The sequence below is a fragment of the Streptomyces sp. NPDC126510 genome (genome assembly GCF_040302345.1).
Lineage (GTDB): Bacteria > Actinomycetota > Actinomycetes > Streptomycetales > Streptomycetaceae > Streptomyces.
This window is the reverse complement of record NZ_JBEORR010000008.1, coordinates 57,208-171,300: the sequence shown is the minus strand read 5'-3', so window position 1 is coordinate 171,300 and position 114,093 is coordinate 57,208. Positions and strand designations below refer to the sequence as shown.

Below are 114,093 nucleotides of genomic sequence, written 5' to 3'. Positions count from 1 at the left end.
TCGCGGCCGACGGCCTCGATGGGCGGGGTGGCCGACTTCTCGGTGACGAGGGTGTCGTCCTTCTTCAGCTCGGGGTGCACGACGGACGGCTGCCAGTCGACGAGCGCCCGCCCGGTGGTGAGCCCGCGCACGACCTTGAGCTCGCTCCGGTAGCTCAGCGGCTCGGACTTCCCGTCGTAGGCCACCTTCGCCTTCACCGTGTACGGCACGGTGGTGCCCCGGGCCGCGCCCGGCGTGATCTTCACGTCGGTGATGTGGGCGTCTTCGGCGAAGGCGCTGAGCAGCTGCTCGGCGGCCGCGTCGTTGTTCGTGTACGACGCCGCCTTCGCGGACGCTCCCGACTGCCAGGCCTTGAAGAACGCCGCGGTGGTCTCCTTGACCGCGTCCTTGCCGGGCGGCCCCGTCCGCTTCTCCGCGGCGACCCCGCCCGCGCCGCCCCCGTCACCGCTCAGCGCGCTCACGATGTTGTAGGCGCCGTACCCGGCCCCACCCACCATCACCGCGAACACCCCGCCTATGACGGCGGCTTTGACCCCCTTGCTCATAGGGCGGCCCCTCCCCGTTGAGCCCTCCGCGCCCCCTTGAACGCGTTCAGAAAGCTCGAATCCCGGGAGCACCCTATGCGTAAGCGGTTACTAACGGGACAGGTGTTTCGATTTTTGACCGAACACAGATCAAACCCATGTATCCAGCCACATCCGCGACCGCCAGTCGTCGATCGGGATGGCCTGGCCGGTGTACAGCGGCCAGAAGTAGATGAAGTTCCAGGTGATCAGGAGGACCAGGACGCCCGCTGCCGTGGCGCCTGCCACGCGGCGGGTGTCGGAGGAGCGGGGTGGGCCGATGATCGCGCCGAGCAGCATCGCCACCGCCAGGCACAGGAACGGCAGGAAGACGACGGCGTAGAAGAAGAAGATCGTGCGCTCCTGGTACATGAACCAGGGCAGGTAGCCGGCCGCGATGCCGCAGGCGATGGCGCCCGCGCGCCAGTCGCGGCGGAAGAGCCAGCGCCACAGGACGTACAGGACGGCGAAGCAGGCGACCCACCACAGCAGCGGCGTGCCCAGCGCGAGCACCTCACGGGCGCACTTCTCGCCCGCGTCGGCCGGGCAGCCGTCCTTGCCGGGGGCCGGGGACTCGTAGAAGTACGACACCGGTCGGCCGAGGACGAGCCAGCTCCACGGGTTGGACTGGTACGTGTGCGGCGACGACAGGCCGACGTGGAACTCGTAGACCTGGTGCTCGTAGTGCCACAGGCTGCGCAGCCAGTCGGGCAGGAACGTCCAGCTGCCGCCCTTGCCGCTGGTCGCGGCCCAGTTGCGGAAGTAGCCGCCGGAGCCGTTCGTGGCGGAGAGGATCCAGCCCGTCCAGGACAGCAGGTAGGTGACCAGGGCGACCGGGACCGTGGCGAGGAACGCGAGGCCCGTGTCGCGCTTGAGGACCGCCGAGTACGGGTGGCGGGCACCGGCGACCCGTCGCGAGCCGACGTCCCACAACACCGCCATCAGGCAGAACGCGGCCAGGATGTACAGGCCGTTCCACTTCGTGCCGATGGCCAGACCCAGCATCAGGCCCGCGCCCCAGCGCCAGGGGCGCCATCCCAGGCGGGCCGTCTCGGCCGTGTGCCGGTCGGGCCGCGCCCGGCCGTCCTCGTCCAGCGGCAGCGCGGCGGCGAGCCTTGCACGGGCCTTGTCCCGGTCGACGAGCAGACAGCCGAACGCCGCCAGCACGAAGAACATCAGCACGCCGTCGAGCAGTGCCGTGCGGCTCATCACGAAGTGCAGGCCGTCCACCGCCATCAGCGCGCCCGCGAGACACCCCAGGAAGGTGGAGCGGAACAGGCGGCGGCCGATCCGGCACAGCAGCAGCACGGACAGCGTGCCGAGCAGCGCGGTCATGAACCGCCAGCCGAAGGGGTCGAAGCCGAACATCAGCTCGCCGAGGCCGATGACGTACTTGCCGACCGGCGGGTGCACGACGTACGCCGCGTCCGCCGGGAGCGTGACGTGGCCGCCCGACGACAGGACCAGGTCGTTGGCGTTCTTGTCCCAGTTGAGCTCGAACCCGCGGTGGACCAGCGCCCACGCGTCCTTGGCGTAGTACGTCTCGTCGAATATCACCGCCCGCGGGCTGCCCAGGTTCCAGAACCGCAGCACCCCCGCCAGCAGCGTGACGAGCAGCGGGCCGATCCAGCCCGACCAGCGCACCAGCCCTTCGGCGAGCGTGTGCCGGATGCCGAGCGCCGCCCACAGCCGCGGAGAGGGCTCGGCGTACGGCGGCACCAGGCGGTCACGGACGTCGCGGGCGTCGCTTCCGGGCTGCCCCTGGTAGCCGAAGCGGCGCAGCCGCTGCTGCCAGGACGGCCGCTGGTCGAGCGGCGCCTGGCCCTGACGGGTGTCCGTGGAGGACGCGGTACTGGTCACCGCGCCATCGTAGGGAACCGTTCTGTGTGAGTCCCGTGCATGGCCGCATGCGTCCGCATCGTCCGCCCCTGGGAGGAGTCCCCGGTCGCCGCCCCTGGGAGGATGGGGGCGTGATCGGAACCCTCGTACTCGCAGGCACCCCCATCGGCGACATCGCGGACGCCCCGCCCCGGCTCGCCGAGGAACTGGCCGGAGCCGACGTCGTCGCCGCCGAGGACACGCGGCGGCTGCGCCGGCTGACCCAGGCGCTCGGCGTCACGCCCAAGGGCCGGGTGGTGTCGTACTTCGAGGGCAACGAGTCCGCCCGGACGCCGGAACTGGTCGAGGAGCTGGTGGGCGGGGCGCGGGTGCTGCTCGTCACGGACGCGGGGATGCCGTCGGTCTCCGACCCGGGGTACCGGCTGGTGGCCGCCGCGGTCGAGAGGGACGTGCGGGTCACCGCCGTGCCCGGGCCGTCCGCGGTGCTCACCGCGCTCGCGCTGTCCGGGCTGCCCGTGGACCGGTTCTGCTTCGAGGGGTTCCTGCCGCGCAAGGCGGGGGAGCGGCTGGGGCGGCTGCGGGAGGTCGCCGGGGAGCGGCGGACGCTCGTCTACTTCGAGGCCCCCCACCGGCTCGACGACACGCTGTCGGCCATGGCCGAGGTGTTCGGGGCCGAGCGACGGGCGGCGGTGTGCCGGGAGCTGACCAAGACGTACGAGGAAATCCGGCGCGGCGGGCTGGGGGAGCTGGCCGCGTGGGCCGCGGAGGGCGTGCGCGGGGAGATCACCGTCGTCGTGGAGGGCGCGCCGGAGAAGGGGCCCGAAGAGGTCGGGCCCGAGGAGCTGGTGCGGCGGGTCCGGGTGCGGGAGGAAGCGGGGGAGCGGCGCAAGGAGGCGATCGCCGCGGTGGCGGTGGAGGCCGGGGTGCCGAAGAGGGTTGTGTTCGATGCGGTGGTCGCCGCGAAGAACGCGGCGGGGTGACCGGGTTCGGGGTGGGGCTCCGGGTGGTTTGCGGGGCGCGGGTTGTGTGGGGTTGATCGCGCAGTTCCTCGCGCCCCTCAGGGTGCGCTGAACACCCTCTGAGCAGGGCGCATGTCGTTTGAGCGTGCGCCCCATGCCTGAGCAAAGGAGAAGGGGCGCAGGGGCAAGGGACGCCCAAATCGGGGCCAACAGTCGACAGGTCTGCTGCCATCGGTCCGGCCGAGGAGTCCACTGGGTCGCGGGGACGGAATCGTCCTCACGCCACAGCGGACCAACAGGAGCTGGCATGAGTGAGATCGCAGGGCAGACCGGGCTCCGCGCCGGTGCGACCGCAGTCGTCAACGAGTCCTACTCCTTCGCCTGCATGCGGTGCGGGCACGGCTGGGAGCAGTCGTACGAGATAGAGCACCACACGGACGCCGCGGGTCACGAGTTCGTCCTCTACGTGGCCGACGGCAAGGTGGTGCCCTCCCCGTTGAGCAAGCCCGAGTGCCACAACTGCGACAGCCACGTCGTGCGGATCATGCGGCCCGGGCGGGTCGCGTCGGCACGTGACGCGGCTCACCGTCCCCACCGCGTGCCGCCCCCCGCCGGGCCCGTGGAGGGGCCCACCGCGGACGCCGAGGCCGGGGCGACGGCCGGCCAGGAACAGCGCGAGCACCACCACTGGCACCTGTCCGACCTGCTGCATCCCTTCCAGCGCAAGGCGAGCTGACCCGTCCGGCTGCCTTGTCCGACGCCCTCCCCGGTCCTCCCCCACCGGGGAGGGCGTACCCCTTTCGTAGGATCGGGGCATGCCTTCGAACGATGCCGGCCGCCCGGACAAGAACGCGGCCCCGCCCCTCCCGGAGCCCCTGCGGGTGCCGGTCGCCGACTCACACACCCACCTGGACATGCAGTCCGGCACGGTCGAGGAGGCGCTGGCGAAGGCGGCGTCGGTCGGAGTCACGACGGTCGTGCAGGTCGGCTGCGACCTCAAGGGCTCCCGCTGGGCGGCCGAGACGGCGGCGGCCCACGACGCCGTCCACGCGACGGTCGCCCTGCACCCGAACGAGGCGCCCCGCATCGTGCACGGCGACCCTGGGGGCACCTCCCAGCCCCCTGGGGCTGGGGGAGGGTGGTCGCGGCAGGGCGCCCGCGAACCCGGCGGTCAGGCCGCCCTGGACGACGCCCTCGCCGAGATCGACCGGCTGGCCGCGCTGGAGCAGGTCAAGGGCGTCGGCGAGACCGGCCTCGACTACTTCCGCACCGGGCCCGAGGGCAAGGAGGCGCAGGAGCGTTCCTTCCGCGCACACATCGAGATCGCCAAACGGCACGGCAAGGCCCTGGTCATCCACGACCGCGAGGCCCACGCCGACGTCCTGCGGGTGCTGAAGGAGGAGGGCGCTCCCGAGCGGACCGTCTTCCACTGCTACTCCGGCGACGCCGACATGGCCGGGATCTGCGCGAGCGCGGGCTACTACATGTCGTTCGCCGGCAACGTCACCTTCAAGAACGCCCAGAACCTGCGGGACGCGGTGGCGGTGGCCCCGCTGGAGCTCCTCCTCGTGGAGACCGACGCGCCCTTCCTCACCCCCGCCCCCTACCGCGGACGGCCCAACGCCCCCTACCTCGTGCCGATCACCGTGCGGGCCATGGCGGAGGTGCGCGGCATCGACGAGGACGCGCTGGCCACGGCCCTCGGCGCGAACACGGCACGCGCGTTCGGCTACTGACCTCGCCGTCCACCTCACCGCACGACTGTGCGTAGTCGCGTCGCTTTGGAGAGTGACGATCGCTCCGCTAGGTTCTGGGGGCCCTATCCGGACCCCTCTGGACCCCCTCCGGCCCCTGGAGCGTGTCGGCGTGAGCAACGCGCGGTACGAGACGTACAAGGCGTACGAGACGTATGGCCCCGCCTACGCCGATCCGGTGTACGGCGGGTTCGACGTGTCGCCGGCCGACCTGCACGGCGCCGAGACCCTGGTCCACGGGACGCCGGCGCCACCCGGCGCGTACGCGGACACCTATCGGCCCGCCTACGAGGCGCCGACCCTGCCCGCGCTGCCCCGGCAGGGCGCTCCGGACGACGAACCCGCGCCCGGGACCGTCGGGCGCCCCGAGCCGGGCCTGGGCGCGCACGCCGGTTCGCGCGCCCCGGCGCGCACCGGATCGCACCGAAGGGCCGCGCGCCGGCGCAGGACGCGCTACACCCAGCGCCCGGACAGCCCCATGCGACGGCTGCTCCCGCAGGCCCTCGTCGTCGCCTTCCTGGCGGGCGGCACCACGGCGTTCGTCGCCAAGGACAAGGCGATCGAGCTGAACGTCGACGGCAAGGCCCGCACGCTGCACACCTTCGCCGACGACGTCACCGAGCTGCTGGCGGAGGAAGGGGTCGAGGTCGGTGCCCACGACCTGGTGGCGCCCGGGCCCGGCGCCCGGATCAGCAGCGGCGACGAGGTCGCCGTGCACTACGCCCGTCCCGTACGGCTCACCCTCGACGGGCACCGGCGTGAGGTGTGGACGACCGCCCACACGGTGGAGGGGGCGCTGCGGCAGCTCGGTGTGCGGCACGAGGGCGCGTACGTGTCCACGTCGCTCTCCCGGCGCATCGGACGCGGGGGACTCGCCCTGGACGTGCGGACCGAGCGGACGGTCACGATCATGGCGGACGGCCGCGCCCGCACGGTGCGCACCAACGCGGCGACCGTCCGGGAGGTCGTCGAGGAGGCCGGGATCACCCTGCACGGCCAGGACGCCACCTCGGTCCCGCAGGGCGCCTTCCCGCGGGACGGGCAGACCGTGACGGTGCTGCGGATCACCGGCGGCCGGGAGGTCCGCGAAGAGCCGATCCCCTTCCAGGTGCGGCGGGCGGAGGACCCGGCACTGTTCCGGGGCACGGAGGTCGTGGAGCGGGCGGGCGAGCCGGGACTGCGCCGGGTCACCTTCGCCCTGCGCACGGTCAACGGAGTCCCGCAGAAGCCGCGCCGGATCGGATCCGAGGTGGTGCGCGAGCCGCGCCCGCAGCTGGTCAAGGTCGGCACCATGCGGCGCCCGGCGTCCGTGCGGGGCGCCGACCACCTCGACTGGCAGGGCCTCGCGGCCTGTGAGTCCGGCGGCCGGCCCGACGCGGTCGACTCCTCGGGCACGTACGGCGGCCTCTACCAGTTCGACACCCGGACCTGGCAGGCCCTCGGCGGCCAGGGCCGTCCCCAGGACGCCCCGGCCGCGGAACAGACGTACCGGGCGAAGAAGCTCTACGTGCGGCGGGGGGCCAGCCCCTGGCCGCACTGCGGGGCACGGCTGGGCGGGTAATGGGGGAACCGAACCCCCGTACCCTTGTCCCGTGACCAGCAGCCCCACCCCCGACGCCCTCCTGGGCCCCGCCGACATCCGCGAGCTCGCGGCCGCCCTCGGCGTACGCCCGACCAAGCAACGCGGACAGAACTTCGTGATCGACGCGAACACCGTCCGCCGGATCGTCCGCACCGCACAGGTCCGCCCCGACGACGTGGTCGTCGAGGTCGGCCCGGGGCTCGGGTCGCTCACCCTCGCGCTGCTGGAGGTCGCCGACCGGGTCACCGCCGTGGAGATCGACGACGTGCTCGCCGGGGCGCTGCCCGCGACCATCACGGCCCGCATGCCCGAGCGCGCCGACCGGTTCGCGCTGGTCCACTCGGACGCCATGCACGTCACCGAGCTGCCCGGGCCCGCCCCGACCGCGCTGGTGGCCAACCTCCCCTACAACGTGGCCGTCCCGGTCCTGCTGCACATGCTCGACACCTTCCCGACCATCGAACGCACCCTCGTCATGGTCCAGGCGGAGGTCGCCGACCGGCTCGCCGCCCCGCCCGGCTCGAAGGTGTACGGCGTCCCCTCGGTCAAGGCCAACTGGTACGCCGAGGTCAAGCGCGCCGGTGCCATCGGGCGGAACGTGTTCTGGCCCGCGCCCAACGTCGACAGCGGCCTGGTCTCCCTGGTCCGCCGGGCCGAGCCGCTGAAGACGACGGCCGCCAAGCGCGAGGTGTTCGCCGTCGTCGACGCGGCGTTCGCGCAGCGCCGCAAGACGCTGCGGGCGGCGCTCTCCGGCTGGGCCGGATCGGCCGCCGCCGCCGAGGAGGCGCTGGTCGCCGCAGGGGTCTCGCCGCAGGCCCGGGGCGAGTCGCTGACCGTGGAAGAGTTCGCGCGTATCGCCGAGCACAAGGCGAACCAGCACCAGGACAAGGAGCCCGCGTGAGCGTCACGGTCCGCGTCCCGGCCAAGGTCAACGTCCAGCTGGCGGTCGGCGCCGCCCGCCCCGACGGCTTCCACGACCTCGCCAACGTCTTCCTCGCGGTCGGCCTCTACGACGAGATCACCGTCACCCCGGCCGACGAACTCCGCGTCACCTGCGACGGCCCGGACGCCGACCAGGTCCCCCTGGACCGCACGAACCTGGCGGCGCGGGCCGCCGAGGCGCTCGCCGGGCGGTACGGCCGCAGCCCCGGCGTCCACATCCACATCGCCAAGGACATCCCCGTCGCCGGCGGTATGGCGGGCGGCAGCGCGGACGGCGCCGGCGCCCTCGTGGCCTGCGACGCGCTGTGGCAGACCGGCGCCTCCCGGGGCGAACTCCTGGAGATCTGCGCCGAGCTGGGCAGCGACGTGCCGTTCAGCCTGGTCGGCGGGGCGGCCCTGGGTATCGGGCGGGGCGAGCGGCTGACGCCCCTGGAGACCGGCGGCACCTTCCACTGGGTGTTCGCGATGGCCGGGCGGGGCCTGTCCACCCCGGCGGTGTTCCGCGAGTTCGACCGGCTCGGCGAGGGCACGGACATCCCCGAGCCCATCGCCTCCGCCGAACTCCTCGCCGCCCTCGCCAAGGGCGACCCGGACGCGCTCGCCGCCGCCGTCTCCAACGACCTCCAGCCCGCGGCCCTCTCCCTCTTCCCGGAACTCGCCGGCACCCTGGCCGCGGGCCGGGCGGCGGGTGCCCTCACCGCCCTCGTCTCGGGCTCCGGACCGACCACCGCGTTCCTGGTCCGCGACCCGGAGTCGGCCGCCGCGGTGGCGCAGGCCCTGCTGGCGTCCGGGACGTGCCGGACGGTGCGTACGGCGTCGGGCCCGGTGCCCGGGGCGACGGTGGCGGCCGCCGGTTAAATCACGTGCCCGGCCGCTGCCGGGCGCCTAGGCTCCCCCAGTTGCTTCGACAGGGGGGAGACACGAGGGTGCGAGAACTGGTCGCGGCCGTACGGCGCGGGGACGCGGACGAGGTCACGGCACTGCTGGAGTCCGGGGCCGACCCCGACGCCCTGGCCGAAGGCCTGCCGGTCCTCTGCCTGGCCGTGGCGGCGTACGACCGGCCCGTCGCCGAGGCGCTGCTGCAAGCCGGTGCCGACCCCATGCGCCCGCTTCCCGACGGGAGCACCCCGCTGACGCGGGCGGTGGACGGCGGGTCCCACCTGCTGACGCATGCGCTCGCCACCAGCCGGATCCCGCTCTCGGCAGCGGCGCGTGCGGACGTGCCGGCCCGGGCCCGGCGGTGGGCCGAGGCGGGCGCCGAGGCCGAGCTGCGCCGCGTCACCGGCCTCGCCGGGCCCATCGAGCGGGTCCGGGTCGAGGACGACGAGGTCGGCTGGTGGAGCGAGCAGCTCACGCTCGGCTCCGTGACCGTGCGCGACGAGCACCTGGCCATCCTCACGTCCATGGAGGCCCGCTACGGCATCCGCACCCCCTTCGGCGAACTGGTCGCCCGTGCCCTCGCCCACCCCGACCGGAACCACGTCGTGTGGTGCGACGTGGTGGACACGCTCGGCCGGCGGATCGACGAGGAGACCTGGCAGTGGAGCCGGGACCTGCTCGACCACCCCGACCGGACGCACCGCCTGCTCGCCGCCGACCTCCTGCTGTCCCTGATCCTCGGAGACGTCGTCAAGGGCCCCCAGCCGTTCTGGGACCGGGGGAGGGAACTCGTGCCCCGGGTGGAGCAGGAGGAGGACCCGCAGGTGCTGGCGGTGCTCCTGCACGCGATGATCCATGACAGCGCCCCCGAGATCGAGGCCGTGGGGCTGTCGTACCTCGCCCACCCGGACCCGGAGGTGCGCGCCCTGGTGCCGGAGGCCCTGGAGCGCTCCGGGGACGGCCGCTCCCAGGTCCGCCCCGAGAGCCTCACCACCGTGCTCACCCTGGTCCACGACGAGGACCCCGGCGTACGCGAAGCGCTGTGCCACTGGCTCGCCCACTACCGGGGGAGCGAGCCCGAGGTGGGGGACGCGCTGGTCGCACTCACCCACGACGAGCGGCAGCCGATCCGCCTCTGGGCCGTGTCCGGCCTGGCCGTGCGCGACGATCCGCGCTGTGTGGAGGCCGAGCACCGGATCGGCCCCGTCGACCCGGAGCAGCCGTTCGACGAGCGGCTGATGGACGTGTGGCGCTACCAGCGCCGCCGGGAGGCCGCGGACGGCGGCTGACCGCCCGGCCGGCTTACCCCCGGGCGCGACTACCCTGGAGGGTCGATCCATCCCCCTTGGCAGGAGAGTAATGGCCGTCAATCTGGTCAATGTCGAGAACGTCAGCAAGGTGTACGGCACCCGTGCCCTGCTCGACGGCGTTTCCCTCGGCGTCTCCGAAGGGGACCGCGTCGGTGTCGTGGGCCGCAACGGCGACGGCAAGACCACGCTCATCCGCATGCTCGCCAAGCAGGAGGACGCCGACACCGGGCGGGTCACCCACTCCGGCGGGCTGCGCCTCGGCGTGCTCACCCAGCACGACTCCCTCGACCCCGAGGCCACCGTCCGCCACGAGGTCATCGGCGACATGGCCGACCACGAGTGGGCGGGCGACGCCAAGGTCAGGGACGTGCTCACCGGCCTGTTCGGCGGGCTCGACCTGCCCGGCTTCCCCAAGGGCCTGGACACCGTCATCGGCCCGCTCTCCGGCGGTGAGCGGCGCCGGATCGCGCTGGCCAAGCTGCTCATCGAGGAGCAGGACCTGCTCGTCCTGGACGAGCCCACCAACCACCTCGACGTCGAGGGCATCGCCTGGCTGGCCCGCCATCTGCAGAAGCGCCGGTCGGCCCTCGTCTGCGTCACCCACGACCGGTGGTTCCTCGACCAGGTGTGCACCCGCATGTGGGACGTCCAGCGCGGCGTGGTCCACGAGTACGAGGGCGGCTACTCCGACTACGTCTTCGCCCGGGCCGAGCGCGAGCGCATCGCCGCCACCGAGGAGGCCAAGCGGCAGAACCTCGTCCGCAAGGAGCTGGCCTGGCTGCGCCGCGGGGCGCCCGCCCGTACGTCCAAGCCGCGCTTCCGCGTCGAGGCCGCCAACGAGCTCATCGCGGACGTACCGCCGCCCCGGGACAGCAGCGAGCTGATGAAGTTCGCGTCGACCCGGCTGGGCAAGACGGTGTTCGACCTGGAGGACATCACCGTCCAGGCCGGCCCCAAGGTCCTCCTCAAGCACGTCACCTGGCAGCTCGGCCCCGGCGACCGCATCGGCCTCGTCGGCGTCAACGGCGCCGGCAAGACGTCCCTGCTGCGCGCCATGGCCGAGGCGGCCCGGAGCGACGGCGAGACCCAGCCCGTGGGCGGGCGCGTCCGCGTCGGCAAGACCGTCAAGCTCGCCTACCTCTCCCAGGAGGTCGCCGAACTCGACCCCGCCACCCGCGTACTGGAGGCCGTGCAGCAGGTGCGCGAGCGCGTCGACCTCGGCAAGGGACGCGAGATGACCGCCGGGCAGCTGTGCGAGACGTTCGGCTTCACCAAGGAGAAGCAGTGGACGCCCGTCGGTGACCTGTCCGGTGGTGAGCGCCGCCGGCTCCAGCTGCTGCGCCTGCTCATGGACGAGCCCAACGTCCTCTTCCTCGACGAGCCCACCAACGACCTCGACATCGAGACGCTGACGCAGCTGGAGGACGTCCTCGACGGCTGGCCCGGTTCGATGATCGTCATCTCCCACGACCGGTTCTTCATCGAGCGCACGACCGACCGCGTCTTCGCGCTGCTCGGCGACGGCGCCCTGCGCATGCTGCCGCGCGGCATCGACGAGTACCTGGAGCGACGGCAGCGCATGGAGGAGGCCGCGGCGGCCTCGGCCCCCGCCGTGCAGCAGCAGTCCGCCGCCCCGGAGAAGAGCGCCGCCGACCAGCGCGCCGCCAAGAAGGAACTCCAGAAGATCGAGCGGCAGCTCGACAAGGTCTCCGAGAAGGAGACCAAGCTCCACGCCCAGATCGCCGAAAACGCCACGGACTTCGCCAAGGTGGCCGAACTGGACGCGGAGCTGCGGGAGTTGGCCGGTCAGCGCGAGGAGCTGGAGATGCGCTGGCTGGAACTCGCCGAGGACGCGTGAAGGGTGCGTGAAGACGCATAACGGCGGCATCACGGGCCGGTCCTCCCTTGGGAACAGGGGGTGATCGGCCCGGTGTGCTGTCGGAACCTGGTGATAGAAAGAGGCGTCTTAGAACTTTATGAAGCGACTCTGAGCCCATCGTGTACCTCAGGGCGTGGCTAAAAATCAGTGATCGAACGGGGGAGCCGCTGATGACTCAGCCGCCCAGTCAGCCACCGCACGGTGGCTTCGGAGCACCGCAGAACCAGCCGCCGCAGGGCGGTGGTTACGGGGCACCGCAGACCCCGCCACCGCCCCAGGGCCCGCCCCAGACGCCGCCGCCCCCGCAGGGCCCGCCGCAGCCCGGGTACGGCTACCCGCAGCAGCCGCCGCAGCCCGGTCCGTACGGGCAGCCGGGACAGCCGGGCCCGTACAACCCCGGCCCCTACGGCCAGCCGCAGCAGCCGGGCCCGTACGGGCAGCCGCAGCAGCCCGGCCCGTACGGCCAGCCCGGCTACGGCTACCCGCAGCAGCCGCAGTACCCCGGCGCGCCCGGCACCCCGCCCGGGGGCGGCTCGAACAACCCCTTCAAGGGCAAGCCCGCCCTGATCATCGGAGCCGCCGTCGCCGCGCTGCTCGTGGTCGGCGGAACCGTGTGGGCCGTCACCGGCGACGACGACGGCAAGGGCAAGAAGAAGCCCGTCGCCCAGAAGACCGACGACGCCAAGCCCGGCTCCTCCGCCCCGGTCAACCCCGGTGACGGCAGCGGCGACGGCGGCGAGGACCCCGAGGACCTCAACGCGGGCCGCCAGGCCGGCGAGGCCAAGGTCCTCTGGTACAAGGAGGCACCCGACGCCCCCGGTTCCGGCGCCGACGCCGACGGCATGTGGATCACCGGCAAGACCGCGGTGAAGGCCGCCTACAAGCAGCTCTCCGCCTACAACGTCGGTGACGGCAAACCGTCCTGGGACGCCATCACCTTCCCGCAGAAGATCTGCGCGACGACCCCGCAGAAGACGTCCGACAACAAGATCGTCGTCGCGTACATGAGCGGCGCGAGCGACCGCGCCAAGTGCAACCAGCTGCAGGAGATCGACCTGGTCACCGGCGAGAAGGGCTGGAAGGAACAGGTCGCCGACGGCGCCCTGTTCGACTCCACCCTCTCCGTCGAACTGTCCATCACCGGCAAGACGCTGATGGTGGGCCGCTCCCAGTCCGGCACGGCCTACGACGTCACCAACGGCGACAAGCTCTACGACAAGAAGAAGTACGGCAACGCCTGCTTCCCGGCCGCGTTCGCCGGCGGCGAGAAACTGATCGCCGTCTCCTCCTGCGGTGCCGGCACCGGCAAGGAGCACGACGAGGTCCAGGAGCTCGACCCGACGACCGGCAAGGCCAAGTGGACCCAGCCGTTCGACAAGGGCTGGCGGGTCGCGCGCACCTACTCGGTCAGCCCGCTGGTCGTCTACAGCACCAACGAGGACAAGAAGGCCTGGAACATCTCCACCTTCACCTCCGGCGGCAAGTTCCGCTCCCAGGTCGGCTTCGACGAGGACTTCGCCCCCGAGTGCGGCTGGGCGATCCTCGAGCGCGACCTCACGGGCTGCCAGGGCGTGGCCGCCGACGACAACACGCTGTACCTGCCGACGAAGGCCACCACCGGCGCCAACGAGATCGTCGCGGTCAACCTCGCCGACGGCAAGGAGAAGTGGCGCGTGAAGTCACCCGCCGACGAATCGATGCTGCCGGTGAAGACCGAGGGCGGCAAGCTCATCGCCTATGTGGAGCCGTCGTACGACGCGGGCGGGCAGATCGTGTCCATCCCGACCGGCGGCAGTAGCCACAAGCCGTCCAAGCTGCTGCAGAACCCCGAGGGTGCCGCGGACATCGAGAACAGCTTCTTCTCCAAGGAGATCGACTGGGTCGACGGGCGCTTCTACATCTCGACGACCCGGCTGAGCGGAAACGACGACACGAAGGAGAAGTTGATGCTCGCCTACGGCAAGTGACTCCTCCTCCTTCCGAACTCCCTTCGTCGTCCGTCCCCCTCCCCGAGGTACCCACGCCATGACCCAGCCGCCGCCCCCGCCGCCCCAGCAGCCCCCGCAGGGGGGCGGCTTCGGGCCGCCCCCGGAGCAGCCGCCCCAGGACCAGCCGCCGCAGACGCCGCCCGCGGCCGGGCCGAACCTCGGCAAGACCCCGGAGCCGGGGTACGGCTACCCCCAGGCGCCGCAGACCCCGCAGACGCCTCCGCCGGCCGCCCCGCAGACGCCGCCCCAGCCGCCGCAGGGTTACGGCTACCCGCAGGGCGCCCCCGCGCCCCAGCCTCCGCAGGCCCCGCCCGGCTACGGTTACCCCGGTCAGCAGCCGGGGCCGTACGGGCAGCCGCAGCAGGCGCCGTACGGGCAGCCGCAGGCGCCTTATGGGCAGCCCGTTTACGGGCAGCAGCCCGGTTACGGCTATCCGCAGCAGACCATGCCGCACCAGCCGCAGGCCGGACAGCCCGGCGGCGGCAAGAAACTCAACGCGCAGATGCTGATCATCGTCGCCGCGGTCGTGGCGATCGCTCTGATCATCGGCGGCGGCGTCTGGTACGCCTCGTCCGGCAAGGACGAGGGCAGGGAGAACGACACCGCCGGTCAGAGCGGCGGCACCGGCGGCACGGACGACGGCAACGGCGGCACCGCCTCCGGCAAGGAGAAGGCACCGTCCGACCCCAGCGCCAAGGTCCTCTTCCAGGTCCCGGCGCCCGAGGTGAAGAACGACAGCACGGTCGTCGTCTCCGGCTCGTGGCTCACCGACAAGGCGTACGTCAAGAGCGGCATCGCCCAGATCGTCGGCTACGACCGCGACAAGGGCAGCGAGTTGTGGAAGCTGCCGCTGGCCGGCCCGGTCTGCCAGGCCAGCCGCCACGTCACCGACGACAACCTGACGGCGGTCCTCTACCAGCCGGCGATGCCCACCAAGGCCGACCCCTCGCACGGGTGCAGCCAGATCGCGCTCATCGACCTCGACGCCGGCAAGCGGCTGTGGACCAAGACGGTCAAGTCCGGTGACCAGGTGATGAACTTCGACAACATCACCCTCAGCGGGAAGACCGTCGCCGTCGGCAGCACCAGCGGCGGCGCCGCCTTCGACGTCTCCGGCAAGCTCCTGTGGAGCCCGAAGCCGGCCGACTCCTGCTACGACGCCGGCTACGGTGGCGGCGAGAAGCTGGTCGCGGTGCGCAAGTGCGGCTCCTACGACCAGCGGCAGCTGCACATCCAGACCATCGACCCGAAGTCCGGGAAGGTGATCTCGGAGTACAAGATGGCCGAGGGCATCGAGTACGCGAGCATCGTGTCGACCAACCCGCTGGTGGTGGCCGCCGACGTCGGCGACTCCGCGGGTGACGGCAGCGGCATCTCCGACTTCTTCTCCATCGACGCCAAGACCGGCAAGCTGCGCACGCGCATCTCCGCGCCGGGCGAGCAGTTCGCGGCCCGCTGCGAGGGCATCACCCGCGTCGAGGCCTGCAACCTGCTGGCCGTCGGCAACGACCGGCTGTACCTGCCGACCGAGGAGCACGACGGCACGGGCAAGTACAGCGAGACCAACGAGATCGTCGCCTTCGACCTCGCCACCGGCAAGCAGACCGGGCAGCGGGCCGACGCGGGCGACGGCTACACGATCTCGCCGCTGCGCATGGACGGCGGCAACCTGATCGCGTACAAGCGTCCCCCGTACGACAAGGGCGGGCAGGTCGTGAGCATCGCCGGGGGCAGCTTCAAGGAGACGTTGCTGCTGCAGAACCCCGCGACGGAGACGGTCCGCGACGTGGAGACCAGCATGTCGCCGGAGTACTCCGAGGTCCTGTACTCCGAGGGGCACCTTTACATGTCCAAGGTGTATGCGAGCAAGCGGTCGACGGTGCGGGAGAAGGAGTACCTGGCGGTCGGCTTCGGTACGGGCTGATCGTCTGGTGACCGACTTGGGTTCACTTCGGCCCCGTCCCTGTTCAGGGACGGGGCCGTTCGTGTTTGGCGCGGTCAACCCGGGACGAGAGCACTTTCGGCGATCCGGGGCGATTCTCGCCGGTAGGGGGAGCGCAACGTCGAACAAGCGTGTAGCTTCCGGGGGCATGAAGGCGGGGAGCCGGGGGGCTTCCGTGGGGGGCTGGGGTGACTGGGGGGTTACTCGATGGGAGTGCGGCTCATGGTGGTCGACGACCACCGATTGCTGGCCGAGGCGCTGGCTTCGGCGCTGAAGCTGCGGGGGCACCGGGTGCTGGCCGCGGCGGCGCCGGCCGCGGGAGCGGCGGAGCTGGTGATCACGCGGGCACCGGAGGTGTGCCTGCTGGGGACGGCGGCGCCGGCCGAGCCGGGGATCTTCGACCCGGTGGTCAGGATCAAGCGGGAGCGGCCGCAGGTGGCGGTGCTGGTGCTGGGGCCGGTGCCGAGTCCCCGGGGGATCGCTGCGGCGTTCGCGGCGGGGGCGTCGGGGTACGTCCGGCACGACGAGCGCATAGAGGGTGTCGAGCGGGCGATCATGAAGGCGCGGGCGGGGGAGGCGGCGGTGGCGCCGCAACTGTTGCAGGGGGCGTTCGGCGAGTTGCTCAACCCGGTGGCCGAGCCGGACGACGAGGGCCAGCGGTTGTTGCAGATGCTCACGCCGCGTGAGGTGGAGGTGCTGGTCCGCGTCGCCGACGGGGAGGACACCCGCCTGATCGCGGCGGGCATGGGCATCGCACCGTCGACGGCGCGTACGCATGTCCAGCGGGTGCTGATGAAACTGGGCGTGGGGTCGCGCCTGGAGGCGGCGGCGCTGGCGGCGCGGACGGGGTTGCTGGATCGGGCGGGGCCGGTGCGGCGGGAGCCGTGAGCCGTCTGACCGGCGGTAGGGGTGCGCGTCTTCGCGTGCCGCTGGGCGGTGGGTCGGGGCCGCGCCGGGGGGTGTCCGTCCTCGGAACGTCGCGATGGGCTTGCACGCCGACTGACTGTGCGTTGACGCGACAACCGCTGCGGGCGGACACCCCCCGACACGGCCCCTTCTCGCCGTACGCGGGTGCGGGCGCGTCGTGGCTTCCGCCCCCGCTGCGGGCATGCGTGCCGCTGGGGGCGGCACGGGTGGGCGTGGGGGTCCCCCCTGCTCGAGCGAAGCCGAGAGCTTGGGGGAGGCACCCCGCTACGCCGGGCTGCGCACCCACCCGGCCTCAGCACCGATGCCGCGAACTGGGCACCCCGGGTCACTCCACCCGTTCATCGTCCTCCGGCTCGACCCCCGGAGGCGCCGGCGCCGCAGGCCGCAGCAGCAGCCATGCCAGGAAGAACAGCCCCAGCAGCAGCATCCCCAGCCCGGTCCACAGGTTGATGTTCACACCGGCGGCCTTGTCGATGTCCGCGTCGGACGCCGTGAACCCCGCGATCGTGACGATCACGCCGTAGACCACGAACAGTCCGCCGATGATCCGCCGGATGTCGAACAGCCGCGCTGCGGTCGCCGACTTGCCCTGCAGTTCGGTGACTTCCCGTTGTAGGTCCTTCTCGGAGTAGAACTCGGACATGTGCGATCACACTCCTCGGTCGGGGGGCGGTCAGAACGAGAACGGGATGTAGCAGGCCGCGGCCAGGACGACCGCGCCCCAGCCCAGCAGGGCCGGCTTGCGGTACCAGGCCTCGTCCCCGGGGGCGGGCGGTTCCGCCATGCCGGGGGAGCGTGTGCCGTAGACGAGACCCTGCAGCTCCTCCGTGGGCTTCGGCGCGGTGAACAGCGACACCGCCACCATGACGACGGCGCCCGCGACGAAGCCCGCGATCGCCGAGACGAAGTTGGCCCCCTGGTCGGAGGGGATGTCGACGATGTCCTGCTTGTAGAGGACGAAGTAGTTGACCATCGCGGCGGTGGTGCCCGCGATCAGCCCCCAGAAGCCCGACTTCATGGACGCCCGCTTCCAGAACATGCCGATGATGAAGACGACGAACATCGGGACGTTGAAGAAGGAGAACAGCGTCTGGAGGTAGGCCATGATGTTGGAGAAGGAGCGCGCGAGGAACGCCGTGCCGATGGAGGCCAGGACCCCGACCGCGGTGATGAGCCGGCCGAAGCGCACGTAGTACTCGTCCTCCCGGCCCCTCACCACGTACTTCGCCCAGATGTCCGTGGTGAACACGGTGTTGAAGGACGACACGTTCGCCGCCATGCCCGCCATGAAGGCCGCCAGGAGGCCCGTCACGGCGATGCCCAGGACGCCGTTGGGCAGCAGCTGGGACATCAGGTAGGGGATCGCGTCGTTGTACTGGAGGTCGGAGCCGGACGTGCCGATCTTCGGCACCAGCACCGCGGCGACCAGGCCGGGGATCATCACCAGGAACACGATGAAGATCTTCGGGAACGCGGCGATCAGCGGGGTGCGCTGGGCGGCCGAGAGGTTCTTCGCGGACAGCGCGCGCTGCACTTCGGCGAAGTTCGTCGTCCAGTACCCGAAGGAGAGGACGAAGCCGAGGCCCAGGACGATCGTCAGCCAGTTCGCGCCCAGCGGGTTGTCGCTGCCGATGCCCGTACCGCCCCAGGACGTCATGAAGTCGGCGCCGTGGCTCTTGGTGAGGGAGTCGGACAGGCCGTCCCAGCCGCCGACCTTCTTCAGGCCCAGCAGCGTGATCGGGATGAGCGCGGCGAGGATGACGAAGAACTGCAGGACCTCGTTGTAGATCGCCGAGGACAGGCCGCCCAGGGTGATGTACGCCAGGACGAAGAAGCCGGCGACGACGATCGCCACCCACTCCGGCCAACCGAGCAGCGCCTCCACGACGATGGCCAGGGCGTAGAGGTTGACGCCGGCGATGAGGATGGCGGCGAAGGCGAAGAGGACCGAACTGAGCAGATGCGCAGCCCGGTCGAAGCGCATCAGCAGGAACTCCGGGACCGAGCGGACCTTGGAGCCGTAGTAGAAGGGCATCATCACCAGGCCGAGGAAGACCATGGCGGGGATGGCGCCGATCCAGTACCAGTGCGTGGTGTAGACGCCGTACTGGGCACTGTTGGCGGCCATGCCCAGGATCTCGGTGGCGCCCAGGTTGGCCGCGATGAACGCAAGACCGGTGACCCAGGCGGGCAGGGAACGGCCGGAGAGGAAGAAGTCGAGACTGGTCTTCACCGAGCGCCGGGCGGCGAAGCCGATGCCGAGGACGACGAGGAAGTAGATGCCGAGGATCGTGTAGTCGAGCCAGTTCGTGGGGAGTCGCAGCTCGGCCGACAGGTATGTGGGGGTTTGCATGAGCCCTCGCTTCGTTGCGCGAACCGATACCTCGCGGGATCTTCTTCTCCGCGTTCAGCAATTGAACCCGTCTTCTGATGCACTTTGTTGGATTGTGATGTTGACGATTGGGGAGGGTAGTGTTTTTATATGTTGGGTTCTGTTTGAAGGACAAGGAGTCCGGCGTGAAGAAGACCTCGACCCGGCTGGCCGACGGTCGCGAGCTCATCTACTACGACCTGCGTGACGACAGCGTGCGGGACGCGACCGACCGCCGGCCGCTGGACCGCACCGTCACCACGTCCGAGGTCCGCCGCGACCCCCTCCTCGGCGACTCCGTCGCCATCGCCTCGCACCGTCAGGGCCGCACCTACCACCCCCCGGCCGACGAGTGCCCCCTGTGCCCGTCGGAGGGCGATCGCCTGAGCGAGATCCCCGACTCGTCCTACGACGTCGTCGTCTTCGAGAACCGGTTCCCCTCGCTCGCCGGCGACTCGGGACGCTGCGAGGTCGTCTGCTTCACCTCCGACCACAACGCGTCCTTCGCCGACCTCACCGAGGAGCAGGCGGGCCTGGTGCTGGAGGCATGGACGGACCGCACGTCGGAGCTGTCCCACCTCCCCGCCGTCGAGCAGGTGTTCTGCTTCGAGAACCGGGGCGCCGAGATCGGCGTGACCCTCGGCCATCCGCACGGCCAGATCTACGCCTACCCCTTCACCACCCCCCGTACCGCGCTGATGCTCCGCTCGGTCGCCGCCCACAAGGAGATGACCGGCGGGGAGAACCTCTTCGACGCCGTCCTGGAGCGTGAACTCGCCGGCGAGCGGGTCGTCCTGGAGGGTGAACACTGGGTGGCCTTCGTGCCGTACGCGGCGCACTGGCCCTACGAGGTCCACCTGTACCCCAAGCGCCGGGTGCCCGACCTGCTCGGCCTGGACGAGGGCGCGCGCACAGAGTTCCCCAAGGTCTATCTGGAACTCTTGAGGCGCTTCGACCGGATCTTCGGCGAGAACGAGCCCCCCACGCCGTACATCGCGGCCTGGCACCAGGCCCCGTTCGGCGCGCTGGAGGAGTTCGACGGGGTCGTACGCGAGGACTTCGCGCTCCACCTCGAGCTTTTCACCATCCGCCGCACTTCCGGCAAGCTGAAGTTCCTCGCGGGTTCCGAGTCCGGCATGAACGTGTTCATCAACGACGTGCCGCCGGAGCACGCGGCCGAGCGACTGCGAGAGGTAGCGAGTTCATGAGCGGAAAGTACCTGGTGACGGGCGGCGCGGGATACGTCGGCAGCGTGGTCGCACAGCACCTGCTGGAGGCCGGTCACGAGGTCGTCGTCCTCGACAACCTCTCCACGGGCTTCCGCGAGGGCGTCCCGGCGGGCGCGTCGTTCGTCGAGGGCGACATCCGCGATGCCGCCAAATGGCTGGACTCCTCCTTCGACGGTGTGTTGCACTTCGCCGCGTTCTCACAGGTCGGCGAGTCGGTCGCGAAGCCGGAGAAGTACTGGGACAACAACGTCGGCGGCACCATGGCGCTGCTGGCCGCGATGCGCGAGGCGGACGTCCGCAAGCTGGTCTTCTCCTCGACGGCGGCGACGTACGGCGAGCCGGAGCAGGTCCCGATCGTCGAGTCGGCGCCCACGTCCCCCACGAACCCCTACGGCGCCTCGAAGCTCGCGGTCGACCACATGATCACGGGCGAGGCGGCGGCGCACGGCCTGGGCGCGGTCTCCCTGCGCTACTTCAACGTGGCGGGCGCCTACGGGAAGTACGGCGAGCGCCACGACCCCGAGTCGCACCTGATCCCGCTGGTCCTCCAGGTGGCGCAGGGCAGGCGCGAGGCGATCTCGGTGTTCGGCGACGACTACGCGACGCCGGACGGCACCTGCGTCCGCGACTACATCCACGTCGCGGACCTGGCCGAGGCCCACCTGCTCGCCCTGACGGCCGCCGCCCCCGGCGAACACCTGATCTGCAACCTCGGCAACGGCAACGGCTTCTCGGTCCGCGAGGTCATCGAGACCGTCCGCCGGGTCACGGGCCACCCGATCCCCGAGGTCGTGGCCCCCCGCCGGGGCGGCGACCCGGCGGTCCTGGTGGCCTCGGCCGCCACCGCCCGCGAGAAACTGGGCTGGAACCCGTCCCGCGCGGACCTCGCGGGAATCGTCGCGGACGCGTGGGACTTCGCGCAGAACATCGCAAGGGAGCAGTAGTGGGCGCACAGCAGGTGCGGGACGGTTTCGAGGAGCTCTACGGAGCCGCCCCCGAGGGTGTCTGGGCGGCCCCGGGCCGCGTCAACCTCATCGGTGAGCACACCGACTACAACGACGGCTTCGTGATGCCCTTCGCGCTGCCGCACACCGCCGTGGCGGCCGTCTCCCGGCGCACGGACGGCGTGCTGCGCCTGCACTCGGCGGACGTCGAGGGCGGGGTCGTCGAGCTGCGCGTCGACGAGCTGGTACCGGAGGCGGACCGGAACTGGACGGCGTACCCGTCGGGTGTGGTGTGGGCGCTGCGCGAGGCCGGTCACCCGGTCACCGGCGCCGACATCCACCTCACCTCGACGGTCCCCTCCGGCGCGGGCCTGTCGTCGTCGGCGGCGCTGGAGGTCGTGGTCGCGCTGGCCCTCAACGACCTGTACGACCTGGGTATGAAGGGCTGGCAACTGGCCCGCCTGTGCCAGCGCGCGGAGAACGTCTACGTCGGTGCGCCCGTCGGCATCATGGACCAGACGGCGTCGGCCTGCTGCGAGACCGGCCACGCCCTGTTCCTCGACACGCGCGACCTCTCCCAGAAGCAGATCCCCTTCGACCTCGCGGCCGAGGGCATGCGTCTGCTGGTCGTGGACACGCAGGTCAAGCACTCCCACAGCGAGGGCGAGTACGGCAAGCGCCGCGCCGGCTGCGAGAAGGGCGCGGCCCTGCTGGGCGTCGACGCGCTCCGGGACGTCCCCTACGCGGACCTGGACGCGGCCCTGGCCCGCCTGGGCGACGAGGAGGAGGTCCGCCGCCTGGTCCGCCACATCGTCACGGAGAACGCCCGCGTCGAACGGGTCGTCTCCCTCCTCGAATCCGGCGAGACCCGTGCGATCGGCCCGGTCCTGATCGAGGGCCACGCCTCCCTCCGCGACGACTTCCGCATCTCCTGCCCGGAGTTGGACCTGGTCGTCGACACGGCCCTGGCCAACGGCGCCCTGGGCGCCCGCATGACGGGCGGCGGCTTCGGCGGCTCGGCGATCGTCCTCGCGGAGGAGCAGGACGTGGACGCCATCACCAAGACGGTGACGGAGGCCTTCGCATCGGCGGGCTTCACAACCCCCCGCGTCTTCGAAGCGGTCCCGTCCCCGGGCGCCCGCCGCCTCCACTGACCGACCGGACGGGAGCGGCGCCCTCGTCCGTACGAGGGCGCCGCTTTTCATCCCCGGTCAGCGGTTGACGGACTGGATCTCCTGGACGGTCATCGCCTGGGTCGTCTCGAAGGTTCCGTCCGGCAGATCGCCCCGCGCGCCGCCGGAACCCTCCCAGGAGATCTCCCAGGTGACCGACGCCTTGAGCTGATAGGGCGCGCCGTCGGTGGCCCGGAGGTACCGGACACCGCACGGCGGAGTCCGTTCTGCATCGCCCTTTGTGTACGGGGCGCCGATGGAGCCGTCATCGTTGATGGCGCAGTCGCCGGACGCCGGGTAGGTCTCGGCGTCCTCGGTACCGGGGTTCAGATGCAGGGCGACCGGCTTGGCCGTGGTCTCCGCCCAGACGCCCGCCTCGGGCAACTCGGCGCGAACCTTGACCTCTTTGAAGGTCGCCTTGTCCAGCCATGCCCAGGTCGGCAGGTTCACGGTCGACCTGGCGGCGGGCTTGAGCTCGACCTCGGTGCGCGGGACGTTGATCTTGTCGTAGGCGTACCCGGCGAGGATGCCGGGCGTGGGAGCGTGGTCGTCGTCTGGGAGAGTGTTGGCGTTCTGCCAGAACAGGGTGCGTTCGCAGTCGTACGAGTCGGCGTCGTTCTCCCGGTTCTTGTTGATCACCCCGCGCCAGAACATTCCGTCCTTGCCGAGGTTGTAGTTCTTGTAGCTGAACCCGCTGTCGGTGTTGTCCTGGCCCTTCTCGTAGTGGTCCACCATGAGCTCCTCACCCCAGCTGAGTGAGGGGGTGACGGGAACCAGATCGCCGTTGGGGTTCCTCTTCAGCCGCGCCACGGCGTCCTTGAGCTGTTGCGGCGTCGCCACGGGCTCGTACCAGCACGCCGGCGGTTCCCAGTTGGGGTCCACCGGAGCGAGCGGCCGGGTGGAGTCGCCCTTGCCGCCGCTTTGCTGGGTGACCTTGATCCGCGTGGTGGCTGCCGACGCCGTCAGCGTGCTGCCGGACGCGCCGCCGGCCCCTCCCGAGGGCGGCGCCTGCGACCCGTCGTCGCCGATCGCGTGGGCCGCTGTGCAGGGCAGGACGAGGACGGCGGCAGAGGCAGCGAGGACGGCACTTGCAGTCGTCGCGAACCGCATCAGCTGCATGCCCCCGGGACGGTGGTCAGCGACGTGGTCTTCCACACGCCCTGGGCGGACTTGTCCAGCCGGAGGCGGTACTGCACGAGCGACTCGGGCTTGTCCGGAGTCCTGACGACCTTCTTGGTCTTGCGGTTCTTCGTCGATGCCTGGCGCTCGTCGACGCAGTAGAAGAGCACGCCCGAGCCGGTGTCGCTGAGCTTGACCTGGGGGTCGAAGACCCTGACCTTGCCGATGATGCTGTCGCCGTCGTCCGTGAACTGCCTGATCCACTTGCGGGCGGTCGCCTGGGTCGCGTCGGAGTTGTAGAACACGACCGCCTTCGACTCCGGGTCGGCCTCGATGATCGCCGCGTACTTCGAGCGGAGCTCCTCACGGCCGTCGTCCAGGATCGCCTGAAGCTTCGGGTCGCTGTTCGTCCAGCTCTCGAAGTCCGCCTGGAAGTCCTGGGACAGCTTGATCTCGGGACGCTTGACGCCGCCCGGCGAAGCGGAGGGAGCGACCGACGTCTTTCCGTCGCCGGTGCCCGAGCCCTTGATCGGGGCGGCGGACGAATCACCTCCTCCCGAACCACATGCGGTGGTGAGCATGGCCATGGATACGGTGAGCACGGCTGCTGCGAGCCGGGCGGGGCGATTCACTCAGGTCTCCCGTTGAAGCGAAGTTAGCTCAAGCGAACCCACGTTATCCGAGCTCGCTCATGCCTTCGCCCACCCGGCATTTGCGCTTGATGTCATGGCTGGCACTTCTGCGACCCGCGGTCCTCGGTCAGATCCCAGGTCTGCCAGAGCCCGTCCTTGTTCTTCTTCAGGCCCAGGTTGTAGAAGACGTAGCTGTTCGGCGTGGTCTTGATGCCTTGCAACCTGTTCGTTTCGCGGTTCTTGAGGTCGGCCTTGCTCTCGTCGACGCAGTACGTCAAGGCCGCTGCCTTCTTGTCGAACACCGTCACCTTGCGGTCGGAGTAACGCAGTGTGCCGGCCCAGCTGGTCTTCTTGTCGATGGCGCCCTTCGCATACTGGTAGACGCCGACCAGCGCGTTGTCCGTGTAGTTGAAGGCCATACCCGACTTCTTCAGATCGCCGTATGACATGGCCTGCAACACGGTACTGACGGACCGTTCGTTGTCCGCGAGAATCGCGTCCTTGATGGCATCGCCGGTCTGCTGACCCTCGAACTCCAGCTTCATGTTCCGGGCGGTTGATCTCCGGCCGGTCGATCACGTCCTCCGGCGCGGAAGCCGAAAGAGAGGCCGATGTCTTGTCGCCCGCATTCGCGCCGGCGATCTTGTCGGAAGACGACGAACCGTCACCTCCCCCCGAGCCACAGGCGGTCAGCAGCAGGGCCGCGGAAGCGGTGAGCGCGGCTGTCACGAGCCGGGCGGGGCGGTTCACCGGTTCCTTGTGAGGAGGCCCCGGCGTTTACGCCGTGGAGGAATCGCATCTGGGTGTTGCGACGCGGGGCATCGCCGCATCCGGCTCAGGGCGCGGAGCGCCCGTATCGCTGTCCGCCGCCTCCAGGGCGATACGAACGCGCGTGTGGGCGGCCGCTGGTTGGGGTGGTGGCTGCGGGATCAGGGTAGGTGTGTGCGGCGGTCGTACATATGGTTCTTCGGAAAGGGGGCGGGATGCGGTGTCGTTCCGGCTGGAACCGTGGGGGGCGGGATGGCGCAGGTGGGGGCGGCTGGGGAGGTCGGGCATACCCGGTACACCTACCGGCTGCGTGTGTCGTCCACCGCCCGCGCCGTGCTGGCGGTGGAGTGGGACCGGTGCCGGTGGGTGTGGAACGAGTGTGTCGCCAAGTCTCAGGCGGTGCACCAGCGCAACAAGGCAAGTGGGGGGAAACAGACGTGCGGCCCGGCGCAGCTGGACAGGATGCTGACCCAAGCCCGGCGGACGACGCCGTGGCTGCGTGAGGGCTCCTCGGTTGTTCAGCAGCAGGTCATTCGTGACTTCGGCCGCTCCCGCGCCAAGGCGCACAAGGACATGGTGGAACGCCTGCCGGTGCGGCAGCGGGCCGGGATGCCGAGGTGGAAGACCAAACGCGAGGCACTGCCCACCCTCAACTACACCAAGCGCGGGTTTCGTCTGAAGGAGGGCGCTCTGCATCTGGCGGGCGGGATCGTGGTGAGGGTGGTGTGGTCGCGCGAGTTGCCGGCGCAGCCGTCCTCGGTGCGCGTGTACCAGGACAGTCTCGGGCACTGGTACTGCTCGTTCGTCGTGCCCGCCGATGTGCAGCCGCTGCCGGAGACCGGTCGCGTACTCGGTGTCGACTGGGGTGTACGGGTAACCGCGACGACCACTTCTGATGCGTACGACCTCGCCCATGCCGGGCACGGCAGGAAGGCGAAGGAGAAGCTGTCGCGGTACGACCGGATGATGTCCCGCCGCAGGCCGAAGAAGGGACAGCCGGCGTCGAAGGGGTACCGCGAGGCGAAGAGGCTGCGGGCCAAGGCATACAAGAAGGTCGCCAGGCAGCGTGAGGACACCGGCCGTAAGTGGGCGAAGAAGGTGGTCCGCGAGCATGACGCTGTCGCTGTGGAGGACTTTCGTCCGAAGTTCCTCAGCCGTACCACGATGGCCCGCAAGGCCGCTGACGCCGCCATCGGCGCCACCAAGGCCGCTCTGATCGAGATGGGCCGCAAACACGGGCGGGACATCCGCCTGGTCCACCCCGCGCACACCACGATGGACTGCGCCAACTGCGATGCGAGAGCCAAGCATCGCCTGCCGCTGGGTGAGCGCACCTACACCTGCACCGCATGCGGGACCGTGTCCCCACGGGACAAGAACTCCGCACGCTTGATGCTCCTCCGGGCTGGTCTCAACCCGGCTGGTGCCGAGGGCGCAAGACCTCCTGGAGCGCTGCTCCCGGAGGCTGCCTGAGCCAGGAATCCCCTCCCTTCAGGGAGGGGAGGATTCAATGTGTCTCCCGTTGATCATGCGGGGGGATAACTCAAGCGAACGAACGCTATCGGTGACGAAGGACGGGACGTCAGCGAGGGTTTCGCTCCCGCAACTCGCCCCCGCCGCCTCAGCCCAGCCGCTTCGTCAGCATGTACTCCGTGACCCCCGGCGGATAGTCCGGCACCGCGCACACCACCTCGTACCCCTGCTTCACATAGAACCGCGGTGCCTGGAAGTCCCACGTCTCCAGGCGGGCCGCGCCGCAGCCGCGGGACGTCGTCGCCATGTGTTCCGCCTGCGCGAGGAGCCGTGCGCCCAGCCCCCTGCCGCGGTGGCGCTCGTCGACCCACAGGTAGGTCACGTGCAGCCACGTCGCCCAGGTGTAGCCGACCAGTCCGCCGGCGAGATCGTCGGTGTCGTTCACAGCCCACACGTGCAACGGGACGTCCCGCTCGCCGGGTGTCCCGCGCAGGGCGCGCAGGACCGGAGAGGCGGCTGTGTTCGCCTCCCGCAGGCGTGTGCGGAGCAGATCACGTCGGGCCTTGTCGACTTCTGTCTCAAGACGGAACATGCGGCACACCATAAACGCGTCGGGCGGTCAGTTCTGCAAATAACCTTCCGCTCCGGGCCCCCGTCCGTACCCTGATGAACAGCACCGGTGGGGGCCGGTGCCGATCAGGGGGCGAGACAGCCGGGTACGACGCCCGGGGTGGGGGTGGCGGTTACTGCACGGCGGCGGCCGTGCGGCTGCGGCGACCCGGACAGGCTGCTGCGGCACCGACGGACCGTCGGACGCGGCAGACCCGGCAACCCCGGCGTCGTGCCCGCGCGGTGTCAACCCCCGACGATGGGGTATCCCCTGCTCTTCGGGAGCACTGGGGAAGGGGGTTACGTGGTTCGCATCCGAGTCCTGGTCGTCGACGACCATCGCATCTTCGCCGAGTCACTCGCGGCGGCCCTGGCCGCCGAGCCCGATGTCGACGTCTCCGCGGCCGGCAGCGGCCCGGCCGCGCTGCGCAGCCTGGAGCGCGCCGTCGCCGAGGGGCGACGGTTCGACGTGCTGCTCGTGGACGCCGACCTGGGCGGCAAGGTACCGGGCGCCCGCCCGGCCGTACCCGTGCAGGAGGGCAACGAGGACGGGCTCGTCGACGGGATCTCCCTCGTCACGGGAGTGCGCTCGGCGCAGCCGAACGTACGGATCGTCGTACTCGCCGAGAAGGACGATCCACGGCGGGCGGCGCTCGCCCTGCAGGCCGGCGCCTCCGGCTGGGTGGCCAAGGACTGCTCGCTGTCCCGGCTGCTCACGGTCATCCGGGGCGTGCTGCGGGAGGAGACCCATCTGCCGCCCGCCCTGCTGACGGGTGTGCTGCGGGAGCTGACCGCCGCCCGCAAGCACCGCACCGAGAGCGAGCGCCTCGTCGAGTCCCTCACACCGCGTGAGCGGGAAGTGCTGCGGTGCATGGTCGCGGGACTGGGGCGCAAGGCCGTCGCCGAGCGCCTGTTCCTGTCGCCGCACACCGTGCGGACCCACATGCAGAACGTCCTCGGCAAACTCGGCGTGCATTCCACGCTCGCCGCCGTCGCCCTGGCGCGGCGGGCCGGGGTCGGGCCCGCGGACCTAACCGGGGATGTTGTCGAACGGGGCGGTCAGCTGGCGTAGCAGCGCCGCCAGCTCGCCGCGCTGGGCCCGGGAGAGCTCCGCGAGGATCGCGCGCTCCTGGTCCAGCAGACCCGCCAGGGCCTGGTCCGCGCGGTCCTGGCCCTCGTCCGTCAGCCGGACCAGGACGCCGCGGCGGTCGCTGGGGTCGGGGAGCCGCTCCACCAGGCCCTTCTTCGCCAGGCGGTCGATGCGGTTCGTCATCGTGCCCGAGGTGACCAGGGTCTGGGTGAGGAGTTGTCCCGGCGAGAGCTGGTACGGGGTGCCCGCCCGGCGCAGGGCCGTCAGGACATCGAACTCCCACGGCTCCAGGTTGTGCTCCGAGAACGCCAGCCGCCGGGCCCGGTCCAGATGCCGGGCCAGCCTGCTCACACGGCTGAGCACCTCGAGCGGTTCCACGTCGAGGTCCGGGCGCTCCCGGCGCCACGCTGAGACCAGCCGATCGACCTCGTCCTCCATGACGATCAGTGTAGTGGTTGTGTCGACGTAGAGTCTCTTGACATCTAGTTTCTTGACATCGAGATAGTTGGGGATCACGCTGGGTGTGCGTCCCGTACGGACACCATCAGGACACCAGGAGGACTCGATGCCCGCAGCCGCCCCCACCTGGGACCCGGCCCAGTACCTCCGTCACGCCGGCCACCGCGCCCGCCCCTTCGCCGACCTCCTCGCCCGCGTCCCCGACCTGCCAGGCGAACCGGCCCGCATCGCCGACCTCGGCTGCGGCCCCGGCAACGTCACCACGCTGCTCGCCGCCCGCTGGCCCACCGCCCGCATCACCGGCTACGACAACTCGACCGAGATGCTCGACAAGGCCCACGTCGATCACGAAGGGCCGACGTCCGGGGGTGGCCGCCTCGACTTCGGGCACGCCGACGTACGGACGTGGACGCCCGGCGAACCCCACGACCTGATCATCAGCAACGCCACGCTCCAGTGGGTGCCCGGGCACGTCGACCGGTTCGCCGACTGGGTGGCCGGGCTCGAACCCGGCGGCACCCTCGCCTTCCAGGTACCGGGCAACTTCGACGCCCCCAGCCACCGGCTCATGCGCGAACTCGCCGGTTCACCACGCTGGCGCGGCCGGCTCGCCGACACCCTGCGCCACGCCGACGCCGTCCTCACCCCCGAGGCCTACCTCGAGCGGCTGACATCCCTCGGCTGCGCGGCCGACGTGTGGGAGACGACGTACATCCACCTGCTCCAGGGCGAGGACCCGGTGCTCGACTGGGTGAAGGGGACCGGACTGCGGCCCGTGCTGACCGCGCTCGCCGACGAGCCCGAGGCGCGGGAGGCCTTCGTCGCCGAATACCGGGCGGCCCTGCGCGAGGCCTACCCGGCCGGCCCGCACGGCACGCCGTTCCCCTTCCGCCGGGTGTTCGCCGTCGCCCGGAAGGAGAGCCGGTGATCACCGCCCTCGATCACGTCCAGCTCGCCGCCCCGCCCGGGAGCGAGGAGCGGCTGCGCGCGTTCTACGTAAAGGCCCTCGGCATGACCGAGGTGCCGAAACCGCCGGAGCTCGCCCGGCGGGGCGGGTGCTGGTTCCAGGCCGGTGCCGTGCGGCTGCACCTGGGGATCGAGGAGGACTTCCGGGCTGCGCGGAAGGCCCACCCGGGGCTGAGGGTGACGGGCATCGAGGCGTACGCCGCGCGGCTGGAGGCCCACGAGGCGCCCGTCACCTGGGACTCCGGCCTGCCGGGGCACCAGCGGTTCTTCTCGCGGGACCCTTTCGGCAACCGCCTGGAGTTCCTCGAACCCCACTAGGCCTTACGGCGGCCTATCAGGTGCGGCTTGGCCTCTATCCCGTCCAGGCCGTGCCACGCCAGGTTCACCAGGTGCGCGGCCACCTCGGCCTTCTTCGGCCGGCGCACGTCCAGCCACCACTGGCCGGTCAGGGCGACCATGCCGACCAGCGCCTGGGCGTACAGCGGGGCCAGCTTCGGGTCGAAGCCCCGGCTCTTGAACTCGCGGCCAAGGATGTCCTCCACCTGCGTGGCGATGTCCGAGATCAGCGAGGCGAAGGAACCCGTCGACTGGGGGATGGGGGAGTCACGGACCAGGATGCGGAAACCGTCCGTGTATTCCTCGATGTAGTCCAGCAGCGCGAACGCCGCCTGTTCGCACAGTTCGCGGGGGTGACCGGCCGTGAGCGAACTGGTCACCATGTCCAGCAGGCGCCGCATCTCACGGTCCACCACGACCGCGTACAGCCCTTCCTTGCCGCCGAAGTGCTCGTACACCACCGGCTTGGACACCCCGGCGTTCGCCGCGATCTCCTCCACCGACGTGCCCTCGAAACCCTTCGCCGCGAAGAGCGTGCGACCGATCTCCAGCAGCTGCTGACGGCGCTCGGCACCGGTCATCCGGGTGCGACGCGCTCGCCGCGGCTTGTCATTGCCTGGGGTGCTGCTCGAGTCGGTCGCCACAGCGACCATCATGCCGCCTCGACGGGCTCCTTCCCGCGCGGGGAGCCGCCTTCCCCGGTGTTACGGCGCGAATCGATACGGGAGCGTGACGGCCACCGCACGTCGTACGCCCAGCCCGCCATCTCGAACCAGCGGATCAGGCGGGCGCTCGAATCGACCTGGCCGCGCATCACACCGTGCCGGGCGGACGTCGGGTCGGCGTGGTGCAGGTTGTGCCAGGACTCGCCGCAGGACAGGATCGCCAGCCACCACACGTTGCCCGAGCGGTCACGCGACTTGAAGGGACGCTTGCCGACCGCGTGGCAGATCGAGTTGATCGACCAGGTCACGTGGTGCAGCAGAGCCACCCGGACCAGCGAACCCCAGAAGAACGCCGTGAACGCGCCCCACCAGGACATCGTCACCAGACCGCCGATCACCGGCGGCAACGCCAGCGACAGCACCGTCCACCAGACGAACTGGCGTGAGATGGCGCGGAGCGTCTTGTCCTTGATCAGGTCCGGTGCGTACTTCTCCTGCGACGTCTGCTCCTCGTCGAACATCCATCCGATGTGCGCCCACCACAGGCCCTTCATCAGGGCCGGGAGCGTCTCACCGAACCGCCACGGCGAATGCGGGTCGCCCTCCGCATCGGAGAACTTGTGGTGCTTGCGGTGGTCGGCCACCCAGCGCACCAGCGGCCCCTCCACCGCCATCGAACCCGCGATCGCCAGCGCGATCTTCAACGGCCGCTTGGCCTTGAAGGAACCATGGGTGAAGTGACGGTGGAAGCCGATCGTGATGCCGTGGCACCCGAGGTAGTAGAAGAAGACCAGCAGACCGAGGTCCAGCCAGCTCACCCCCCAGCCCCACGCCAGCGGCACCGCCGCCAGCAGCGCGAGGAACGGGACGGTGATGAAGAGGAGGAGGGCGATCTGCTCGATGGACCGCTTCCGCTCGCCGCCCAGCGTGGCCGAGGCGGCGTCGGAGTCTTGACCGGGCGCCTTGGGAGCGTCCTCGATCACGTCGGAACTACTGGTCATACGCGTCCCCTGGGGGGTATGTGGATGGAGGAGGAGTGGCCGGGGCACGTGAACCATGACGTGCTCCCTACGGTTCCGTAACCTACGGCATCGTAAGTATGGCAGTGCGTTGCCGGGCGGCAAGAGCCCGCGAGCCTGCGCGTCCCGGGCGACACCTATCCTGGAGTCGGTCGGACAGCGCGGTCCGCTCTGATTTCTTCCCGGATGTCCGATCCGTAAGCGGCGCCCCGCCGCGCGAGACGCCGTCCGGGTTCCCCTCCCAGACGAGCTTCAACACTGCAAGGAGCCGCACCTGTGAGCAGTGCCGACGACCAGACCACGACGACGAGCAGCGAGCTGCGAGCCGACATCCGCCGGCTGGGCGACCTCCTCGGCGAGACCCTCGTCCGCCAAGAGGGCCCCGAGCTGCTGGAACTCGTCGAAAAGGTCCGCCGCCTCACCCGCGAGGACGGCGAGGCCGCCGCCGAGCTGCTGCGCGGCACCGAACTCGACACCGCGGCCAAGCTGGTCCGCGCCTTCTCCACCTACTTCCACCTGGCCAACGTCACCGAACAGGTCCACCGCGGCCGCGAGCTGCGCGCCCGCCGCGCCGCCGAAGGCGGACTTCTCGCCCGTACGGCCGACCGGCTCAAGGACGCCGACCCCGAGCACCTGCGCGAGACGGTCCGCAACCTCAACGTCCGGCCCGTCTTCACGGCCCACCCCACCGAGGCCGCACGCCGCTCGGTGCTGAACAAGCTCCGCCGCATCGCCGCGCTCCTGGAAACCCCGGTCATCGCATCCGACCGGCGCCGCCTGGACACCCGCCTCGCCGAGAACATCGACCTCGTCTGGCAGACCGACGAACTGCGCGTCGTACGCCCCGAGCCCGCCGACGAGGCCCGCAACGCCATCTACTACCTGGACGAACTGCACGCGAACGCCGTCGGCGACGTCCTGGAAGACCTCACCGCCGAACTCGACCGCGCCGGCGTCAAGCTCCCCGACGACACCCGCCCGCTCACCTTCGGCACCTGGATCGGCGGCGACCGCGACGGCAACCCCAACGTCACCCCCCAGGTGACCTGGGACGTCCTCATCCTCCAGCACGAACACGGCATCAACGACGCCCTGGACACCATCGACGAACTCCGCGGCTTCCTGTCCAACTCCATCCGCTACGCCGGCGCCACCGAGGAACTCCTGACCTCCCTCCAGACCGATCTGGAGAACCTCCCCGAGATCAGCCCCCGCTACAAGCGCCTCAACGCCGAAGAGCCCTACCGGCTCAAGGCCACCTGCATCCGGCAGAAGCTGGAGAACACCAAGAAGCGCCTCGCCAAGGGCACCCCCCACGTCGACGGCCGCGACTACCTCGGCACCGGCGAACTCCTCGCCGACCTGCGGATCATCCAGGCCTCCCTGCGCGAACACCGCGGCGGCCTCTTCGCCGACGGCCGCCTCGCCCGCACCATCCGCACCCTCGCCGCCTTCGGCCTCCAGCTCGCCACCATGGACGTCCGCGAACACGCCGACGCCCACCACCACGCCCTCGGCCAGCTCTTCGACCGGCTCGGCGAGGAATCCTGGCGCTACGCCGACATGCCCCGCGACTACCGCGCCAAGCTCCTCGCCAAGGAACTGCGCTCCCGCCGCCCCCTCGCCCCCACCCCGGCACCCGTCGACGCCCCCGGCGAGAAGACCCTCGGCGTCTTCGGCACCGTCAAGCGCGCCCTGGAAGTCTTCGGCCCCGAGGTCATCGAGTCCTACATCATCTCCATGTGCCAGGGCGCCGACGACGTCTTCGCCGCCGCCGTCCTCGCCCGCGAAGCCGGACTCGTCGACCTCCACGCCGGCTGGGCCAAGATCGGCATCGTCCCGCTCCTCGAGACCACCGACGAGCTCAAGGCCGCCGACACCATCCTCGAGGACATGCTCTCCGACCCGTCCTACCGGCGCCTCGTCGCGCTCAGGGGCGACGTCCAGGAGGTCATGCTCGGCTACTCCGACTCCTCCAAGTTCGGCGGCATCACCACCAGCCAGTGGGAGATCCACCGCGCCCAGCGCCGCCTGCGCGACGTCGCCCACCGCTACGGCGTACGCCTGCGCCTCTTCCACGGCCGAGGCGGCACCGTCGGACGCGGCGGCGGCCCCACCCACGACGCCATCCTCGCCCAGCCCTGGGGCACCCTGGAGGGCGAGATCAAGGTGACCGAACAGGGCGAGGTCATCTCCGACAAGTACCTCATCCCCTCCCTGGCCCGGGAAAACCTGGAGCTGACCGTCGCGGCCACCCTCCAGGCATCCGCCCTGCACACCGCGCCCCGCCAGTCCACCGAGGCTCTCTCTCGCTGGGACGCCGCGATGGACGTCGTCTCCGACGCCGCCCACGCCGCCTACCGCCGCCTCGTCGAGGACCCCGACCTGCCGACGTACTTCCTCGCGTCGACACCGGTGGACCAGCTCGCCGACCTGCACCTGGGCTCCCGGCCCTCCCGCCGCCCCGGCTCCGGCGTCTCGCTCGACGGCCTGCGCGCCATCCCCTGGGTGTTCGGCTGGACCCAGTCCCGGCAGATCGTCCCCGGCTGGTTCGGCGTCGGCTCCGGCCTCAAGGCCCTGCGCGAAGCCGGCCTCGACACCGTCCTTGACGAGATGCACCAGCAGTGGCACTTCTTCCGCAACTTCATCTCCAACGTCGAGATGACCCTCGCCAAGACCGACCTGCGGATCGCCCAGCACTACGTCGACACGCTCGTCCCCGACGAGCTCAAGCACGTCTTCGACACCATCAAGGCCGAGCACGAGCTCACCGTCCGTGAAGTCCTGCGCGTCACCGGCGAACAGGAACTGCTCGACGCCACCCCCGTCCTCAAGCAGACCTTCGCCATCCGCGACGCCTACCTCGACCCCATCTCCTACCTCCAGGTCGCCCTGCTCAAGCGGCAGCGCGACGCCGCCGAAGCCGCCGAGCAGCCCGACCCGCTCCTCGGCCGCGCCCTCCTCCTCACCGTCAACGGCGTGGCAGCCGGCCTGCGCAACACCGGCTGAACCACCCCCGGACACGACCGTGCCCCCGAGCCCGTACAGGCTCGGGGGCACAGTGCCTTCCGGATCAGCCGCGGCCGGCCCTCCGGCGCCGCAGCACCAGGAACCCACCACACGCCACCAGCGCCGCCGCCACACCCGACAGCACACCCACCGGCGCCCCGTTGCCCGTCTCGGCGAGATCACCGTCACCACCACCCGGCGCGGACGGCGACGACGACACGGATGAGGACGGCGACGGAGAAACCGGCACACCCCCACCCGCCGACGCGCTCGGCGACACCGGCGCACCCGGATCACCCGACGGCGTCCCGGACGCCCCCGGCGAAGGCGACGCGGACGCCGAACCCGACGGCGTCGAACCACCCGGCTCCTGCTCGTCCCCGCAGTCCGACCAGAACACCTTGTGCTTGGCGGACCCCTTCTCACCCTCGAACTTCCAGAACAACTTGTAATGCCCGTCGGCCAGCGACAGATCCTCCGTCCGGCCGTGACCCTCGGCGTCCAGCGCCAGCACACCGGACTCCACCGTCTCCCCCTTGTTCTCACTCGGAGGGATCGCGTCGATGTGCCAGTCCACCTTCTGGCCACCATCGAAACCGAAGGCGTCCAGATAGAAGGCACACACATGCGGCTCGTTACGGGTCAGCTCCTCACCCGTCGCGGCGTCATGGATCTTCACCGTGCCGTTGTCACCGGGCGGAGCGGCATGGGCGGCCGGAGCGAGCAGAAGGGCCGCGGAAGCGGCAGCGCAGACAGCGCCGAGGCGCGAGAGGGTTCGCATAACGGGGAGTCCATCTTCGAGAAGTGACCGAGAAGATGTGGAGGGGGCGGCTCAGCTTCCAGCCTCGCCCGGCAGCACGTCAATCACGAACACACAACACTCGCCCCACCAGGAACAGAAGGCCCCTCCACGCAGAGGAGAACGACCCAGCCCCTCAGACGGCTACGAACACCGCCGTCAGCAACGCCACCCCCGACAACGCCATCACCCACGCCAACCGCGTCCGCAGCAGACCACCCGCCACCACTACCGACGCCAGCAACAACGCACCACCGAGCGGCACCCACGCGTACAGAACCCCCGCCGGACCCGAACGCACCGCGTCATCACCACCGGGCTTCACGACCACCGTGTAGGTCCGGCCCCGCTCCACCGCGACCGACTTCTCCAACACCACCCGCGCCCGCGGCTGCGACCCCGCCGACAACGGCGTGAACCGGCCCCAGCACGAGTCCGGCCCACACCGCACCACCTCGACCGTGCCCTGCTCCCGGCCCTTCGTCAGCATCACGTGCTGCGCCGTACCCCACGACGCCCACACCCCCGCGATCAGGATCAGCACCGCGACCGTGCCCATCGCCGCGAACCTCCCGAACCGCAGCACGACGGCCGAAGCCCGGGACGAAGAGGGGGCAGAGGCAGACATGGCCGGGATCATTGGCCATGCCCGAACGGCCCGTCAACCTCGGTGGGTGACAAGTCAGGAGTTGTACGAGCTTTGCGCCCGCTCCAACCCCTCGATCACCAGACACTCCACCGCATCCGCCGCCCGGTCCACGAAGTAGTCCAGCTCCTTGCGCTCCGACGACGAGAAATCCTTCAGCACGAAATCCGCCACCGGCATCCGCCCCGGCGGCCGCCCGATCCCGAACCGCACCCGGTGATACTCCGCACCGAACGCCTTCGTCATCGACTTCAGCCCGTTGTGCCCGTTGTCCCCGCCACCCAGCTTCAGCCGCAGCACCCCGTAGTCGATGTCCAGCTCGTCATGCACCGCCACCACATGATCCACCGGCACCTTGTAGAAATCCCGCAGCGCGTTCACCGGCCCACCCGACAGGTTCATATACGACATCGGCTTCGCCAGAACCACCCGCCGGTTCAACGGCCCAGGCGGCCCGATCCGGCCCTCCACGACCTGCGCCTGCGCCCGCCCGGCCCGCTTGAACCTCCCCCCGACCCGGTCCGCCAGCAGATCGGCCACCATGAAACCCACGTTGTGCCGGTTCCCCGCATACTCCGGCCCCGGATTGCCCAGCCCCACGATCAGCCACGGAGCGGCCGCATCGGTCGTCACGTCCAAATCTCCTTCACACATACGCGTCGGCCGCTGCCCCGCACGGGAACAGCGGCCGACAAAAACGACGACGCAGAGGATCAGGCCTCGGCGGCCTCTTCACCCTCGGTCTCTTCGCCCTCCGCGGCCTCCTCGGCCTGCGCGGCCAGGACCTGCAGGACGACGGCGTCCTCCTCGACGGCCAGCGTCGTGCCCTTCGGCAGCGTGATGTCCTTCGCGAGGATGGAGTCACCCGCCGCAAGACCCTCGATGGAGACGGTCACGGACTCCGGGATGTGCGTGGCCTCGGCCTCGACCGGCAGCGCGTTCAGCACGTGCTCCAGGAGGAAGCCACCCGGGGCCAGCTCACCCTCGGTGTGGACGTAGATGTCGACGTTGACCCGCTCGCCGCGCTTCACCAGCAGCAGGTCCACGTGCTCCAGGAAGCCCTTCAGCGGGTCACGCTGCACCGACTTCGGAATCGCCAGCTCGTTCGTCTTGCCGTCGATGTCCAGCGCGATCAGCACGTTCGGCGTACGCAGCGCCATCAGCAGGTCGTGACCCGGCAGGGTCAGGTGCAGCGGGTCCGAACCGTGCCCGTACAGGACACCCGGAACCTTGTCTTCACGACGGATACGGCGAGCGGCACCCTTGCCGAACTCGGTGCGCGTCGCGGCGGAGATCTTCACCTCGGACATAGTCACTCCTCGAAATCAGAACGGACGTGGTCACCCGGCCACGAACGGCCTGCTACGAAGAGCGCGTCGATAACGGACCACCGCATCCCGAAACGGGAACGGCCTCCCTCGCCGAGCAACTGCAGCAGTCTACTCGGAAGGGGAGGCCGCACCCAAAAGGATCTCTACCGCAGGATCTCTACTGCTCGTCGAACAGGCTCGTCACCGAACCGTCCTCGAACACCTCACGCACCGCACTCGCGATCGTCGGCGCGATCGACAGCACCGAGATCTTCTCCAGATCCCGGCCCAGCTCACCCGGCGTCGGCAGCGTGTCCGTGAACACGAACTCACTCACCCGCGAGTTCTTCAGCCGGTCCGCCGCAGGACCCGACAGCACACCATGCGTCGCCGTCACGATCACGTCCTCCGCACCGTGCGCGAACAGCGCGTCCGCCGCGGCACAGATCGTCCCACCGGTGTCGATCATGTCGTCCACCAGCACACACACGCGACCCTTCACCTCACCCACGACCTCGTGGACGGTGACCTGGTTCGCGACGTCCTTGTCACGCCGCTTGTGCACGATCGCCAGCGGCGCACCCAGCCGGTCGCACCAGCGGTCCGCGACCCGCACCCGACCCGCGTCCGGCGACACCACCGTCAGCTTCTCCCGGTCCACCTTACGGCCCACGTAGTCCGCCAGCAGCGGCAACGCGAACAGGTGGTCCACCGGACCGTCGAAGAAGCCCTGGATCTGGTCCGTGTGCAGATCCACCGTCAGGATCCGGTCCGCACCCGCCGTCTTCATCATGTCCGCGATCAGACGCGCCGAAATCGGTTCACGCCCACGGTGCTTCTTGTCCTGCCGCGCGTAACCGTAGAACGGCACGATGACCGTGATGGAGCGGGCCGACGCACGCTTCAGCGCGTCGATCATGATCAACTGCTCCATGATCCACTTGTTGATCGGAGCCGTGTGGCTCTGGATCAGGAAACAGTCCGCACCACGCGCCGACTCCTGATAACGCACATAGATCTCACCGTTGGCGAAGTCGAAGGCCTTCGTCGGGACAACCCCGACACCCAGCTGTTGGGCGACCTCCTCCGCAAGCTCGGGGTGGGCGCGGCCGGAGAAGAACATCAACTTCTTCTCGCCGGTCGTCTTGATCCCGGTCACAGCACTGTCTCCTCAGAGGTGTCGCAGCTAGGTGTCGAGAAACCTCGCAGCCGGCTTGCCGGAGGCCGTCTCAGCTGGTGGGGGTGCGGGTGTGCACTTATCACCGTACGCCGTGTTTCAGGCATCGGTTTCCGGTCAGCCCTCGCCGGCCGACTCCCGGGAAGCCGCCTCAGCCGCCTTCGCAGCCGCGCTCCCCGGACGCTTCCGAGCCACCCAACCCTCGATATTCCGCTGCTGACCACGGGCCACGGCCAACGAACCCGCCGGCACATCCTTCGTGATCACCGACCCCGCAGCGGTGTACGCACCGTCCCCCACCGTGACAGGCGCCACAAACATGTTGTCCGAGCCCGTCCGGCAATGCGAACCGATGGTCGTGTGGTGCTTCTCCTGCCCGTCGTAGTTCACGAACACGCTCGCGGCACCGATGTTGGTCTGCTCACCGATCGTCGCGTCCCCCACGTACGACAGGTGCGGCACCTTCGTCCCGTCCCCGATCGACGCGTTCTTCGTCTCGACGTACGTCCCGATCTTGCCCTTCACACCGAGCCGCGTCCCCGGACGCAGATACGCGAACGGCCCCACCGTCGCCTCCGCGCCGACCTCGGCGCCCGACGCCACGGTGTTGTCCACCCGAGCCCCCGCACCCACACGGGTGTCGGTCAGCCGGCAGTTCGGCCCGACCTCCGCACCCTCCGCCAGGTGCGTCGCGCCGTGCAGCTGCGTGCCCGGGTGAACGACGGCGTCCTGCTCGAACGTAACGGTGACGTCGATCCAGGTCGTGGCCGGATCGACGACGGTCACGCCTGCCAGCATCGCCTCCGTGAGGAGACGGTCGTTCAGAATCCGCCGCGCCTCCGACAACTGCACACGGTTGTTGATCCCGGCGATCTCACGGTGATCACCGGCCACCGACGCCCCCACCCGGTGCCCCGCCTCACGCAGGATCCCGAGCACATCCGTCAGGTACTCCTCGCCCTGACTGTTGTCCGTCCGCACCTTCTTCAGCGCGTCCGCCAGCAACTGCCCGTCGAACGCGAACACACCCGAGTTGATCTCACGGATCGACCGCTGCGCGTCGGAGGCGTCCTTGTGCTCGACGATGGCGGTGACGGCCCCGGTGGCCTCGTCCCGGACGATCCGCCCGTACCCCGTCGCGTCCGGCACCTCGGCGGTCAGCACGGTGACCGCGTTGCCGTCGGCGGAGTGCGTCTCGGCGAGGGCCCGCAGGGTGGCGCCGGTCAGCAGGGGAGTGTCCCCGCACACGACCACAACGGTCCCGTCGACGGACCCGCCCAGCTCCTCCAGGCCCATCCGCACGGCATGCCCGGTGCCGTTCTGCTCCGCCTGCACGGCGGTACGCACGTCGGGGGCGATCTCACCGAGATGGGCGGTGACCTTCTCACGGGCGTGGCCGACCACGACGACCAGGTGTTCGGGCTGCAGCTCGCCGGCGGAGGCGAGGACATGACCCACGAGACTGCGACCGCAGAGCTCGTGCAGGACCTTGGGTGTGGCCGACTTCATACGGGTGCCCTCACCCGCTGCGAGAACGACGACGGCTGCCGGGCGGTTGGCGCTCACGGGATGCCCTTCGGCTGTGGATGGGGTGGGGTGACATCCGCAGGATACCGGGGGGTTTTGTGGGGGCATGGGTTCGGGCCCTGACTGAGGTGTGATCAGTCAGGGCCCGAACCGAGCATGGGCTCCCCCGCCAGGACTCGAACCCGGACAGATGGCACCAAAAGCCACAGTGCTTACCAATTACACCACGGGGGAACGGATCGGCTAAACCGGACATTTAGCCGGGCCGCCGATCGGCGCCTCCTACTATGCCGTACCAGGCGCCTTCCATGCGACGATACAAGTCAGCGCTCCTGGTGACGTAGATGGCCAGGCAGCCTCGGTACGAGTCACCCACATTCTTGCGAAGTGTCTTGGGGTTGTGCTTCTTGAGGGTCGTGCCTTGGAAGGCTGCGGCGTTCACTCCGACAAGCTCGGCCCAGTAGGCCTCGGCTTCCCCCACATCCGCCGACTCATGGATGTACACGCGGAATCGAAGGCGGTCGCGCTCGACGTCCAGCGACTCGAGCCAGCGCACGTAAAAGCGGATGACGTTCGGATCGCTGTTGATGAACTGGAGGTTCTCACGGCGCTGTCGGCTATGCGCCTTGTCCTTGGCGCCCTCTGCCCAGTAGAGGACGACTCCTGCCAGGAACAGCTCGCGGTGAGAAAGCTCGCCGATCGCCTGCTTGGCGGCCTCCTTGGTCTGCTGTCGTTCCTCGTCGCGCACCGCCAGTTCGTGCTCCCACCTCCGTTGCGCCGCCAGCTTCGCCTGCTCTGTCGGGTCGCGACGCTCTGGCTTAGGTAGATCCCGTACCCACAATGAGATCGAACTCTTCGAGCAGCCCAGCTCCACCTCGATCTGGTCGTACGTCCACCCCTGGAGGCGGAGCTCCCTCGCCTTCTCCCTCAGGTCGTCCTTCGCCCGGGGGCGTTTCGTCCAGGCCGGGGGCGGTTCGCCCTTGACGAGTTGGTTGAGGATGTCGTTGTTGTAGATCTTCAGCTCGTCTCGGATCTGGCGGAGGCTGAGGCCCTGGCGGCGGAGTGTCACCGCCTTCTCTCGTAGTCCCTCGAAGTCCGCGTACTTGCCGGGTGCATGTGTCATACGCATACCGTCCGGGCGGAATGGCCCCCTCCGGGGTCGAACGGTGTGCGATTCAGCAGTTCGAGGGATATCGGGTGGTATCGCAGCCGAACGGTCACGGAGTGTGGTGTAGGCCAGTCCGGGAAATGGGACGGAAAACCGGCGGGGGCCGCCCGTAGGCTGGGATGCATGACCGCGACGGGGGAAGACCATGTGACGGCCCGGGGAGGGCCGTGGTGGTGGGCCAGGCGGCGTAGTGCCGTGTTCGATGTGAGTCTGGCCGTGGTGTCCGCGCTGGAGTGCGCGCTGGAGGGGATCCCGTTCGCCAGGGATGCCGGGATCCCGATGGCCGTGGGGGTCGCCTTCGGGCTGTTGGCCGGTTCCGTGCTGCTCGTGCGGCGGCGGTGGCCGATCGCCGTGGTGCTGGTGTCGATCGCCATCACGCCGGCCGAGATGGGTTTCCTGATGGGGGTCGTCGGCCTGTACACGCTGGCCGCGGCCGAGCTGCCCCGGCGGATCATCGGCTCGCTGGCGGGGATGTCGCTGGTGGGGACGCTGATCGTGACGTTCGTGAAGACGCAGCAGGACATGTCGCGGGGGGATCTGGAGATAGGGGACTGGTTCGTCCCCTTCGCTGCGATCACGATGTCGCTGGGCTTCACGGCGCCTCCCGTGCTGCTGGGTCTGTATGTGGGGGCGCGGCGGCGGCTGATGGAGAGCCTGCGGGAGCGGGCGGACAGTCTGGAGCGGGAGCTTCAGTTGCTGGCGGAGCGGGCGGAGGAGCGGGCCGAGTGGGCCCGGAGCGAGGAGCGGACGCGGATCGCGCGGGAGATGCACGACGTGGTCGCGCACCGGGTGAGTCTGATGGTGGTGCATGCGGCGGCGTTGCAGGCGGTGGCGCGGAAGGATCCGGAGAAGGCCGTCAAGAACGCCGCGCTGGTGGGGGACATGGGGCGGCAGGCGCTGACGGAGCTGCGGGAGATGCTCGGGGTGCTGCGCAGTGGTGGGGACGGGCTGCGTGAGCGTGCGGCTTCGACGTCGGCGTCGGCGTCGGTGCCGTTGGCGGCGGTGGGGGTGGCTGCGGCCGCGGCGGCTTCGCGCGTGGCGGACGACGACGGTCCGTGTCTGGCCGAGATCGAGGAGCTGGTGGGGCAGTCGGCTGCCGCGGGGATGGTGGTGGCGTTGTCGGTGGAGGGGGATGTGCGGTCGTATGCGCCGCTGGTGGAGCAGACGGCGTATCGGGTGGTGCAGGAGGCGTTGACGAACGTCCACAAGCACGCGGCCGGGGCGAAGACGTATGTGAGGTTGGCGCATCGGGTGTCGGAGATCGCGATGCAGGTGGAGAACGAGCCCGCTGAGGAGGCGGCGTCGTCGGCGCGGTTGCCGTCCGGGGGGAACGGGCTGGTGGGGATGAGGGAGCGGGTGTCGGCGCTGGGTGGGGTGTTCGTGTCGGGGCCGACGGATGCGGGGGGTTTTCGGGTGTCGGCGGTGATTCCGGCGTCGTAGCCCGTCTGTTCGGTGTCGGCCGGTGGTCAGCCGGTGGTGAGGCGTGGGGGCGCGGTGCCGGTGACGAGGGTGGCGAGGGCGTGGTCGATGTCGGGGCCGAGGTACCAGTCGCCGGTGTGGTCGAGGGTGTAGACGCGGCCGTCGGTGTCGATGGCGAGGAGGGCCTGGCTGTCGGTTTCGACGCCGAGGGGGCAGACGTCGGTGCCGAGGGCGCGGCCGAGGTCGCCGAGGGTGCGAGCCATGTGGAGGCCGTGCAGCGGGTCGAGGTGGAGGGTGGCGGGGGCGACCTGGCGGCCGGGGCCGGTGGGGGTGATGTGCAGTCCGCCGAATTCGGCCCAGGCCTCGACGGCGGCGGGGAAGACGGTGTGACGGTGGCCTGCGGGGGAGGTGTGGTCGCGCAGGGCGTCGGCCCAGATCTCGGCTTGTTTGATGTCCCAGCGTCCGGGTTGCCAGCCGGCGGCGCGCAGGGCGGCGTCGACGGGTACGGCGAAGCGGGTGCTGGAGGTGCGGTCGGTGTGCATCTGCCCTTCGTCTCGTCGAGGTCATGGGGTGGCGCGGGTGCGTGTGGGCGCGCGCCGGTTGCGTGGTGGTGCGGTGTGGGGGTGGGGGGCGTCAGTTGTTCTGGGACGCGGGGTCGACTATGCGGACGCCGAAGTGGGCGCTGAGCGCGGTGCAGGCGCGGCAGGGGGTGGCGAAGCTGCCGTGGAGGGGGTCGCCGTCCTCGCGGATGCGTCGGGCGGTGAGTTTGGCCTGCTTGAGGGCTTTGCGCGCTTCGCCGTTGGTCATGGGTTTGCGTGCGGCGCGTTTGCTGCGTGCGGCGTCGGCGGCGGTGATGTGGCGGGAGATGAGGATGGTTTCGGCGCAGCGGCCGGTGTAGCGGTCGCGTTGGGCGCTGGGGAGGGTGTCGAGGAAGTCCTGGACGAGGGGGTGCAGGGCGGGGGGCGTGTCGGCGCGGGCGGCGGTGCCGGTGAGGGTGGCGCCTCGGACGGAGAGGGCGGCGGCGATGGTGGGGAGGATGCCGTCGCGGCGGTGGCGGAGGGCGGGGGCGTGGGTGGTCTCGGTGGTGCTCCAGCCGATGCGGGGGTCGCCGCCTCTGGGGTCGCCGTTTCGTGGATCGGCGTTTCGCGGGTCGCCCGCCAGGGGGCCGGTGTCGCGGTTGCCGCCTCTGGGGTCGCCGTTTCGTGGGTCGGTGGACCTGCCGGTGTGTGGTCCCGTCTGCGTCGCGTTCATGATCGTCTTCCCCTCCGTGCATCCCCCCGGGGGTCACAGACTGCCAAATGCCGTGGCAGGTGCGGAAGCTGGGGCGCGGCGACACGCCCGTAGCGGGGTGTGCCGTCACGGTGGGGTGACGGCTGGTCACGGAAGCGGAGGGGGTGCCGACCGGTGCCGGTGACCGGTGTCGTCGTACCGCATAGGCTGTCGGCACCGTGGGCGATGCGGTGATCCGTTCGGGGTTCGATGCAGTGAACCGGAGGGGGCATCCGTGAGGTCGGCGCGTGCGGTGAAGTGCAGAGAAGTCGAGACAACAGACGTGACAGTCGATACGGGTCGTAGTGCGCCGAGGGTGGTCAATACGGGTCGTACAGAGTGCCGCAGGGGGCAACCGCCATGACGACAGGTCGGCTCGGGCAGCAAGCCGCGCCGCCGAACGCGGCCTACGCCGGGCAGGTCGTGCATTTCCCGGATCCGGTCCGGGCGGCCCGTCACCCGAGAGGGGTACGGGTCGACGAGCACGGTTACCCCGACTTCTCGGCTTACGCGCGGGCGGCCGCGGAGATCGCGGAGCCGCCGGAGGGTTTCGGTGTCGACGAGTTGCGGCTGACGGACTACGTGTCGGCGAACACGGCGTTGTCGGCGTCGGGCCACGAGTTGTGGGACACGGTGCCGGCGGTGGCGACGCCGCACGGCTGGACGTGGCACCACGTGGTGGGCACGCGGCGGCTGGAGCTGGTTCCGGTCGAGGTGAAGGCGCTGTTGCGGCATCACGGGGGTGTGACGACGTCGGGCGTCGACCATGCCAAGCGGGGCACGCGGCCGTTGCAGGAGACGCGTCCGGCGCATTTCGGGCTGCCGAAGTCGGGTGTGGCCGTGACGGAGTCGCAGGTGCAGGGCGTGGAGGAGGACCTCGGCTACCGGCTGCCGGGTGCGTACCGGTCGTTCCTGAAGGCGGCGGGCGGGTGCGCGCCGGTGGGTGCCGCGCTGGACGCGGAGCTGGGGCTGCTGGTGGACCAGCCGTTCTTCACGGTGCGCGACGAGGCGGCGGTCAATGACCTGGTGTACGTCAACAAGTGTCTGCGTGACCATCTGACCAAGGACTATCTGGGGATCGCGTTCGTCCAGGGCGGGCTGCTGGCCGTGAAGGTGAAGGGCGAGCGGATCGGTTCGGTGTGGTTCTGCGCGTACGACGACGCGCGGGACGCGGATTCCTCGGTGCCGCCGGCGGAGCGGGTGGAGCGGTTGTTGCTGCCGTGCGGGGACGATTTCGACGTCTTCCTTTCGCGGCTGGCGGGCAATCCGCCGGAGTTGGAGACGGTGGCGAACCTGATGGTGGACGGCGGGTTCGCGCGTGTGGTGCCGGTGGGCGCTGTGTCGTCCTCGGCTGTGGGGGAGTGAGGTCGGCGATGGTGACCTTCGCGCAGGCGCAGGAGCGCGCCGAAGAGTGGATCAACGGGGATGTGCCGTCGTACCAGCATCGTGAGGTGCGGGTGCGGGAGTTCGACCTCGGGTTCGTGGTGTGGGCCGAGGACCGGGCGGACGGGCCGCGCTCGGACGGTGGTGCGCAGCGGCTGGTGATCGCGCGGGACAGCGGCGAGGCGACGTTGTGGCCCGGGCTGCCGGTGGGTGAGGTGATCCGCCGGTACGAGGAGGAGTACGGCCGTCCGGACGCGGCGGAGGAGCCGGCCTCGGCGGCGCCTGCGGCGCGGGTGGATCTGAATCAGACGTCGTTCCTGCTGACTCCGCCGGAGTGGTTGCAGGACGCGGCGGACAAGCTGGGGATTCAGGATCGGCGGGGTACCGGTACGGGTGCAGGGGCCGAGGCTCAGGCGGCTTCTGCTGCTGGGGATTCGAGTTCCGGGTCTGCTGCCGGCCCTGCTTCCGGTTCCGGTTCGGCGGTCGGCGGGGGCCCGGTGACTCCTGCGCAAGGAGCGCCCGCCGCGCCGGGGAGTGGTGCGTCGTGGCCGGCGGCCGGGGGCGAGGACTCCGGGACCGACGCGGGTGTTTCCGGGGCTCCGGCGGCGCCGGGCGCGCCGGAGGGGGCGACGCCCTGGGCCGGTACGGACACCACCGCGGACGCGGGTGACGACCGTTCCGTGCCGCTGCCGGCGACGGTGTTCGCGCCGCCGCTGAGCGAGGCCGACGGCGACACTCCGCCGCCCTCGACGCCTGAGGCCAAGACGACTCTGATGTCGGGCGGCAGTCAGCTTCCGCCGACGGCGCTGTCGCCGGCGGTCGGCGACCCGAACGCGCAGGGCCCGGGGGCGGCGCCCGCGCCCGCCGGCCCGGGGTACGGCTATCCGGCGGCTCCGGGGATGCCGGGGATGCCGGGGACGCCGCCCGGTGGTGTGCCGCAGGGCAGCACGCCTCCGCCCGTGCCCGGCGGACAGCCGTACGGGTATCCGCAGCAGCCGGGGAGCACGCCGCCGCACGGGAGTACGCCGCCGGCCGCCGCGCCGGGTGGGGCGACGTACGGGTATCCGCAAGGCGCCGCCGGCGCCGCGGGTGGGGCAGGCCCGGCCGCTTCCGGTCCCGCTTCCGCCGGTGTGCCGCAGCCGCCGGCCGGGCCGGGGGCCGCTGCGAACGCCGCGGACATCGCCGACGCCGCGACCAGCAAGGCGGCGCCGCCGCCCGGGCGCCGGGGTGCGGGTCCGTCCACTCCGCCCCCGCCGGGCGCCCCGGGGACGCCCGGTGCTCACCGGGGCGGTACGCCGCCGCCGTCGGGGCCCGGGGCGTCGGGCACTCCCGCGGGCGGTTACGTCCCCACGCAGATGGTGTCGGCGCTCGGACCCGACGGCCCGGGCGGGCCCGGGGCCTCTTCGGGTACGGGCGTGCCGATGCCGCCGCCCGGGGCTCCTGTTGCCCCGGGTGCGCCGGGCGTTACGCAGGCGGGCCCGGGGGCTCCCGGCACGCCGAACCAGCCCGGTCCTCCGGGCGCTCCGCAGCCTCCCGGCGCCCCGGGCGGTACGCCGCCCGGCGGTGTCCACCACGCCGCCACGATGCTCGCCGACCCCGCCCGGATGGGCCCGGGGGCGCCGCAGCCGCCGGGTCCGCCGGGAGCTCCCGCCGCTCCTGGCGCCCCGCAGCCTCCGGGCGCTCCCAACCCGCCCGGCGCGCCGGGCGTTCCGCGGCCTCCGGGTGCCCCGGGGGCTCCTGGTGCTCCCGGCGGCCCGGGGCCCGTGCACCACGCGGAGACCATGCTGGCCGCGCCCCCGGCGGGCGGGCCCGGCGTGCCTCCGCCGCCGCAGGCGCCCGGCGCGCCACCGGCCGCCCCGGGTGCTGCCCCGGGCGCCCCCGGTACGCCCGGTGCACAGCCGATGCCGCCCGGCATGCCGCCCGGTGCCATGCCGCCCGGCGCCATGCCCCCGGGTGCGGTGCCGCCGCCCGGGCCCGGGCAGCCGCCGGCGTACGGCTATCCGCAGCAGCCCACCGGGCAGCCGACCGTCGGCCCCGGCTACCAGGCCGTGCTGCGCTACCGCGCGCAGGACGGTTCCGAGCAGCAGCTGATCCGGCGTTCGGCGCCGGGCACGCCGCACCCGGAGTGGCAGATCTTCCACGAGCTGCGGGCCATGAACGTGCCCCCGGACCAGGTGCTGGAGCTGCACACCGAGCTGGAGTCGTGCGAGCTGCCGGGTGCGTACTGCGCGCGGATGATCCGGGAGCAGTGGCCGCAGGCGCGGATCACGAGCATCGCGCCGTACGGCACGGACCATGCGAGCCGGCAGCAGGGCATGCAGCAGCTGCTGGCCCACCAGGGCGAGTTGCACCAGGTGGCGGACGGCCCGGCGCGTCCGGCTCCGGTGCGTGCGCCGCTGCCGCCGGTGCAGGCGGCTCCGCCGATTCCGCCGGAGGCCATCGGGCAGGAGCTCGGGGCCGCGTTCGGGCCGGGAGTGTTCCGGTTCGAGCAGGCCGCCGTGTCGCGGCAGGGTGTGCCGCCGATCGTGGCGCACACGCTGGTGGCGGCCGGACTGCCGATGGACATGGGCCCGTTCTTCTGGGCGCAGGCCCAGCCGGGGCGGCCCGTTCCGACGCTGGCCGAGCTGGCGGCCGAGCGCGGGGTGCAGCCGGCCTCGGACGCGGGCTCCTATCTGGTGATGGGCAGCGACTTCGGCAAGGCGATCTGCGTGCAGTACGGCACGGCGAACATCGTCGCCGTGCCGGTGGAGGCGGGGCCGGGCGGGGCGCCGGTGCCGCCGCAGTTCGTGAACACCGGGCTGCCGGAGTTCGCGCGCTGCCTCGCGCTGCTGGGGCGGATGTGGCGGCTGCGGTTCGGCCTGAACCAGGAGCAGGCGGGCCGCTGGACCGTCGACTTCCAGGCACAGCTGGCCGCGCTCGACCCGGCGGCGCTGGGGTCGCCGGAGAGCTGGTGGTCGGTCCTGCTGGAGGAGATGTGGGACGGACTGCTGTGACGCGTCGCCGCTGACGCGCCGTACGGAGCCGGGCCCGGTCGCTCACACGACCGGGTCCGGCTCTTTCGTACCCAGGTGAAAAATTCTCGCGCCGGGCTGTCACACCTCCCTCCGCCGTTCCGTCAGTGCAGTGACAGCGACGCACCGCCGACTCAGGAGGCAGAGATCATGCAGGCACGGATGACGAACCCGGCGTATGTCCTTTCCGGCGCGATGAAGGGCATCGGCACTCTCTTCCAGGCGATCGGGGAGGGCGGTCTGGCGCAGGACGTGGCGGAGATCGTCGGACTGCGCGCCAGTCAGATCAACGGCTGCGGGGCCTGCGTGCACGGTCACGTCGCCAATCTCCGCAAGAACGGGGTCAGCGAGGAGCGCATCGCGGCCGTCGCCGCCTGGCGGCACGCGCCCTTCTTCTCGGACGCCGAGCGCGCCGCCTTGAAGCTGGCCGAGGCGATGACGAGGCTTTCCGACCTCTCCGGGGAGCCGGTCCCGGACGCGCTGTGGGACGAGGTGGCCGACCACTTCGACGAGAAGGAGCTCTCCGCGCTGATCCTCACCGTCGCGGTCACCAACATGTTCAACCGCATCAACACGACAGTTCAGGAGCCCGCGGGCACCAACTGGGGCTGACGGGCATACGGGCCGGTCGTGGTTCCGTGACCTCTGTGCGGAGTGTCGCGTTATGCATGCTTCCGTCTGATCCACCAAGATGTGCGCGAAATCATCCCATTTCTAGCGCGACGTCACATCGGTGTGGTGGAGAGGGGTCCGGATGAGCGGCGCGACGGTGTCACCGCACGGCTTCACGGCCGTGCGGGGGCGCGGCTACCGTCCTGAGCAGGTCGACCAGTACGCCGAGGCCCTTTCCGCGGAGCGGGACGCGGCCTGGGAGAGGGCAGCCCGGCTGACGGTGCTCGCCCGGCAGATGGACGAGGAACTGGAGCTGCTGCGGGAGGACGTCGCCCGACTGGCCCCGCCTGACTACGAGACGCTCGGCGAGCGGGCCCTGCGGCTCTTCGAACTCGCCGAACAGGAGGCCGCGTCCGTGCAAGAGGGGGCACGCGCCGAGGCGCTGCACCTCCTGGACGGGGCGCGGGTGTCCGCGGCCGACGTGCGCGAGTCCGCCCAGACGCACGCCGAGGCCGTACGCGCCGACGCGGACGAACGCGTCCGGCAGCGGCTGCTCGCCGCGCACGCCGAGGCCGACGAGATCCTGGGCGCGGCCCGGCGTGAGGCGCAGGAGGAGCGGGGTGAGGCGCTGGCCGCGTTGCGGGAGATGCAGCAGCGCACTTCCGGGATGCTGGCCGAGCAGGCCAAGGAGCGCGCCCAGCGGTGGGCGGAGAAGGAACGGGCGGAGGCCGCCGGGGAGGCCGCGCTCGACACCGATTACAAGCGGGCGTTGACGGTCGCCCAGGACGCGTTGCACGAGGCGGAGCAGGCGTTCGCCGACGCGGAAGCAACCGCCCACGACCTGGAGGAGGAGGCCCGGGCCCACGCGGCGGAGTTGGTGGCCCAGGCTCACGAGCAGGTGGCGACCGTGGAGGAGGAAACGGACCGGCTCCTCCGCGAACACGCCGAGCAGCGCGACGACGCCCTGGCCCACATCGACCAGGTCCACGCCAGCCTGACGGACTGGGCGGGGCGGGCGGCGGCGGAGTGAGGCCCCGTGTCGTGGCGTGAGGTCCCGTGTCGTGGCGTGAGGCCCCGCGTCGTCACGTGACGCGCCGTCGGGGCCGGCCGTCGGGGCCGGGCGATCGGGGCCCGGGCGGTCGAGGTCGGGCGGGGCCTGGTGGCCGCCCCAGCCGCGTGCACCGGCCCTTCCCGACCACCGGCCCGCCGGGCCACCGGCCCTTCCCGGCCACCGGCCCGCCGGGCCACCGGCCCTTCCCGGCCACCGGCCCGCCGGACCGGCGGCACTGTCCAACCGCCGGCCCCGCACAGTTGGCGGCCCCGCCCAGCCGGTGGCCCCGCCTGGCCGCCGGCCTTGCTCAACCGCCGGCCCCGCAACGCGCGCGTCGGCTGCCGAGGCGTCCCCCGTCAGGGGTCCCTGCGGGCCGCGCCTGCCAGGATCCAGCCCTCCACCGCCTCGTACTGGTGGCGCTGTTCCTCCGACTGACGACGGCCGGAGGCCATCGTGCCCAGCCAGCCGCAGGCGAAGCCCAGGGGGATGGAGAGCAGGCCGGTGGTGGTGAACGGGAACCAGTTGAAGTCGGCCTCGGGGAAGGCCGAGACGGGTGAGCCGGAGACCAGGTTGGTGCCCGGCATCAGCAGCAGGACGGCCAGGGAGCCGCCGATGAGCGTGCTGAGCAGGCCCGTCCGTGTAAAGCGGCGCCAGAACAGGCTGTAGACCAGCGCGGGCGCGATGGCCGAGGCGCCCAGGCAGAAGGACAGCGTCACCAGCCACTGGAGGCTGCGATGCTGGACCTGGGTGGCCAGCAGGATCGCGGGGAGACCAACGGCCAGGGCCGACAGCCGCGCCACGGTCATCTCCCGGCGCGGTGACATCTCCTGAACCCGGGCCGCGAACACGTCGTGCGCGAGGGAGTTGGCGCAGGCCAGGATCATGCCGGCGACGGAGGCGAGCAGCGTGAGGAAGACCGCCGTCGTGACGGTCGTGAACAGGAACGTCTCCGCCGCCGACACGTCCGCTCCGAACGCCGCCTGCGATCCCAGCAGATACGCCGTGTTGCCCTGCGGGTCGACCTGCGCGATCAGCTCCCGTCCGACCAGCGCGGTCGCGCCGAAGCCGACGACCGTGATGACGAGCACGAACAGGGCCACGCCCGACACCGCCCAGGACATCGAGCGCCGTACCTGCCGGGCGCTGGAGGCCGTGTACATGCGCATGGTGACGTGCGGCAGCACACCACCGCCGAGGACGACAGTGAGCTGTGCGGTGATCATGTCCAGGTCGGGGGCGGGACCGCCGGAGAACTGCAGGCCCGAGGAGAGGAAGGCCGGGCCCACTCCGCTGTTCTCCGAGGCCGCGGCGAACAGGGCGCCCGGGTCCCAGTCGAAGCGGTTCAGGATCAGCACCGCGACCACCAGGCCGGAGCCGAGCAGCATCACGATCTTCAGGATCTGGATGAGGGCGGTGCCCTTCATGCCGCCGATCGCCGCGTAGCTGATCATCAGCGCGCCCACGCCGATGATGCAGCCCGTCTGCAGTGACTCGCCGGAGAAGCCGAGGATGAACGCCATCAGCTGACCGGTCCCCGCCAGCTGCACGAGCATCAGCGGCAGCAGCGCCGCCAGCGTCACCGCGCAGGCCGCTATGCGGACACCGCGTCCGGGCATGCGCCGGGTCAGCGCGTCGCCCATGGTGAAGCGGCCCGCGTTGCGCAGCGGTTCGGCCAGCAGGAACATCAGCAGCATCAGCGACAGGGCCGTACTCAGCGCCAGCACCACCCCGTCGTAGCCGAACAGCGCGATGACGCCGCCGGTGCCGAGGACGGTCGCTGCGGAGATGTAGTCGCCGGCGATCGCCAGGCCGTTGCGCATGGGCGACAGGGAGCCGTAGCCGGTGTAGAACTCGTCCAGGTCGTCCCGGTCCGGACCCGTCATCACGCACAGCAGCAGCGTGATCGTGGCGACGGCGGAGAAGCCGACCAGGGACATCGTCTGGGCGTTACCGCTGAAATCGGTGGTCATCGGGCGCCCTCCCGCCTCGCGTCCAGCTCCGACAGCTTGCGTATCCGGTCCGCGATCGGGTCGACGCGGCGGCGGGCCGTCTGCTCGTACAGGGCGATCGCCAGCCAGGTCACGGGGACCTGGACGATCGCGAGCAGCAGGCCGGTGGGCAGGCCGTCGGTGACGGTGCTCGTCATGAACGACGGCGCGAACGCCGACAGGATCAGGAAGAGGGTGAAGTAACCGAGCGCCGTGAGCGTGGCCACGCGCCGCTGCCAGCGGTAGGCGCTGCGCAGGACCCGCAGGTCGCTGTGGTGTCCCAGCGCGGTGTGGCGCTGGGGACGCCGACCGGCCGGCTCGGGCGCCTCCTGCGGGGCCCAGGGGTAGGTGTCGTACGTGTACGGGTCGTAGGGCGGGGACGGATCGGGTGGTCGGTACGGGTGGGACGGGGACGGGTCGTAGGACATCCCGGTGCTCCTTGCGAGGTGGGATCCGGTGCGGCGGGCCGCAGGGAGATGGGGGGCGGGAGCCACGCACGCTACTTCGGAGTAAGGGTCCTGCGCGAGGGTTTCGGCAAACTGATCGGTCGGTATGCGCTTACCTTTTTGACCTCGGGTGTTACCCGCGTTAACCCGATCTGGTCGGAGTCGCCCGGCCGTCGGGGACGGCGTCGAGGAGCCGGCGCTCGAAGCGGACCCCCGGCCGTCCGTCCACCGTCGTGTCCTCCACCCGGGTGAAGCCGCTGCGGGCCAGGACCCTCATGGAGGCCGGGTTGTCCAGGGTCGTGACCGCGGTCAGGGACGTCAGGCCGTAGTCGGTGGCGGCCAGTCGGCACACCTGTGCGACCGCTGCCGTCGCCACGCCCCGTCCGGCGGCCTGTTCGCCGATGCGGTAACCGAGTTCGGCGCTGCCGTCCACCAGGTCCATCAGGTTCACCCGGCCGATCAGTGCGCCGTCCTCCCCGAGAACCACATGGAAGCGGCACACGCGCGCGTGCTGCTCGTCGAGGAGCGCCCGGAGGCGTGCGGCGAACCCCGCCGGCGTGAAGAAGGCGTCCCCTCGGTCCGGCACCGTGCGGGCGAAGTACGCCCGGTTGTCCCGCTCGAAGGCCAGCAGCGCGTCCGCGTGATCCGCCCGCAGGGGCTCCAAGGTCACCATGGGCGAGAGGGTACGGAGGTTCAGTCCGTCAGCACCGGGAATTTGCGGGGCGCGAGGAACAGCAGCACCAGGAACGCCAGGGCCGCCGCGCACGCCGCCCCCAGGTAGACCGCGTGCACCGCCTCGGCGATCGCCCGCCGGGTCGCCTCCGGTGCGCTGCCCGAGTCGAGCGCCCGCGTCACCGAGTCCAGGTCGCCCGCGCCGCCGAGCCGCGCGGCCAGCACCCCGTTGGCGACCGCGCCGAAGACCGCCGCGCCGATCGTCTGACCGGTCTGGCGGCAGAACAGCACGGACGCGGTCGTCGTGCCGCGCTCCGCCCATCCCACCGTCGACTGCACCCCGACGATCAGCGGCAGCTGGAACAGGCCCAGCGCGGCGCCGAGCAGCAGCATCAGCAGCGTCGGCTGCCACGCCTGCCCGGGGTAGGGCAGGAAGGGGAACGCGAACAGGATCAGCGCGGCCGTGCCGATGCCCAGCATCGCCGTGTTGCGGAAGCCGATCCTGCGGTACACGTGCTGGCTCAGCGCGGCGGACACCGGCCAGCTCAACGTCCATACGGACAGGACGAATCCGGCGGCCACGGGTGCGAGGCCCAGCACCGACTGGGCGTAGGTGGGCAGGAAGACCGTCGGCGCGACCATCAGCAGCCCCAGCGCGCCCAGGGCCAGGTTGACCGCGGCGATCGTGCGGCGCCGCCACACCCAGCCGGGGATGATCGGCTCCGCCGCCCTGCGCTCCACCAGCACCACGACCCCGACCAGGGCGAGTCCCGCGCCGAACAGCGCAAAGGAGGGCACGGACAGCCACGGCCACGCCACCCCGCCCTGTACCAGCGCCGTGAGCAGAACGCCGCCGCAGGCGAACACCGCGAGGGCGCCCGCCCAGTCCACGCGCGCGGGCCCGGTGATTCCCCGCTCCGGCTCGTGGAGGTGACGGACGATCAGCCACAACGCGACCGCGCCGATCGGCAGATTGATCAGGAAGATCCACCGCCAGTCCGCGTACGCGGCGAGCACCCCGCCCAGGCCCGGCCCGGCGACCGCGGACACCGCCCACACCGTGGAGAGCTTGGACTGGATCCGGGGGCGGTCCTTCAGCGGGTACAGATCGGCGGCGAGCGTCTGCACCGTGCCCTGCAGCGCGCCGCCGCCCAGGCCCTGCACAACACGGAAGGCGATGAGCGCCCCCATGTTCCAGGCCAGCGCGCACAGCAGGGAGCCCAGCAGGAAGATCACCGAGCCCGCTATGAGGACCGGTTTGCGGCCGAAGGTGTCGGACAGCTTGCCGTACACGGGCAGGGTGACGGTCACGGCCAGCAGATAGCCGGAGAACAGCCAGGAGAAGACGGAGAAGCCGCCGAGGTCCCCGACGATCTGTGGGACGGCGGTCGAGACGATCGTCGCGTCCAGCGCGGCCAGCGCCATCGAGAGCATCAACGCCGCGACGACGGCTCCGCGCCGGCCGGTCGCGGCGGGACGTGCGGCCTCACGCTCCGCGGAACTCGTGCTGCCCACCCGTGCCTCCCCCTCGCCCGGCCGCGCCCGCGCCACGGGTCCCGTCGACTGGCTGCCCCTTGCAGCTATCCGCCCGCGGACAGCTTCCCACTTGACCCTGACGTGGCGGGAGGGTGGAGCCTGAGCGGGCCGGCGGGTGGAGCCAACCCTGAGACGGCCTCCACCCTCCGGTGGAGTGCCCCTAGGGGTACCTCCGTACTACGACCTGGGGAGGGTTCGTACCGACGGAGGACGAGAGGGCCATGCGGCCTTCCTTAACCTGGCTTTACGCCGCCGGGGGGCGGTCCGGAACACCGGCGGGGGTGGGGTTTTCCACAGTAAAAGACTGCGCTGAACACCAGGGCGCACCACCCCTCCCCGCCACGAGACTGAAACGCGTCGGACGGATTCCTGATCCGGCACCGCACACAGCGGCTGCCGGCCAGGGGACCGCCTTCACCATCTGCTGACCGATATAGGAGACATACCGTGACTTCGGCTGTGACCATTCCCAGGCACGGGGGTACTGGAGGGCGTACGGCCGTTGCCGCGCGGGCACGGCAGGTCGTGAAGGCCTACGGGTCCGGAGAGACCCGGGTCGTCGCCCTCGACCACGTCGACGTGGACATCGCACGCGGCCAGTTCACCGCGATCATGGGCCCCTCGGGGTCCGGCAAGTCCACCCTCATGCACTGCCTGGCCGGCCTCGACACCGTGACGGGCGGCCAGATCTACCTCGACGAGACCGAGATCACCGGGCTGAAGGACAAGAAGCTCACACGGCTGCGCCGGGACCGGATCGGGTTCATCTTCCAGGCGTTCAACCTGCTGCCGACGCTGAACGCGATCGAGAACATCACGCTGCCCATGGACATCGCGGGCCGCAAGCCGGACCAGCAGTGGCTGACGCGGGTCGTGGAGACCGTCGGGCTCGCCGACCGCCTCAAGCACCGGCCCACCCAGCTGTCCGGCGGCCAGCAGCAGCGCGTCGCCGTGGCGCGGGCGCTCGCCGCCCGGCCCGAGATCATCTTCGGGGACGAGCCGACCGGAAACCTCGACTCCCGCGCCGGCGCCGAGGTCCTCGGCTTCCTGCGCCGGTCCGTCGACGAGCTGGGCCAGACCATCGTGATGGTCACCCACGACCCGGTGGCGGCCAGTTACGCGGACCGCGTGCTGTACCTCGCCGACGGCCGCATCGTCGACGAGATGTACAAGCCGACCGCGGAAGCCGTCCTCGACCGCATGAAGGACTTCGACGCGCGGGGGCGCACGTCATGACCGTCATGAAGACCTCGATGCGCAACTTCCTCGCGCACAAGGGAAGGATGGCCCTCTCCGCGATCGCCGTCCTGCTGTCGGTCGCCTTCGTCTGCGGCACGCTCGTCTTCACGGACACCATGTCGACCACGTTCGACAAGCTCTTCGCGGCCACCTCCTCGGACGTCACGGTGAGCGCCAAGAACGCCTCCGACACCGGTGAGACGACAGCCGACAACGGCAAACCGCCGGTCATGCCGGCCTCCGTGCTCGGCGAGGTCCGCAAGGCGCAGGGCGTGAAGTCCGCCGAGGGCGCGGTGTTCTCCAGCTCGGTGACGGTCGTCGACGCCGACAAGGACAACCTGTCGCCCTCCAGCGGCGCCCCGACCATCGTCGGCGGCTGGAACGCCAACGAGGCCCGCACCATGAAGATCACCTCCGGTGCGGCCCCCGAGGCGGCCGACCAGATCATGGTCGACGCCGACACCGCCGACAAGCACGAGCTGAAGCTCGGCGACCGGATCGGCGTGATCAGTGCGGTCGGCACCCACACCGCGAAGATCTCCGGCATCGCCGACTTCACCGTCACCAACCCCGGCGCCGCGATCTTCTACCTCGACACCAAGACCGCCCAGCGGGCCCTGGTGGGCGAGAGCGACGTCTACACCAACGTCAACGTCACCGCGGCCGCGGGCGTCACCGACGCACAGCTGAAGAAGAACGTCACCGCCGAACTCGGTGGCGGCTACAAGGTGCAGACGGCCAAGGAGACCGCCGACGCCAACCAGAAGGACGTCGAGGGCTTCATGAACGTCATGAAGTACGCGATGCTCGGCTTCGCCGGGATCGCCTTCCTCGTCGGCATCTTCCTGATCATCAACACCTTCTCCATGCTGGTCGCCCAGCGCACCCGGGAGATCGGCCTGATGCGGGCCATCGGCTCCTCCCGCAAGCAGGTCAACCGCTCCGTGCTGGCCGAGGCACTGCTGCTCGGCGTCGTCGGCTCGGTGCTCGGCGTCGGCGCGGGCGTCGGCCTCGCCATCGGCCTGATGAAGCTCATGGGCCAGATGGGCATGGAACTGTCCACCAACGACCTCACCGTGGCCTGGACGACCCCCGTGGTCGGCCTCGTCCTCGGCGTCGTCGTCACCGTGCTGGCCGCCTACCTGCCCGCCCGGCGCGCCGGGAAGATCTCCCCGATGGCCGCCCTGCGCGACGCGGGAGCCCCCGCCGACGCCAAGGCCGGCTGGATCCGGGCCGCGATCGGCACGGTCCTCACCGGCACCGGCGGCTTCGCCCTGTACCTCGCGTCGGCGGCCGACAAGGCGACCGACGGCTCGATGTGGCTCGGCCTCGGCGTGGTGCTGTCGCTGATCGGCTTCGTCGTCATCGGCCCGCTCCTCGCCGGCGCCGTGGTCCGCGTCCTGGGCGCCGTCCTGCTGCGCATGTTCGGGCCCGTGGGCCGCATGGCCGAGCGCAACGCCCTGCGCAACCCGCGCCGCACCGGCGCGACGGGCGCCGCCCTGATGATCGGCCTGGCCCTGGTGGCGTGCCTGTCCGTGGTCGGCTCCTCCATGGTGGCGTCCGCCACCGACCAGCTCGACAAGACCGTCGGAGCGGACTTCATCATCCAGCACGACCGCGGCCAGCTGATCACCCCGCAGGCCGTCAAGGCCGTCAAGTCGGCGCCGGACGTTGAGCGGGTCACCGAGTACAAGTGGAGCAAGGCCGACTTCACCACCCCCGACGGCAAGACGCTCAAGGACACCGCGATCACCGCGGCCGACCCCTCGTACGCGACCGACCTGCGCACCGAGACCGTCGCCGGCAAGCTCCCCGACGCCTACAAGCCCGACTCGATGTCGGTCCACGAGAAGTTCGCCGAGGACCACGGCATCACCCTCGGGTCCAAGATCAAGGTCGCCTTCGAGGACGGCTCCGCGGCCGACCTGACGGTCCGGGCGATCACCAGCAGCGACGTCGTGATCGACGCGGGCGCGATGTACACGTCCATCTCGACGATGGCCAAGTACGTCCCGGCCGACAAGATGCCGCTCGACTCACTGGTCTTCGCCAGCGCCAAGGACGGGCAGCAGGACGCCGCCTACACGTCCCTGAAGTCGGCGCTGCACGACTACCCGCAGTACGTCGTGCGCGACCAGACCGACTACAAGGACGCCCTGAAGGACCAGATCGGCCAGCTGCTCAACATGATCTACGGCCTGCTGGCCCTGGCGATCATCGTGGCCATCCTGGGCGTGGTGAACACCCTGGCCCTGTCGGTGGTGGAGCGCACCCGGGAGATCGGCCTGATGCGGGCGATCGGCCTGTCCCGCCGCCAGCTGCGCCGCATGATCCGCATGGAGTCGGTCGTCATCGCCCTCTTCGGTGCCCTGCTGGGCCTCGGACTGGGCATGGGCTGGGGCGCCACGGCACAGCAGCTGCTGGAGCTGGAGGGCCTGATGGTCCTGGACATCCCCTGGCCGACGATCATCGGTGTCTTCATCGGCTCGGCGTTCGTGGGCCTGTTCGCGGCACTGGTCCCGGCGTTCCGGGCGGGCCGGATGAACGTCCTGAACGCGATCGCGACGGAGTAGCGGCCGCACGCCGATCCCACCCAGAACCACCGCACACGGGGGTTGCGGGGAACCCGGCGCAGGGGAGTCCAGTCCTGGACTTCCCTGCGCCGGGTGCTTTCCCGACCGCGAGCACGGCTTCCTGTTCGGCCGTTTCGGGCGGCGGGGCGGGCACAGGTCCCCGGGGCCCCCGGTGGGCCAGGACGACGCCGGGCACCTCACACCGAGCGGCGTCATCCACAGGCCCCCGACGCCGGGCCGCGCATCGTCGTACGCTGGAGACCCCCCGGCCCGCGGCGCGCGTCGGGCCCGTGGTGTTGCCCACCCCCCTGGACGGAAAGCCCCGAATGAGCCTGCACGGTCTGCTCGACGCCGTAGTCAAGGACGCCGCCCTCGCCGAAGCGATCAGGGCGGCCGCAGACGGCAACCGCATGCACGTCGACCTGGTCGGCCCCCCTGCCGCCCGCCCCTTCGCGGTCGCCGCCCTGGCCCGTGACACCGGCCGCCCGGTGCTGGCGGTCACGGCGACGGGCCGTGAGGCGGAGGACCTGGCCGCGGCCCTGCGCTCCCTCCTCCCGCCCGAGGAGGTCGTGGAGTACCCGTCCTGGGAGACGCTCCCGCACGAGCGGCTCAGCCCCCGCAGCGACACCGTCGGCCGCCGCCTGGCCGTGCTGCGCCGGCTGGCCCACCCCCGCCCCGACGACCCCGAGACCGGCCCCGTCTCGGTCGTCGTCGCACCCGTCCGGTCCGTGCTCCAGCCGCAGGTCAAGGGCCTCGGCGACCTGGAGCCGGTCTCCCTGAGAACCGGGCAGAGCACGGACCTCGGTGAGATCGTCGAAGCCCTCGCGGCAGCCGCCTACGCGCGCGTGGAGCTCGTCGAGAAGCGCGGCGAGTTCGCCGTGCGCGGCGGCATCCTCGACGTGTTCCCGCCCACCGAGGAACACCCCCTGCGCGTCGAGTTCTGGGGCGACGACGTCGAGGAGATCCGCTACTTCAAGGTCGCCGACCAGCGCTCCCTCGAAGTCGCCGAGCACGGCCTGTGGGCGCCGCCGTGCCGCGAGCTGCTGCTCACCGAGGACGTCCGCACCCGCGCGGCGGCCCTCGCCGAACAGCACCCCGAGCTCGGTGAACTGCTCGGCAAGATCGCCGAGGGCATCGCCGTCGAGGGCATGGAGTCCCTCGCGCCGGTCCTCGTCGACGACATGGAGCTGCTGCTCGACGTGCTGCCCAAGGGCGCCATGGCCGTGGTGTGCGACCCGGAGCGGGTCCGCACGCGCGCGTCGGACCTCGTGGCCACCTCCCAGGAGTTCCTGCAGGCCTCCTGGGCGGCCACCGCCGGTGGCGGCGAGGCCCCCATCGACGTCGGCGCGGCCTCCCTGTGGTCCATCGCGGACGTCCGGGACCGGGCCCGCGAGCTGGACATGATGTGGTGGTCGGTGTCGCCGTTCGCCGCCGACGAGACGCTCACATCTGCCGCTGACGCGGCGGGCGACGGGGACACCCTCAAGCTCGGCATGCACGCCCCGGAGACCTACCGCGGCGACACCGCCAAGGCCCTCGCCGACACCAAGGGCTGGCTCGCCGACGGCTGGCGCACCGTGTTCGTCACCGAGGGCCACGGCCCCGCGGCCCGTACGGTCGAGGTGCTGGGCGGCGAGGGCATCGCCGCCCGCCTCGACTCCGACCTCGCCGAGATCTCCCCGTCCGTCGTGCACGTGGCGTGCGGCTCGATCGACCACGGCTTCGTCGACGCGGCCCTCGGACTCGCCGTCCTGACCGAGACCGACCTGACGGGTCAGAAGGCGTCCGGCCGCGAGGGCGCCCGCATGCCGGCCCGCCGCCGCAAGACCATCGACCCGCTCACCCTGGAGCCGGGCGACTACATCGTCCACGAACAGCACGGCGTGGGCCGCTACATCGAGATGGTGCAGCGCACCGTGCAGGGCGCCACCCGCGAGTACCTGGTCGTCGAATACGCCCCCGCCAAGCGCGGCCAGCCAGGCGACCGCCTCTACATCCCCACCGACCAGCTGGAGCAGATCACCAAGTACGTCGGCGGCGAGGCCCCCACCCTGCACCGCCTCGGCGGCGCCGACTGGACCAAGACCAAGGCCCGCGCCAAGAAGGCCGTCAAGGAGATCGCCGCCGACCTCATCAAGCTCTACAGCGCGCGGATGGCCGCCCCCGGGCACGCCTTCGGCGCGGACACCCCCTGGCAGCGGGAACTGGAGGACGCCTTCCCCTACGCGGAGACGCCCGACCAGCTCACCACCATCGCCGAGGTCAAGGAGGACATGGAGAAGACGGTCCCGATGGACCGCCTGATCTGCGGCGACGTCGGCTACGGCAAGACCGAGATCGCGGTCCGCGCCGCCTTCAAGGCCGTCCAGGACGGCAAGCAGGTGGCCGTCCTGGTGCCCACGACCCTGCTGGTGCAGCAGCACTTCGGGACGTTCAGCGAGCGGTACGCGCAGTTCCCGGTGAACGTGAGGGCCCTGTCCCGCTTCCAGACCGACACCGAGGCCAAGGCGGTCCTGGAGGGCCTGCGCGAGGGCTCGGTCGACATCGTCATCGGCACCCACCGCCTGTTCTCCTCCGAGACGAAGTTCAAGGACCTGGGCCTGGTCATCGTCGACGAGGAGCAGCGTTTCGGCGTGGAGCACAAGGAGCAGCTGAAGAAGCTCCGCGCGAACGTCGACGTGCTGACGATGTCCGCGACCCCGATCCCCAGGACCCTGGAGATGGCGGTCACCGGCATCCGCGAGATGTCGACGATCACCACCCCGCCGGAGGAGCGCCACCCGGTTCTCACCTTCGTCGGCCCCTACGAGGAGAAGCAGATCGGCGCCGCGATCCGCCGCGAACTGCTGCGCGAGGGCCAGGTCTTCTACATCCACAACCGCGTCGAGTCGATCGACCGCGCGGCGGCCCGGCTGCGCGAGATCGTCCCCGAGGCGCGCATCGCCACGGCCCACGGCCAGATGTCGGAGCAGGCGCTGGAGCAGGTCGTCGTCGACTTCTGGGAGAAGAAGTTCGACGTGCTGGTCTCCACGACGATCGTGGAGTCCGGCATCGACATCTCCAACGCCAACACCCTGATCGTGGAGCGCGGCGACAACTTCGGGCTCAGCCAGCTCCACCAGCTGCGCGGCCGGGTGGGACGTGGCCGCGAGCGTGGCTACGCCTACTTCCTCTACCCGCCCGAGAAGCCGCTGACCGAGACCGCGCACGAGCGGCTCGCGACCATCGCCCAGCACACGGAGATGGGCGCGGGCATGTACGTGGCGATGAAGGACCTGGAGATCCGCGGCGCGGGCAACCTCCTCGGCGGCGAGCAGTCCGGTCACATCGCGGGCGTCGGCTTCGACCTGTACGTGCGGATGGTCGGCGAGGCCGTCGCGGACTACCGGCGCCAGCTGGAGACCGGCGAGATCGAGGAGGAGCCGCCGCTCGAGGTCAAGATCGAGCTGCCCGTCGACGCGCACGTCCCGCACGACTACGCGCCCGGCGAGCGGCTCCGCCTCCAGGCGTACCGGGCCATCGCCTCCGCCAACTCGGAGGAGGACATCAAGGCGGTCCGCGAGGAGCTGGTCGACCGCTACGGCAAGCTGCCCGAGCCGGTGGAGAACCTGCTGCTCGTCGCCGGTCTGCGCATGTTCGCGCGCGCGTGCGGGGTCGGCGAGATCGTGCTCCAGGGCAACAACATCCGCTTCGCCCCCGTGGAGTTGCGCGAGTCGCAGGAGCTGCGGCTCAAGCGGCTCTACCCCGGGGCGGTCATCAAGCCGACGGTCCACCAGGTGCTGGTGCCGCGCCCGAAGACCGCGAAGGTGGGCGGCAAGCCGCTGGTCGGGCGGGAACTGCTGGCGTGGGTGGGGGAGTTCCTCACGTCGGTGCTGGGGTCCTGACAGCCCGGCCGCCGGGGCGGCCGGGCGCGGGACGCGACGGGCACGGCGAACGGGGCGGCGCTGACACCTCGGTGGCCTGCGCCGTCAACTCGGCGACCGGGCTGCGAACCGGGGCGTCACCGACGCCCCGGTTCCGCTGAACCGCCGTCAGGCCACCGGTCGTACGGGCGCCCCGCCGCCGGCCCGGCGCAGGGCTTCCGCGAGCCGGTCGCGGACCGCGATCTGCGCCGCGATACGGGCCTCCAGCACCGCGAGACGGTCGGCGGCCACCCGCACCCCCTTCCCGGAGGCGGGACCGGCCGTGACGTCGCCGTCCAGGCACGGCAGGAACACGCGTACGTCGTCGAGCGTCAGCCCCACGTCGAGCAGCTGCCGGATGTTGCGCACGCGCACGGCCGCACCGGCGTCGTAGAGGCGATAGCCGTTCGCGGCCCGTTCGGAGGCGATGAGACCCGCCTGCTCGTAGTGGCGCAGGGCGCGAGGTGTCGTGCCGGTCGCCTCGGCGAGTTCACCGATCCGCATCCGAGGGGCCGCCCTGCGCGTACGGGGTTCTGCCATGCGTCTCAGTCTCATGTGACGACCGCGCCGCCGTCCACCGGAAGGATCACGCCGGTGATGAACGAGGCCTGAGGCGAGGCCAGCCGGGCGATCGCCCACGCCACCTCCTCGGGGCGGCCGACTCGCCCGAGCGGCGTGTGATCGAGCTGCCACGCCCTGATCGCGGCCTGCTGCTCGGGGGTGTGACCGGCGTGGTCACCGATGGGCGTGTCGATCGCGCCCGGGGCCACGGCGGCGACCCGGATCCCGAGGGGCGCGAGCTCCACCGCCCAGCTGCGGGTGAGCACCTCCAGGGCCGCCTTCCCGGCGGCGTACAAAGAGTTGCCCGGCCAGCCGCGCTGTCCCACCGATGTCGTCACGTTCACGATGACACCGCGGCTGTCCTCCAGTGCCGGGAGCGCGGCCTGGGTGAGCAGGACGGGGGCGAGAAGGTTCGTGGCGAGCAGAGGCTCGACGGTGGCGCGCGTGTAGGTGCGCAGGGACCGGGCGTCGACGATCCCGGCGTTGTTCACCAGCACGTCGATACGGCCGTTCCGGTCGAGTGCCGTACGGACGACGGTCTCGGGACCGTCGGCGGCCGTGATGTCGGCGACGAGCGGGCTGATGCGGGCCGGCGCATGGGCGGCGGTCTCGACGAGGGGCGCCTCGCGGCGGCCCACCGCCACGACGTGTGCGCCCTCGTCGGCGAAGGCCCGCGCGGTGGCGCGGCCTATGCCGGTTCCGGCGCCGGTGACGAGCACGGTTCGCGAGGCCGTTCGCGCACTGTCCTGCTTCTTCGGAGGAGGGAAGGTCATGCGGGGATCGTCCGACCCTGACGTCAGCGGCAAGGTCAAGGGTCACGGACGAAGGAAGGCCACACCCGGGTTGCGGCCACCCCGGGCTGCTACTCGGCGGGGCGGAACAGCATCGTCGCCAGGCCGCGGAACACCTCCTCGGGATCCTGCTCGCCCACCGGGCCGTCGAGGTTGTGGCCGAGCAGCAGCGTGGCGAAGCCGTGGGCCAGGGACCACGCGGCGACACCGGCGAGCCGGGCGTCGGCGCCGCGGCCCTCCGGCGGCACGGCGGCGACGGCCTCGCGCAGGGCGTCACCGGCCAGGGCACGGGCGGTGGCCAGTTCGAGGTCGCCGTCACGCAGCAGTCCGGGCGCGAACATCACCTGGAAGTGCGCCGGATGCTCCCGCGCGAAACGTACGTAGCGCACGCCCGCCTCCTTCAGGTCCGGCGTCTCCCTGAGTGTGGTCGCGAGCAGCCCGAAGCCCTCGGCCGCGATCGCCGTGAGCAGTCCCGTGCGGTCCTTGAAGTGGTGGGCCGGCGCGGCGTGCGAGACACCGGCGCGGCGGGCGAGGTCGCGCAGACTCAGCGCGGCCGGGCCGTCCGCCGCGATGACGTCCAGGGCGGCGCTGAGGATGGCACGGCGCAGGTCACCGTGGTGGTAGGGGCGGCCGGCAGTGGCCTTTTCGTTCGCCGGTGTCTTGCTGGAGCTCATGGTAAGGAGCGTACGACGAATCTTGTCATTGACAAGTTGGGCTGGGATCGGGCAATCTTGCCAGTGTCAAGTTGCGCGTACCGGATGTGGCAGGAGTGCGCGCCGTGGGGTCGGACGCGAGTGGAGGTGTGCCATGTCGGAACAGGTCGGTGAGATCGCCGAAGGCGCCGGGGTATCGGAGGCGGGGGTGGAGCCGGCTCGCGTGCGCCAGCTGTGGCACCTGCTGGAACCTCTGCACGCGGTGCTGTACTACGCGCCGGAGGCGTTCGAGGAAGCGGCGGCCCTCGGGTACGGCACGGACGAGCGCTGGCCGAGCTACTTCCCCTATCGCGCCGCCCCGTTGGGTGAGATCGGACCGCGGCAAGTCGCCTCGGCCTTCTACAGCTTCAGCCCGCGCATGGTCGCCGAGCACGTCGAACGGGCGTGGAGTGTCGCGAGCCCCGACGCGGTGATCGAGGCGAGGACGCGGGCGGTCGACCGGGCCTACCGCGCCCTGTTCGGCGACCGGCTGGCCGGCCCCGAGCTGGCGGAGGCGGCCGCACTCGCCCGGCGCGCGGCAGAGGCCGCGGACACGGCCGCCCGCCCCCTGGCCGCGGCCAACGCCGCACTCGACTGGCCGCAGGCACCGCACCTGCAGCTGTGGCACGCGGCCACGATCCTGCGCGAGCACCGCGGGGACGGCCATCTGTCGGCACTGCTCATGGCGGGCCTGGATCCCGTGGAGTCGCTCGTCTCCTTCGCCGCGATAGGTGCCGCGTCGGTGGAACGCTTCGAGAGTCGTGGCTGGAGCTCCGGGGAATGGGCGGCCGCGCGCGACCGCCTGGCAGCCAGAGGGCTGGTCGACCTCGACGGTACGGCCACGGAGAAGGGCCGCGCCCTACGCCTTCGCGTGGAGCGGCACACCGATCAACTGGCCACCGGTCCCTGGAAGTTCCTCGGCCCGGCCGACGCCGGTCGGCTCGCCGAGCTGCTGGGCGACTACTGGGTCGCGGTCCTGGCGTCGGGCCTGCTGCCGTCGGAAACGACATTGGGTATAGGCAAGGTCTGACCGGAAGGGGCGGCCGCACCGCTCCGGACGTGGGAAGCCGCCCGCAGGAGAGTGGGGGCCGGCCGCAGAGAGATGCGTTCGAGTCTCCGCGGACGGCCTCGGAATCTCCGCGGAGACTCGAACGGAGGCCTTACTGCTGTTCGGGCCGGTCGCGGTCGCGGTCCATGCCCAGCGAGCCCTCGACGCGCTGCTGACCGGAGTCGACCTGGTCCTCGTACTTGCCGCCGGTCCTCTCGTTGATCCGCTGTTCCGCGGTGTCGGAGCCCTGCTTGCCCTTGTGCCGCGCCTGACTCTTGAACTTGTCGAAGATGCCCATGCGAAAGCTCCCTCCGGAAGTGAGTCAGAACCGACGATACGCGCGAGATATGAGTAATGCGCATTGAGGACCGCTGTGGTCTGAACCTCTTCCTCGCTACGGTGGGACCCGGCACGGGCCGCCCGTGCCCGAGCCAAACGGACAGAGGAGGGGCGCAGGGTGAGGCGTCTGAAGGGCGGGGCGGCACTGGCTGTCGCGATGGTGTTCACCGGTTCGGCACTGGCCGGCTGCGAGGGCCTGGCCCCGCCGGCCGACGGCGGTGGACCCTCCGGTTCCGGGGCCCCGGCCGCCGGCGACGGCCGGGCCGTGAACCCGCTGGACAATCCGGACGGCACCAAACCGGGGCTGGCGGCCATCACTTCGGGCGCGGACAAGGAAAGGGCGCGTGCCCTGATCGAGAAAGTGGCGACGAAGGGACGCGGCCCCAGGACGGGCTACGAACGGGACAAGTTCGGCTACGCCTGGATGGACTCCGCACCGCGCGACGTCCCCTTCTCCCACAACGGCTGCGACTCGCGGAACGACCTCCTGAAGCGAGACGGAGAGGACCTGCGCTTCCGGGCGGGATCGGACTGCGTCGTCACCTCGCTGACGCTGCACGACCCCTACACCGGGAAGGTCATCGAGTGGACCAAGTCCCATGCGATCAAAGTCCAGATAGACCACGTCATGCCGCTGTCGTACGACTGGCAGATGGGCGCCTCGCGCTGGACCGAGGACAAGCGGGAGTCCATCGCCAACGACCCCCTCAACCTCGTCCCGGTGGACGGGCCGACCAACGGCTCCAAGGGGGACTCCGGCCCCGCGTCCTGGCTGCCCCCGGACAAGCGGATCCGCTGCGCCTACTCGGTGCGCTTCGCCCAGGTGTCGCTGAAGTACGAACTCCCGGTGACCGCGCCCGACAAGGAGATGATGCTGAAGCAGTGCGGCGGCTAGGACTCATGTCCGGAGCATGAGGCGGCGATGCGGGTGTCAGCCCGTAAATGGTTTCCGGGTGTTCGCCACCCCCACCTACCGTGATCACATGCAGCCGAAGATATCGAGCCTCGCCGACCGCCCGGACATGCTGGAGCGGGTCGTCGCGATGGCGGACAGCTGGCCGGAGTTCGTGATCCAGGACCTCGTGGGCGCCGCCCACTTCCCGCGGATCGCCGCCGAATTCCCGGAGTACGTCCTGTTCGCCGAGGACGAGCGCGGCGAGATCGTGGCGAACGCCTACAGCGTGCCGTTCGCCCTCGGCGGCGAGAACCGCGGACGACTGCCGGGCAACGGCTGGGACGCGGTGCTCGTGTGGGCCTTCTCCGATCTCCGGCGCGGAGTCCGGCCCGACACCGTCAGCGCGATCTCGGTGTCCATCACCCCGCAGGCACAGGGCAGCGGTCTGTCCGCGGTGATGCTCTCGGCCATGCGCGACAACGCCCGGGCCCGCGGCTTCCGCGAGGTCGTCGCCCCGGTCCGCCCCAACGCCAAACACCTGGAACCGCACACGCCGATGGAGGAGTACGCCCGCCGCGTCCGCCCCGACGGCCTGCCCCAGGACCCGTGGCTGCGCGTCCACGCCCGGGCCGGAGCCACCATCGACTCGGTGGCACCGGCATCCATGACGGTGGCCGCCCCGCTCGCGGACTGGCGCCGCTGGACGGGCCTGCCCTTCGACTCCGACGGCGACATCGAGGTGCCGGGCGCTCTGGCACCGGTGCGCTGCGAGACGGAGCGCGGATACGCGGTGTACGTCGAGCCCAACGTGTGGATGCGGCACCCCTTGTAGGTGACGTCCGTCGTAGGGCGTGGCGCCCAGGACGGCGTACGCCCACGACCGGCTCGGGGGCGGGCTGTTCACACGAAGTGATCAGCATGACAACGGTTCGGTACAACCCGTGACCGGTTGTCCGTGTCGGGCTATACGCTCGGATTCCCAACAGGGTCTTCGTCACTCGCACGTCCGTCCCCATCGGCCACACCGGTCCAGGAGCAGTCATGTACGGCCACGGCGCGGCGCCGCCTCCCCGCAGCGCGGCAACGGTCATCTCTCTGCGCGTGCTGTTCGCCGCAGCCGGTTTCCTCACCTGCGGCGTGCTGGCATGTGTCCCGCTGTTCCGGGTGGCCGTCCTGCGCGGCCGGGCCCTCGACTGGGTGCTGGCCTGGGCGAGCCTGCCGCTGTCCATCGCCTGCTTCGCCGTGATCGGTTCGCTGCCGGAGGACGACTACCGCACGGACATCGCGCTGGCCATGATCCTGCTGCTCGGTGCGGGCGCCGCCGTCTACTTCCTCGTCGTGGACATCGGTCACCACGGCGAGCAGCGGGCGTTCGCCGGTTACGCGTCGCCCCACGCCCCGACCGTCCCGACCGTCGCGCCCACCCCGTACGGCTACCCGCACCCCGCCCCGCCCTACTCCCCGGCGTCCACCCCCGTCCCGCAGCCCCCCGCACGTCCCGTACCCGCCCAGCACGACACGCCCCCGGCCCCGGGCCCGATGCAGCCGCCCCCGTCCCCCCAGCGCCCCGCCCCCGCCCGCATCGACCAGGTCCGCGCCGAACTCGACGAGCTCAGCGACTACCTGCGCCGGCACGAGGGCGAAGGCCACCGGGACGGCCATCACGAGGACGGAAGGTGACCGCGGCGGCAGGACGCGTCGTCGCCGGCCGCTACGAACTGGCCACCGTCCTCGGACAGGGCGGCATGGGCCAGGTCTGGACGGCGTACGACAAGCGGCTCGACCGGCGCGTGGCGGTGAAGCTGCTGCGCCCCGACAAGGTCGCCGGCCAGGACGCGGAGGAACTGCGCCGCCGCTTCGTGCGCGAGTGCCGGGTGACCGCGCAGGTCGACCACCCCGGCCTGGTCACCGTGCACGACGCGGGCAGTGAGGGCGAGGAGCTGTTCCTCGTCATGCAGTACATCGACGGCGCCGACCTCGCCGGCCACCTCGCCGAGCATGCCCCGTACCCCTGGCAGTGGGCGGTCGCGGTCGCCGCGCAGCTGTGCGCCGTGCTGAGCGCCGTGCACGCCGTACCGATCGTCCACCGCGACCTCAAGCCGCGCAACGTGATGGTGAAGCAGGACGGCACCGTCACCGTCCTCGACCTCGGCGTCGCCTCCGTCATGGACGCGGACACCACCCGCCTCACCCACACCGGCACCCCGATCGGCTCGCCCGCCTACATGGCACCCGAGCAGGCGATGGGCGGCGCGGTCGGCCCGTACACCGACCTGTACGCACTCGGCGTGGTCCTGCACGAACTGCTCAGCGGGGACGTGCCCTTCTCCGGCTCCACGGTCCTCGGCGTCCTGCACCGGCACCTGTACGAGCCGCCACTGCCCGTGCGCCGCATCCGCCCCGAGGTGCCCGAGGCCCTGGAGGCCCTCGTCCTGCGCCTCCTCGCCAAGGACCCGCAGCACCGGCCCGCCTCCGCGCAGGAGGTCTACGAGCACCTGGAGCCGCTCCTGCCGGCGCGCGGCACGCCCACCGGAGCGGCCCTGGATCCCACCCGCCCCTTCCTGCGCCCGCACGCCCCCTGGCCGGATCGGGCGCGCACCCCGGCGCCCCAGCCCGTGCCCGCCGCCCCGGTCACCGAGAAGCCGGGGCAGACGGACATCGCCCGCGCCGTCGACGAGGTCAAGCGGCTCCTCGGCGAGGGCCGTGTCACCCAGGCCGTCGACATCCTGGGGGGAATCCTGCCCGCCGCGGCCGAACAGCACGGCGCGCACTCCCCGGTCGTCCGGACCTTGCGCAAGCAGTACGCCGCGACGCTCCTGGACGACGGCCAGTACCGGCGTGCGCTGCCCGAGCTGCGCCGCCTCGCCGACGAACGCGCCGCAGAGGCGGGCCAGGCCGACCCGCAGGCCCTGCGATTCCGCTACGAGGCCGCCCAATGCCTCGAACAGTTGGGCGAACCGGCCGCGGCGCTCGCCGAGTACCGGGCGGTGCTGCCGTACTACGAGAACCAGTACGTCGCCGCCGGCGGACCCGAGCTCGCGCACGACGTCCGCCGCCGGATCGGGCACCTCCAGCTCGCCCTCGGCGACCGCGGCGCCGCCCACGACACCCTGGCCCGGCTACTGCACGACGTGGAGCGCACCCACGGCCACGGGCACCCGCTCGGGGCGGAGATCCGCAGGACGCTCCAGTGGCTGGGTCAGGTCCGCGGCTGACGACCGCTCCGGGGTGAGGCGCGGCGGTGCCGGAAGTCCCGGTGAATCGTTGGTCGAATGGCTTGGCCAGAGCTGGGCCACTGCCTACCATCGATCATCGCAAGACCTTGTGCACCGTCGCACAATCTCCTCGGGAGGTCTCCTTGCACCGCCGCCGTCGCACCGCGCTCCTCCTCACCGCCGCGATCGCCGCCGCGGCGCCCCTGCTCACCGCCTGCGGGAACGACGCGCATCCCGGCGCGGCAGCCGTGGTGGGCGGCCAGCGGATCACCGTCTCCCAGCTGGACGAGCGGGTCGGCGAGGTACGCGCGGCCCAGCGGGCGACCGTCCAGGACGAGGCCCAGTACCAGCAGGTCATCGCCAGAACCGGCACCCTCACCCGCGACACCCTGCACACCATGGTCCTGGACCGGGTGCTGCACCGCGCCGCCGAGGACGCCGGAGTGACCGTCTCCCGCAAGGAGATCCAGGCGATGCGGTCCGGGCTGGAACAGCAGGCCGGTGGTGCCAAGGGGCTGGAGACGACCTGGCTCCAGCAGTACGGCATCCCGCCGGAGCGTCTCGACGACAACCTCCGCCTCCAGCTGGAGGCCCAGAAGCTCGCCGAGAAGCTGGGCACGAACACCGACCGGCCCGAGTTCTGGAAGGCGCTCTCCGACGCTTCCAAGGACCTGGACGTCGACCTCAACCCGCGCTACGGCACCTGGGACGTCCAGAAGAGCAGCCGCGCCGACGCGAAGACGCCGTGGGTCCGGGACGTGACGACGGCGCAGACGCAGCAGCAGGGGATGTAGAGCGGAGACGACCCGGCCCGGAGGGCACCCACCCCCCGGGCCCCTGGCCTCCCGACCCCTGGCCTCCCCCGACCCCTGGCCGCCTCCGGGCCCCGGGCCCGTCGGGCCTTGTCCCCCGGCCCTGGCCCCTCGGGCCTTACCCCCTCGGCCCCTGGCCCTCCGGGCTCCTGGCCCCCCGGGCTCCTGGCCCCCCGGGTCCCTGCGCCACCCGGAGGGCACCCCGTCCCCGGTCCCTGGCCCCCTCCGGGCCCCTGGCCCCCAGGCCCCTGGCCCCCGGCTCCTGCGCCACCCGGAGGGCACCCCGCCCCGGCCCCTGGCCCCCTCCGGGCCCCTGACCCCCCCGGCCCCTGACCCCCCGGCCCCTGGCCCCCCGGGCCCCTGCGCCACCCGCGGGGCACCCCGCCCCGGCCCCTGGCCCCCGCCCCCCGGCTCCTGGCCCCCTAACCCCCCGGGCCCCTGCGCCACCGGGAGGGAACCCCGCCCCCGGCCCCTGTGGATAACTTCGGGTGCAGTCGGCGACGTGGGATAGCTTCGAACCGTGAACGCCAACAGCCCCGAAGCCACCCCGGGCCCCGAGCGGACCGCTTCCGACGCGGCCGTCGCCCCCGGCCGCATCGTCCTGCTCACCACCAGCCACCGCGTCGCCCCCGGTCTGCTCTCCTGGCCGGCCTGGCAGGCACTGCACGCGGCCGACCGGGTGCTGTGCGCGGACGGCACGCATCCGCAGCTGCCGTATCTGCGCGAGGCGGGTATCACCGTCGCCGAGGCGTCCCCGACGGCGCAGGAGCTGCTCGACGCCTGCGCCGGCGGGCACACCGTGGTCGTGGTGGCGACGGGCGAGGGCGAACCGGCCCTCACGGACGGCCTGGCCCGCCTCGCCGGCACCGGCCGCATCGCCATGCCCGAGCTGGAGCTGCTGCCCGCCTCCTACGACCTCCCCGGCGCCCGCCTCCTCGACCTCGTCCAGGTCATGGACCGCATCCGCGTCGAATGCCCCTGGTCCTCCCGGCAGACCCACGAGGGCCTGGCCAAATACGGCATCGAGGAGGCGTACGAGCTCGTCGAGGCGATCGAGGAGGGTGACCGTGACGAACTGCGCGAAGAGCTCGGCGACGTCCTCCTCCAGGTCGTCTTCCACGCCCGCATCGCCGAGGAGGGCCGGCCGGAGGACGGGGCGGAACCCTTCTCCATCGACGACGTGGCAGGCGGCATCGTCGCCAAGCTGATCCACCGCCACCCCCATGTCTTCGGCGACGCGACGGCCACCACCCCCGAGGAGGTCAAGGAGCACTGGCTGCGCACCAAGGCGGTAGAGAAGCAGCGCACCTCGATCACCGAGGGCATCCCGCTCGGCCAGCCCGGCCTGGCCCTCGCCGCCAAGCTGGCCTCCCGCGTCCGCACAGCGCACCTGGAGATACCGCTCCCGCCCGTCGAGGGCATCGGCTACGAGCTGCTGGCCCTGGCCGTCCGAGCCGAGTCGGAAGGCGTAGACCCGGAGGCGGCCCTCAGAGCGGCGGCCCGCGCGTACCGGGACGCGATCAGGGACGCCGAGGGCTGAGCAGCCCGGAGCGGGGAGCGCTACGGAGGCCGCTCAGCCGAGCAGCCGAGGGGCGGGTGAGGCCGCGGCTCGCTCAGCCGGGCCGCGCCAGCCCCTCAGCCGAGGGTGACGGTGGCGGGCCGCTGCCGGAAGCCGGATACGGTCGAGGAGTGACCGACCAGCCCCAGCCCAGCTCAGCCGCGACCGCTCCCGACCTCTTCACCTGGGAGTTCGCGAGCAACCCCTACCCCGCCTACGCCTGGCTCCGCGAGCACAGCCCCGTCCACAAGACGCGGCTCCCGAGCGGTGTGGAGGCCTGGCTGGTCACGCGGTACGCCGACGCCAAGCAGACGCTCGCCGACCACCGGCTCTCCAAGAACCCGGCGCATCACGACGAACCGGCGCACGCCAAGGGGAAGACGGGCATCCCCGGCGAGCGCAAGGCCGAGTTGATGACGCATCTGCTGAACATCGACCCGCCGGACCACACCCGGCTGCGGCGGCTGGTGTCCAAGGCGTTCACACCCCGCCGGGTCGCCGAGTTCGCGCCGCGCGTGCAGGAGCTCACCGACACGCTGATCGACGGCTTCGCGGCGAAGGGATCCGCCGACCTGATCCACGAGTTCGCCTTCCCGCTCCCCATCTACGCCATCTGCGACCTGCTCGGCGTCCCGCGCGAGGACCAGGACGACTTCCGCGACTGGGCGGGCATGATGATCCGTCACCAGGGCGGCCCCAGGGGCGGTGTGGCGCGGTCGGTGAAGAAGATGCGCGGCTACCTGGCCGACCTCATCCACCGCAAGCGCGAGGCGCTGCCCGCCGAACCCGCCCTCGGCGAGGACCTCATCTCCGGCCTGATCCGCGCCTCGGACCACGGTGAGCACCTCACCGAGAACGAGGCGGCGGCCATGGCCTTCATCCTGCTGTTCGCCGGTTTCGAGACCACCGTCAACCTGATCGGAAACGGCACCTACGCCCTGCTCACCCACCCCGGACAGCGTGCCCGGCTCCAGGCGTCCCTCGCCGCCGGGGAGAGCGGCCTCCTGGAGACGGGCGTCGAGGAACTCCTCCGCTACGACGGCCCCGTCGAACTCGCCACCTGGCGTTTCGCCACGCAGTCACTCACCCTCGGCGGGCAGCGCATCGAGGCGGGCGACCCCGTCCTCGTCGTGCTGGCCGCCGCGGACCGGGACCCGGAGCGGTTCGCCGATCCGGACGCACTGGACCTCTCCCGCCGCGACAACCAGCACCTCGGGTACGGCCACGGCATCCACTACTGCCTCGGCGCCCCGCTCGCCCGGCTGGAGGGCCAGACCGCGCTCGCCACCCTCCTCACCCGCCTCCCGGACCTGCGGCTCGCCGCCGATCCGGCCGAGCTGAGATGGCGCGGCGGCCTCATCATGCGCGGGCTGCGCACGCTGCCGGTGGAGTTCGCGCCGGTAGCCCCGGCCGAAGGTGACGAAACATCAGACCTGTGATCTTCACGTGATCTGCGCGGCATGAACTTGTGACAAGTGATCGTCTGCCGATACGTTCACCCATCAACGCGGAGGGATTCACGCCGCGTAGGTCACTGCTGTCGCGTGAAAGGTCTCCGTATGCTCTCCGGGAACGGTCGGCACCGTCGCCCCCGCCAGGCTCCGGCTCTCCTCGTCGCGGCCGGAGTGACCGGCTCCGCCATCGCGATCCCGCTCCTCGGGGCCTCGGGTGCCAGTGCGGCCGACGGCACGACCTGGGACCGGGTCGCGGACTGCGAGACCGGCGGCGCGTGGAGCGAGAACAGCGGCAACGGCTACTACGGCGGCCTGCAGTTGTCCCAGGAGGACTGGGAGAGTCACGGCGGTCTCGACTACGCCGCGAGCGCCGACCTGGCCAGCCGCTCCCAGCAGATAGCCGTGGCCGAGAGAATCCTCGCCGACCAGGGAGTCGGCGCGTGGCGCACCTGCGGACTGCTCTCCGGCCTCGAGCAGGGCAAGGGGTCGGATTCCGGTTCGTCCGATGCGTCCGACTCGTCCGGTGAGGTGGACTCGCCCGGCCTGCTCGACTCGCTCGGCTCGTCCCCCTCGGACAGTCCTTCCTCTTCTCCCTCCTCGTCGCCTGACGCGTCGTCCGCCTCGAAGGATGAAACGGCCAAGCCGGACAAGTCGCCCGAATCGACCGGCTCGTCACAGGAGCGTCAGTCCGGGGACTCCTCCTCGGACACCTCCAAGAGTGACAAAGCCGACAACTCCCAGCAGGGCGACGACTCCTCGCGGCCGGCCGACACCGGCTCCGGCCGCCATCGCGGCCCCAGCGCCGACGAAACCGGCGCGCCGGACAGCGACTCTGCGGAGAAGTCCACGGGGCGTCACTCCGCGCCCGCCGAAGAGAGTTCCGGCGACGCGTCCGAAGGCGCCTACATCGTGGGCATCGGCGACAGCCTCTGGTCCATCGCCGACGCCCTTCGGGTCAGCGGCGGATGGCACGCGCTCTACGAGGGCAACGAGAAGGAGGTCGGCGCCGACCCGAACCTCATCCACCCCGGTCAGGCGCTCGCGGTCGAGGGCGAAGCGGACGAGAAGTAGCTGTTCGGGCAGTGCGGAAACGACGGCCGAAGTCACCTCGAAACCGGGTGAGTTCGCGCCCCCTTTAGTGGCTGATGTCCCGTTTGGGGGCCGTGAGAGATAGATCTCAGAAGCCCTGATCGTCTTTGAAATTCTGTGGATCTCGTGTCTACGGTCGTGACCGCTCGCCACCGCGAGCCCCGGCTGCCGCAACGCCGAATCCTGCCAGCGGCCGTACGGGAACAGTCGTCGCGTCAAGCGCCGTAGGCAGGAGCGGGGGACCCAAGGTAGGTGCCCGACCGGCCGGTTGTGCCGGAAGGGCTTGGGGTGAAGCCGCGTCCCGTGAGGGACGCGGCCGGGCAACTCAACCGGCCCGAACCCGACAGCTCACCTCGCAGGCGTCGGTGAGGGGATCTCTCCATGCTGTTTTCCGGCAAGGGCACGCACCGCCGTCCGTCCAAGGCCAGCCGCGCCATCGCCATCGCCGGCGTCACCGGTGCCGCCGTCGCCGCCCCGCTGATGGCGGTCGGCAACGCCTCCGCCGCCACCACCTCCGAGTGGGACGCGGTCGCCCAGTGCGAGTCCGGCGGCAACTGGTCCATCAACACCGGCAACGGCTACTACGGCGGTCTGCAGTTCTCCGCCTCCACCTGGTCCGCGTACGGCGGCACCCAGTACGCCTCGACCGCCGACAAGGCCAGCAAGGACCAGCAGATCCAGGTCGCCGAGAAGGTCCTGGCGAGCCAGGGCAAGGGCGCCTGGCCGGTCTGCGGCAAGGGCCTGTCGGGTGCCTCCACCGGCGGCTCCTCCAGCGACTCCGGCAGCTCCTCGCAGAGCCAGCAGAGCACCGAGACCCGCCAGACCGAGCAGCAGCCGGCCTCCCGCTCCGACGAGCGCCCGGCGGCCAAGAAGACCGTCACCACCCCGACCGGCAAGAAGGTCGAGAAGGGCGACGGCGAGTACAAGGTCGTCAAGGGTGACACCCTCGGCTCGATCGCCGCGGACAAGAAGGTCAAGGGCGGCTGGGAGAAGCTCTTCCAGCTGAACAAGGACATCGTCGAGGACGCCGACCTCATCTACCCGGGCCAGCAGCTGCACCTGAAGTAAGCAGCGGCCCACCGCCGGACCCGTCCAGGGTCCTCGGACTCCCCGCCCCGGTGCGTCATCCCCCGTACGCGCCGGGGCGGGGTTTTTTCTGCAACCGTCTTTGTTCCGTTCGGAAACAATTTACGCTCGGTTCTGTCCATGGGGTGGGCGACCCGGTGGCCGATCGCCCCGAGCCGGTTAGGCTCATGTCGCGAGCCACCGGGCCCGCACCTCGCCGGGTCCGCGCGACCCGCGTCACCGCGTCACATGAAGAAGGAGATGCTCGTGCCGTCCATCGACGTCGTCGTAGCCCGGGAAATCCTGGACTCCCGAGGCAACCCCACGGTCGAGGTCGAGGTCGGCCTCGACGACGGCAGCACCGGTCGTGCCGCCGTCCCGTCCGGCGCCTCCACGGGCGCCTTCGAGGCCATCGAGCTCCGCGACGGCGACTCGAACCGCTACCTCGGCAAGGGTGTGGAGAAGGCCGTCCTCGCGGTCATCGAGCAGATCGGCCCGGAGCTGGTCGGCTACGACGCCACCGAGCAGCGCCTGATCGACCAGGCCATGTTCGACCTGGACGCCACCGACAACAAGGGCTCGCTCGGCGCCAACGCCATCCTCGGCGTCTCCCTCGCCGTCGCCCACGCCGCCTCCGAGGCCAGCGACCTCCCCCTCTTCCGCTACCTGGGCGGCCCCAACGCGCACCTGCTGCCGGTGCCGATGATGAACATCCTGAACGGCGGCTCGCACGCCGACTCCAACGTGGACATCCAGGAGTTCATGATCGCCCCGATCGGCGCGGAGTCCTTCTCCGAGGCCCTGCGCTGGGGCGCCGAGGTCTACCACACCCTGAAGAAGGTCCTGAAGAGCAAGGGCCTGGCCACCGGCCTCGGCGACGAGGGCGGCTTCGCCCCGAACCTCGGCTCCAACCGCGAGGCCCTCGACCTCATCCTCGAGGCGATCAAGGAAGCCGGCTACACCCCCGGCGAGCAGATCGCCCTGGCGCTCGACGTCGCCGCCTCCGAGTTCTACAAGGACGGCGTCTACACCTTCGAGGGCAAGGACCGCTCGGCGGCCGAGATGACCGAGTACTACGCGGAGCTCGTCGACGCGTACCCGCTCGTCTCCATCGAGGACCCGCTGTTCGAGGACGACTGGGAGGGCTGGAAGACCATCACCGACAGGCTCGGTGACAAGGTCCAGCTCGTCGGCGACGACCTGTTCGTCACCAACCCCGAGCGCCTGGCCCGCGGCATCGAGGAGGGCGCGGCCAACGCGCTCCTGGTCAAGGTCAACCAGATCGGTTCGCTCACCGAGACCCTGGACGCCGTCGAGCTGGCCCAGCGCAACGGCTTCAAGTGCATGATGTCCCACCGCTCCGGCGAGACCGAGGACGTCACCATCGCCGACCTGGCCGTCGCCACCAACTGCGGCCAGATCAAGACCGGCGCCCCCGCCCGCTCCGAGCGCGTCGCCAAGTACAACCAGCTGCTGCGCATCGAGGAGATCCTCGACGACGCAGCGGTCTACGCGGGCCGCAGTGCCTTCCCGCGCTTCAAGGGCTGACCTTCACCCGGGTAAGCCTTAGCCAGTCGTACGTACGTCCCCGTACTCGGTCCCGTACCGTGTCCGGGGACGTACGCGCGTATGACGGTGGAGCGGGAGGCGGACAGATGGCCGTGAAGGACCGGGACCGGTTCTCCACCGCGACCAGGATCCGGTTGCTCGGCGAGCAGACCGCGGCCCGGGTCTACCGTTCCCAGACCAGGCGCCAGGCCCGCCGCTCGCGGCTGACCGGCCGGGCCGCCCTGCTCGCCCTGGTGATGTGCTCGCTGATCGTCGCCCTGGCCTACCCGATGCGGGAGTACGTCTCGCAGCGCGCCGAGATCGACGACCTCCAGCGCGAACAGCAGCAGGCCCGCGAGCGCGTCGAACGCCTGCGCGACCTGAAGGCACGCTGGCAGGACGACGCGTACGCCGAGCAGCAGATCCGGCAGCGGTTGCACTACGTCATGCCGGGGGAGACGGGCTTCATCGTCGTCGACCCGCACGCGGCGCAGCAGTCGCGCACCGACCTGGGGGCGGCCGATCGCCCCTGGTACTCGAACGTCTGGGACGGGGTCGACACGGCCGACGCCTCCGACCGGTGACCCAGCCCAGTCAGTGACCTGACCCCAGAGAAAGACAGCCTGAAGACAGTCATGGAAACGCCCCCGCCGACCACCCCGCGCACCGAGCCGACCGACGCCGACGTCGAGGCCTTCAAGCAGCAGCTCGGTCGGCCCCCGCGCGGTCTGCGCGCGATCGCGCACCGCTGCCCGTGCGGTCAGCCCGACGTCGTCGAGACGGCCCCCCGGCTGCCGGACGGGACGCCGTTCCCCACGCTGTACTACCTGACGTGCCCGAAGGCGAACTCGGCCATCGGCACGCTGGAGGCCAACGGCGTGATGAAGGAGATGACCGAGCGGCTGGCCTCGGACCCGGAGCTGGCGGCGGCCTACCGGGCCGCGCACGAGGACTACGTCCGGCGCCGTGACGAGATCGAGGAGCTGAAGAACTTCCCGAGCGCGGGCGGCATGCCGGACCGGGTGAAGTGCCTGCACGTCCTGGTGGCCCACTCCCTGGCCGCGGGGCCGGGCGTGAACCCGCTGGGTGACGAGGCGCTGGCGATGCTGCCGGAGTGGTGGCGCAAGGGCGCCTGTGTGACGACCGCCGAGGAGGACGCCCAGTGACCCGTGTCGCCGCCGTGGACTGCGGTACGAACTCGATCCGGCTCCTGGTCGCCGACGCCGACCCGGCCACCGGTGAGCTGGTCGACCTGGACCGCCGGATGACGATCGTGCGTCTCGGGCAGGGCGTCGACCGCACCGGCCGGCTCGCCCCCGAGGCGCTGCAGCGGACCTTCGCGGCGTGCCGTGAGTACGCCGCGGTCATCAAGGAGCACGGGGCGGAGCGGCTGCGGTTCGTGGCGACCTCCGCCTCCCGGGACGCCGAGAACCGGGACGAGTTCGTGCGCGGTGTGCTGGACATCCTGGGCGTCGGGCCCGAGGTGATCACCGGCGACCAGGAGGCCGAGTTCTCCTTCACCGGCGCCACCAGGGAGCTCGCCGGGAGCGACCACCTGCCCAAGCCCTACCTGGTCGTGGACATCGGCGGCGGCTCGACCGAGTTCGTGGTGGGCGACGACCATGTCCGGGCGGCCCGCTCGGTGGACATCGGCTGTGTCCGCATGACCGAGCGGCACCTGGTCCGGGACGGGGTGGTGAGCGACCCGCCCGCCGAGGAGCGGATCGCGGCGATGCGGGCCGACATCGAGGCCGCCCTCGACCTCGCCGAGCAGACGGTTCCGCTGCGCGAGGCGCGCACGCTCGTGGGCCTCGCCGGCTCCGTGACGACCGTGTCGGCGATCGCGCAGGAGCTCCCCGCGTACGACTCGGAGGCCATCCACCACTCCCGCGTCTCCTACGACCGGGTCCGCGAGATCACCGAGTGGCTGCTGCGCTCCACCCACGCCGAGCGCGCGGCCGTGCCCTCCATGCATCCGGGCCGGGTCGACGTGATCGGGGCGGGCGCCCTCGTGCTCCTGTCGATCATGGAGCGGATCGGGGCGCGTGAGGTCGTGGTGAGCGAGCACGACATCCTCGACGGCATCGCGTGGTCGGTCGCCTAGCCCGCTTCTGAGCAGGCATGGATCACGAATGAGCGTCTCCGGGGGCTCGGACGGACCCCCCGGAGACAGCCCGCGGGAAAAGTTCGTGAAGTTCTTCACAAGGAATTCGGCCCTCCCGAGCGATGAGAGGGGCCCCGTTGACCCGTCCGGGGGCTGAACAGTCCTTTGAACATGTTCAGAAGCATGGTATGGAGGGGTCCGGGAAGGTGCTCGAAGCGGCCGTCTCGGAGTGCCTCACGGAGGCTCCTCGGGCACAGAGAGGCAGCTCACGCGGCATTGACAACGCTCCGGGGTGCATAAAGGAGCCCGGTTGTCACCATGACGTGGATCACGCGGGCCGCGGAGGATAGCACACACCCTGCAAGAGCTTGTGAAGGGGCGCACGAGCCACCCCCCTGAGACGGGTGGATACTCGATGGCATGAGCACCACGGAGCGTCCCAGGATCCTCGTAGTAGGCGGTGGGTACGTAGGCCTGTACGCAGCTCGGCGCATCCAGAAGAAGATGCGCTACGGCGAGGCGACCGTCACGGTCGTCGACCCCCGGTCGTACATGACCTACCAGCCCTTCCTCCCCGAAGCCGCCGCCGGCAACATCTCCCCGCGCCACGTCGTCGTCCCGCTGCGACGCGTGCTGCCCAAGGCGGAGGTTCTCACCGGCCGGGTCACCACCATCGACCAGGACCGCAAGGTCGCCACGGTCTCCCCGCTGGTCGGCGAGGCCTACGAGCTGCCCTTCGACTACCTGGTGATCGCGCTCGGCGCGGTCTCCCGCACCTTCCCGATCCCCGGTCTCGCGGAGCAGGGCATCGGCATGAAGGGCGTCGAGGAGGCCATCGGCCTGCGCAACCACGTCCTCGAGCAGCTCGACAAGGCCGACTCCACCACCGACGAGGAGATCCGCCGCAAGGCGCTCACCTTCGTCTTCGTGGGCGGCGGATTCGCCGGTGCCGAGACCATCGGCGAGGTCGAGGACATGGCCCGCGACGCGGCGCAGTACTACAAGAACGTGTCCCGCGAGGACATGCGCTTCATCCTGGTCGACGCCGCCGACAAGATCCTCCCCGAGGTCGGTCCCAAGCTCGGCAAGTACGGCAAGGAGCACCTCGAGGGCCGCGGCGTCGAGGTCTACCTGTCCACCTCCATGGACTCCTGCGTCGACGGCCACGTGGTGCTGAAGAACGGCCTCGAGGTCGACTCCAACACCATCGTCTGGACCGCCGGCGTCAAGCCCAACCCGGCCCTCGCCCGCTACGGCCTGCCCCTCGGCCCCCGCGGTCACGTCGACTGCGAGCCGACCCTCCAGGTCAAGGGCACCGACTACATCTGGGCCGCCGGCGACAACGCCCAGGTCCCGGACCTCGTGGGCCGCAAGGCGGGCAACGAGAACGCCTGGTGCCCGCCGAACGCCCAGCACGCGCTGCGCCAGGCCCGGGTCCTCGGCGACAACGTGGTGTCCGGCATGCGGGGCTTCCCGCAGAAGGACTACGCGCACGCCAACAAGGGCGCGGTGGCCGGTCTCGGCCTCCACAAGGGCGTCGCGATGATCGTCATGGGCAAGATGAAGATCAAGCTCAAGGGCCGTCTCGCCTGGTACATGCACCGTGGCTACCACGGTCTGGCCATGCCGACCTGGAACCGCAAGATCCGCGTCTTCGCCGACTGGACCCTCGGCATGTTCCTCAAGCGCGAGGTCGTCTCGCTCGGCGCCATCGAGACGCCGCGTGAGGAGTTCTACGAGGCCGCCAAGCCGGCCCCGGTCGCCGCCGCGCCGAAGGAGAAGACCGAGGAGAAGGCCAAGGCCTCCTGACCTCCGGTCGACGCATCCGTCCGACGAAGGGCCTCCCGCCATCCGTGGTGCGGGGGGCCCTTCGGCGTGCCGGCCTGCCGTCGAGGTCCTCCGGCCCGCCGGGGCCGCCGCGTCCGGGCGGGCGAAGCGGCGGTTTTGCCCAGACATGACGCGTGCCGGGGACTGCGTCGAAGCCCCGCAGGTGTTTACGTGGTGTCGGACATTCCGGGATTCCTCGTCACGGAGGTGTACACCATGGCAGACGCCGCGCCGCGGCTGCAGGGCCTCTTCACACAGTTGCTGGGAGCACCGCTCCCGGTGGGCATCCGCGCATGGGACGGTTCGCAGGCCGGCCCGCCGGGCGCGCCGACCCTGGTCGTACGCAACCGCCGCGCGCTGCGCCGCCTGCTGTGGAAGCCCGGCGAACTGGGTCTGGCCCGCGCCTGGGTGGCGGGGGACCTCGACATCGAAGGCGACCTCTACACGACCCTCGATCTGCTGTCCGGTCTCATCTGGGAGCGCGGCGAGGACGCCCGCACCCTCGCCCAGGCCCTGCGTGACCCCGAGGTACGCGCCGCCGTCCGCGGACTGGTCAAGCTCGCCGGACTCCCGCTGCCGCCCGCCCCGCCCCGCGAGGAGGCCCGCCGCCCCCGCCGCCATCTGCACACCAAGCACACCGACCGACGCGCCATCAGCCACCACTACGACGTCGGCAACGACTTCTACGAGATCGTCCTCGGCCCGTCCATGGTGTACTCCTGCGCCTACTGGCCCACCCCGGACAGCACCCTCGAACAGGCCCAGCACGACAAGCTCGAACTCGTCTGCCGCAAGCTCGGCCTGAGACCCGGCGGGCGGCTGCTGGACGTCGGCTGCGGCTGGGGCTCCATGGCCGTCCACGCCGCCCGCGAGCACGGTGTGCGCGTCGTCGGCGTCACGCTCTCCCAGGAGCAGGCCGCCTACGCCCGCAAGCGCGTCGCCGACGAGGGCCTCACCGACATGGTCGAGATCCGCGTCCAGGACTACCGCGACGTCCGGGACGGTCCCTACGACGCCATCTCCTCCATCGGCATGGCCGAACACGTCGGCGCCGAGCGGTACCTGGAGTACGCCGCCGACCTGTACGACCTGCTCAAGCCCGGCGGACGGCTCCTGAACCACCAGATCGCCCGCCGTCCGCAGCGGGACGAGACGACGTACGACATCGACGCGTTCATCGACTCCTACGTCTTCCCCGACGGCGAACTCCAGCCGATCGGCGCCACCGTGACCCAGCTGGAGCACGCCGGGTTCGAGGTGCGCGACGTCGAGGCGCTCCGCGAGCACTACGCTCTGACCCTGCGTCAGTGGGTGTCCCGCCTCGAGGCCGACTGGCAGCGGGCGGTCCAGCTGGCCGGTCCCGGCCGGGCCCGCGTCTGGCGCCTCTACATGGCGGCCTGCGCCCTCGCCTTCGAACGCAACCGCATCGGTGTCAACCAGGTCCTGGCCGTCCGCGCCCCGGAGCCGGGCGCCTCGGGGATGCCGCTGCGGGCCCGCACCTGGGGCGCGCCCGACCAGGACTGACCCGGGCACGATGGGAAGGGCCGGGTTCCCCGTCACGGGGAGCCCGGCCCTTCGGCGTACCGCGGAGCGGCGAGGTCACTCCGCCTTGATCGCGTTCAGCATGTTCAGCCGGGCGGCGTTGCGGGCCGGCCACATCGCGGCCAGGACGCCCACCAGACCGGCCAGCACCAGGAAGACACCGATCCGGTCCCAGGGCAGGACCAGCGTGTACCCCGGGATCTGGTCCGCGAAGGTCTCGCCGATCGCCCAGCCGAGGAATGCCCCGAGACCGATGCCGACCACGGCGCCGAACACCGAGATGACGACGGCCTCCAGGCGGACCATCCGCTTCACCCGGCGCCGGTCCAGGCCGATGGCGCGCAGCATGCCGATCTCCTGCTGCCGTTCGAAGACCGACATCGCGAGGGTGTTGACCACGCCCAGCACCGCGATGATCAGGGCCATCGCCAGCAGGCCGTACATGACGTTGAGGAGGGTGTTGATGGCGCCGCCGAACTCGTTGCGGATGTCCTGCCGGTCCATCACGGTGATCGCGGGGTTGTCGCCCAGCGCGTCGACGACGACCTTCTCGTTCGCCGCGGTCTGGCCGCCGTCGACCTTCACGAAGATCTGCTGGATGGACGGCTTCGTCTCGTGCCGGTCGACGATCTTCCGATCGATGAGGACGGGGGAGAGGAACTCGCTGTCCCGGTAGACGGCGCCGACCGTCAGCTCGGCCTTCTTGTCGTCGCCGAAGGTGACGGGGACGGTGTCGCCGGTCTTCCAGCCCCTGCTCTTCGCCGTCTTCTCGGCGACGGCGATCCGGCCCTCGGCGAGCGAGTCCGCGCTGCCGCTGACGACATCGACGGCCAGGACCTTCTCGATGTCGCCGGGGGTGACCGCCGAGGCGGAGACGAAGTCGTCGCCGTCGACCTTGAAGTAGGAGCTCTGTTGCGGCGAGACCGCGGACACGCCCTTCGCCTTCTCCAGCGCGTTCAGTACCGAGCCGTCGAGGTCACCGCCGTTGGCCATCGAGACCATGTAGTCGGCCTTGATGTTGTCGGTGGTCATCTTGTCGATGGCCGTGCCGACCGTGATGCCGAGTACCGACAGGCCGGTCACCAGCGTCAGCCCGATGGCCAGTGCCGAGGCGGTGGCGCCGGTGCGGCGCGGGTTGCGGACCGCGTTCAGGCCGGCCAGCTTGCCGGCCACCCCGAACGGGCCGACGAGCAGCGGACGGACGAGCGCGATGACGGGCCGGGACAGCAGCGGAATCAGGATGATCACGCCGATCAGCGCGAAGAAGGCGCCCGCCCCGATGTACATGCGGCCGTCGTCGCCGCCGGTCGAGGCACCCGCCACGATCCCCATCGCACCCGCGGCGGTGACGACCGCACCGATGGAGTTGCGCAACACCAGCGACTTGGTGGTGGCCGCCGCGTGGACACTGTTCATGGCCGCCACCGGCGGGATCTTCGCGGCCCGGCGGCCGGGCAGCCAGGCGGCGAACGTCGTGATCAGCACGCCCACCGCGAGAGCCGCGATCACCGGCGTGACGGACAGGATCAGCGGACCGTCCGGCATCTTCATGTCGAACGCGGCCATGCCGGAGCGCAGGCCGACGGCCAGGCCGATGCCGAGGACGAAACCGACGGCCGAGGCGACCAGACCCACCAGCGCGGCCTCGGCGAGCACTGAGCGGGTGATCTGCTTGCGGGACGCGCCGACGGCGCGCATCAGGGCGATCTCCTTGGTGCGCTGGGCGACCAGCATGGTGAACGTGTTGGAGATCAGGAAGATGCCGACGAAGAGCGCGATGCCCGCGAAGCCGAGCAGGACCTGCTTGAGGTTGCCCATGCCCTGTTCGATCTGCTCGGCCTGCTCGTCGGCGAGCGCCTTGCCGGTCTGCGCCTCGGCGGTGTCCGGCAGCAGCGGCTTGACCGCGCTCAGGATCCTCGCGTCGTCGGCGCCGGAGGCGGCGGTGACGGTGACGCTCTCGAAATAGCCCGGCTTGAGGTACTGCTTCTGGGCGACGGCGGTGTCGAAGAGGACGAGGCTGCCGCCGGCGTTGACGGCACCGTCCTCGGTGGTGAACACACCGCTGAGGGTGTACTCCTTCACGGGCCCGTTGGTCGCGACGCGCACCCGGTCGCCCACCTTGTACTCGCCCTTGGCAGCGGACTCCTCGTCCAGGGCGATCTGGTCGTCCTTCACCGGGCCGGAGCCGTCGGTGAACGTGTAGGCGGCGTCCTTGCCGTCCTTGCCGGGGGCGAAGTTGGAGCCCTTGTTTGACCAGCCGACGCCGATCAGCTTCCCGTCGGGGTCGGCGACCCCGGCGAAGCCCTCGACACGGCCGTACACCCCGGCGACGCCGTCCACCGCGGAGATCCTGTCGAGGTCCCCGCCGGTCAGGCCGGGCACCTTTTCGGGGTCGTCCGGGTCGGCGTACATGGTGACGGAGACGGCGACGTCGTCGTAGCTCTTCGCCGACTGATTGCGGAAGGCGTTGGAGAGGGTGTCGGCGAAGACCAGGGTGCCGGAGACGAATGCGACGCCGAGCATCACGGCGAGCACGGTCATCAGGAGCCGGGCCTTGTGTGCGAGCACATTGCGCAAGGCGGTACGGAACATGGGTTCTTCTTCTCAGTCCTGTCGGTCCTGACGGGGGATCAGCTGGTGCGGCCCTTGGCGTCGAACTCCTTCATGCGGTCGAGCACGGAGTCGGCCGTCGGCCCGTGCATCTCGTCGACGATCCGGCCGTCCGCGAGGAAGACCACCCGGTCCGCGTAGGCGGCGGCCACCGGGTCGTGCGTCACCATCACCACCGTCTGCCCCAACTCCCGCACGGAGTTGCGCAGGAAGCCCAGCACCTCGGCGCCCGAGCGCGAGTCGAGGTTTCCGGTGGGCTCGTCCCCGAAGATGATCTCGGGCCGGGAGGCCAGCGCCCGGGCCACCGCGACGCGCTGCTGCTGACCTCCGGACAGCTGGGACGGCCGGTGGCCGAGCCGGTCCGCCAGACCGACCATCCGGATCACGGAGTCCAGCCACTCCTTGTCCGGCTTGCGCCCCGCGATGTCCATCGGAAGGGTGATGTTCTCCAGGGCCGTGAGGGTCGGCAGCAGGTTGAACGCCTGGAAGATGAAACCGATCTTGTCCCGGCGCAGCTTGGTCAGCTGCTTGTCCTTCAGCGAGCCGAGCTCGGTGTCGCCGATGCGCACCGACCCGGAGGAGAAGGAGTCGAGGCCGGCCACGCAGTGCATCAGGGTGGACTTGCCGGAGCCGGACGGGCCCATGATCGCGGTGAACTCCGCCTGCCGGAAGTCGACGGAGACGCGGTCCAGGGCGACCACCTGGGTCTCACCCTGCCCGTAGATCTTCGACAGATCCGTGGCGCGCGCGGCCGCTGCTGTGGCCCGGTCGGTGAGGGAAGCGGTGGTCACGGGATGGCACTCCTGTCGGACGGCTGTGCAGGGGGAAGGACGTGTTCCATCGTCCGGGTCCCACGCCGCCGTGTAGTCCCCCGCTGTTCCGGTTCCGAGGCCCGACTGCGGTCTGACCGCGCGGGGCAGTGTCATACCTGGGGATGACGAACGCCCCTGAGTGGCCCCGGCGTCGGGAGCAGATGCCTCCAGGTGTCGAGAACAGGTGGAGTGCCCTCGTTCAGGCGGTGAAATTCCGTCATTCCGCATACATGGCCGACCGCCGCACGCAAGGCTATTGGCAAGTGCGGATGGCGTGTTCCGTGTGCTGATGCACCCTCAGACGTCAATAAAATAAGACAACATCGGTCCACGCTTCGGCTGTTCGGGGGACCCGTCCGGATAGTCTCGGAACCTCGATGCGGAGCCCACGGCCTGCCCGGATGGTGGAATGCAGACACGGCGAGCTTAAACCTCGCTGCCCCTTCGCGGGCGTGCCGGTTCAAGTCCGGCTCCGGGCACCTTCCGATCCCTGTGTGCTCCATTGAAGAGTTCACGGCGTGCCCGTTGACAGCGACCGCATGCCGTCGGAGACTCACACCACATAGTGAAAGAAATTTCACCTGGCGAACGTGGATGAGAAGAGGTCGTCCGATGCGCACCACCGTCGGCATCATCGGAGCGGGCCCCGCCGGCCTCCTCCTCGCCCGGCTGCTCCACAACGCGGGCATCGACTCGGTCGTCCTGGAGAGCCGCGACCGCTCCTACGTCGAACGGCGGCAGCGCGCCGGGATCCTGGAGCAGGGCACGGCGGACGTGCTGCGCGCGGCCGGCGCCGGGGAGCGCATGGACCGCGAGGGGCTGCGCCACGACGGCATCGAGCTCCGCTTCGACCGAAGTCGTCACCGCGTCGACTTCCCCGCCCTCACCGGCGGCCGGTCCGTGACGGTCTACGCCCAGACCGAGGTCTGCAAGGACCTCATCGCCCTCCAACTCCGGGAGGGCGGCCCGCTGCTGTTCGAGGCGGAGGCGCTGGCCGTCGAGGACGCGGACACGGACGCCCCGCGCGTCCGCTTCCGGCACGAGGGCCGCGAGGACGTCCTCCAGTGCGCCTACGTCGTCGGCTGTGACGGCTTCTGGGGCGTGGCCCGCAAGGCGATCCCCGCGGAACTGGTCCGGGTCTTCGAACGGACGTACCCCTTCGGCTGGCTCGGCATCCTCGCCGACGTGCCGCCCTCGCACGACGAGCTCGTCTACGCCCGCCACGACCGCGGGTTCGCCCTCCTCTCCATGCGCTCACCGGCCGTCTCCCGCCTCTACCTCCAAGTGCCCGACGGCACCGACGCCGGGGCGTGGGGCGACGAGGAGATCTGGGACGAACTGGAGCGCCGGTTCGAGACCGCCGACGACTGGCGCCTGGAGCGCGGCCCGATCACCCAGAAATCGGTCACGCCCATGCGCTCCTACGTCCACGAGCCCATGCGCCACGGCCGCCTCTTCCTCGCCGGTGACGCGGCGCACATCGTCCCCCCGACCGGGGCCAAGGGCCTGAACCTCGCCGTCGGCGACGTGGTGACCTTCGCCCGGGGCCTGATCCACCGCCAGGAGACCGGATCGGCGGAGCTGCTCGACGCCTACTCCGCGACCTGCCTGCGCCGGGTCTGGCAGGCGGAGCGGTTCTCGTACGACATGACGACCCTGCTGCACCGCGCACCCGGCGCGACGCCCTTCGAGGACCGGCTCCAGCTCGCCCGGCTGGAGCGGATCGCCTCCTCCCGCGCCGCCGAGACGGACCTGGCGGAGGCGTACACGGGCTTCCCCTTCGGGTGAGCCCGCGGACGACCCCCTCCGGTGAGGGGAATCACCACGCCGCGTAGCGTGTTGCGCAGCACGACGAGGGAAAGATCCTCCCCAAGCAGTAGGGTCATTCCTTTGCCTACCTATTACTCTTGAGCCAAGGCCACGCCTGGTGGCCATGGAGGAGTGAAATGAGGAGCAGAAACCCGGTCTTCTCGCGACGGGGGTTCAGCCGCGACAACGGCTACGCGGGCTTCAACACCGCGCCGCAGGCCGGGGGTCCCGCTGTCGCCACCCAGGGGAACCCGTACGCCCAGCCGACGGGCAACCCGTACGCGCAGAACCCGTACGCGCAGAACCCTTACGCCCAGCAGCAGGACTCGCAGTACGGCGCGCCGCCGCAGGCTCCGGCCACCACCGGCCGGATGACCATCGACGACGTCGTCCTGCGCACGGCGAGCACGCTCGGCGTGCTCATCCTCACCGCGGCGCTCTCCTGGGCCCTGCTGCCGATCGACGACGCCAACATCAGCCGTAGCTACGGCATCGGTATCGGCGCCGCGCTGATCGGCATGGTCCTGGCGTTCGTGCAGTCCTTCAAGCGCAAGGCCTCGCCCGCGCTGATCCTGACGTACGCCGCGTTCGAGGGTGTCTTCCTCGGCGTCGTGTCCAACATCGTCGACAACCGCATCGCCGACGGTGCGGCCATGCAGGCCGTGATCGGCACCATGGCGGTCTTCGCCGGTGTGCTGATCGCGTACAAGGCCGGCTGGATCCGCGTCAACCGCCGCTTCTACGGCTTCGTGATGGCGGCCGCGCTCGGCTTCATCCTGCTGATGACCGTGAACCTGCTGTTCGCGGTGTTCGGCGGCGGTGACGGCCTGGGCTTCCGCAGCGGTGCGCTCGGCGTCGTCTTCGGCGTCATCGGCATCATCCTCGGCGCCTGCTTCCTCGCCCTGGACTTCAAGCAGGTCGAGGACGGCATCGCCTACGGCGCCCCGCGCGAGGAGGCCTGGCTCGCGGCCTTCGGCCTCACGCTGACGCTGGTGTGGATCTACATGGAGTTCCTGAGGATCCTCTCGATCCTCAACAGCAGCGACTGATCCTCGACGATCGTCGCGCGAAGGGCCCCGGCTTCGGCCGGGGCCCTTCGTCGTCGGGAGGACGGTGTGGTGGGCGCGCCTAGAGCAGTTTGCGCGCGGCCCTCCTCAGGTCGTACTCGTGGATGATCGCCTTGGCGTGGCCGTACGCGAGGTTGTGTTCGTGCCGGAGCCAGCTGACCTTTTCCTCGAAGCGGAAGAGCGCCGGGCCATCTTCGACGGTGCGCAGCCAGTCGGAGATCTCACGACCGGTGCAGTGGGGGATGCGGGCGAGCATGTTGCGGTGGGTCTCTTCGGAGAAGACTTGGGACATCGGCGCCTCCGGACGCTGGGATGTAAGCCGGTCCTTCAGGTCACCGTGCCTGAGTGTTCGCCCGTTGGCAACAGTCCCGGTGCGGCGCGTACGCTCACGGCGTGGTTGATACGACGCCTCTGACCCGTGCGGTGGAGCACTTCGCCGATCGATTGAGGGCCGCGCCCCAGAGCCGGTTGCAGCGCGGCGCTGCCGCGGAAGCGCTGGCGCTGGCCCGGCAGCTCGCTCGGTGGGCGCAGGAGCTGGAGGAACCGGGCGTGGCGCCTCGGGAGATGCCGGATGCGGGGATGTTCGCGGCGGCGGATCAGATCACCGTTGCCGGACATGATCTGGCCGTTGTGCTTCGCAGCGATGCCGACGTCGATGAAGCGTTGACGTTGGTGGAGGAGGCGCAGAAGCGGGCGGGGGTCTGAGCGACGTTTGCGGGTGCGGGTTTCGTGTGGTTGCTCGCGCAGTTCCCCGCGCCCCTTCGGGGGCGCTTCCCTACAGGGACGCGATGACCCTGTCCGCCAGGATGTAGACGTTCTCCTCGCCGCACTCGAACGTCAGCGTGTAGGCGCCCGAGATGCCGGAGCCGCCCAGGAGGACCGGGGTGGCGCCCGCGCGGAGGGCCGCGGCGAGGTGCTCCGCGGTCTCCCGGTGGCCCGGGGTCATGCACAGGGTCGTGCCGTCGGCGAAGACGTACACGTCCAGCGTGCCCAGCGGGCCGGGGCGCACGTCCGTCAGCTCGACGCGGGAGGAGGCCAGCTCCTCCAGGGTGGCGACGGTGCGCTCGTGGTCGTTCACGACCGGCGACTGGGCCGGTACGAAGTCCGGGTGGGAGGGGTGGCGACGGCGGGCCGCGGCCAGCTCAGGGGAGTCGGCGACCGGCTCCTCGGCGTCCGCGCCCGGCTCGGACACCGGCTCAAGGCCTGCGAAATCGGCCTGGCGGGGCAGGAACAGGTCGTGCTCGGGCAGGCCCAGCATCGGGGGTGCGTCGGAGGCGTCGCGGGCCTCCTGGGCGGCCCAGAACGCCCGCGCCTCGGCGAGCTCCCGCTCGCGCTCCTCGGCGAGTGCCGCCGCCACGGCGGCACGTATCTCATCGGTGTCGGCAGCGGTACGGGCGGCGGGCAGCAGCGCACGGGTGGTGGCTGCGCGGCTCTCGGCCAGCGCGGTGTGCAGGGCCGCGACCTGTCGGCGCAGCTGCAGGACGGTGCGCAGGACGGCGACGCCCACGGCGCCCGTGGCGGCCGTGGTGACCAGCAACGCGATCGGCATGGCGCTCACTGACGTACTCCCGGTTCAAAGTCGACCCCCGACTTCCTACATCAGCTTGAAGGGCGGACTAACCAGCTGTCAGTGCGTAACATCACGAAACGGACAGGGCTTCGGTGCCGGGGGAGGGGGTGGGGCTGCTGTGACCTGCGCTTCTCCCCTGGCGGAGGGAGATAGGTCACATCCTGGGGGAGATTGGATCACAAAACAGCCCAGAACCCTGGTGTTTCCAGGGTTCTGGGCTCAAGGCTCACAGCGGGTGCTATGGCGGCTACGGCCTGCCGCTCAGCTGAGGCGCTCGATGACCATGGCCATGCCCTGGCCGCCGCCGACGCACATCGTCTCCAGACCGAACTGCTTGTCGTGGAACTGGAGAGAGTTGATCAGCGTGGTCGTGATGCGGGCGCCGGTCATGCCGAAGGGGTGGCCGACGGCGATCGCGCCGCCGTTGACGTTCAGCTTCTCCAGCGGGATGCCCAGGTCGCGGTAGGAGGGGATCACCTGGGCGGCGAACGCCTCGTTGATCTCGACAAGGTCGATGTCGCCGATGCCCAGCCCGGCGCGGCGCAGCGCCTGGTTGCTGGCCTCCACGGGGCCGAGGCCCATGATCTCGGGCGAGAGGCCGGAGACGCCGGTCGAGACGATGCGGGCGAGCGGGGTGAGGCCGAGCTCGCGGGCCTTGGTGTCGGACATGATCACGAGGGCCGCGGCACCGTCGTTCAGCGGACAGCAGTTGGCGGCCGTGACCATGCCGTCGGGACGGAAGACCGGCTTGAGGCCCTGCACGCCCTCCAGGGTGACGCCGGCGCGGGGGCCGTCGTCCTTGGAGACGACCGTGCCGTCGGGGAGGGTGACCGGGGTGATCTCGCGCTCCCAGAAGCCGTTCTTGATGGCTTCCTCGGCGAGGTTCTGCGAGCGGACGCCGAACTCGTCCATGTCCTGGCGGGTGACGCCCTTGGTGCGGGCCAGGTTCTCGGCGGTCTGGCCCATCGCGATGTACGGGTCGGGCAGCAGGCCGTCCTCGCGCGGGTCGTGCCAGGTCGAGCCCTCGGACTCGGCGACCGCGGCGGTGCGGGCCTCGGCGTCGGCGAACAGCGGGTTGTGCGTGTCCGGAAGGCTGTCGGAGTTGCCCTTGGCGTAACGGGAGACCGTCTCGACGCCGGCCGAGATGAAGACGTCGCCCTCACCGGCCTTGATGGCGTGCAGGGCCATCCGCGAGGTCTGCAGGGAGGAGGAGCAGTACCGGGTGACGGTGCAGCCCGGCAGGTGGTCCATGCCCATCTGCACGGCGACGACGCGGCCGAGGTTGTGGCCCTGCTCGCCGCCGGGCAGGCCGCAGCCGAGCATCAGGTCGTCGATGTCCCTCGGGTCGAGCTCGGGGACCTTGGCCAGTGCGGCCTGGATGATCGTGGCGGTCAGGTCGTCCGGTCGCACGTCCTTCAGGGAGCCCTTGAAGGCGCGGCCGATGGGGGAGCGGGTGGCTGAGACGATCACGGCTTCGGGCATCACGGCTCCATTGACGTACCGGGTGGTCTGGCAGGGCTGTGTGGGAAGTTACCCGTACGTATCGGCCTGGGTCACGGGTGTCACGGTGTGACCCTGGCCGCAGTTTCCAAGCGCTTGCTTTGCGGTGCTCCTCAGCTCGAAGCGGTGCTCCTCAGCTCGAAGGCGTCGCGGGGGCCGGCTCCTGCTCGGGTACCCGCCTTCGCCGCCGGCGCTTCAGCAGGGCCCACGGGCCGCGCGGCCCGCTCGGCATCGCCGCCGCGACCTCCGTGCCCGCCTCGGAGGCGGCCTCGGCCGCCGCCCGTGCCACCGGCAGGAAGCCCTCGCGGCGGGAGGCGTCCGGGCGCTCCTCCTCGGCGGGCCACAGGCCGAGCGACGCGCAGACGGTCGGCAGCACCGCCATCGCCGCCGTCGCGTAGCCCTCGGCCGAGGGGTGGTAGCTGTCAGGACCGAACAGCTCACGCGGGTTCTCGGCGAACTCGGGGCCCAGCAGGTCGCCCAGCGACACGGTGCGGCCGCCCTGTTCGACGGCTCCGATCGTCTGGGCTGCCGCCAGCTGCCGCGAGGCCCGCCGGGCCAGCCAGCGCAGAGGCTGCCGGACCGGCTCGATCGTGCCGAGGTCCGGGCAGGTGCCGACCACGACCTCCGCACCCGCCGTGCGCAGCCGCCGCACCGCCGAGGCCAGACAGCGCACCGAGCGGGTCGCCGGCATGCGGTGCGTGACGTCGTTGGCCCCGACCATGATCACGCAGATGTCGGGCACCGGAGCGGGATCGGCCAGCACCAGGGACACCTGGCGGTCCAGGTCGTCCGAGCACGCCCCCGGGGTCGCCACCGTGCGCAGCTCAACCGGGCGCTCCGCCAGCGCGGCCAGCCCCGACGCCAGCAGCGCCCCCGGTGTCTGCCCGCCCCGGTGCACCCCCTGGCCCGCGGCCGTGGAGTCACCCAGCATCGTCAGCCTCAGCGGTGCCTCGCCCGGACCGGCGTACGTACGGCCGTACAGCCCGTCCGCGTGCGGCACATGAGGAGACGTGCCGTTGCCCACCCGGCGCCGCGCCAGGTGCACCTCGGCCAGCACCAGCCCGACCGCCGCCGCCCCGGCCAGACCGACCCCGCCGCCGCCGTACGCCGCGCCGGCGGCGATCCGCCGAGCGGCCCTCGCCCTCGACATGCTCGTCATGCGTCGCTGCCACCTCCTCGAACCCGTACACCCAGTGCTTGCCCCGTACAGGCCGTCGCCCAATCGCGACGGGGAGTGAACGACCGTCACGGACCACGGCGAGGTCATAGGCTGGCGGCACCATCAGGACCACTTCTTTGCGGCATCCGGAGACAACGGTGCGATTCCACGACTCGATGATCAGCCTCGTCGGCAACACCCCGCTGGTGAAGCTCAACAGCGTGACCAAGGGCATCAGGGCGACCGTCCTGGCCAAGGTGGAGTACTTCAACCCCGGCGGTTCGGTGAAGGACCGCATCGCCCTGCGCATGATCGAGGCGGCGGAGGAGAGCGGCGCGCTCAAGCCCGGCGGCACGATCGTCGAGCCGACCAGCGGCAACACCGGCGTCGGACTCGCCATCGTCGCCCAGCAGAAGGGCTACAAGTGCATCTTCGTGTGCCCCGACAAGGTGAGCACCGACAAGATCAACGTGCTGCGCGCCTACGGTGCCGAGGTCGTCGTCTGCCCGACGGCCGTCGACCCCGAGCACCCGGACTCGTACTACAACGTCTCGGACCGGCTGGTCCGTGAGACGCCCGGGGCCTGGAAGCCGGACCAGTACTCCAACCCCAACAACCCGCTCTCCCACTACCACTCGACCGGCCCCGAGCTGTGGGAGCAGACGGAGGGGAAGATCACCCACTTCGTGACGGGCGTGGGCACCGGCGGCACCATCTCCGGGACCGGCCGCTACCTCAAGGAGATCAGCGACGGCTCCGTGAAGGTCGTCGGCGCGGACCCCGAGGGCTCCGTCTACTCCGGCGGCTCCGGCCGGCCCTACCTCGTCGAGGGCGTCGGCGAGGACTTCTGGCCGACCGCCTACGACCGGACCGTCGCGGACGAGATCGTCGCCGTCTCCGACAAGGACTCCTTCCAGATGACCCGCCGCCTGGCCAAGGAGGAGGGGCTCCTGGTGGGCGGCTCCTGCGGCATGGCGGTCGTCGCCGCGCTGGAGGTCGCCGAGCGGCTCGGCCCGGACGACGTCGTCGTGGTCCTGCTGCCGGACAGCGGCCGCGGCTACCTCAGCAAGATCTTCAACGACGAGTGGATGGCCGACTACGGCTTCCTGGAGGACACGGGCCCGAGCGCCCGGGTCGGCGACGTCCTGAACGACAAGGAGGGCGACCGCATGCCCTCCCTCGTCCACATGCACCCGGAGGAGACGGTCGGTCAGGCCATCGAGGTGCTGCGCGAGTACGGCGTCTCGCAGATGCCGGTCGTCAAGCCGGGCGCCGGCCACCCCGACGTGATGGCGGCCGAGGTCGTCGGCTCGGTCGTGGAACGCGAGCTGCTGGACGCGCTGTTCAGCAAGAGCGCCTCGCTGGAGGACCCGCTGGAGAAGCACATGTCCGGCCCGCTGCCCCAGGTCGGCTCCGGCGAGCCGGTCGCGGACCTGATGGCCGTGCTGGGCAAGGCGGACGCGGCGATCGTCCTCGTCGAGGGCAAGCCGACCGGTGTGGTCAGCCGGCAGGACCTGCTGTCCTTCCTCGCCCGCACGGGAAAGTGACGGCCGACACCCGGTGAACCGCCGTTGAACCGGGTGAACTTGCGGCGTCCGTGATCTTCGCCCGCTTCGCGGAACCGGTACGCGGGTGTCACGTTCGCGCAGCACTCGCTTAACACGGGTCCTGCACATTGGTGGGTGTCGGCAAGGGCGGGAGCGGCTCCCCGCCCGGGCCGGCGGCGAACGGCGTCAACGGACCTCCGGAGCGGCTCCCGGACCTCCACGGACGCCATGGACGCGCAAGCCCGGCCCTGACCAGGTCCGCGTCCTTCGCGGGGACCGCCGTCGTCCCGCCCCCCGTTCACGGGGGTGCGGCGGTCCCCGCGCAACTCACCTCGAATCCCACCCGTGCGTTGTCAGCCCGTGTGGCTCGTCGCCCAGCTCCCCAGCAGCGCCAGGCGCTCCGCCGTCTCCGAGCCCGGTTCGGGCGAGTACGCCACGATCGTCTGGTCCGGCGCCGACGGGATCGTGAGGGTCTCGTAGGGGAGGGTCAGCAGGCCCGCGACCGGGTGCCGCAGGAGCTTGACCCCGTGGTCGCAGGGCTTGACCAGGTGGTCGGCCCACAGGTGGCGGAACCGCTCGTCGGCCCGGGTCAGTTCGGCGACGAGCTCACCCACGGCCGGGTCGCCGGGGTGGTGGCCCGCCTGCAGACGCAGGTGCGCGACCGTCTGGGCGGTGACGTCGGCCCAGTCCGGGTAGAGCTCGCGCGAGGCGGGGTCGAGGAAGAGACGCCGCGGCAGGCTGAGCTCGTCGCCCGGGCCGCTGAAGCCGAGCACGGCGTCGGCGAGGGCGTTCCAGGCGAGCACCTCCATACGGTGGTCCAGGACGTAGGCAGGGTTGCGGTCCATGCCGTCCAGGAGCAGCTGGACACCCGGGCGCACCCGGGAAGCGGCCGGTGTGCCCGGACCAGCGTGCCCGTCCTGCCGGCGGGGCCTGGCCACCGCCCGCAGGTACGCGTGCTCGGACTCGTCCAGCCGCAGCACCCGCGCGATCGCGTCCAGCACCGCGTCCGACACGCCCCCGGACCGGGTCCGGGAGGGGTCCCCGGGCCCCCTGCCCTGCTCGAGGCGGACGTAGTAGTCGACGCTCACCCCGGCCAGCTGTGCCACCTCCTCGCGGCGCAGGCCCGGGACGCGGCGGCGGCCGTACGACGGCAGCCCCACCTCCTCCGGCCGGATCCGGGCGCGGCGCGAGCGCAGGAAGTCCCCCAGTTCTCCGTCCATGGGCCCGAGCCTAGGCCGTCCGGGCCCGGCGAACCTGGTACTGGCAGACCCAGGAAAAGCGCAGCCCTGGGTAAGGCGGGCGCAGCCGCCGAGGGTGGTGTCCGAGGCCGGGGAGACGCCCCGGCCGGCACCGAGGAGGAACCCCATGTCGTACGACAGCCTGGCCGGGCGTACCGCCGTCGTCACCGGAGCCGCGAGCGGCATCGGCGAGGCCGTCGCCGTGCTGCTGGCCGCCCAGGGTGCCCGGGTGGCGCTGGTGGCCCGGCGGGTGGAACGGCTCACGGCGATCGCCGGGAAGATCCGGGCCGACGGCGGGCAGGCCCTGGCCGTCGCGGCCGACGTCACCGACGAGACGTCCGTGGCGGACGCCGCCGACCGCGTCCACGCGGAGTACGGGACCGTCGACCTGGTCGTGAACTGCGCCGGTGTGATGCTGCCGCACCCCGTCGACGCCCGGCGCACCGACGAGTGGCAGCGGATGCTCGACACCAACGTCGCCGGGGTGCTGCGGATGATCGGCGCCTTCACCGGCGACCTGGTGAGCGCCGCCGCGGACGGCCGTACGGCGGACATCGTGAACATCTCGTCCATCGCCGCGCACGTCAGCTTCCCGAACTACGCGGTGTACGGCGCGTCGAAGGCGGCCGTCACCTATCTGTCGGAGGCCCTGCGCGGGGAGTTCGGGCCACGGGACGTCCGGGTCACCAACATCGAGCCCGGATTCGTCGAGAGCGAGCTGCGCACCCACATCTCCGACGCGGAACTGTCCCGGCAGGTCGAGGGCATGCTCGACGTGGTGGGCGCGCTGTCGGCGGAGGAGCTGGCCGACCTGGTGGCCTACGTGACGAGCCGGCCCCGCCGGGTCAATCTGCGGCAGATCGTCGCGCTGCCGACGCGGCAGGCCTGAAGCGGGCCGGGGACGGACGCTCAGTCCTCCCAGCCACTGTCCCGGGAGGACTTGGGGCGGCGGCCGAAGAGGTTCGGGTCGGCTCGGGCCGCCTGGACGACGTTGACGCCGACGATGCCCGCCCAGGCGACCAGCATGCCGGGCAGCTGGGCCACGCCCCCGCCGATCGCGGACAGCGGCACCGCGAGGACCAGGGAGACGATCCCGAAGCCGAACCGCTCGCCCCAGGAGTCCGTGGCCTTCGGCGACCGGGAGTCCCGGGCCGTCTGCATCTGCTGCTCGGCGAGCTGCCGGCGCACCCGGCGGTCCACCGCCCCGTCGATCCGCTGGTCGACCTTCTCCAGGAAGGAGTCGACCAGCGCCGACTCGTACTCCTCGCCCAGATCCCTGCGGGCGTGCAGGGTGGCGTCGAGTTCCCTCTTCAGGTCGGTGTCCCGCGCGTCCATTCCGGTCATGCGGCCCACGGTAGAAAACGCCACCGCCGGCCGCACTGGGGTTAGCCCCCGTGTTCCGCCGGGGGCTCGCGGTCGGACCTCCCCGGTCCCTCCCGGTCCGGCTTGCCGCTCTGCATATGCTCATGCAGAATCCTCAGCTACTGAATAGGCGAGGGGGAGCACGTCATGAGCGTGACCGACAGCCCTGCCGCGCGGCTGCAGGCGCTCTTCGAGGGCCACCGGCTGACGCCGACCCAGCGGCGCATCGCGCACAGCATGGTGCGGCGCGCCGCCGACGTGCCGTTCCTGTCGAGCGTGGAGTTGGCCGAGCTGGCCGGGGTCAGCCAGCCGTCCGTGACCCGCTTCGCCGTCGCCCTGGGCTTCGACGGGTACCCCGCCCTGCGGCGTCATCTGCGCGAGGTCACCCCTGCCGAACCCGTCGACGAGGCCGGGGCCCGCAACGAGTACCAGCAGGCCGTCGAGGCCGAGATCGAGAACCTGCGGCACCTCGCGGAGGCGCTGGCCGACCCCGCACCCCTGCAGCGCGCGGGGCGCCTCCTCGCGGCCTCCCAGCCCCTCCTCGTCCTCGGGCTGCGGGCGGCCGCCGCCCAGGCACACGGCTTCGCCTACTTCGCCGCCAAGGTCCATCCCGACGTACGGCTGCTCGGCGAGGGCGGCACGATGCTCCAGGACCGCATCGACGCAGCCGTGCGGGCCGGCGCGAGCGCGCTGCTCTGTTTCGCGCTGCCCCGGCACCCCCGCGAGGTCGTCGACACCCTCGCCTACGCCAAGGAGGCCGGGCTGACCGTCGTCACGGTCGCCGACTCCGCCTTCGCACCCGTCGCCAAGGTGTCCGACCTGCTGCTCCCCGCCGCCGTCGGCACCGGCCTCGCCTTCGACACGGCCTGTGCGCCGATGCTGCTCGGCCGGGTCCTGCTGGAGGCCATGTGCGACGACCTGCCCCAGGCCCAGGCCCGCCTGGAGGAGTTCGACACGAGGGCGGCGGCGCGGGGCCTGTTCGTCGACTGACGCCGCGGCGGCGTCTTCTCAGACTCGTCTCACGTTGCGTCGCTACCGTACGTCTCCCCAAAGACTTCGGAGACCGGACGGAGGCTGGACGTGACACGCGGAGGACAGGGGCTGGCCCGGGTGGCCGTCGTGGTACGGGCGGGGGCGGCCCCGCTGTGGTGGCTCGGAGTTGTCGCGGCGGGCATCGGCCTGCTCGCACCGGGCCTGACCGGACGCCGCATCGGCGTCCTGACCGGAGCGGCCCTCTTCGTCCTGGCGGCGGCCGCCGTGGCCTGCGGCCGCCGCAAGCGCTACGTGGCCCTGGCCGCCTCGGCGTCCCGGGCCGGAAAACACGACGTGCTCCAGGACCGCGCGGTCACGGTACGCAACTGGCGCCGCGGACACCGCTGGTGGCTCCTCCTCGCCTTCCTCGCCGCCCTGGGCAGCGCGTTCGCCGCCCCGGCGGCCGGGGGCATGCTCCTGGCCGGCTGCGGCGCGGGCCTGTGGCTGAAGGCGGCCTGGCTGGGCCGCCGCGAGCAGTCCGACGAGGCACTGCTGTGGGTCCGCGTGGACTGGCTGCGCGGGGGAGCGGCCCACCCGGCCGGCAAGCGCGTGAGGGCGTACCGCAGCACGGGCATCGCGGCGGGCGACGCGTCGCCGGGCGGCGCGCGAAGGAAATCGCCGGCGCTGGTCTGATCGGGCAGTGGTCGACCTACCCAGGGGCGCGGGGCCGTATCGATGTGCGGCTCCGCCGCGTGGGCGCGACGAGCCATGACGCACCCGAGGCCGGCACCCTGGGCGAACCCCCTGCGCTGGTGTGATCGGGCAGTGGTTGGCCGACTCAGGGGCGCGGGCCCGTATCGATGTGCGGCTCCGCCGCGTGGGCGCGACAAGCCACGACGCACCCGAGGCCGGAAACCTACGGAACCTCCCACGGCCCTCGCGTCAACGCGTCCACCTGCGCCCCACCTGACTCGGCCACGACCTCCTCCACGGTTTGCGCCCGCCGCACCACAGCGAACCGCCCGCCCGGACCGAACCCGTACACCCCGGGCCGCACCAGCGAGTTGTACCCGTAGTGATGCGCGAAGTAGTACGCCCCGGTGTCCAGCGCGGCCGCGTAATCCCCCTGTTCCAGCAACGGCATGGACCGCCCCTCCGCCAGCAGGTCCCCCGCGAAGCAAGCCGGTCCCGCGACGTCCTGCACCACCTCCGGCCCTTCCTTCGGCCGCCCCTTCGCGTCGTACGCGGAGATCCGCAACGGCCAGCTCCCCGGCGCGTACACCGTCCGCGCCGCCACCTGCACCCCGGCATGCGTCACGGCCACCGCCCGCCCGCCGGAGGCCTTCGCGTACTCGACCCGTGCCACCACCGTTCCGTGCTTCGCCAGCAGTGACCGCCCGAACTCGGTGACCAGCCCGTACCGCCCGTCGAACAGCCCCGGTACCTCCTCTGCCAGCAGCCGCGCGTACCGCGCGTAGGCCGGGGCCGTCTCCTCCGACGCGAAGTTCACCGGCAGGCCGCCGCCGATGTCGAGCGTGTCGACCTGCCGCCGCCCGGCCCGCCGGTTGATCTCCTCCGCCAGCGCGTACGTCTCCGCCACGCCCCGTGCCATCAGGGCCAGCGGGATGCCCTGGGAGCCGGTGTGCGCGTGCAGCCGGGTCAGCCACGGCCGGTCCAGATAGGCCTGGACGACCCACTCCCGGGCTCCTTCGTCGCGCAGCGCCACCCCGAACTTCGAGGTGGCCGTCGCCGTGGACAGCGCCTCGATGGAGCCCCCGCCGACCTGCGGATTCACTCGGATCCCCAGCGGCGAGCGGCTGGTCGAGGACCGCATCAGGGCGTCGATCCGGGCCAGCTCCTGCGGGTTGTCCGCGTTGACGGCGATGCCCAGGTCCAGCGCCTCGCGCAGCTCGGCCGGCGTCTTCGCGGGCGAGTCGAGCACCGTCATCCGCGACGGCACGCCCGCAGCCCGCGCCAGGGCCAGCTCTCCCGGGCTCGCGACCTCCGCGCCGACGCCCTCCTCGCGCAGCAGCCGCAGCACCGGCACCAGCGGGGTCGCCTTCACCGCGAAGGCGTGCAGCACGGGTGTGCCCGGCGCCAGGACCGCCTCGAACGCCGCCCGCAGCTCCGCAGCCGACTCCCGGATGCCGGTGACGTCCAGCAGCCCGACGATCGGGCTGTCGGGACCGAGCAGCCCTTGCTCCACGGCGGCCCGCACCGCCTCCTCCCGCCGCGCCGCCCGCCGGGCCCCGATGTCGCCCGACTCTTCCGCCTCGATGTGTGTGCCCATGCATCCAGCCAAACATCCAGGGCACCGGCGCGCCGACGCCCCGGCGTATTGACTAGCTCTATTCAGGAGTCCAGGATGTGAATATCCATAGCAACAAACCGCCGGGAGCACCACGCACCCACCAGGAGGCAGACCATGTCAGGACCCCGCCCCGTCCGAGCGCCGCACGGCACGGAACCGAGCGCCCTGGGATGGCAGCAGGAAGCCGCCCTGCGGATGCTGCAGAACAACCTCGACCCGGAGGTCGCCGAGCACCCCGACAAGCTCGTCGTCTACGGCGGCACCGGCAAGGCCGCACGCGACTGGCGCTCCTTCGACGCGATGGTGCGCACGCTGCGGAGCCTGAAGCAGGACGAGACCATGCTGGTCCAGTCCGGCCGCCCCGTCGGCGTCATGCAGACCCACGAGTGGGCCCCGCGCGTCCTCATCGCCAACTCCAACCTCGTCGGCGACTGGGCCAACTGGGAGGAGTTCCGCCGCCTCGAACAGCTCGGCCTGACCATGTACGGCCAGATGACCGCCGGTTCCTGGATCTACATCGGTACCCAGGGCATCCTCCAGGGCACCTACGAGACCTTCGCCGCCGTCGCCGCGAAGAAGTTCGGCGGGACGCTCGCCGGCACCATCACCCTGACCGCCGGTCTCGGCGGCATGGGCGGCGCCCAGCCCCTCGCCGTGACCATGAACGACGGCGTCGCGATCTGCGTCGACTGCGACCCGCGTGCCATCGAGCGGCGCATCGAGCACCGGTACCTCGATGTGAAGGCCGACAGCCTCGACCACGCGCTGAAGCTGGCGACCGAGGCCCGCGACGCCCGCCGCCCCCTGTCCATCGGCGTCCTCGGCAACGCGGCCGAGCTGGTCCCGCAGCTCCTCGCCATGGGCGCGCCCATCGACATCGTGACCGACCAGACCTCGGCCCACGACCCGCTGGCCTACCTGCCGCTGGGTACCGCCTTCGAGGACATGGCCGACGCCGCCGCCAAGGACCCGGCCGGCTTCACCACCCGGGCCCGCGAGTCCATGGCCCGGCACGTCGAGGCCATGGTCGGCTTCATGGACGCCGGCGCCGAGGTCTTCGACTACGGCAACTCCATCCGCGGCGAGGCCCAGCTCGCCGGATACGACCGGGCCTTCGCCTTCCCCGGCTTCGTCCCCGCCTACATCCGCCCGCTGTTCTGCGAGGGCAAGGGCCCCTTCCGCTGGGCCGCCCTGTCCGGCGAGGCCTCCGACATCGCCAAGACCGACAAGGCCATCCTCGACCTCTTCCCGGAGAACGAGTCCCTCGCCCGCTGGATCAAGATGGCCGGCGAACGCGTCCACTTCCAGGGCCTGCCCGCCCGCATCTGCTGGCTCGGCTACGGCGAGCGGGACAAGGCCGGCGAGCGGTTCAACGACATGGTCGCGAGCGGGGAGCTCGCCGCGCCGGTCGTCATCGGCCGCGACCACCTCGACTGCGGCTCCGTCGCCTCCCCCTACCGCGAGACCGAGGCCATGCTCGACGGGTCCGACGCGATCGCCGACTGGCCGCTGCTGAACGCCATGGTGAACGTCGCCTCCGGGGCGTCCTGGGTGTCCCTCCACCACGGCGGCGGCGTCGGAATGGGCCGGTCCATCCACGCCGGGCAGGTGACGGTGGCCGACGGCACGGCACTCGCGGGCGAGAAGATCCGCCGGGTGCTCACCAACGACCCCGGCATGGGCGTCATCCGGCACGTCGACGCCGGGTACGACATCGCCGAGTCGGTGGCGGGGGAGCGGGGCGTCCGCGTCCCCATGCGCGAAGGTGATTCGGCGTGACCCGGAGCGACGGCGGCTCCTTCCACCACATGTGGCGCGAGCTGCTCCCCATCGGGCGGCACTCCGCCTCCGGCGGCTACCGACGGTTCGCCTGGAGCGGCGTCGACGGCGACTGCCGGGCCTGGTTCGAGGACCAGGCCACCGCCCGCGGGCTGCGCTACGAGGCCGACCGGAACGGCAACCAGTGGGCCTGGCTCGGGGACCCCGCCGAGGGAGACGCCGTCGTCACCGGGTCGCACCTCGACTCCGTGCCGGACGGCGGCGCCTTCGACGGCCCCCTCGGAGTCGTGTCCGCCTTCGCCGCGCTGGACGAGCTGCGCGGCCGGGACGCCCGCTTCGACCGCCCCCTCGCCATCGTGAACTTCGGTGACGAGGAGGGCGCCCGGTTCGGACTCGCCTGCGTCGGGTCCCGGCTCACCGCCGGGCAGCTCACCCGCGAGCAGGCGCACCGCCTCACCGACGGCGACGGCGTGACGCTGCCACGGGCCATGGAAGCGGCCGGATACGACCCGGACGCCATCGGGCCGGACCCCGAACGGCTCGCCCGCATCGGCGCCTTCGTCGAACTGCACGTCGAGCAGGGCCGGGCCCTGGACCTGTCCGGCGACCGGGTCGGCATCGCCAGCGCCATCTGGCCGCACGGCCGGTGGCGGTTCGACTTCCGCGGCGAGGCCAACCACGCCGGCACCACCCGGCTCGCCGACCGCCACGACCCCATGCTCTCCTACGCCGAGACCGTCCTCGCCGCCCGCCGCGAGGCCGAACTCGCCGGAGCCGTCGCCACCTTCGGCAAGATCGCCGTCGAGCCCAACGGCGTCAACGCCATCCCCTCCCTGGTGCGCGGCTGGCTCGACTCCCGCGCCGAGGACCAGGTGAGCCTCGACACCGTCGTCGGCGGCATCGAGAAGGCGGCCCGGAGCTACGCGGACGCGCACGGCGTCGACCTCGACATCGTCCGGGAGTCCTTCACCCCCGTCGTCGAGTTCGACCACGCCCTGCGCGACGAACTCGCCCGCATCCTGGGCACGGACACCGACCTCACGGTCCCCGTCCTCGGCACCGGCGCGGGACACGACGCCGGGATCCTGTCCGGGAGCATCCCGACCGCCATGCTGTTCGTGCGCAACCCCACCGGCGTCTCCCACTCCCCGGCCGAGTCCGCGAGCGAGGACGACTGCGTGGCCGGGGTACTCGCACTCGCCGACGTACTGGAGGGACTGGCGTGCAGGTGACGACAGCAGCGCCGCGGACGTACTGGCTGGAGCACGCCTGGCTCGGCGCTCACGTCGAGCCGGGTGTCACCGTGGAGGTCGCGGACGGCCGCATCGCCGCCGTCCGCACCGGCACCGCCGCCCCGCCCCCCGGCGCCGAGGTCCTGCGCGGGCTCACCCTGCCCGGCCTGGCCAACGCCCACAGCCACGCCTTCCATCGCGCCCTGCGCGGCGCCGTCCAGGTCGGCTCCGGCACCTTCTGGACCTGGCGCGAGGTCATGTACGCCACGGCCGCCCGGCTCACCCCGGACAGCTACCACGCCCTTGCCCGCGCGGTGTACGCCGAGATGGCCCTGGCCGGCATCACGGCGGTCGGCGAGTTCCACTACGTCCACCACGCCCCCGGCGGCACCCCCTACGCCGATCCCAACGCCATGGGCGAGGCCCTCATCGCGGCCGCCGCCGAAGCCGGGATCCGCATCACCCTCCTCGACACCGCCTACCTCTCCTCCGGCTTCGGGCAGCCCCCCACCACCCACCAGCTCCGCTTCTCCGACGGGGACGCCGAGGCCTGGGCCGCACGCTCTTCACTTCTCAAGGAACGGGATCACGCACGGATCGGCGCGGCGATCCACTCCGTACGGGCCGTGCCCGCCGACCAGTTGGAGACCGTCGCGCGGTGGGCCGAGGAGCGGCAGGCCCCGCTCCATGTGCACCTGTCCGAGCAGACCGCCGAGAACGAGGCGTGCCTGGACATCCACGGCTGCACCCCGACCCAGCTCCTCGCCCTGCACGGCGTCCTCGGACCGCGCACCACCGGCGTCCACAACACCCACCTCACCGCCGAGGACATCTCCCTCCTCGGCGGCAGCGGCACCGGCACCTGCATGTGCCCGACCACCGAGCGGGACCTCGCGGACGGCATCGGGCCGGCCGTCGCCCTGCAGAACGAGGGCTCACCGCTCTGTCTCGGCTCCGACAGCCACGCCGTGATCGACCTGCTCGAAGAGGCGCGGGCCCTGGAACTGAACGAGCGCCTGCGCACCCGCACCCGCGGTCACTGGACGGCGGCGGCCCTGCTGCGGGCGGCCTCGCCCGACGGCCACGCGGCCCTCGGCTGGGACGAGGCGGGCGTCCTGGAGACCGGCGCGCTCGCCGACTTCACCACCGTCGCGCTGGACTCGGTCAGGACGGCAGGGCCGCTTCCGCGGCTCGGGGCCGAGACGGCCGTATTCGCCGCGTCGGCAGCGGACGTGTCGCATACGGTCGTGGCAGGCCGGCACGTCGTGCGGGACGGGGTCCACTCCCTCGTACCGGATGTGCCGCGGGCCCTCGCGGACGCCGTCGAAGCCCTGCGCGGATGAAGCCGAAGAATCCGGGCAGCGAATCCGAACCCACCGCCGACCAGGCCACCAAGGACGCCATGAGCAACGCGACGACCGTCAGCCCCGCCCAGTCCGCGAGCACCGCAAGCACGCTCATCACGAACATCGCCAGCCTGGTCACCAACGACCCCTCCCTCGGTGACAATTCCCCCCTCGGACTGGTCCGGGACGCGGCCGTCGTCATCGAAGGCGACCGCGTCGTGTGGACCGGTGATCGAAGCAAAGCACCCGCCACTGACAATCGGGTCGACGCCGGCGGCCGGGCGGTCGTCCCCGGCTTCGTGGACTCCCACTCCCACCTCGTCTTCGCGGGCGACCGGACGCAGGAGTTCAACGCCCGGATGTCCGGGCGGCCGTACAGCGCGGGCGGCATCCGCACCACCGTCGCGGCCACCCGGGCGGCGAGCGACGAGGAACTCGAGGCCGGCGTCACCCGTTACCTCCGCGAGGCCCTCCGCCAGGGCACCACCACGTTCGAGACCAAGTCCGGTTACGGCCTGACCGTCGAGGACGAGGCCCGGGCCCTGCGCATCGCGGCCGCCCACACCGACGAGGTCACCTACCTGGGCGCCCACATCGTCCCGCCGGACTTCGCGGAGGACCCGGCCGGCTACGTAGCGCTGGTCACCGGCGCGATGCTGGACGCCTGCGCCCCGCACGCCCGCTGGATCGACGTCTTCTGCGAGGAGGGCGCCTTCGACGGCGACCAGGCCCGCGCGATCCTCACCGCCGGCAAGGCCAGGGGCCTGCACCCCCGCATCCACGCCAACCAGCTGTCGTACGGCCCCGGCGTGCAGCTCGCGGTCGAGCTCGACGCGGCCAGCGCCGACCACTGCACCCACCTCACCGACGCGGATGTGGACGCCCTGGCGGGCAGCCGTACGGTCGCCACCCTGCTGCCCGGCGCCGAGTTCTCCACGCGGGCCGCGTGGCCGGACGCGCGGCGACTGCTGGACGCGGGTGTCACGGTGGCGCTGTCCACGGACTGCAACCCCGGCTCGTCCTTCACCTCGTCCGTCCCGTTCTGCGTCGCGCTCGCGGTACGGGACATGGGGATGACCCCGGACGAGGCCCTGTGGTCGGCCACGGCGGGCGGGGCGGCGGCCCTGCGGCGCGACGACATCGGCCGTCTCACCCCGGGCGCGTACGCCGACCTGACGCTCCTCGACGCCCCGAGCCACGTCCACCTGGCGTACCGGCCCGGCGTCCCACTGGTCAGCGGGGTGTGGCGGCGCGGAGAGCGCGTGGTGTGATCACCCCACGATCGTGATGCCGCGTCGGAGGACGACGGGCTCGGACGAGGGGCGGGGACGGATGGCGAGGCACTGGTCGGCACCGTTGCTGGTGAACCTGCTGCTGGGGATTCCGGCCGTGGTGCCGGTCTGGCTGCTGTGGTACCTGGCGGCGAACTGGCCGCTGGCCGAACTCGGCCTGACGGCGCGGGAGCCCACGGAGAACGACGGCGTGCTGCCGTGGTTCCTCGTCGCCGGGCCGGTCGTCGCCGTGTTCGGGCTGCTCTGGTGGTCGGCCAACCGTTCGCTGCGGCGCCGTACGGCCCTGCCGCCCGGCCGTTACTGGGCGCTCGGCGTCCTCGCCACGCTGGTGCCGACCCTCGCCCTCATCGTCGTCTCCGTGATGTGAGAGGGGCGACAGGACATGCGCCGGAGGCGGACCGCACGGTCCGCCCCCGGAAGACAGCGTCACCCGGTGAGGATCACTCCTCGACGGTCAGCCCCTTGCGCAGCTTCACCAGCGTCCGCGACAGCAGTCGCGAGACGTGCATCTGCGAGATGTTGAGCTCTTCGCCGATCTCGGACTGGGTCATGCCCGCGACGAACCGCAGGGACAGGATCTTCCGGTCGCGCGGCGGGAGTTCGGCAATCAGCGGCTTCAACGACTCGACGTACTCGATGCCTTCGAGTCCGTGGTCCTCGTAGCCGATGCGGTCCGCGAGCGCGCCCTCGGAGTCGTCCTCCTCCGGCTGGGCGTCCAGCGAGGAGGCGGTGTAGGCGTTCGACGCGGCCATGCCCTCGACGACCTCGTCGTTGGAGATGCCGAGGCGCTCGGCCAGCTCCTTCACCGTCGGGGCGCGGTCCAGCTTCTGGGCCAGCTCGTCACCGGCCTTGGCCAGGTCGAGCCGCAGCTCCTGCAGCCGCCGCGGAACGCGCACGGACCACGAGGTGTCGCGGAAGAAGCGCTTGATCTCGCCGACGATGGTCGGCATCGCGAACGTGGGGAACTCCACACCGCGGGACAACTCGAAGCGGTCGATCGCCTTGATCAGGCCGATGGTGCCGACCTGGATGATGTCCTCCATCGGCTCGCTGCGGGAGCGGAACCGGGAGGCGGCGAACTTGACCAGCGCGAGGTTCAGTTCGACGAGCGTGTTGCGGACGTACGAGTACTCGTGGGTCCCTTCCTCCAGCGTCTCCAGACGCTCGAAGAGGGTCTTGGACAGCGCCCGGGCGTCGACCGCGTCGACTTCCTCGTACGGGGGGATGTCCGGAAGTCCGGCGAGAAGGCCGTCCTGTGTGACGAGCGTCTCGGCCTGCTCGATGGGATCCAGATGGTCCGGAGGGGGTGTCGACGTCGCTTTGTGGGTACGCGATCCGTCGAGCCGGGGTGACATGATGTCCTCCATCGTTCTCGGCATATGGCTGCCGGAGCCGTTAGGTGCACTGCGGTGTGCGGCGCCTCCAAAGCCGGCCGTGTCGGGTACGTGTCCTTACTAGGCCTACCCGCTTTCCCGAGCCCACCGCAAGTGCGTTCTGTGGGCATATGTCCGTTTGTGTGTAGTTGTTCGGGTGTCGGACCGTGCTGGGAAGGCGTAGTGTTCGAGGGCGTCAGCAACAGCCTCGACGTCAGGAGAGAGAGACGGCATGGACCGCGGGACGGTCGGCAGCGCACAGTCTGGCCGGCTTCTGGTGGAGGTGCGGGAAGAGGGCCCTAGTGCCGTCGTGACCCCGGCGGGTGAGTTGGATCACCACACCGCCGATTTGTTGCGTGAGCCACTCGAGGACTGCCTCGCCAAGGGATTCAAGCGCCTGGTCATCGATTGCGCACGCCTGGAGTTCTGCGACTCCACGGGGCTCAACGTGCTCCTCGGGGCGCGGCTGAAGGCGGAGGCCGCCGGTGGCGGCGTCTCACTCGCCGGCATGCAGCCGGTGGTGTCGCGCGTGTTCGAGATCACGGGTGCGGACGCGGTCTTCAGTGTCCATGACTCGCTCGAGGCGGCCCTGGCCGACGAGTCGGGCTGACCGGCGGTGCGTCGGCGCGCGGTGCCTCGGGGATCCCCCTGTGACCGGTGTCCCAGCGCTGTCACGTCTTTCGTGCGGAATGCATGGGTGTTCAGCCGGTCCCCCAGGGCAGGAGACATCCTGAACCTGTCGGGCACCCGGGTGTCGGGCGCGCCGCGAAACCGACGTGCCGCGCACCGCGTGACTGACTGTGTAGTGAATTTTTTTAATCGTGAACTGGTGAATCGGTGAGGTGAAGCGCTGATGAGCACCACCCGGCCTTACCCGCCGGGCGACCGCGGGCCGGAGCCCGGCGGCGCTTCCGGGGCGTCCGAGGGTGGCGTGGCGGCGGCCGGTGCGTCCGCCGAGGGTGCGGGAGCGCCGTCCGGGGCCGCGGCGCCGCCGGGAGGTCCGCAGGTGCGTCGGCTGAGCTTCGAGGACGAGAGCGGCGTCGTTCCGCTGGCCCGCGACTTCACCCGTCAGGCGCTGTACGCGTGGGGCTGGCTGCCCGCCGCCTCCGCCGACCAGCGGGCCGCCGCCGAGGATGTGCTGCTGGTCGTCTCCGAGCTGGTGACCAACGCCTGCCTGCACGCCGAGGGGCCGGACCAGTTGCGGATCTCCTGCGACAACAAGGTGATCCGCGTCGAGGTCGCCGACCGGGGCACCGGCCAGCCCGCACCCCGTACCCCGCACCGCGCGGGGCGCCCGGGTGGTCATGGCATGTTCATCGTCCAGCGCCTGTGCCTGGACTGGGGTGTGGTCCGTACGCCGGGAGTCTCCGGCAAGACGGTGTGGGCGGAACTGGGCGCACCTGCCTGATCCTGGGGGTTTGTGTCCGGTCCGGCCGAACGGGTGACAGGCCCTGTCCCCGGGGCCTGTGTCGCACGTCCCCTCATGCGTCTCGCCGCGCGCCGGATCCCTCACAGATCCGGCGTGTGCTGTGTCTTCCTTCCTCGAGGCCCCGGGCGTACCTTGACGGCCCGATCTGATACCCCGTCAGGAACAGGAAGGGGAGCGGCACCGTGTCGTACCGGAAACGAACCGCCGCGCTCGCGTCCGCCGCGGCCCTGGCCGGCTCGGCGGTGTGGATGGCCGCCCCCGTCGCCCGGGCCGAGGTCGTCGACGTCGACTACCAGTGCAAGACGCCGATCGGCGACAAGAGTGCCGTCTCTCCCATCGACATCAAGGGCGTCAAGAGCGGCGACGGCTACCGGATCACCATGTCCTGGCAGAAGGGCGTCTCCTCCAGCCCGGTCGAACTGGGCAAGGGCGCGATGACGCCGAGCGCCACCATCGCGCTGGGCGGCGCGGACAGCGGCACCCTGTCGGTGACCGGCCCCGCCAACGAGGCCGCGATCCCGGCCAACACGCCCATCAAGATCAGCGACCTGAGCGGCACGTACACGCCGAAGAAGGGCGGCGAAGTCACCTTCACCGCCGGTGTGCTCACCATCAAGGCGCTCGGCACGACGACGACGTGCACCCCGACGAACGACCCGGGCCCGTCCCTCACCCTGGACGTCGAGGCCGCGGCGGGCGGCGGCACGACCGGCTCCGCCCAGGGCGGCGGCTCCGGCCCCGACACCGGCGCGGGACTCCCGCAGACCGGGCCCGAGGACTCGGCAGTCGCCCTCGGCACCCTCGGCGGCACGGTCCTGCTCGCCGGCGCGGCAGGTGCCCTGTGGCTGACACGGCGCCATCGGGGAGCTCAGGTGGGCCGTTGACAGGAACCCCCGGGCAGGCGCACCGCTCCAGGGGGCGCGGGCGGACCGCTGACGGTGCGCCGCTCCCGGCCGGTGCACCACACCACTGAGCGCAGGACCGTACGCCGCCCGGTCCGGCCCCGCGGTGCACCACTGAGCGCAGGACCGTACGCCGCCCGGTCCGGCCCCGCGCCGGCACCGTACGACCGCTGGAGCCGCCGATGCCGTCCGCCGTCCGTCTTCCGTACGTGTCACTGCCGGTGCTGCTGGCGCTGCTGCTGGCCCTGGCGGGCGCCGGGCCCGTCGGGGCGGCGGACCGGCCTCTCGTCGGGCTGTCCAAGGCCCAGGCGGGCACGGGCGGTTCGGTCACGGTCAGCGGCAGCGGCTGGCGACCGCGTGCCCTGCTGACACTGCTCGTGTGCGGGCAGGCCGAGCCGCGGCGGGGCGTGACCGGGGGTACCAACTCCTGTGCCAACGCCGACGGCCGGGCCGTCACCACCGGCGCCGACGGGCGCTTCCGCCGCGAACTGCCCGTCGTGGAGCCGCCCGTGCCATGTCCTTGTGTGGTGCACGTGGCCACCGTGACGGGAGCTGCCGCCGAGGCCGACGCGGCCCTCCAGGTCGCCGGGCACGCGGTCGAGCCGCTGCCCGCGGAAGCGGCCGGCGGACGGCTGTCCCTGCTCGCGGACACCCGGCTGCGCGGCTCCAGCGGCCTGCTCACCTGGTTCGGCTCCCCGCCCGCCCGGACCCTCGTGGTCACGGTCGGCAACGTCGGCACGTCGCCCGTGCGGAACCCGATCTTCCAGGTCGGTACCTCGCACGGCGTGTACGCCCCTCAGTGGCAGGACCAGCGGTGGCGCGGCACGATCCGGCCCGGCGGCGAGGCCCGCATCGAGCTGCCCGTGGAACTGGGCGCCGGGGCGCACGGCGACTACACCGTGTCGCTGAAGTACGGCGGCAAGGTGCTCGCCGAACACCCCTGGGGCGTGGACCGCCCCTGGGGCGTGACCCTGTTCTGGGTCCTCGTCCTGCTGGTCGTACCGGCGGTGCTGGTGCGCGGCGGACTGGCCGTGATCGATCACGCACGGCCCCGTCGCCCGGGCCACGCGGCCCGCCCGGCCCGCCGCCTGCCGCTGCCGGCCCCCGGCCGGGCCGCTGCCAAGCCCTGGGTCGCCCCCGACGGCGACCCCCCGAGATCGACCCGGACATGAGGAAGGGCCGCCACACCCCGGGTGTGACGGCCCTTCTCCCGTAGTCAGGCAGCGGTGATCAGTGGACGTCGCCCATCAGCGACTTGATCTTCCTGCGGTACATGTACACGGCGAGGCCGGCGAGCACGGCGAGCACCGCCTCCACCGCGACCGCACCGGTGCCGCTCAGGTCCACTCCGCCGACGGCAGGGTTGGAGAGCAGACCCGTCACCGAGTCGCCCGCCGTGACCGCGAGGAACCAGACACCCATCATCTGGCTGGCGTACTTGGCCGGGGCCATCTTCGTCGTCACCGACAGGCCGACCGGCGAGAGGCACAGCTCACCGACGGTCTGGATCAGGTAGATGCCCACCAGCCACATCGGGCTGACCAGCGTTTCGCCGCCGGCCATGCCCAGCGGCAGCAGGAAGAAGAAGAACGACACACCGATGAAGAACAGTGCCGCGGCGAACTTGGCGACGGTGCTGGGCTCCTTGCCCTTGCGGTTCAGCCACAGCCAGATCCAGGCGAAGACCGGGGCCAGCGCCATGATGAACACCGGGTTCAGCGACTGGTACCAGGAGGACGGGAAGTCGAAGCCGAGCAGCGAGCCGGAAGCCTTCGTCTCACCGAACGCCTGGACCGTGGATCCGCCCTGGTCGTAGATCATCCAGAACGCGGCGGCCGCGATGAAGAACCAGATGTAGCCGGTCATCTTCGACTGCTCGACCGTGCTGAGCTCCTTGTCCCGCTTGATCCGGATCAGCACGCCGGCCGGGATGACCAGGCCGATGACCGTCAGCGGGATCATCGCCCAGTTCAGGGTGAAGTGGCCGGTGAAACCGACGACGCCGTAGAAGACGGTCGCGACGATCAGCCACAGCAGGCCCTTGCGCAGCCAGGACGCTCGCTCCTCGGCCGCCAGCGGCTTGGGCACCACGTTGCTCTGCGGGCTGAGGTTGCGGGTGCCGAGGAGGAAGGCGATGAGGCCGATGCCCATGCCGAGCGCGGCCAGGCCGAAGCCGAGGTGCCAGCTGACCTGCTGGCCGACGGTGCCGATGATCAGCGGCGCGAAGAAGGCACCCATGTTGATGCCCATGTAGAAGATCGTGAAGCCGCCGTCACGGCGCGGGTCGTCCGGCCCGTCGTAGAGGTGGCCGACCATCGTGGAGATGTTGGCCTTCAGCAGGCCGGAGCCCAGGGCCACCAGCCCCAGACCGGCGAAGAAGGGTGCCTGGCCGCCGGGCAGGGCCAGCACCAGGTGGCCCGCCATGATCGTGACGGCCGCGATCGCCACCGTCTTGCGCGGTCCCCAGACGCGGTCGCCGAGCCAGCCGCCGGGCATGGCGAGCAGGTACACCATCGACAGGTACACCGAGTAGATGGCCGTCGTCGTGGCGAGGTCCATGCCGAGACCGCCGCCCATGCTGCCCTTCTTGGCGTCCGGACCGCCGGAGAGCAGGTACACGACGAGCAGGGCCCGCATGCCGTAGAAGCTGAACCGCTCCCACATCTCGGTCATGAACAGAGTGGCCAGTCCGCGGGGGTGGCCGAAGAAGGTCTTCTCGGAACCGGGGGTGCCCGGTCGCGCCGAGTCCTTCGTCAGGCTGGACGCCATGGTCGTTCCTTGCTGCTCGGGACGCGCTCCGCAGCAGCGGTGGTGCGCCCGGTGGGGGTGTGCCGGCACCGGTGGGTCCGCCGTTCGCCCGACGCCTTCGGGCGGTCCGCTCCGGGTCACGAAGCGGTGGGCGGTCGCCACCGGGATCCATGCCTCTACGCGCGTCGCCGCACTACGAGGCCCGGCCGCAGGTCGTTTCACGTGGGGGGCCGGTGAAAACCGGCCCGCACACAAAAGAGACCCTCAGGGCAAACGGCCTCCGAAGGTCGCCATGGTGCTACAGGCGTTGATTCACCATACGGCAGGACACTGCCCCATATGGAAGGACTTGAGACACGGATCACAGGTGTCGGGGGAACCGCACGCCCGTTTCCAAGGTCCTTACCAGGATCCCACCCCATAGGCGGAGGTTCTTACGCTTACCTCAGACACGTAAGAACCGTGCATGCGGACGGTAAGAATCAAGGGTTCCGGTCACACCCCAGCTCAGGGCGTCGCAGGTCTACCATCACCTCATGACCCGTGTACTGCTCGCCGAGGACGATGCGTCCATCTCGGAGCCGCTGGCCCGTGCTCTGCGCCGGGAGGGCTACGAGGTCGAGGTCCGTGAGGACGGACCCACCGCTCTCGACGCCGGACTGCAGGGTGGCGTCGATCTGGTCGTGCTCGACCTCGGCCTGCCCGGCATGGACGGCCTGGAGGTGGCCCGCCGCCTGCGGGGCGAAGGCCACGCCATCCCGATCCTCATCCTGACCGCTCGCGCCGACGAGGTGGACACCGTCGTCGGACTCGACGCGGGCGCCGACGACTACGTCACCAAGCCGTTCCGGCTCGCCGAGCTGCTCGCCCGGGTGCGGGCCCTGCTGCGGCGCGGTGTCTCCGAGCCGCAGCAGCCGCCCGCCACGCACGGCGTGCGCATCGACGTCGAGTCGCACCGCGCCTGGATGGGCGAGGAGGAGCTCCAGCTCACCGCCAAGGAGTTCGACCTGCTGCGGGTGCTGGTGCGCGACGCGGGCCGGGTCGTCACCCGCGACCAGCTGATGCGGGAGGTCTGGGACACGACGTGGTGGTCGTCGACCAAGACCCTTGACATGCACATCTCCTGGCTGCGCAAGAAGCTCGGCGACGACGCGGCCAACCCCCGCTACATCGCCACCGTGCGCGGTGTGGGTTTCCGTTTCGAGAAGAGCTGAGCCGCGAGGCGGGCTCGGGTAACAGGACATGCGTCGCCGACTGATCCAGTCCACGCTCGCCGTGGTGCTCGTCGTGATCGCCGTCTTCGGCGTCTCCCTCGTCATCGTCGAGACCAGGACGATCAGCA

General features: G+C 71.2%; 100 protein-coding genes, 2 tRNA genes and 1 riboswitch (2 of these 103 cut by a window edge). Of the genes, 62 read left to right on the top strand and 40 right to left on the bottom strand.

The genetic code is table 11. From position 1 onward, the window contains the following. Both ABTX60_RS13280 and ABTX60_RS13275 read right to left on the bottom strand, forming a co-directional pair. Window positions 1-545: the beginning of a penicillin-binding transpeptidase domain-containing protein gene (locus ABTX60_RS13280; protein WP_352097173.1), read on the bottom strand. It extends 1,090 nt beyond the left edge of the window; the window shows 545 of its 1,635 coding nt (coding positions 1-545); it begins with the start codon at window positions 543-545; its stop codon lies off the left edge, out of view. A 129-nt stretch (window positions 546-674) separates the two neighbouring features. Then, window positions 675-2,423, bottom strand: a complete 1,749-nt coding sequence (locus ABTX60_RS13275) for a dolichyl-phosphate-mannose--protein mannosyltransferase (RefSeq protein WP_352097172.1) — start codon at window positions 2,421-2,423, stop codon at window positions 675-677. Window positions 2,424-2,533: 110 nt separating this feature from the next. Between ABTX60_RS13275 and rsmI the strand changes: the two genes are divergently transcribed. The 11 genes from rsmI to ABTX60_RS13220 all read left to right on the top strand — a co-directional run bounded on the left by rsmI (window position 2,534) and on the right by ABTX60_RS13220 (window position 16,525). Further along, window positions 2,534-3,382: a 16S rRNA (cytidine(1402)-2'-O)-methyltransferase gene (gene rsmI / locus ABTX60_RS13270; RefSeq protein WP_352097171.1), complete on the top strand. Its 849-nt coding sequence runs from the start codon at window positions 2,534-2,536 to the stop codon at window positions 3,380-3,382. Between the two features lie 286 nt (window positions 3,383-3,668). After that, window positions 3,669-4,097 (top strand): hypothetical protein, encoded by a 429-nt coding sequence (locus tag ABTX60_RS13265; RefSeq protein WP_352097170.1) that lies wholly within the window; start codon window positions 3,669-3,671, stop codon window positions 4,095-4,097. Between the two features lie 79 nt (window positions 4,098-4,176). Further along, complete coding sequence (locus ABTX60_RS13260; RefSeq protein ID WP_352097169.1) at window positions 4,177-5,097, top strand: TatD family hydrolase; 921 nt, start codon at window positions 4,177-4,179, stop codon at window positions 5,095-5,097. A 130-nt stretch (window positions 5,098-5,227) separates the two neighbouring features. Next, window positions 5,228-6,676: a resuscitation-promoting factor gene (locus tag ABTX60_RS13255; protein WP_352097168.1), complete on the top strand. Its 1,449-nt coding sequence runs from the start codon at window positions 5,228-5,230 to the stop codon at window positions 6,674-6,676. Window positions 6,677-6,707: 31 nt separating this feature from the next. Beyond that, window positions 6,708-7,598: a 16S rRNA (adenine(1518)-N(6)/adenine(1519)-N(6))-dimethyltransferase RsmA gene (rsmA, locus tag ABTX60_RS13250; RefSeq protein WP_352097167.1), complete on the top strand. Its 891-nt coding sequence runs from the start codon at window positions 6,708-6,710 to the stop codon at window positions 7,596-7,598. Beyond that, window positions 7,595-8,497 (top strand): 4-(cytidine 5'-diphospho)-2-C-methyl-D-erythritol kinase, encoded by a 903-nt coding sequence (locus ABTX60_RS13245; protein WP_352097166.1) that lies wholly within the window; start codon window positions 7,595-7,597, stop codon window positions 8,495-8,497. The genes rsmA and ABTX60_RS13245 overlap by 4 nt, the downstream gene beginning before the upstream one ends. Window positions 8,498-8,565: 68 nt before the next feature. Next, window positions 8,566-9,807 carry an ankyrin and HEAT repeat domain-containing protein gene (locus ABTX60_RS13240; RefSeq protein ID WP_352097165.1) on the top strand — a complete coding sequence of 414 codons (1,242 nt, stop codon included), beginning with the start codon at window positions 8,566-8,568 and terminating at the stop codon, window positions 9,805-9,807. A 70-nt stretch (window positions 9,808-9,877) separates the two neighbouring features. Continuing rightward, window positions 9,878-11,686: an ABC-F family ATP-binding cassette domain-containing protein gene (locus tag ABTX60_RS13235; RefSeq protein ID WP_352097164.1), complete on the top strand. Its 1,809-nt coding sequence runs from the start codon at window positions 9,878-9,880 to the stop codon at window positions 11,684-11,686. Window positions 11,687-11,877: 191 nt separating this feature from the next. Continuing rightward, on the top strand, window positions 11,878-13,674 hold the full coding sequence (locus ABTX60_RS13230) for an outer membrane protein assembly factor BamB family protein (protein ID WP_352097163.1): 1,797 nt from the start codon (window positions 11,878-11,880) through the stop codon (window positions 13,672-13,674). 58 nt (window positions 13,675-13,732) lie between these two features. Beyond that, window positions 13,733-15,619, top strand: coding sequence for an outer membrane protein assembly factor BamB family protein (locus ABTX60_RS13225; RefSeq protein ID WP_352097162.1), 1,887 nt, complete (start codon window positions 13,733-13,735; stop codon window positions 15,617-15,619). 225 nt (window positions 15,620-15,844) lie between these two features. Then, on the top strand, window positions 15,845-16,525 hold the full coding sequence (locus ABTX60_RS13220; protein ID WP_352097161.1) for a helix-turn-helix transcriptional regulator: 681 nt from the start codon (window positions 15,845-15,847) through the stop codon (window positions 16,523-16,525). A gap of 364 nt (window positions 16,526-16,889) precedes the next feature. Here the strand turns inward: ABTX60_RS13220 and ABTX60_RS13215 are convergent, their stop codons facing one another. Continuing rightward, window positions 16,890-17,207 (bottom strand): hypothetical protein, encoded by a 318-nt coding sequence (locus ABTX60_RS13215; RefSeq protein WP_352097160.1) that lies wholly within the window; start codon window positions 17,205-17,207, stop codon window positions 16,890-16,892. A gap of 30 nt (window positions 17,208-17,237) precedes the next feature. After that, on the bottom strand, window positions 17,238-18,917 hold the full coding sequence (locus tag ABTX60_RS13210) for a sodium:solute symporter family protein (RefSeq protein ID WP_352097159.1): 1,680 nt from the start codon (window positions 18,915-18,917) through the stop codon (window positions 17,238-17,240). 164 nt (window positions 18,918-19,081) lie between these two features. Here ABTX60_RS13210 and galT point away from each other — a divergent pair, with 164 nt between their 5' ends. The 3 genes from galT to galK are packed head-to-tail and all read left to right on the top strand — an operon-like array spanning window position 19,082 to window position 22,262. Then, a complete protein-coding gene (gene galT, locus ABTX60_RS13205; RefSeq protein ID WP_352097158.1) occupies window positions 19,082-20,143 on the top strand; it encodes a galactose-1-phosphate uridylyltransferase in 1,062 nt (353 codons plus the stop codon). Continuing rightward, a complete protein-coding gene (gene galE, locus ABTX60_RS13200) occupies window positions 20,140-21,108 on the top strand; it encodes a UDP-glucose 4-epimerase GalE (RefSeq protein WP_352097157.1) in 969 nt (322 codons plus the stop codon). Before galT ends, galE begins: the two co-directional genes overlap by 4 nt. Then, the gene (gene galK / locus ABTX60_RS13195; RefSeq protein ID WP_352097156.1) at window positions 21,108-22,262 is read left to right on the top strand and encodes a galactokinase; all 1,155 of its coding nucleotides are present in this window, start codon (window positions 21,108-21,110) and stop codon (window positions 22,260-22,262) included. Before galE ends, galK begins: the two co-directional genes overlap by 1 nt. Before the next feature lie 57 nt (window positions 22,263-22,319). On the opposite strand, the gene ABTX60_RS13190 is transcribed toward galK, so the two are convergent. From ABTX60_RS13190 to ABTX60_RS13180, 3 genes are all read right to left on the bottom strand, one after another. Next, window positions 22,320-23,390, bottom strand: coding sequence for a hypothetical protein (locus ABTX60_RS13190; protein ID WP_352097322.1), 1,071 nt, complete (start codon window positions 23,388-23,390; stop codon window positions 22,320-22,322). Further along, complete coding sequence (locus tag ABTX60_RS13185; RefSeq protein WP_352097155.1) at window positions 23,390-24,031, bottom strand: hypothetical protein; 642 nt, start codon at window positions 24,029-24,031, stop codon at window positions 23,390-23,392. The genes ABTX60_RS13190 and ABTX60_RS13185 overlap by 1 nt, the downstream gene beginning before the upstream one ends. A 92-nt stretch (window positions 24,032-24,123) precedes the next feature. Continuing rightward, entirely contained in the window at window positions 24,124-24,576 is a 453-nt protein-coding gene (locus tag ABTX60_RS13180) for a hypothetical protein (RefSeq protein WP_352097154.1), read from the bottom strand. Window positions 24,577-25,051: 475 nt separating this feature from the next. Here ABTX60_RS13180 and ABTX60_RS13175 point away from each other — a divergent pair, with 475 nt between their 5' ends. Further along, window positions 25,052-26,272, top strand: coding sequence for an RNA-guided endonuclease InsQ/TnpB family protein (locus ABTX60_RS13175; RefSeq protein ID WP_352097153.1), 1,221 nt, complete (start codon window positions 25,052-25,054; stop codon window positions 26,270-26,272). A gap of 148 nt (window positions 26,273-26,420) precedes the next feature. On the opposite strand, the gene ABTX60_RS13170 is transcribed toward ABTX60_RS13175, so the two are convergent. Continuing rightward, entirely contained in the window at window positions 26,421-26,876 is a 456-nt protein-coding gene (locus tag ABTX60_RS13170; RefSeq protein WP_352097152.1) for a GNAT family N-acetyltransferase, read from the bottom strand. Window positions 26,877-27,185: 309 nt separating this feature from the next. Here ABTX60_RS13170 and ABTX60_RS13165 point away from each other — a divergent pair, with 309 nt between their 5' ends. Further along, on the top strand, window positions 27,186-27,953 hold the full coding sequence (locus ABTX60_RS13165; protein ID WP_352097151.1) for a LuxR C-terminal-related transcriptional regulator: 768 nt from the start codon (window positions 27,186-27,188) through the stop codon (window positions 27,951-27,953). On the opposite strand, the gene tamR is transcribed toward ABTX60_RS13165, so the two are convergent. After that, a complete protein-coding gene (gene tamR, locus ABTX60_RS13160) occupies window positions 27,912-28,409 on the bottom strand; it encodes a MarR family transcriptional regulator TamR (RefSeq protein ID WP_352097150.1) in 498 nt (165 codons plus the stop codon). The genes ABTX60_RS13165 and tamR overlap by 42 nt on opposite strands. Before the next feature lie 127 nt (window positions 28,410-28,536). Here tamR and ABTX60_RS13155 point away from each other — a divergent pair, with 127 nt between their 5' ends. Both ABTX60_RS13155 and ABTX60_RS13150 read left to right on the top strand, forming a co-directional pair. Further along, window positions 28,537-29,358: a trans-aconitate 2-methyltransferase gene (locus tag ABTX60_RS13155; RefSeq protein ID WP_352097149.1), complete on the top strand. Its 822-nt coding sequence runs from the start codon at window positions 28,537-28,539 to the stop codon at window positions 29,356-29,358. Next, a complete protein-coding gene (locus tag ABTX60_RS13150; protein WP_352097148.1) occupies window positions 29,355-29,714 on the top strand; it encodes a VOC family protein in 360 nt (119 codons plus the stop codon). The genes ABTX60_RS13155 and ABTX60_RS13150 overlap by 4 nt, the downstream gene beginning before the upstream one ends. Here the strand turns inward: ABTX60_RS13150 and ABTX60_RS13145 are convergent. Then, complete coding sequence (locus ABTX60_RS13145) at window positions 29,711-30,388, bottom strand: TetR family transcriptional regulator (protein ID WP_352097147.1); 678 nt, start codon at window positions 30,386-30,388, stop codon at window positions 29,711-29,713. The genes ABTX60_RS13150 and ABTX60_RS13145 overlap by 4 nt on opposite strands. Next, entirely contained in the window at window positions 30,385-31,398 is a 1,014-nt protein-coding gene (locus tag ABTX60_RS13140; RefSeq protein ID WP_352097146.1) for an acyl-CoA desaturase, read from the bottom strand. Before ABTX60_RS13140 ends, ABTX60_RS13145 begins: the two co-directional genes overlap by 4 nt. Window positions 31,399-31,692: 294 nt before the next feature. On the opposite strand from ABTX60_RS13140, the gene ppc reads away from it, so the two are divergent. Continuing rightward, window positions 31,693-34,425, top strand: coding sequence for a phosphoenolpyruvate carboxylase (ppc, locus tag ABTX60_RS13135; RefSeq protein WP_352097145.1), 2,733 nt, complete (start codon window positions 31,693-31,695; stop codon window positions 34,423-34,425). Between the two features lie 64 nt (window positions 34,426-34,489). On the opposite strand, the gene ABTX60_RS13130 is transcribed toward ppc, so the two are convergent. From ABTX60_RS13130 to ABTX60_RS13095, 8 genes are all read right to left on the bottom strand, one after another. Then, window positions 34,490-35,206 carry an LPXTG cell wall anchor domain-containing protein gene (locus tag ABTX60_RS13130; protein WP_352097144.1) on the bottom strand — a complete coding sequence of 239 codons (717 nt, stop codon included), beginning with the start codon at window positions 35,204-35,206 and terminating at the stop codon, window positions 34,490-34,492. A gap of 154 nt (window positions 35,207-35,360) precedes the next feature. Next, window positions 35,361-35,864 carry a hypothetical protein gene (locus ABTX60_RS13125; protein ID WP_352097143.1) on the bottom strand — a complete coding sequence of 168 codons (504 nt, stop codon included), beginning with the start codon at window positions 35,862-35,864 and terminating at the stop codon, window positions 35,361-35,363. Between the two features lie 42 nt (window positions 35,865-35,906). Continuing rightward, entirely contained in the window at window positions 35,907-36,509 is a 603-nt protein-coding gene (pth, locus tag ABTX60_RS13120) for an aminoacyl-tRNA hydrolase (protein WP_352097142.1), read from the bottom strand. 74 nt (window positions 36,510-36,583) lie between these two features. After that, window positions 36,584-37,180, bottom strand: a complete 597-nt coding sequence (locus tag ABTX60_RS13115; protein WP_352097141.1) for a 50S ribosomal protein L25/general stress protein Ctc — start codon at window positions 37,178-37,180, stop codon at window positions 36,584-36,586. A gap of 178 nt (window positions 37,181-37,358) precedes the next feature. Continuing rightward, window positions 37,359-38,339: a ribose-phosphate diphosphokinase gene (locus ABTX60_RS13110; RefSeq protein WP_350705488.1), complete on the bottom strand. Its 981-nt coding sequence runs from the start codon at window positions 38,337-38,339 to the stop codon at window positions 37,359-37,361. A gap of 135 nt (window positions 38,340-38,474) precedes the next feature. Next, entirely contained in the window at window positions 38,475-39,923 is a 1,449-nt protein-coding gene (glmU, locus tag ABTX60_RS13105; protein ID WP_352097140.1) for a bifunctional UDP-N-acetylglucosamine diphosphorylase/glucosamine-1-phosphate N-acetyltransferase GlmU, read from the bottom strand. Between the two features lie 122 nt (window positions 39,924-40,045). Then, a tRNA-Gln gene (locus ABTX60_RS13100) sits at window positions 40,046-40,118 on the bottom strand. A gap of 22 nt (window positions 40,119-40,140) precedes the next feature. Beyond that, window positions 40,141-41,007 (bottom strand): hypothetical protein, encoded by an 867-nt coding sequence (locus ABTX60_RS13095; RefSeq protein ID WP_352097139.1) that lies wholly within the window; start codon window positions 41,005-41,007, stop codon window positions 40,141-40,143. Between the two features lie 168 nt (window positions 41,008-41,175). Between ABTX60_RS13095 and ABTX60_RS13090 the strand changes: the two genes are divergently transcribed. After that, complete coding sequence (locus tag ABTX60_RS13090; RefSeq protein WP_352097138.1) at window positions 41,176-42,492, top strand: sensor histidine kinase; 1,317 nt, start codon at window positions 41,176-41,178, stop codon at window positions 42,490-42,492. A gap of 26 nt (window positions 42,493-42,518) precedes the next feature. On the opposite strand, the gene ABTX60_RS13085 is transcribed toward ABTX60_RS13090, so the two are convergent. Then, window positions 42,519-43,013: an SUKH-3 domain-containing protein gene (locus ABTX60_RS13085; protein ID WP_352097137.1), complete on the bottom strand. Its 495-nt coding sequence runs from the start codon at window positions 43,011-43,013 to the stop codon at window positions 42,519-42,521. A 91-nt stretch (window positions 43,014-43,104) separates the two neighbouring features. Further along, entirely contained in the window at window positions 43,105-43,722 is a 618-nt protein-coding gene (locus ABTX60_RS13080) for a YwqJ-related putative deaminase (protein ID WP_352097136.1), read from the bottom strand. A 378-nt stretch (window positions 43,723-44,100) separates the two neighbouring features. On the opposite strand from ABTX60_RS13080, the gene ABTX60_RS13075 reads away from it, so the two are divergent. The 4 genes from ABTX60_RS13075 to ABTX60_RS13060 all read left to right on the top strand — a co-directional run bounded on the left by ABTX60_RS13075 (window position 44,101) and on the right by ABTX60_RS13060 (window position 49,776). Further along, on the top strand, window positions 44,101-45,105 hold the full coding sequence (locus ABTX60_RS13075; protein ID WP_352097135.1) for an SMI1/KNR4 family protein: 1,005 nt from the start codon (window positions 44,101-44,103) through the stop codon (window positions 45,103-45,105). Window positions 45,106-45,113: 8 nt separating this feature from the next. Next, window positions 45,114-48,116: an SUKH-4 family immunity protein gene (locus ABTX60_RS13070; RefSeq protein ID WP_352097134.1), complete on the top strand. Its 3,003-nt coding sequence runs from the start codon at window positions 45,114-45,116 to the stop codon at window positions 48,114-48,116. Window positions 48,117-48,284: 168 nt separating this feature from the next. Beyond that, window positions 48,285-48,746 (top strand): carboxymuconolactone decarboxylase family protein, encoded by a 462-nt coding sequence (locus tag ABTX60_RS13065; RefSeq protein WP_352097133.1) that lies wholly within the window; start codon window positions 48,285-48,287, stop codon window positions 48,744-48,746. Between the two features lie 142 nt (window positions 48,747-48,888). Then, window positions 48,889-49,776 (top strand): coiled-coil domain-containing protein, encoded by an 888-nt coding sequence (locus tag ABTX60_RS13060; protein WP_352097132.1) that lies wholly within the window; start codon window positions 48,889-48,891, stop codon window positions 49,774-49,776. A gap of 377 nt (window positions 49,777-50,153) precedes the next feature. On the opposite strand, the gene ABTX60_RS13055 is transcribed toward ABTX60_RS13060, so the two are convergent. From ABTX60_RS13055 to ABTX60_RS13040, 4 genes are all read right to left on the bottom strand, one after another. Then, complete coding sequence (locus ABTX60_RS13055) at window positions 50,154-51,767, bottom strand: sodium/solute symporter (protein WP_352097131.1); 1,614 nt, start codon at window positions 51,765-51,767, stop codon at window positions 50,154-50,156. After that, complete coding sequence (locus ABTX60_RS13050; RefSeq protein ID WP_352097130.1) at window positions 51,764-52,213, bottom strand: DUF485 domain-containing protein; 450 nt, start codon at window positions 52,211-52,213, stop codon at window positions 51,764-51,766. Before ABTX60_RS13050 ends, ABTX60_RS13055 begins: the two co-directional genes overlap by 4 nt. Window positions 52,214-52,373: 160 nt before the next feature. Beyond that, window positions 52,374-52,904 (bottom strand): GNAT family N-acetyltransferase, encoded by a 531-nt coding sequence (locus tag ABTX60_RS13045; protein WP_352097129.1) that lies wholly within the window; start codon window positions 52,902-52,904, stop codon window positions 52,374-52,376. Between the two features lie 20 nt (window positions 52,905-52,924). Next, window positions 52,925-54,418, bottom strand: a complete 1,494-nt coding sequence (locus tag ABTX60_RS13040) for an MFS transporter (RefSeq protein ID WP_352097128.1) — start codon at window positions 54,416-54,418, stop codon at window positions 52,925-52,927. A gap of 468 nt (window positions 54,419-54,886) precedes the next feature. Between ABTX60_RS13040 and ABTX60_RS13035 the strand changes: the two genes are divergently transcribed. From ABTX60_RS13035 to mfd, 3 genes are all read left to right on the top strand, one after another. Then, window positions 54,887-55,675, top strand: coding sequence for an ABC transporter ATP-binding protein (locus ABTX60_RS13035; RefSeq protein WP_352097127.1), 789 nt, complete (start codon window positions 54,887-54,889; stop codon window positions 55,673-55,675). Continuing rightward, window positions 55,672-58,251, top strand: coding sequence for an ABC transporter permease (locus ABTX60_RS13030; RefSeq protein WP_352097126.1), 2,580 nt, complete (start codon window positions 55,672-55,674; stop codon window positions 58,249-58,251). The genes ABTX60_RS13035 and ABTX60_RS13030 overlap by 4 nt, the downstream gene beginning before the upstream one ends. A 326-nt stretch (window positions 58,252-58,577) precedes the next feature. Continuing rightward, window positions 58,578-62,135 (top strand): transcription-repair coupling factor, encoded by a 3,558-nt coding sequence (mfd, locus tag ABTX60_RS13025; protein ID WP_352097125.1) that lies wholly within the window; start codon window positions 58,578-58,580, stop codon window positions 62,133-62,135. Window positions 62,136-62,282: 147 nt separating this feature from the next. On the opposite strand, the gene ABTX60_RS13020 is transcribed toward mfd, so the two are convergent. The 3 genes from ABTX60_RS13020 to ABTX60_RS13010 form a co-directional block, all read right to left on the bottom strand. Next, window positions 62,283-62,657, bottom strand: a complete 375-nt coding sequence (locus ABTX60_RS13020; RefSeq protein ID WP_352097321.1) for a MerR family transcriptional regulator — start codon at window positions 62,655-62,657, stop codon at window positions 62,283-62,285. A gap of 47 nt (window positions 62,658-62,704) precedes the next feature. Further along, on the bottom strand, window positions 62,705-63,487 hold the full coding sequence (locus ABTX60_RS13015; protein WP_352097124.1) for an SDR family NAD(P)-dependent oxidoreductase: 783 nt from the start codon (window positions 63,485-63,487) through the stop codon (window positions 62,705-62,707). A gap of 89 nt (window positions 63,488-63,576) precedes the next feature. Continuing rightward, on the bottom strand, window positions 63,577-64,179 hold the full coding sequence (locus ABTX60_RS13010) for a TetR/AcrR family transcriptional regulator (RefSeq protein ID WP_352097123.1): 603 nt from the start codon (window positions 64,177-64,179) through the stop codon (window positions 63,577-63,579). Window positions 64,180-64,312: 133 nt separating this feature from the next. On the opposite strand from ABTX60_RS13010, the gene ABTX60_RS13005 reads away from it, so the two are divergent. Beyond that, entirely contained in the window at window positions 64,313-65,227 is a 915-nt protein-coding gene (locus tag ABTX60_RS13005; RefSeq protein WP_352097122.1) for an SCO6745 family protein, read from the top strand. A gap of 130 nt (window positions 65,228-65,357) precedes the next feature. Here ABTX60_RS13005 and ABTX60_RS13000 read toward each other — a convergent pair whose 3' ends face one another. Next, a complete protein-coding gene (locus ABTX60_RS13000) occupies window positions 65,358-65,543 on the bottom strand; it encodes an antitoxin (protein ID WP_053675779.1) in 186 nt (61 codons plus the stop codon). A gap of 159 nt (window positions 65,544-65,702) precedes the next feature. Between ABTX60_RS13000 and ABTX60_RS12995 the strand changes: the two genes are divergently transcribed. The 15 genes from ABTX60_RS12995 (at window position 65,703) to ABTX60_RS12925 (ending at window position 82,675) form a co-directional block, all read left to right on the top strand. Then, window positions 65,703-66,479, top strand: coding sequence for an HNH endonuclease family protein (locus ABTX60_RS12995; RefSeq protein ID WP_352097121.1), 777 nt, complete (start codon window positions 65,703-65,705; stop codon window positions 66,477-66,479). 88 nt (window positions 66,480-66,567) lie between these two features. Next, a complete protein-coding gene (locus ABTX60_RS12990) occupies window positions 66,568-67,311 on the top strand; it encodes an N-acetyltransferase (RefSeq protein ID WP_352097120.1) in 744 nt (247 codons plus the stop codon). Window positions 67,312-67,520: 209 nt separating this feature from the next. Then, on the top strand, window positions 67,521-68,159 hold the full coding sequence (locus ABTX60_RS12985; protein WP_352097119.1) for a hypothetical protein: 639 nt from the start codon (window positions 67,521-67,523) through the stop codon (window positions 68,157-68,159). Window positions 68,160-68,197: 38 nt separating this feature from the next. Further along, on the top strand, window positions 68,198-69,694 hold the full coding sequence (locus ABTX60_RS12980) for a serine/threonine-protein kinase (RefSeq protein ID WP_352097320.1): 1,497 nt from the start codon (window positions 68,198-68,200) through the stop codon (window positions 69,692-69,694). Window positions 69,695-69,837: 143 nt separating this feature from the next. Continuing rightward, window positions 69,838-70,488: a SurA N-terminal domain-containing protein gene (locus ABTX60_RS12975; RefSeq protein WP_352097118.1), complete on the top strand. Its 651-nt coding sequence runs from the start codon at window positions 69,838-69,840 to the stop codon at window positions 70,486-70,488. Between the two features lie 538 nt (window positions 70,489-71,026). Then, complete coding sequence (locus ABTX60_RS12970; RefSeq protein WP_352097117.1) at window positions 71,027-72,046, top strand: nucleoside triphosphate pyrophosphohydrolase; 1,020 nt, start codon at window positions 71,027-71,029, stop codon at window positions 72,044-72,046. Between the two features lie 149 nt (window positions 72,047-72,195). Further along, a complete protein-coding gene (locus tag ABTX60_RS12965) occupies window positions 72,196-73,503 on the top strand; it encodes a cytochrome P450 family protein (protein ID WP_352097116.1) in 1,308 nt (435 codons plus the stop codon). Between the two features lie 120 nt (window positions 73,504-73,623). Continuing rightward, a complete protein-coding gene (locus ABTX60_RS12960; protein WP_352097115.1) occupies window positions 73,624-74,589 on the top strand; it encodes a transglycosylase family protein in 966 nt (321 codons plus the stop codon). 228 nt (window positions 74,590-74,817) lie between these two features. Next, window positions 74,818-74,984, top strand: a riboswitch (cyclic di-AMP (ydaO/yuaA leader). A 4-nt stretch (window positions 74,985-74,988) separates the two neighbouring features. Beyond that, window positions 74,989-75,675: a transglycosylase family protein gene (locus ABTX60_RS12955; RefSeq protein ID WP_352097114.1), complete on the top strand. Its 687-nt coding sequence runs from the start codon at window positions 74,989-74,991 to the stop codon at window positions 75,673-75,675. A 264-nt stretch (window positions 75,676-75,939) separates the two neighbouring features. Further along, window positions 75,940-77,220, top strand: a complete 1,281-nt coding sequence (gene eno / locus ABTX60_RS12950; RefSeq protein WP_104780308.1) for a phosphopyruvate hydratase — start codon at window positions 75,940-75,942, stop codon at window positions 77,218-77,220. Between the two features lie 107 nt (window positions 77,221-77,327). Then, entirely contained in the window at window positions 77,328-77,804 is a 477-nt protein-coding gene (locus ABTX60_RS12945; protein WP_352097113.1) for an FtsB family cell division protein, read from the top strand. Window positions 77,805-77,855: 51 nt separating this feature from the next. After that, entirely contained in the window at window positions 77,856-78,386 is a 531-nt protein-coding gene (locus tag ABTX60_RS12940) for a DUF501 domain-containing protein (RefSeq protein ID WP_306966285.1), read from the top strand. Next, a complete protein-coding gene (locus tag ABTX60_RS12935; RefSeq protein WP_352097112.1) occupies window positions 78,383-79,324 on the top strand; it encodes a Ppx/GppA phosphatase family protein in 942 nt (313 codons plus the stop codon). Before ABTX60_RS12940 ends, ABTX60_RS12935 begins: the two co-directional genes overlap by 4 nt. A gap of 420 nt (window positions 79,325-79,744) precedes the next feature. Next, window positions 79,745-81,133 carry an NAD(P)/FAD-dependent oxidoreductase gene (locus tag ABTX60_RS12930; protein ID WP_352097111.1) on the top strand — a complete coding sequence of 463 codons (1,389 nt, stop codon included), beginning with the start codon at window positions 79,745-79,747 and terminating at the stop codon, window positions 81,131-81,133. A gap of 234 nt (window positions 81,134-81,367) precedes the next feature. Beyond that, the gene (locus tag ABTX60_RS12925; protein ID WP_352097110.1) at window positions 81,368-82,675 is read left to right on the top strand and encodes a class I SAM-dependent methyltransferase; all 1,308 of its coding nucleotides are present in this window, start codon (window positions 81,368-81,370) and stop codon (window positions 82,673-82,675) included. A 75-nt stretch (window positions 82,676-82,750) separates the two neighbouring features. Here the strand turns inward: ABTX60_RS12925 and ABTX60_RS12920 are convergent, their stop codons facing one another. Both ABTX60_RS12920 and ABTX60_RS12915 read right to left on the bottom strand, forming a co-directional pair. Then, window positions 82,751-85,285 carry an ABC transporter permease gene (locus tag ABTX60_RS12920; RefSeq protein WP_352097109.1) on the bottom strand — a complete coding sequence of 845 codons (2,535 nt, stop codon included), beginning with the start codon at window positions 85,283-85,285 and terminating at the stop codon, window positions 82,751-82,753. A gap of 38 nt (window positions 85,286-85,323) precedes the next feature. Then, the gene (locus tag ABTX60_RS12915; protein WP_352097108.1) at window positions 85,324-86,094 is read right to left on the bottom strand and encodes an ABC transporter ATP-binding protein; all 771 of its coding nucleotides are present in this window, start codon (window positions 86,092-86,094) and stop codon (window positions 85,324-85,326) included. A gap of 416 nt (window positions 86,095-86,510) precedes the next feature. On the opposite strand from ABTX60_RS12915, the gene ABTX60_RS12910 reads away from it, so the two are divergent. The 3 genes from ABTX60_RS12910 to ABTX60_RS12900 all read left to right on the top strand — a co-directional run bounded on the left by ABTX60_RS12910 (window position 86,511) and on the right by ABTX60_RS12900 (window position 88,973). Further along, window positions 86,511-86,594: transfer RNA gene (locus ABTX60_RS12910), tRNA-Leu, on the top strand. Window positions 86,595-86,727: 133 nt separating this feature from the next. Further along, window positions 86,728-87,903, top strand: a complete 1,176-nt coding sequence (locus ABTX60_RS12905) for a 4-hydroxybenzoate 3-monooxygenase (protein ID WP_352097107.1) — start codon at window positions 86,728-86,730, stop codon at window positions 87,901-87,903. 158 nt (window positions 87,904-88,061) lie between these two features. After that, on the top strand, window positions 88,062-88,973 hold the full coding sequence (locus ABTX60_RS12900; RefSeq protein WP_352097106.1) for a Bax inhibitor-1/YccA family protein: 912 nt from the start codon (window positions 88,062-88,064) through the stop codon (window positions 88,971-88,973). Window positions 88,974-89,052: 79 nt separating this feature from the next. Here ABTX60_RS12900 and ABTX60_RS12895 read toward each other — a convergent pair whose 3' ends face one another. Continuing rightward, window positions 89,053-89,283, bottom strand: coding sequence for a DUF4287 domain-containing protein (locus tag ABTX60_RS12895; RefSeq protein WP_031102797.1), 231 nt, complete (start codon window positions 89,281-89,283; stop codon window positions 89,053-89,055). A 101-nt stretch (window positions 89,284-89,384) separates the two neighbouring features. On the opposite strand from ABTX60_RS12895, the gene ABTX60_RS12890 reads away from it, so the two are divergent. After that, window positions 89,385-89,696 (top strand): hypothetical protein, encoded by a 312-nt coding sequence (locus ABTX60_RS12890; RefSeq protein WP_352097105.1) that lies wholly within the window; start codon window positions 89,385-89,387, stop codon window positions 89,694-89,696. Window positions 89,697-89,766: 70 nt separating this feature from the next. Here the strand turns inward: ABTX60_RS12890 and ABTX60_RS12885 are convergent, their stop codons facing one another. The 3 genes from ABTX60_RS12885 to ABTX60_RS12875 all read right to left on the bottom strand — a co-directional run bounded on the left by ABTX60_RS12885 (window position 89,767) and on the right by ABTX60_RS12875 (window position 93,220). Continuing rightward, window positions 89,767-90,549, bottom strand: coding sequence for a hypothetical protein (locus ABTX60_RS12885; RefSeq protein WP_352097104.1), 783 nt, complete (start codon window positions 90,547-90,549; stop codon window positions 89,767-89,769). A 273-nt stretch (window positions 90,550-90,822) separates the two neighbouring features. Then, the gene (locus ABTX60_RS12880; protein WP_352097103.1) at window positions 90,823-92,043 is read right to left on the bottom strand and encodes an acetyl-CoA C-acetyltransferase; all 1,221 of its coding nucleotides are present in this window, start codon (window positions 92,041-92,043) and stop codon (window positions 90,823-90,825) included. Between the two features lie 151 nt (window positions 92,044-92,194). After that, window positions 92,195-93,220 (bottom strand): SGNH/GDSL hydrolase family protein, encoded by a 1,026-nt coding sequence (locus ABTX60_RS12875; protein ID WP_352097102.1) that lies wholly within the window; start codon window positions 93,218-93,220, stop codon window positions 92,195-92,197. Window positions 93,221-93,378: 158 nt separating this feature from the next. Here ABTX60_RS12875 and ABTX60_RS12870 point away from each other — a divergent pair, with 158 nt between their 5' ends. Further along, the gene (locus ABTX60_RS12870) at window positions 93,379-94,767 is read left to right on the top strand and encodes a cystathionine beta-synthase (protein ID WP_352097101.1); all 1,389 of its coding nucleotides are present in this window, start codon (window positions 93,379-93,381) and stop codon (window positions 94,765-94,767) included. Window positions 94,768-95,120: 353 nt separating this feature from the next. Here ABTX60_RS12870 and ABTX60_RS12865 read toward each other — a convergent pair whose 3' ends face one another. Continuing rightward, a complete protein-coding gene (locus ABTX60_RS12865; protein WP_352097100.1) occupies window positions 95,121-95,987 on the bottom strand; it encodes a helix-turn-helix transcriptional regulator in 867 nt (288 codons plus the stop codon). Window positions 95,988-96,132: 145 nt separating this feature from the next. On the opposite strand from ABTX60_RS12865, the gene ABTX60_RS12860 reads away from it, so the two are divergent. Next, the gene (locus ABTX60_RS12860; RefSeq protein ID WP_352097099.1) at window positions 96,133-96,894 is read left to right on the top strand and encodes an SDR family oxidoreductase; all 762 of its coding nucleotides are present in this window, start codon (window positions 96,133-96,135) and stop codon (window positions 96,892-96,894) included. Window positions 96,895-96,914: 20 nt separating this feature from the next. On the opposite strand, the gene ABTX60_RS12855 is transcribed toward ABTX60_RS12860, so the two are convergent. Then, window positions 96,915-97,340, bottom strand: coding sequence for a hypothetical protein (locus ABTX60_RS12855; RefSeq protein ID WP_352097319.1), 426 nt, complete (start codon window positions 97,338-97,340; stop codon window positions 96,915-96,917). A gap of 174 nt (window positions 97,341-97,514) precedes the next feature. Here ABTX60_RS12855 and ABTX60_RS12850 point away from each other — a divergent pair, with 174 nt between their 5' ends. After that, window positions 97,515-98,357: a MurR/RpiR family transcriptional regulator gene (locus tag ABTX60_RS12850; RefSeq protein ID WP_352097098.1), complete on the top strand. Its 843-nt coding sequence runs from the start codon at window positions 97,515-97,517 to the stop codon at window positions 98,355-98,357. Window positions 98,358-98,447: 90 nt separating this feature from the next. Then, window positions 98,448-99,032: a hypothetical protein gene (locus ABTX60_RS12845; protein WP_352097097.1), complete on the top strand. Its 585-nt coding sequence runs from the start codon at window positions 98,448-98,450 to the stop codon at window positions 99,030-99,032. Window positions 99,033-99,255: 223 nt separating this feature from the next. On the opposite strand, the gene ABTX60_RS12840 is transcribed toward ABTX60_RS12845, so the two are convergent. Beyond that, a complete protein-coding gene (locus tag ABTX60_RS12840; RefSeq protein WP_352097096.1) occupies window positions 99,256-100,629 on the bottom strand; it encodes a type III PLP-dependent enzyme domain-containing protein in 1,374 nt (457 codons plus the stop codon). Window positions 100,630-100,764: 135 nt separating this feature from the next. On the opposite strand from ABTX60_RS12840, the gene hutU reads away from it, so the two are divergent. The 5 genes from hutU to ABTX60_RS12815 all read left to right on the top strand — a co-directional run bounded on the left by hutU (window position 100,765) and on the right by ABTX60_RS12815 (window position 106,666). After that, window positions 100,765-102,429 carry a urocanate hydratase gene (gene hutU / locus ABTX60_RS12835; protein WP_352097095.1) on the top strand — a complete coding sequence of 555 codons (1,665 nt, stop codon included), beginning with the start codon at window positions 100,765-100,767 and terminating at the stop codon, window positions 102,427-102,429. A gap of 29 nt (window positions 102,430-102,458) precedes the next feature. Further along, the gene (locus ABTX60_RS12830; RefSeq protein WP_352097318.1) at window positions 102,459-103,661 is read left to right on the top strand and encodes an allantoate amidohydrolase; all 1,203 of its coding nucleotides are present in this window, start codon (window positions 102,459-102,461) and stop codon (window positions 103,659-103,661) included. Continuing rightward, window positions 103,652-105,004 carry a formimidoylglutamate deiminase gene (locus ABTX60_RS12825; RefSeq protein WP_352097094.1) on the top strand — a complete coding sequence of 451 codons (1,353 nt, stop codon included), beginning with the start codon at window positions 103,652-103,654 and terminating at the stop codon, window positions 105,002-105,004. Before ABTX60_RS12830 ends, ABTX60_RS12825 begins: the two co-directional genes overlap by 10 nt. Further along, a complete protein-coding gene (hutI, locus tag ABTX60_RS12820; RefSeq protein ID WP_352097093.1) occupies window positions 105,001-106,278 on the top strand; it encodes an imidazolonepropionase in 1,278 nt (425 codons plus the stop codon). Before ABTX60_RS12825 ends, hutI begins: the two co-directional genes overlap by 4 nt. A 61-nt stretch (window positions 106,279-106,339) precedes the next feature. Then, window positions 106,340-106,666, top strand: a complete 327-nt coding sequence (locus ABTX60_RS12815) for a hypothetical protein (protein WP_352097092.1) — start codon at window positions 106,340-106,342, stop codon at window positions 106,664-106,666. Between the two features lie 73 nt (window positions 106,667-106,739). Here ABTX60_RS12815 and ABTX60_RS12810 read toward each other — a convergent pair whose 3' ends face one another. Continuing rightward, complete coding sequence (locus tag ABTX60_RS12810; protein WP_502992314.1) at window positions 106,740-107,654, bottom strand: RNA polymerase sigma factor SigF; 915 nt, start codon at window positions 107,652-107,654, stop codon at window positions 106,740-106,742. Window positions 107,655-107,904: 250 nt separating this feature from the next. Between ABTX60_RS12810 and ABTX60_RS12805 the strand changes: the two genes are divergently transcribed. From ABTX60_RS12805 to ABTX60_RS12790, 4 genes are all read left to right on the top strand, one after another. Continuing rightward, the gene (locus tag ABTX60_RS12805) at window positions 107,905-108,282 is read left to right on the top strand and encodes an STAS domain-containing protein (RefSeq protein WP_352097090.1); all 378 of its coding nucleotides are present in this window, start codon (window positions 107,905-107,907) and stop codon (window positions 108,280-108,282) included. A gap of 243 nt (window positions 108,283-108,525) precedes the next feature. Beyond that, entirely contained in the window at window positions 108,526-109,080 is a 555-nt protein-coding gene (locus tag ABTX60_RS12800; RefSeq protein WP_352097089.1) for an ATP-binding protein, read from the top strand. Between the two features lie 203 nt (window positions 109,081-109,283). Next, window positions 109,284-109,985 (top strand): LPXTG cell wall anchor domain-containing protein, encoded by a 702-nt coding sequence (locus ABTX60_RS12795; RefSeq protein ID WP_352097088.1) that lies wholly within the window; start codon window positions 109,284-109,286, stop codon window positions 109,983-109,985. Window positions 109,986-110,185: 200 nt separating this feature from the next. Continuing rightward, the gene (locus ABTX60_RS12790) at window positions 110,186-111,175 is read left to right on the top strand and encodes a hypothetical protein (RefSeq protein ID WP_352097087.1); all 990 of its coding nucleotides are present in this window, start codon (window positions 110,186-110,188) and stop codon (window positions 111,173-111,175) included. Window positions 111,176-111,233: 58 nt separating this feature from the next. Here ABTX60_RS12790 and ABTX60_RS12785 read toward each other — a convergent pair whose 3' ends face one another. Beyond that, on the bottom strand, window positions 111,234-112,772 hold the full coding sequence (locus ABTX60_RS12785; RefSeq protein WP_352097086.1) for a peptide MFS transporter: 1,539 nt from the start codon (window positions 112,770-112,772) through the stop codon (window positions 111,234-111,236). Window positions 112,773-113,287: 515 nt separating this feature from the next. Here ABTX60_RS12785 and ABTX60_RS12780 point away from each other — a divergent pair. Further along, window positions 113,288-113,965: a response regulator transcription factor gene (locus ABTX60_RS12780; RefSeq protein WP_053675697.1), complete on the top strand. Its 678-nt coding sequence runs from the start codon at window positions 113,288-113,290 to the stop codon at window positions 113,963-113,965. A gap of 28 nt (window positions 113,966-113,993) precedes the next feature. After that, on the top strand, window positions 113,994-114,093 hold the 5' end (the start) of the coding sequence (locus tag ABTX60_RS12775; RefSeq protein ID WP_352097085.1) for a sensor histidine kinase. It continues 1,178 nt past the right edge of the window; only the first 100 of its 1,278 coding nucleotides appear in the window; the start codon lies at window positions 113,994-113,996; its stop codon lies beyond the right edge, outside the window.

What these genes read in the sequence shown, in the direction of transcription:
- ABTX60_RS13265 (WP_352097170.1), top strand. Translation starts at nt 3,669, where the DNA reads ATGAGTGAGATCGCAGGGCAGACCGGGCTCCGCGCCGGTGCGACCGCA.
- ABTX60_RS13260 (WP_352097169.1), top strand. Translation starts at nt 4,177, where the DNA reads ATGCCTTCGAACGATGCCGGCCGCCCGGACAAGAACGCGGCCCCGCCC.
- ABTX60_RS13235 (WP_352097164.1), top strand. Translation starts at nt 9,878, where the DNA reads ATGGCCGTCAATCTGGTCAATGTCGAGAACGTCAGCAAGGTGTACGGC.
- ABTX60_RS13230 (WP_352097163.1), top strand. Translation starts at nt 11,878, where the DNA reads ATGACTCAGCCGCCCAGTCAGCCACCGCACGGTGGCTTCGGAGCACCG.
- ABTX60_RS13225 (WP_352097162.1), top strand. Translation starts at nt 13,733, where the DNA reads ATGACCCAGCCGCCGCCCCCGCCGCCCCAGCAGCCCCCGCAGGGGGGC.
- ABTX60_RS13220 (WP_352097161.1), top strand. Translation starts at nt 15,845, where the DNA reads ATGGGAGTGCGGCTCATGGTGGTCGACGACCACCGATTGCTGGCCGAG.
- ABTX60_RS13215 (WP_352097160.1), bottom strand. Translation starts at nt 17,207, where the DNA reads ATGTCCGAGTTCTACTCCGAGAAGGACCTACAACGGGAAGTCACCGAA.
- ABTX60_RS13210 (WP_352097159.1), bottom strand. Translation starts at nt 18,917, where the DNA reads ATGCAAACCCCCACATACCTGTCGGCCGAGCTGCGACTCCCCACGAAC.
- galE (WP_352097157.1), top strand. Translation starts at nt 20,140, where the DNA reads ATGAGCGGAAAGTACCTGGTGACGGGCGGCGCGGGATACGTCGGCAGC.
- ABTX60_RS13190 (WP_352097322.1), bottom strand. Translation starts at nt 23,390, where the DNA reads ATGCGGTTCGCGACGACTGCAAGTGCCGTCCTCGCTGCCTCTGCCGCC.
- ABTX60_RS13180 (WP_352097154.1), bottom strand. Translation starts at nt 24,576, where the DNA reads ATGAAGCTGGAGTTCGAGGGTCAGCAGACCGGCGATGCCATCAAGGAC.
- ABTX60_RS13175 (WP_352097153.1), top strand. Translation starts at nt 25,052, where the DNA reads ATGGCGCAGGTGGGGGCGGCTGGGGAGGTCGGGCATACCCGGTACACC.
- ABTX60_RS13170 (WP_352097152.1), bottom strand. Translation starts at nt 26,876, where the DNA reads ATGGTGTGCCGCATGTTCCGTCTTGAGACAGAAGTCGACAAGGCCCGA.
- tamR (WP_352097150.1), bottom strand. Translation starts at nt 28,409, where the DNA reads ATGGAGGACGAGGTCGATCGGCTGGTCTCAGCGTGGCGCCGGGAGCGC.
- ABTX60_RS13155 (WP_352097149.1), top strand. Translation starts at nt 28,537, where the DNA reads ATGCCCGCAGCCGCCCCCACCTGGGACCCGGCCCAGTACCTCCGTCAC.
- ABTX60_RS13145 (WP_352097147.1), bottom strand. Translation starts at nt 30,388, where the DNA reads ATGATGGTCGCTGTGGCGACCGACTCGAGCAGCACCCCAGGCAATGAC.
- ABTX60_RS13140 (WP_352097146.1), bottom strand. Translation starts at nt 31,398, where the DNA reads ATGACCAGTAGTTCCGACGTGATCGAGGACGCTCCCAAGGCGCCCGGT.
- ABTX60_RS13130 (WP_352097144.1), bottom strand. Translation starts at nt 35,206, where the DNA reads ATGCGAACCCTCTCGCGCCTCGGCGCTGTCTGCGCTGCCGCTTCCGCG.
- ABTX60_RS13125 (WP_352097143.1), bottom strand. Translation starts at nt 35,864, where the DNA reads ATGATCCCGGCCATGTCTGCCTCTGCCCCCTCTTCGTCCCGGGCTTCG.
- ABTX60_RS13115 (WP_352097141.1), bottom strand. Translation starts at nt 37,180, where the DNA reads ATGTCCGAGGTGAAGATCTCCGCCGCGACGCGCACCGAGTTCGGCAAG.
- ABTX60_RS13095 (WP_352097139.1), bottom strand. Translation starts at nt 41,007, where the DNA reads ATGACACATGCACCCGGCAAGTACGCGGACTTCGAGGGACTACGAGAG.
- ABTX60_RS13090 (WP_352097138.1), top strand. Translation starts at nt 41,176, where the DNA reads ATGACCGCGACGGGGGAAGACCATGTGACGGCCCGGGGAGGGCCGTGG.
- ABTX60_RS13085 (WP_352097137.1), bottom strand. Translation starts at nt 43,013, where the DNA reads ATGCACACCGACCGCACCTCCAGCACCCGCTTCGCCGTACCCGTCGAC.
- ABTX60_RS13080 (WP_352097136.1), bottom strand. Translation starts at nt 43,722, where the DNA reads ATGAACGCGACGCAGACGGGACCACACACCGGCAGGTCCACCGACCCA.
- ABTX60_RS13075 (WP_352097135.1), top strand. Translation starts at nt 44,101, where the DNA reads ATGACGACAGGTCGGCTCGGGCAGCAAGCCGCGCCGCCGAACGCGGCC.
- ABTX60_RS13070 (WP_352097134.1), top strand. Translation starts at nt 45,114, where the DNA reads ATGGTGACCTTCGCGCAGGCGCAGGAGCGCGCCGAAGAGTGGATCAAC.
- ABTX60_RS13065 (WP_352097133.1), top strand. Translation starts at nt 48,285, where the DNA reads ATGCAGGCACGGATGACGAACCCGGCGTATGTCCTTTCCGGCGCGATG.
- ABTX60_RS13060 (WP_352097132.1), top strand. Translation starts at nt 48,889, where the DNA reads ATGAGCGGCGCGACGGTGTCACCGCACGGCTTCACGGCCGTGCGGGGG.
- ABTX60_RS13055 (WP_352097131.1), bottom strand. Translation starts at nt 51,767, where the DNA reads ATGACCACCGATTTCAGCGGTAACGCCCAGACGATGTCCCTGGTCGGC.
- ABTX60_RS13050 (WP_352097130.1), bottom strand. Translation starts at nt 52,213, where the DNA reads ATGTCCTACGACCCGTCCCCGTCCCACCCGTACCGACCACCCGATCCG.
- ABTX60_RS13045 (WP_352097129.1), bottom strand. Translation starts at nt 52,904, where the DNA reads ATGGTGACCTTGGAGCCCCTGCGGGCGGATCACGCGGACGCGCTGCTG.
- ABTX60_RS13030 (WP_352097126.1), top strand. Translation starts at nt 55,672, where the DNA reads ATGACCGTCATGAAGACCTCGATGCGCAACTTCCTCGCGCACAAGGGA.
- mfd (WP_352097125.1), top strand. Translation starts at nt 58,578, where the DNA reads ATGAGCCTGCACGGTCTGCTCGACGCCGTAGTCAAGGACGCCGCCCTC.
- ABTX60_RS13020 (WP_352097321.1), bottom strand. Translation starts at nt 62,657, where the DNA reads ATGCGGATCGGTGAACTCGCCGAGGCGACCGGCACGACACCTCGCGCC.
- ABTX60_RS13015 (WP_352097124.1), bottom strand. Translation starts at nt 63,487, where the DNA reads ATGACCTTCCCTCCTCCGAAGAAGCAGGACAGTGCGCGAACGGCCTCG.
- ABTX60_RS13010 (WP_352097123.1), bottom strand. Translation starts at nt 64,179, where the DNA reads ATGAGCTCCAGCAAGACACCGGCGAACGAAAAGGCCACTGCCGGCCGC.
- ABTX60_RS13005 (WP_352097122.1), top strand. Translation starts at nt 64,313, where the DNA reads ATGTCGGAACAGGTCGGTGAGATCGCCGAAGGCGCCGGGGTATCGGAG.
- ABTX60_RS13000 (WP_053675779.1), bottom strand. Translation starts at nt 65,543, where the DNA reads ATGGGCATCTTCGACAAGTTCAAGAGTCAGGCGCGGCACAAGGGCAAG.
- ABTX60_RS12990 (WP_352097120.1), top strand. Translation starts at nt 66,568, where the DNA reads ATGCAGCCGAAGATATCGAGCCTCGCCGACCGCCCGGACATGCTGGAG.
- ABTX60_RS12985 (WP_352097119.1), top strand. Translation starts at nt 67,521, where the DNA reads ATGTACGGCCACGGCGCGGCGCCGCCTCCCCGCAGCGCGGCAACGGTC.
- ABTX60_RS12960 (WP_352097115.1), top strand. Translation starts at nt 73,624, where the DNA reads ATGCTCTCCGGGAACGGTCGGCACCGTCGCCCCCGCCAGGCTCCGGCT.
- ABTX60_RS12955 (WP_352097114.1), top strand. Translation starts at nt 74,989, where the DNA reads ATGCTGTTTTCCGGCAAGGGCACGCACCGCCGTCCGTCCAAGGCCAGC.
- ABTX60_RS12945 (WP_352097113.1), top strand. Translation starts at nt 77,328, where the DNA reads ATGGCCGTGAAGGACCGGGACCGGTTCTCCACCGCGACCAGGATCCGG.
- ABTX60_RS12940 (WP_306966285.1), top strand. Translation starts at nt 77,856, where the DNA reads ATGGAAACGCCCCCGCCGACCACCCCGCGCACCGAGCCGACCGACGCC.
- ABTX60_RS12930 (WP_352097111.1), top strand. Translation starts at nt 79,745, where the DNA reads ATGAGCACCACGGAGCGTCCCAGGATCCTCGTAGTAGGCGGTGGGTAC.
- ABTX60_RS12925 (WP_352097110.1), top strand. Translation starts at nt 81,368, where the DNA reads ATGGCAGACGCCGCGCCGCGGCTGCAGGGCCTCTTCACACAGTTGCTG.
- ABTX60_RS12920 (WP_352097109.1), bottom strand. Translation starts at nt 85,285, where the DNA reads ATGTTCCGTACCGCCTTGCGCAATGTGCTCGCACACAAGGCCCGGCTC.
- ABTX60_RS12905 (WP_352097107.1), top strand. Translation starts at nt 86,728, where the DNA reads ATGCGCACCACCGTCGGCATCATCGGAGCGGGCCCCGCCGGCCTCCTC.
- ABTX60_RS12900 (WP_352097106.1), top strand. Translation starts at nt 88,062, where the DNA reads ATGAGGAGCAGAAACCCGGTCTTCTCGCGACGGGGGTTCAGCCGCGAC.
- ABTX60_RS12895 (WP_031102797.1), bottom strand. Translation starts at nt 89,283, where the DNA reads ATGTCCCAAGTCTTCTCCGAAGAGACCCACCGCAACATGCTCGCCCGC.
- ABTX60_RS12880 (WP_352097103.1), bottom strand. Translation starts at nt 92,043, where the DNA reads ATGCCCGAAGCCGTGATCGTCTCAGCCACCCGCTCCCCCATCGGCCGC.
- ABTX60_RS12875 (WP_352097102.1), bottom strand. Translation starts at nt 93,220, where the DNA reads ATGACGAGCATGTCGAGGGCGAGGGCCGCTCGGCGGATCGCCGCCGGC.
- ABTX60_RS12865 (WP_352097100.1), bottom strand. Translation starts at nt 95,987, where the DNA reads ATGGACGGAGAACTGGGGGACTTCCTGCGCTCGCGCCGCGCCCGGATC.
- ABTX60_RS12860 (WP_352097099.1), top strand. Translation starts at nt 96,133, where the DNA reads ATGTCGTACGACAGCCTGGCCGGGCGTACCGCCGTCGTCACCGGAGCC.
- ABTX60_RS12855 (WP_352097319.1), bottom strand. Translation starts at nt 97,340, where the DNA reads ATGGACGCGCGGGACACCGACCTGAAGAGGGAACTCGACGCCACCCTG.
- ABTX60_RS12850 (WP_352097098.1), top strand. Translation starts at nt 97,515, where the DNA reads ATGAGCGTGACCGACAGCCCTGCCGCGCGGCTGCAGGCGCTCTTCGAG.
- ABTX60_RS12840 (WP_352097096.1), bottom strand. Translation starts at nt 100,629, where the DNA reads ATGGGCACACACATCGAGGCGGAAGAGTCGGGCGACATCGGGGCCCGG.
- hutU (WP_352097095.1), top strand. Translation starts at nt 100,765, where the DNA reads ATGTCAGGACCCCGCCCCGTCCGAGCGCCGCACGGCACGGAACCGAGC.
- ABTX60_RS12830 (WP_352097318.1), top strand. Translation starts at nt 102,459, where the DNA reads ATGTGGCGCGAGCTGCTCCCCATCGGGCGGCACTCCGCCTCCGGCGGC.
- hutI (WP_352097093.1), top strand. Translation starts at nt 105,001, where the DNA reads ATGAAGCCGAAGAATCCGGGCAGCGAATCCGAACCCACCGCCGACCAG.
- ABTX60_RS12815 (WP_352097092.1), top strand. Translation starts at nt 106,340, where the DNA reads ATGGCGAGGCACTGGTCGGCACCGTTGCTGGTGAACCTGCTGCTGGGG.
- ABTX60_RS12810 (WP_502992314.1), bottom strand. Translation starts at nt 107,654, where the DNA reads ATGTCACCCCGGCTCGACGGATCGCGTACCCACAAAGCGACGTCGACA.
- ABTX60_RS12805 (WP_352097090.1), top strand. Translation starts at nt 107,905, where the DNA reads ATGGACCGCGGGACGGTCGGCAGCGCACAGTCTGGCCGGCTTCTGGTG.
- ABTX60_RS12800 (WP_352097089.1), top strand. Translation starts at nt 108,526, where the DNA reads ATGAGCACCACCCGGCCTTACCCGCCGGGCGACCGCGGGCCGGAGCCC.
- ABTX60_RS12790 (WP_352097087.1), top strand. Translation starts at nt 110,186, where the DNA reads ATGCCGTCCGCCGTCCGTCTTCCGTACGTGTCACTGCCGGTGCTGCTG.
- ABTX60_RS12785 (WP_352097086.1), bottom strand. Translation starts at nt 112,772, where the DNA reads ATGGCGTCCAGCCTGACGAAGGACTCGGCGCGACCGGGCACCCCCGGT.
- ABTX60_RS12780 (WP_053675697.1), top strand. Translation starts at nt 113,288, where the DNA reads ATGACCCGTGTACTGCTCGCCGAGGACGATGCGTCCATCTCGGAGCCG.